109 protein-coding genes, 3 tRNA genes, 1 pseudogene and 1 other annotated feature (2 of these 114 running past the window's edge) are annotated in these 115,343 nt (G+C 54.6%); of the genes and pseudogenes, 49 read left to right on the top strand and 64 right to left on the bottom strand.

The features are described from left to right. Positions 1–2,492, top strand: the 3' portion of a protein-coding gene (gene rapA / locus WB237_RS14755) for an RNA polymerase-associated protein RapA (protein ID WP_336214156.1). 415 nt of this gene lie to the left of the window's left edge; only the last 2,492 of its 2,907 coding nucleotides appear in the window; the start codon falls outside the window, past its left edge; its stop codon occupies positions 2,490–2,492. Positions 2,493–2,504: 12 nt separating this feature from the next. Then, a complete protein-coding gene (rluA, locus tag WB237_RS14750; RefSeq protein ID WP_336214153.1) occupies positions 2,505–3,164 on the top strand; it encodes a bifunctional tRNA pseudouridine(32) synthase/23S rRNA pseudouridine(746) synthase RluA in 660 nt (219 codons plus the stop codon). A 29-nt stretch (positions 3,165–3,193) separates the two neighbouring features. Here rluA and djlA read toward each other — a convergent pair whose 3' ends face one another. Then, positions 3,194–4,009 (bottom strand): co-chaperone DjlA, encoded by an 816-nt coding sequence (gene djlA / locus WB237_RS14745; RefSeq protein WP_008502016.1) that lies wholly within the window; start codon positions 4,007–4,009, stop codon positions 3,194–3,196. A 238-nt stretch (positions 4,010–4,247) separates the two neighbouring features. Between djlA and lptD the strand changes: the two genes are divergently transcribed. From lptD to apaH, 6 genes are read left to right on the top strand one after another with little or no spacing between them, the layout of a single operon-like run. Continuing rightward, a complete protein-coding gene (gene lptD / locus WB237_RS14740; protein WP_129996704.1) occupies positions 4,248–6,599 on the top strand; it encodes an LPS assembly protein LptD in 2,352 nt (783 codons plus the stop codon). Positions 6,600–6,652: 53 nt separating this feature from the next. Further along, positions 6,653–7,939, top strand: a complete 1,287-nt coding sequence (surA, locus tag WB237_RS14735; protein WP_114979067.1) for a peptidylprolyl isomerase SurA — start codon at positions 6,653–6,655, stop codon at positions 7,937–7,939. Next, positions 7,939–8,925: a 4-hydroxythreonine-4-phosphate dehydrogenase PdxA gene (gene pdxA / locus WB237_RS14730; protein WP_129323946.1), complete on the top strand. Its 987-nt coding sequence runs from the start codon at positions 7,939–7,941 to the stop codon at positions 8,923–8,925. The genes surA and pdxA overlap by 1 nt, the downstream gene beginning before the upstream one ends. After that, positions 8,922–9,743 (top strand): 16S rRNA (adenine(1518)-N(6)/adenine(1519)-N(6))-dimethyltransferase RsmA, encoded by an 822-nt coding sequence (rsmA, locus tag WB237_RS14725; protein ID WP_013095540.1) that lies wholly within the window; start codon positions 8,922–8,924, stop codon positions 9,741–9,743. Before pdxA ends, rsmA begins: the two co-directional genes overlap by 4 nt. Positions 9,744–9,746: 3 nt before the next feature. After that, the gene (gene apaG / locus WB237_RS14720) at positions 9,747–10,124 is read left to right on the top strand and encodes a Co2+/Mg2+ efflux protein ApaG (RefSeq protein ID WP_028016649.1); all 378 of its coding nucleotides are present in this window, start codon (positions 9,747–9,749) and stop codon (positions 10,122–10,124) included. A 4-nt stretch (positions 10,125–10,128) separates the two neighbouring features. Then, the gene (gene apaH / locus WB237_RS14715; protein ID WP_028016648.1) at positions 10,129–10,977 is read left to right on the top strand and encodes a bis(5'-nucleosyl)-tetraphosphatase (symmetrical) ApaH; all 849 of its coding nucleotides are present in this window, start codon (positions 10,129–10,131) and stop codon (positions 10,975–10,977) included. 37 nt (positions 10,978–11,014) lie between these two features. On the opposite strand, the gene folA is transcribed toward apaH, so the two are convergent. The 8 genes from folA to WB237_RS14675 all read right to left on the bottom strand — a co-directional run bounded on the left by folA (position 11,015) and on the right by WB237_RS14675 (position 21,283). Beyond that, positions 11,015–11,494 carry a type 3 dihydrofolate reductase gene (gene folA, locus WB237_RS14710; protein ID WP_008502023.1) on the bottom strand — a complete coding sequence of 160 codons (480 nt, stop codon included), beginning with the start codon at positions 11,492–11,494 and terminating at the stop codon, positions 11,015–11,017. A 114-nt stretch (positions 11,495–11,608) separates the two neighbouring features. Beyond that, complete coding sequence (gene kefC, locus WB237_RS14705) at positions 11,609–13,474, bottom strand: glutathione-regulated potassium-efflux system protein KefC (RefSeq protein WP_336214146.1); 1,866 nt, start codon at positions 13,472–13,474, stop codon at positions 11,609–11,611. Beyond that, positions 13,467–13,997 (bottom strand): glutathione-regulated potassium-efflux system oxidoreductase KefF, encoded by a 531-nt coding sequence (gene kefF / locus WB237_RS14700; RefSeq protein ID WP_114979063.1) that lies wholly within the window; start codon positions 13,995–13,997, stop codon positions 13,467–13,469. Before kefF ends, kefC begins: the two co-directional genes overlap by 8 nt. Positions 13,998–14,100: 103 nt before the next feature. Then, the gene (locus WB237_RS14695; protein WP_049005244.1) at positions 14,101–14,334 is read right to left on the bottom strand and encodes a YgdI/YgdR family lipoprotein; all 234 of its coding nucleotides are present in this window, start codon (positions 14,332–14,334) and stop codon (positions 14,101–14,103) included. Between the two features lie 140 nt (positions 14,335–14,474). After that, positions 14,475–17,699 carry a carbamoyl-phosphate synthase large subunit gene (gene carB / locus WB237_RS14690; protein ID WP_028016645.1) on the bottom strand — a complete coding sequence of 1,075 codons (3,225 nt, stop codon included), beginning with the start codon at positions 17,697–17,699 and terminating at the stop codon, positions 14,475–14,477. An 18-nt stretch (positions 17,700–17,717) separates the two neighbouring features. Then, positions 17,718–18,866, bottom strand: a complete 1,149-nt coding sequence (carA, locus tag WB237_RS14685; RefSeq protein ID WP_336214144.1) for a glutamine-hydrolyzing carbamoyl-phosphate synthase small subunit — start codon at positions 18,864–18,866, stop codon at positions 17,718–17,720. A gap of 454 nt (positions 18,867–19,320) precedes the next feature. After that, positions 19,321–20,142, bottom strand: coding sequence for a 4-hydroxy-tetrahydrodipicolinate reductase (gene dapB / locus WB237_RS14680; RefSeq protein ID WP_134708278.1), 822 nt, complete (start codon positions 20,140–20,142; stop codon positions 19,321–19,323). A gap of 133 nt (positions 20,143–20,275) precedes the next feature. After that, entirely contained in the window at positions 20,276–21,283 is a 1,008-nt protein-coding gene (locus tag WB237_RS14675; RefSeq protein ID WP_336214142.1) for a LacI family DNA-binding transcriptional regulator, read from the bottom strand. Between the two features lie 187 nt (positions 21,284–21,470). On the opposite strand from WB237_RS14675, the gene WB237_RS14670 reads away from it, so the two are divergent. Genes WB237_RS14670 through WB237_RS14650 form a run of 5 tightly spaced genes read left to right on the top strand, consistent with a single transcriptional unit; the run spans position 21,471 to position 25,775 of the window. Further along, a complete protein-coding gene (locus WB237_RS14670; protein ID WP_336214140.1) occupies positions 21,471–23,213 on the top strand; it encodes a class I mannose-6-phosphate isomerase in 1,743 nt (580 codons plus the stop codon). A gap of 2 nt (positions 23,214–23,215) precedes the next feature. Continuing rightward, entirely contained in the window at positions 23,216–23,644 is a 429-nt protein-coding gene (locus WB237_RS14665) for a PTS sugar transporter subunit IIA (protein WP_336214138.1), read from the top strand. A 10-nt stretch (positions 23,645–23,654) separates the two neighbouring features. Beyond that, positions 23,655–24,149, top strand: a complete 495-nt coding sequence (locus WB237_RS14660; RefSeq protein WP_336214136.1) for a PTS system mannose/fructose/N-acetylgalactosamine-transporter subunit IIB — start codon at positions 23,655–23,657, stop codon at positions 24,147–24,149. Between the two features lie 10 nt (positions 24,150–24,159). Then, positions 24,160–24,957 carry a PTS mannose/fructose/sorbose/N-acetylgalactosamine transporter subunit IIC gene (locus tag WB237_RS14655; RefSeq protein WP_049005239.1) on the top strand — a complete coding sequence of 266 codons (798 nt, stop codon included), beginning with the start codon at positions 24,160–24,162 and terminating at the stop codon, positions 24,955–24,957. Further along, entirely contained in the window at positions 24,957–25,775 is an 819-nt protein-coding gene (locus WB237_RS14650; protein ID WP_028016637.1) for a PTS system mannose/fructose/sorbose family transporter subunit IID, read from the top strand. Before WB237_RS14655 ends, WB237_RS14650 begins: the two co-directional genes overlap by 1 nt. A 28-nt stretch (positions 25,776–25,803) precedes the next feature. Here the strand turns inward: WB237_RS14650 and WB237_RS14645 are convergent, their stop codons facing one another. The 8 genes and pseudogenes from WB237_RS14645 to WB237_RS14610 form a co-directional block, all read right to left on the bottom strand. Then, the gene (locus WB237_RS14645) at positions 25,804–26,574 is read right to left on the bottom strand and encodes a glucose-6-phosphate isomerase family protein (RefSeq protein WP_336214134.1); all 771 of its coding nucleotides are present in this window, start codon (positions 26,572–26,574) and stop codon (positions 25,804–25,806) included. After that, positions 26,567–27,121, bottom strand: coding sequence for a glucose-6-phosphate isomerase family protein (locus tag WB237_RS14640; RefSeq protein ID WP_336214132.1), 555 nt, complete (start codon positions 27,119–27,121; stop codon positions 26,567–26,569). The genes WB237_RS14645 and WB237_RS14640 overlap by 8 nt, the downstream gene beginning before the upstream one ends. A 156-nt stretch (positions 27,122–27,277) precedes the next feature. Beyond that, on the bottom strand, positions 27,278–28,228 hold the full coding sequence (ispH, locus tag WB237_RS14635) for a 4-hydroxy-3-methylbut-2-enyl diphosphate reductase (protein WP_094085087.1): 951 nt from the start codon (positions 28,226–28,228) through the stop codon (positions 27,278–27,280). A gap of 1 nt (position 28,229) precedes the next feature. Next, entirely contained in the window at positions 28,230–28,679 is a 450-nt protein-coding gene (fkpB, locus tag WB237_RS14630) for an FKBP-type peptidyl-prolyl cis-trans isomerase (RefSeq protein WP_336214128.1), read from the bottom strand. 52 nt (positions 28,680–28,731) lie between these two features. Beyond that, positions 28,732–29,232 carry a signal peptidase II gene (gene lspA / locus WB237_RS14625; protein ID WP_028016633.1) on the bottom strand — a complete coding sequence of 167 codons (501 nt, stop codon included), beginning with the start codon at positions 29,230–29,232 and terminating at the stop codon, positions 28,732–28,734. After that, positions 29,232–32,048 (bottom strand): isoleucine--tRNA ligase, encoded by a 2,817-nt coding sequence (gene ileS, locus WB237_RS14620; protein WP_336214126.1) that lies wholly within the window; start codon positions 32,046–32,048, stop codon positions 29,232–29,234. Before ileS ends, lspA begins: the two co-directional genes overlap by 1 nt. Before the next feature lie 45 nt (positions 32,049–32,093). Then, a complete protein-coding gene (gene ribF, locus WB237_RS14615; protein ID WP_028016631.1) occupies positions 32,094–33,020 on the bottom strand; it encodes a bifunctional riboflavin kinase/FAD synthetase in 927 nt (308 codons plus the stop codon). A gap of 7 nt (positions 33,021–33,027) precedes the next feature. Next, positions 33,028–33,246, bottom strand: a pseudogene (locus tag WB237_RS14610) (DUF2575 domain-containing protein). Positions 33,247–33,347: 101 nt separating this feature from the next. On the opposite strand from WB237_RS14610, the gene rpsT reads away from it, so the two are divergent. Beyond that, positions 33,348–33,611 carry a 30S ribosomal protein S20 gene (rpsT, locus tag WB237_RS14605; protein WP_003856458.1) on the top strand — a complete coding sequence of 88 codons (264 nt, stop codon included), beginning with the start codon at positions 33,348–33,350 and terminating at the stop codon, positions 33,609–33,611. 57 nt (positions 33,612–33,668) lie between these two features. Here the strand turns inward: rpsT and nhaR are convergent, their stop codons facing one another. From nhaR to dnaK, 4 genes are all read right to left on the bottom strand, one after another. Next, complete coding sequence (nhaR, locus tag WB237_RS14600; RefSeq protein WP_336214124.1) at positions 33,669–34,568, bottom strand: transcriptional activator NhaR; 900 nt, start codon at positions 34,566–34,568, stop codon at positions 33,669–33,671. Between the two features lie 57 nt (positions 34,569–34,625). Next, positions 34,626–35,792 (bottom strand): Na+/H+ antiporter NhaA, encoded by a 1,167-nt coding sequence (nhaA, locus tag WB237_RS14595; RefSeq protein WP_336214122.1) that lies wholly within the window; start codon positions 35,790–35,792, stop codon positions 34,626–34,628. Between the two features lie 172 nt (positions 35,793–35,964). Beyond that, complete coding sequence (gene dnaJ, locus WB237_RS14590) at positions 35,965–37,110, bottom strand: molecular chaperone DnaJ (protein WP_336214120.1); 1,146 nt, start codon at positions 37,108–37,110, stop codon at positions 35,965–35,967. A gap of 87 nt (positions 37,111–37,197) precedes the next feature. Then, positions 37,198–39,111 carry a molecular chaperone DnaK gene (dnaK, locus tag WB237_RS14585; RefSeq protein WP_108089544.1) on the bottom strand — a complete coding sequence of 638 codons (1,914 nt, stop codon included), beginning with the start codon at positions 39,109–39,111 and terminating at the stop codon, positions 37,198–37,200. Between the two features lie 296 nt (positions 39,112–39,407). Between dnaK and satP the strand changes: the two genes are divergently transcribed. Next, positions 39,408–39,974 (top strand): acetate uptake transporter, encoded by a 567-nt coding sequence (gene satP, locus WB237_RS14580; protein WP_336214117.1) that lies wholly within the window; start codon positions 39,408–39,410, stop codon positions 39,972–39,974. Here the strand turns inward: satP and WB237_RS14575 are convergent. The 3 genes from WB237_RS14575 to tal form a co-directional block, all read right to left on the bottom strand. Further along, complete coding sequence (locus WB237_RS14575; protein WP_336214115.1) at positions 39,951–41,273, bottom strand: MFS transporter; 1,323 nt, start codon at positions 41,271–41,273, stop codon at positions 39,951–39,953. The genes satP and WB237_RS14575 overlap by 24 nt on opposite strands. A 122-nt stretch (positions 41,274–41,395) precedes the next feature. After that, complete coding sequence (gene mog, locus WB237_RS14570; protein WP_049005231.1) at positions 41,396–41,983, bottom strand: molybdopterin adenylyltransferase; 588 nt, start codon at positions 41,981–41,983, stop codon at positions 41,396–41,398. Positions 41,984–42,094: 111 nt separating this feature from the next. Beyond that, positions 42,095–43,048 carry a transaldolase gene (gene tal, locus WB237_RS14565; RefSeq protein ID WP_028016623.1) on the bottom strand — a complete coding sequence of 318 codons (954 nt, stop codon included), beginning with the start codon at positions 43,046–43,048 and terminating at the stop codon, positions 42,095–42,097. A gap of 262 nt (positions 43,049–43,310) precedes the next feature. On the opposite strand from tal, the gene WB237_RS14560 reads away from it, so the two are divergent. Together WB237_RS14560 and yaaA are read left to right on the top strand one after the other, a co-directional pair. Then, positions 43,311–44,741 (top strand): alanine/glycine:cation symporter family protein, encoded by a 1,431-nt coding sequence (locus WB237_RS14560; RefSeq protein WP_336214112.1) that lies wholly within the window; start codon positions 43,311–43,313, stop codon positions 44,739–44,741. 66 nt (positions 44,742–44,807) lie between these two features. Then, positions 44,808–45,581, top strand: a complete 774-nt coding sequence (gene yaaA, locus WB237_RS14555) for a peroxide stress protein YaaA (protein WP_336214110.1) — start codon at positions 44,808–44,810, stop codon at positions 45,579–45,581. Between the two features lie 92 nt (positions 45,582–45,673). Here yaaA and thrC read toward each other — a convergent pair whose 3' ends face one another. From thrC to yjjY, 6 genes are all read right to left on the bottom strand, one after another. Continuing rightward, on the bottom strand, positions 45,674–46,960 hold the full coding sequence (thrC, locus tag WB237_RS14550) for a threonine synthase (RefSeq protein WP_336214108.1): 1,287 nt from the start codon (positions 46,958–46,960) through the stop codon (positions 45,674–45,676). A gap of 3 nt (positions 46,961–46,963) precedes the next feature. Further along, positions 46,964–47,893 carry a homoserine kinase gene (gene thrB, locus WB237_RS14545; RefSeq protein ID WP_028016618.1) on the bottom strand — a complete coding sequence of 310 codons (930 nt, stop codon included), beginning with the start codon at positions 47,891–47,893 and terminating at the stop codon, positions 46,964–46,966. Between the two features lies 1 nt (position 47,894). Beyond that, a complete protein-coding gene (gene thrA / locus WB237_RS14540; protein WP_114979263.1) occupies positions 47,895–50,357 on the bottom strand; it encodes a bifunctional aspartate kinase/homoserine dehydrogenase I in 2,463 nt (820 codons plus the stop codon). 24 nt (positions 50,358–50,381) lie between these two features. Further along, positions 50,382–50,499: a sequence feature (Thr leader region), on the bottom strand. Continuing rightward, positions 50,438–50,506 (bottom strand): thr operon leader peptide, encoded by a 69-nt coding sequence (gene thrL, locus WB237_RS14535; protein WP_015572623.1) that lies wholly within the window; start codon positions 50,504–50,506, stop codon positions 50,438–50,440. (Overlaps the previous feature by 62 nt.) 211 nt (positions 50,507–50,717) lie before the next feature. Further along, the gene (locus WB237_RS14530) at positions 50,718–51,404 is read right to left on the bottom strand and encodes a tRNA/rRNA methyltransferase (protein WP_336214103.1); all 687 of its coding nucleotides are present in this window, start codon (positions 51,402–51,404) and stop codon (positions 50,718–50,720) included. Positions 51,405–51,803: 399 nt separating this feature from the next. Then, on the bottom strand, positions 51,804–51,944 hold the full coding sequence (gene yjjY / locus WB237_RS14525) for a protein YjjY (protein ID WP_085928893.1): 141 nt from the start codon (positions 51,942–51,944) through the stop codon (positions 51,804–51,806). Between the two features lie 95 nt (positions 51,945–52,039). On the opposite strand from yjjY, the gene arcA reads away from it, so the two are divergent. Next, positions 52,040–52,756 carry a two-component system response regulator ArcA gene (arcA, locus tag WB237_RS14520; RefSeq protein WP_003856501.1) on the top strand — a complete coding sequence of 239 codons (717 nt, stop codon included), beginning with the start codon at positions 52,040–52,042 and terminating at the stop codon, positions 52,754–52,756. Positions 52,757–52,801: 45 nt separating this feature from the next. Here arcA and creD read toward each other — a convergent pair whose 3' ends face one another. The 4 genes from creD to creA are packed head-to-tail and all read right to left on the bottom strand — an operon-like array spanning position 52,802 to position 56,809. Beyond that, positions 52,802–54,154 (bottom strand): cell envelope integrity protein CreD, encoded by a 1,353-nt coding sequence (gene creD, locus WB237_RS14515; protein WP_336214101.1) that lies wholly within the window; start codon positions 54,152–54,154, stop codon positions 52,802–52,804. A gap of 56 nt (positions 54,155–54,210) precedes the next feature. Further along, on the bottom strand, positions 54,211–55,635 hold the full coding sequence (creC, locus tag WB237_RS14510) for a two-component system sensor histidine kinase CreC (protein WP_336214098.1): 1,425 nt from the start codon (positions 55,633–55,635) through the stop codon (positions 54,211–54,213). Next, complete coding sequence (gene creB / locus WB237_RS14505; RefSeq protein ID WP_336214096.1) at positions 55,635–56,324, bottom strand: two-component system response regulator CreB; 690 nt, start codon at positions 56,322–56,324, stop codon at positions 55,635–55,637. The genes creC and creB overlap by 1 nt, the downstream gene beginning before the upstream one ends. Before the next feature lie 14 nt (positions 56,325–56,338). Then, positions 56,339–56,809: a protein CreA gene (creA, locus tag WB237_RS14500; RefSeq protein ID WP_336214094.1), complete on the bottom strand. Its 471-nt coding sequence runs from the start codon at positions 56,807–56,809 to the stop codon at positions 56,339–56,341. A 211-nt stretch (positions 56,810–57,020) separates the two neighbouring features. Between creA and robA the strand changes: the two genes are divergently transcribed. Continuing rightward, on the top strand, positions 57,021–57,890 hold the full coding sequence (gene robA, locus WB237_RS14495; protein WP_028016611.1) for an MDR efflux pump AcrAB transcriptional activator RobA: 870 nt from the start codon (positions 57,021–57,023) through the stop codon (positions 57,888–57,890). On the opposite strand, the gene gpmB is transcribed toward robA, so the two are convergent. Further along, positions 57,887–58,534, bottom strand: a complete 648-nt coding sequence (gene gpmB / locus WB237_RS14490; RefSeq protein WP_336214091.1) for a 2,3-diphosphoglycerate-dependent phosphoglycerate mutase GpmB — start codon at positions 58,532–58,534, stop codon at positions 57,887–57,889. The genes robA and gpmB overlap by 4 nt on opposite strands. A gap of 51 nt (positions 58,535–58,585) precedes the next feature. Here gpmB and yjjX point away from each other — a divergent pair, with 51 nt between their 5' ends. Continuing rightward, positions 58,586–59,101, top strand: coding sequence for an inosine/xanthosine triphosphatase (gene yjjX / locus WB237_RS14485; protein ID WP_336214088.1), 516 nt, complete (start codon positions 58,586–58,588; stop codon positions 59,099–59,101). On the opposite strand, the gene trpR is transcribed toward yjjX, so the two are convergent. Continuing rightward, positions 59,092–59,421 carry a trp operon repressor gene (gene trpR, locus WB237_RS14480; RefSeq protein WP_080328985.1) on the bottom strand — a complete coding sequence of 110 codons (330 nt, stop codon included), beginning with the start codon at positions 59,419–59,421 and terminating at the stop codon, positions 59,092–59,094. The genes yjjX and trpR overlap by 10 nt on opposite strands. 55 nt (positions 59,422–59,476) lie before the next feature. Continuing rightward, positions 59,477–61,414, bottom strand: a complete 1,938-nt coding sequence (sltY, locus tag WB237_RS14475) for a murein transglycosylase (protein WP_336214085.1) — start codon at positions 61,412–61,414, stop codon at positions 59,477–59,479. A 226-nt stretch (positions 61,415–61,640) separates the two neighbouring features. Here sltY and ettA point away from each other — a divergent pair, with 226 nt between their 5' ends. Then, positions 61,641–63,308 (top strand): energy-dependent translational throttle protein EttA, encoded by a 1,668-nt coding sequence (gene ettA / locus WB237_RS14470; protein ID WP_028016606.1) that lies wholly within the window; start codon positions 61,641–61,643, stop codon positions 63,306–63,308. Between the two features lie 42 nt (positions 63,309–63,350). On the opposite strand, the gene WB237_RS14465 is transcribed toward ettA, so the two are convergent. Then, on the bottom strand, positions 63,351–64,250 hold the full coding sequence (locus WB237_RS14465; protein WP_336214083.1) for a LysR family transcriptional regulator: 900 nt from the start codon (positions 64,248–64,250) through the stop codon (positions 63,351–63,353). Positions 64,251–64,358: 108 nt separating this feature from the next. Here WB237_RS14465 and WB237_RS14460 point away from each other — a divergent pair, with 108 nt between their 5' ends. Continuing rightward, the gene (locus WB237_RS14460) at positions 64,359–65,360 is read left to right on the top strand and encodes a zinc-binding alcohol dehydrogenase family protein (RefSeq protein WP_336214081.1); all 1,002 of its coding nucleotides are present in this window, start codon (positions 64,359–64,361) and stop codon (positions 65,358–65,360) included. A 54-nt stretch (positions 65,361–65,414) separates the two neighbouring features. On the opposite strand, the gene nadR is transcribed toward WB237_RS14460, so the two are convergent. From nadR to serB, 3 genes are read right to left on the bottom strand one after another with little or no spacing between them, the layout of a single operon-like run. Further along, the gene (nadR, locus tag WB237_RS14455; RefSeq protein ID WP_028016603.1) at positions 65,415–66,647 is read right to left on the bottom strand and encodes a multifunctional transcriptional regulator/nicotinamide-nucleotide adenylyltransferase/ribosylnicotinamide kinase NadR; all 1,233 of its coding nucleotides are present in this window, start codon (positions 66,645–66,647) and stop codon (positions 65,415–65,417) included. 35 nt (positions 66,648–66,682) lie between these two features. Next, entirely contained in the window at positions 66,683–68,068 is a 1,386-nt protein-coding gene (gene radA / locus WB237_RS14450; RefSeq protein WP_014068810.1) for a DNA repair protein RadA, read from the bottom strand. A gap of 11 nt (positions 68,069–68,079) precedes the next feature. After that, positions 68,080–69,048 carry a phosphoserine phosphatase gene (gene serB, locus WB237_RS14445; protein WP_028016602.1) on the bottom strand — a complete coding sequence of 323 codons (969 nt, stop codon included), beginning with the start codon at positions 69,046–69,048 and terminating at the stop codon, positions 68,080–68,082. Positions 69,049–69,165: 117 nt separating this feature from the next. Here serB and WB237_RS14440 point away from each other — a divergent pair, with 117 nt between their 5' ends. Together WB237_RS14440 and lplA are read left to right on the top strand one after the other, a co-directional pair. Continuing rightward, complete coding sequence (locus WB237_RS14440; protein ID WP_028016601.1) at positions 69,166–69,810, top strand: YtjB family periplasmic protein; 645 nt, start codon at positions 69,166–69,168, stop codon at positions 69,808–69,810. A 39-nt stretch (positions 69,811–69,849) separates the two neighbouring features. Beyond that, a complete protein-coding gene (lplA, locus tag WB237_RS14435; RefSeq protein WP_336214075.1) occupies positions 69,850–70,866 on the top strand; it encodes a lipoate--protein ligase LplA in 1,017 nt (338 codons plus the stop codon). 60 nt (positions 70,867–70,926) lie between these two features. Here the strand turns inward: lplA and deoD are convergent, their stop codons facing one another. The 4 genes from deoD to deoC form a co-directional block, all read right to left on the bottom strand. After that, positions 70,927–71,649 (bottom strand): purine-nucleoside phosphorylase, encoded by a 723-nt coding sequence (gene deoD / locus WB237_RS14430; protein ID WP_028016599.1) that lies wholly within the window; start codon positions 71,647–71,649, stop codon positions 70,927–70,929. An 88-nt stretch (positions 71,650–71,737) separates the two neighbouring features. After that, positions 71,738–72,961, bottom strand: a complete 1,224-nt coding sequence (deoB, locus tag WB237_RS14425) for a phosphopentomutase (RefSeq protein WP_336214070.1) — start codon at positions 72,959–72,961, stop codon at positions 71,738–71,740. 52 nt (positions 72,962–73,013) lie between these two features. Next, a complete protein-coding gene (gene deoA / locus WB237_RS14420) occupies positions 73,014–74,336 on the bottom strand; it encodes a thymidine phosphorylase (protein ID WP_049005216.1) in 1,323 nt (440 codons plus the stop codon). Positions 74,337–74,390: 54 nt separating this feature from the next. Beyond that, entirely contained in the window at positions 74,391–75,170 is a 780-nt protein-coding gene (gene deoC, locus WB237_RS14415) for a deoxyribose-phosphate aldolase (protein ID WP_032666764.1), read from the bottom strand. A 262-nt stretch (positions 75,171–75,432) separates the two neighbouring features. Between deoC and WB237_RS14410 the strand changes: the two genes are divergently transcribed. Beyond that, positions 75,433–76,980, top strand: coding sequence for a YjjI family glycine radical enzyme (locus WB237_RS14410; protein WP_336214067.1), 1,548 nt, complete (start codon positions 75,433–75,435; stop codon positions 76,978–76,980). Then, complete coding sequence (locus tag WB237_RS14405; protein WP_336214065.1) at positions 76,955–77,773, top strand: YjjW family glycine radical enzyme activase; 819 nt, start codon at positions 76,955–76,957, stop codon at positions 77,771–77,773. Before WB237_RS14410 ends, WB237_RS14405 begins: the two co-directional genes overlap by 26 nt. A gap of 36 nt (positions 77,774–77,809) precedes the next feature. Here WB237_RS14405 and WB237_RS14400 read toward each other — a convergent pair whose 3' ends face one another. The 8 genes from WB237_RS14400 to WB237_RS14365 form a co-directional block, all read right to left on the bottom strand. Then, the gene (locus WB237_RS14400) at positions 77,810–78,592 is read right to left on the bottom strand and encodes a TatD family hydrolase (RefSeq protein ID WP_236920133.1); all 783 of its coding nucleotides are present in this window, start codon (positions 78,590–78,592) and stop codon (positions 77,810–77,812) included. Beyond that, positions 78,589–79,641 carry a patatin-like phospholipase family protein gene (locus tag WB237_RS14395; protein WP_336214062.1) on the bottom strand — a complete coding sequence of 351 codons (1,053 nt, stop codon included), beginning with the start codon at positions 79,639–79,641 and terminating at the stop codon, positions 78,589–78,591. Before WB237_RS14395 ends, WB237_RS14400 begins: the two co-directional genes overlap by 4 nt. Before the next feature lie 120 nt (positions 79,642–79,761). Then, complete coding sequence (locus tag WB237_RS14390) at positions 79,762–79,923, bottom strand: DUF1328 domain-containing protein (RefSeq protein ID WP_032666762.1); 162 nt, start codon at positions 79,921–79,923, stop codon at positions 79,762–79,764. Between the two features lie 127 nt (positions 79,924–80,050). Next, the gene (gene osmY, locus WB237_RS14385; protein WP_114979243.1) at positions 80,051–80,668 is read right to left on the bottom strand and encodes a molecular chaperone OsmY; all 618 of its coding nucleotides are present in this window, start codon (positions 80,666–80,668) and stop codon (positions 80,051–80,053) included. 300 nt (positions 80,669–80,968) lie between these two features. After that, positions 80,969–82,558 (bottom strand): peptide chain release factor 3, encoded by a 1,590-nt coding sequence (gene prfC, locus WB237_RS14380; RefSeq protein WP_336214059.1) that lies wholly within the window; start codon positions 82,556–82,558, stop codon positions 80,969–80,971. Positions 82,559–82,650: 92 nt separating this feature from the next. Beyond that, entirely contained in the window at positions 82,651–83,328 is a 678-nt protein-coding gene (gene yjjG / locus WB237_RS14375) for a pyrimidine 5'-nucleotidase (protein WP_028016589.1), read from the bottom strand. A gap of 19 nt (positions 83,329–83,347) precedes the next feature. Beyond that, positions 83,348–83,791 carry a ribosomal protein S18-alanine N-acetyltransferase gene (gene rimI, locus WB237_RS14370; protein WP_023334424.1) on the bottom strand — a complete coding sequence of 148 codons (444 nt, stop codon included), beginning with the start codon at positions 83,789–83,791 and terminating at the stop codon, positions 83,348–83,350. Then, positions 83,760–84,173, bottom strand: coding sequence for a DNA polymerase III subunit psi (locus tag WB237_RS14365; protein ID WP_049008470.1), 414 nt, complete (start codon positions 84,171–84,173; stop codon positions 83,760–83,762). Before WB237_RS14365 ends, rimI begins: the two co-directional genes overlap by 32 nt. A 102-nt stretch (positions 84,174–84,275) precedes the next feature. On the opposite strand from WB237_RS14365, the gene rsmC reads away from it, so the two are divergent. The 4 genes from rsmC to WB237_RS14345 all read left to right on the top strand — a co-directional run bounded on the left by rsmC (position 84,276) and on the right by WB237_RS14345 (position 85,797). Continuing rightward, positions 84,276–85,304 carry a 16S rRNA (guanine(1207)-N(2))-methyltransferase RsmC gene (gene rsmC / locus WB237_RS14360; RefSeq protein ID WP_336214057.1) on the top strand — a complete coding sequence of 343 codons (1,029 nt, stop codon included), beginning with the start codon at positions 84,276–84,278 and terminating at the stop codon, positions 85,302–85,304. A gap of 172 nt (positions 85,305–85,476) precedes the next feature. Beyond that, positions 85,477–85,563, top strand: a tRNA-Leu gene (locus WB237_RS14355). A 28-nt stretch (positions 85,564–85,591) separates the two neighbouring features. Then, positions 85,592–85,677 (top strand) — tRNA-Leu (locus WB237_RS14350). A gap of 33 nt (positions 85,678–85,710) precedes the next feature. After that, positions 85,711–85,797: transfer RNA gene (locus WB237_RS14345), tRNA-Leu, on the top strand. Between the two features lie 38 nt (positions 85,798–85,835). On the opposite strand, the gene WB237_RS14340 is transcribed toward WB237_RS14345, so the two are convergent. After that, on the bottom strand, positions 85,836–86,066 hold the full coding sequence (locus WB237_RS14340; RefSeq protein ID WP_028016586.1) for a DUF1435 domain-containing protein: 231 nt from the start codon (positions 86,064–86,066) through the stop codon (positions 85,836–85,838). A gap of 253 nt (positions 86,067–86,319) precedes the next feature. Between WB237_RS14340 and WB237_RS14335 the strand changes: the two genes are divergently transcribed. Both WB237_RS14335 and fhuF read left to right on the top strand, forming a co-directional pair. Continuing rightward, positions 86,320–87,384 (top strand): GGDEF domain-containing protein, encoded by a 1,065-nt coding sequence (locus WB237_RS14335; protein ID WP_336214054.1) that lies wholly within the window; start codon positions 86,320–86,322, stop codon positions 87,382–87,384. Positions 87,385–87,478: 94 nt separating this feature from the next. Then, positions 87,479–88,267, top strand: a complete 789-nt coding sequence (gene fhuF, locus WB237_RS14330; protein WP_336214053.1) for a siderophore-iron reductase FhuF — start codon at positions 87,479–87,481, stop codon at positions 88,265–88,267. Between the two features lie 96 nt (positions 88,268–88,363). Here fhuF and WB237_RS14325 read toward each other — a convergent pair whose 3' ends face one another. Continuing rightward, a complete protein-coding gene (locus WB237_RS14325; RefSeq protein ID WP_028016583.1) occupies positions 88,364–89,710 on the bottom strand; it encodes a PTS sugar transporter subunit IIC in 1,347 nt (448 codons plus the stop codon). Between the two features lie 328 nt (positions 89,711–90,038). Here WB237_RS14325 and WB237_RS14320 point away from each other — a divergent pair, with 328 nt between their 5' ends. Next, positions 90,039–90,497: a YbaK/EbsC family protein gene (locus WB237_RS14320; protein WP_008502085.1), complete on the top strand. Its 459-nt coding sequence runs from the start codon at positions 90,039–90,041 to the stop codon at positions 90,495–90,497. A 36-nt stretch (positions 90,498–90,533) separates the two neighbouring features. On the opposite strand, the gene bglJ is transcribed toward WB237_RS14320, so the two are convergent. Both bglJ and WB237_RS14310 read right to left on the bottom strand, forming a co-directional pair. After that, positions 90,534–91,169: a DNA-binding transcriptional activator BglJ gene (bglJ, locus tag WB237_RS14315; protein WP_336214363.1), complete on the bottom strand. Its 636-nt coding sequence runs from the start codon at positions 91,167–91,169 to the stop codon at positions 90,534–90,536. Then, complete coding sequence (locus WB237_RS14310) at positions 91,166–91,897, bottom strand: helix-turn-helix transcriptional regulator (RefSeq protein WP_336214051.1); 732 nt, start codon at positions 91,895–91,897, stop codon at positions 91,166–91,168. The genes bglJ and WB237_RS14310 overlap by 4 nt, the downstream gene beginning before the upstream one ends. Before the next feature lie 412 nt (positions 91,898–92,309). On the opposite strand from WB237_RS14310, the gene WB237_RS14305 reads away from it, so the two are divergent. From WB237_RS14305 to WB237_RS14260, 10 genes are all read left to right on the top strand, one after another. Next, complete coding sequence (locus WB237_RS14305; protein WP_028016580.1) at positions 92,310–93,086, top strand: threonine/serine ThrE exporter family protein; 777 nt, start codon at positions 92,310–92,312, stop codon at positions 93,084–93,086. Beyond that, a complete protein-coding gene (locus WB237_RS14300) occupies positions 93,077–93,550 on the top strand; it encodes a threonine/serine exporter (RefSeq protein ID WP_108089527.1) in 474 nt (157 codons plus the stop codon). The genes WB237_RS14305 and WB237_RS14300 overlap by 10 nt, the downstream gene beginning before the upstream one ends. A gap of 67 nt (positions 93,551–93,617) precedes the next feature. Further along, positions 93,618–94,259 (top strand): TetR family transcriptional regulator, encoded by a 642-nt coding sequence (locus WB237_RS14295; RefSeq protein ID WP_336214046.1) that lies wholly within the window; start codon positions 93,618–93,620, stop codon positions 94,257–94,259. 42 nt (positions 94,260–94,301) lie between these two features. Continuing rightward, positions 94,302–94,754 (top strand): MarR family winged helix-turn-helix transcriptional regulator, encoded by a 453-nt coding sequence (locus WB237_RS14290; protein WP_114979277.1) that lies wholly within the window; start codon positions 94,302–94,304, stop codon positions 94,752–94,754. 84 nt (positions 94,755–94,838) lie between these two features. Further along, complete coding sequence (locus tag WB237_RS14285) at positions 94,839–95,267, top strand: organic hydroperoxide resistance protein (RefSeq protein ID WP_013095463.1); 429 nt, start codon at positions 94,839–94,841, stop codon at positions 95,265–95,267. Between the two features lie 147 nt (positions 95,268–95,414). After that, positions 95,415–95,960 carry a primosomal protein DnaT gene (gene dnaT / locus WB237_RS14280; RefSeq protein WP_049007397.1) on the top strand — a complete coding sequence of 182 codons (546 nt, stop codon included), beginning with the start codon at positions 95,415–95,417 and terminating at the stop codon, positions 95,958–95,960. Continuing rightward, entirely contained in the window at positions 95,957–96,694 is a 738-nt protein-coding gene (gene dnaC / locus WB237_RS14275; RefSeq protein WP_013095461.1) for a DNA replication protein DnaC, read from the top strand. Before dnaT ends, dnaC begins: the two co-directional genes overlap by 4 nt. 84 nt (positions 96,695–96,778) lie before the next feature. After that, a complete protein-coding gene (locus tag WB237_RS14270; protein ID WP_316942195.1) occupies positions 96,779–97,261 on the top strand; it encodes a DUF2501 domain-containing protein in 483 nt (160 codons plus the stop codon). Between the two features lie 270 nt (positions 97,262–97,531). Then, positions 97,532–99,823: a phosphatidylglycerol--membrane-oligosaccharide glycerophosphotransferase gene (opgB, locus tag WB237_RS14265; protein ID WP_336214041.1), complete on the top strand. Its 2,292-nt coding sequence runs from the start codon at positions 97,532–97,534 to the stop codon at positions 99,821–99,823. Next, positions 99,823–100,344 (top strand): GNAT family N-acetyltransferase, encoded by a 522-nt coding sequence (locus WB237_RS14260; protein ID WP_336214039.1) that lies wholly within the window; start codon positions 99,823–99,825, stop codon positions 100,342–100,344. Before opgB ends, WB237_RS14260 begins: the two co-directional genes overlap by 1 nt. Here WB237_RS14260 and tsr read toward each other — a convergent pair. The 6 genes from tsr to WB237_RS14230 form a co-directional block, all read right to left on the bottom strand. After that, positions 100,341–102,005 carry a methyl-accepting chemotaxis protein gene (gene tsr, locus WB237_RS14255; protein ID WP_336214037.1) on the bottom strand — a complete coding sequence of 555 codons (1,665 nt, stop codon included), beginning with the start codon at positions 102,003–102,005 and terminating at the stop codon, positions 100,341–100,343. The genes WB237_RS14260 and tsr overlap by 4 nt on opposite strands. Positions 102,006–102,113: 108 nt before the next feature. Further along, complete coding sequence (locus WB237_RS14250) at positions 102,114–103,133, bottom strand: Ldh family oxidoreductase (protein ID WP_336214034.1); 1,020 nt, start codon at positions 103,131–103,133, stop codon at positions 102,114–102,116. Between the two features lie 11 nt (positions 103,134–103,144). Then, a complete protein-coding gene (locus WB237_RS14245) occupies positions 103,145–104,746 on the bottom strand; it encodes an APC family permease (RefSeq protein ID WP_049007401.1) in 1,602 nt (533 codons plus the stop codon). Between the two features lie 11 nt (positions 104,747–104,757). Further along, complete coding sequence (locus WB237_RS14240; protein ID WP_336214032.1) at positions 104,758–106,365, bottom strand: aldehyde dehydrogenase (NADP(+)); 1,608 nt, start codon at positions 106,363–106,365, stop codon at positions 104,758–104,760. Between the two features lie 14 nt (positions 106,366–106,379). Next, entirely contained in the window at positions 106,380–107,300 is a 921-nt protein-coding gene (locus WB237_RS14235; RefSeq protein ID WP_336214030.1) for a dihydrodipicolinate synthase family protein, read from the bottom strand. Positions 107,301–107,438: 138 nt separating this feature from the next. Beyond that, positions 107,439–108,254: an AraC family transcriptional regulator gene (locus tag WB237_RS14230; RefSeq protein ID WP_049007404.1), complete on the bottom strand. Its 816-nt coding sequence runs from the start codon at positions 108,252–108,254 to the stop codon at positions 107,439–107,441. A 308-nt stretch (positions 108,255–108,562) separates the two neighbouring features. Between WB237_RS14230 and WB237_RS14225 the strand changes: the two genes are divergently transcribed. Genes WB237_RS14225 through WB237_RS14210 form a run of 4 tightly spaced genes read left to right on the top strand, consistent with a single transcriptional unit; the run spans position 108,563 to position 112,098 of the window. Further along, entirely contained in the window at positions 108,563–109,504 is a 942-nt protein-coding gene (locus tag WB237_RS14225) for a 4-hydroxyproline epimerase (protein WP_336214028.1), read from the top strand. Then, entirely contained in the window at positions 109,501–110,604 is a 1,104-nt protein-coding gene (locus WB237_RS14220) for an NAD(P)/FAD-dependent oxidoreductase (protein ID WP_336214025.1), read from the top strand. The genes WB237_RS14225 and WB237_RS14220 overlap by 4 nt, the downstream gene beginning before the upstream one ends. Next, on the top strand, positions 110,601–110,855 hold the full coding sequence (locus WB237_RS14215; protein WP_336214024.1) for a (2Fe-2S)-binding protein: 255 nt from the start codon (positions 110,601–110,603) through the stop codon (positions 110,853–110,855). Before WB237_RS14220 ends, WB237_RS14215 begins: the two co-directional genes overlap by 4 nt. Beyond that, entirely contained in the window at positions 110,842–112,098 is a 1,257-nt protein-coding gene (locus WB237_RS14210; RefSeq protein WP_336214021.1) for an FAD/NAD(P)-binding oxidoreductase, read from the top strand. Before WB237_RS14215 ends, WB237_RS14210 begins: the two co-directional genes overlap by 14 nt. A 1-nt stretch (position 112,099) precedes the next feature. Here the strand turns inward: WB237_RS14210 and hpaR are convergent, their stop codons facing one another. Continuing rightward, complete coding sequence (gene hpaR, locus WB237_RS14205) at positions 112,100–112,543, bottom strand: homoprotocatechuate degradation operon regulator HpaR (protein WP_028016562.1); 444 nt, start codon at positions 112,541–112,543, stop codon at positions 112,100–112,102. Between the two features lie 270 nt (positions 112,544–112,813). Here hpaR and hpaG point away from each other — a divergent pair, with 270 nt between their 5' ends. After that, positions 112,814–114,091, top strand: coding sequence for a 4-hydroxyphenylacetate degradation bifunctional isomerase/decarboxylase (gene hpaG, locus WB237_RS14200; protein ID WP_336214018.1), 1,278 nt, complete (start codon positions 112,814–112,816; stop codon positions 114,089–114,091). Further along, a protein-coding gene (gene hpaE / locus WB237_RS14195) for a 5-carboxymethyl-2-hydroxymuconate semialdehyde dehydrogenase (protein ID WP_336214016.1) crosses the window boundary here: on the top strand, positions 114,088–115,343 show its 5' portion. 211 nt of this gene lie beyond the right edge of the window; the window shows 1,256 of its 1,467 coding nt (coding positions 1–1,256); its start codon is at positions 114,088–114,090; the stop codon falls past the right edge of the window. The genes hpaG and hpaE overlap by 4 nt, the downstream gene beginning before the upstream one ends.

Below are 115,343 nucleotides of genomic sequence, written 5' to 3'. Positions count from 1 at the left end.
AGTACCGTATGCCGTGGAGCGGCCTGCGTGGTCAACGCACCAGCCTGATCCCTCACCAGTTGAATATCGCCCATGACGTCGGCCGTCGTCATGCACCTCGCGTACTGCTGGCAGACGAAGTGGGTCTGGGTAAGACTATTGAAGCCGGTATGATCCTGCATCAACAGCTGCTTTCTGGCGCAGCCGAGCGCGTGCTGATTGTGGTTCCTGAAACCCTGCAGCATCAGTGGCTGGTCGAAATGCTGCGCCGCTTTAACCTGCGTTTCTCGCTGTTTGACGACGAACGCTACGCAGAAGCCCAGCACGATGCGGACAACCCGTTTGAAACCGAACAGCTGGTGATTTGCTCGCTGGACTTCGTGCGCCGCAGCAAGCAGCGTCTTGAACACCTGTGCGATGCCGAATGGGATCTGATGGTCGTCGATGAAGCGCATCATCTGGTCTGGAGCGAAGATGCGCCGAGCCGCGAATATATGGCAATCGAACAGCTTGCCGAACGTGTACCTGGCGTCCTGCTGCTGACCGCAACGCCGGAACAGCTGGGGCTGGAAAGCCACTTTGCACGTCTTCGCCTGCTCGATCCAAACCGTTTCCATGATTTTGAGCAGTTTGTTGAAGAGCAGAAAAACTACCGCCCGGTTGCCGACGCTGTCGCCCTTTTACTGGCGGGCAAACGTCTGTCCAATGACGAACTCAATACCCTGAGCGATCTGATTGGCGAGCAGGATATTGAACCACTGCTGCAGGCAGCCAACAGCGAAGGTGACAACGCGGAATCAGCACGTAAAGAACTGATCGATATGCTGATGGACCGTCACGGCACCAGCCGTGTTCTGTTCCGTAACACCCGTAACGGCGTGAAAGGTTTCCCGAAACGCGAACTGCACACCATCAAACTGCCACTGCCAACGCAGTACCAGACGGCGATTAAAGTATCCGGAATTATGGGGGCGCGTAAAACCGCCGAAGAACGTGCGCGTGACATGCTCTACCCGGAACAAATTTACCAGGAATTCGAAGGTGATACCGGCACCTGGTGGAACTTTGACCCACGCGTTGAGTGGCTGATGGGCTACCTGACCGCACACCGTTCTCAGAAAGTGCTGGTGATCTGCGCCAAAGCCGCCACTGCACTGCAGCTGGAGCAGGTTCTGCGTGAACGTGAAGGTATTCGTGCCGCCGTGTTCCACGAAGGCATGTCTATTGTTGAACGTGACCGTGCGGCAGCCTGGTTTGGTGAAGAAGACAGCGGCGCACAAGTTCTGCTGTGTTCTGAGATCGGCTCTGAAGGTCGTAACTTCCAGTTCGCCAGCAATCTCGTGATGTTCGATCTGCCGTTTAACCCGGATCTGCTGGAGCAGCGTATCGGTCGTCTGGATCGTATCGGTCAGGCGCACGATATTCAGATCCATGTTCCATATCTGGAAAAAACCGCTCAGTCCGTTCTGGTGCGCTGGTTCCACGAAGGTCTGGATGCGTTTGAACATACCTGCCCAACCGGCCGCACCATTTATGATCAGGTTCATAGCGACTTGATCGGTTACCTGGCAGCGCCAGAAACAACCGACGGTTTTGATGAGCTGATCAAATCCTGCCGTGAGAAGCATGACGCGCTGAAAGCACAGCTGGAACAGGGGCGCGACCGCCTGCTGGAGATCCACTCCAACGGTGGCGAAAAGGCACAAGCGCTGGCTGAAAGCATTGAAGAGCAGGATGACGACACCAGCCTGATCAGCTTCTCCATGAACCTGTTCGACATCGTCGGGATCAATCAGGACGATCGCGGTGAGAATATGATCGTCCTGACCCCGTCCGATCACATGCTGGTCCCTGATTTTCCGGGCCTGCCGGAAGATGGCTGCACCATCACCTTCGAGCGCGATGTGGCCCTCTCTCGCGAAGATGCCCAATTTATTACCTGGGAGCACCCGCTGATCCGCAACGGTCTGGATCTGATCCTCTCCGGTGATACCGGCAGCAGCACCATCTCCCTGTTGAAAAACAAGGCGCTGCCGGTCGGTACCCTGCTGGTCGAGCTGATCTACGTTGTGGAAGCACAGGCGCCGAAACAGCTGCAGCTCACCCGCTTCCTGCCGCCGACACCAGTGCGTCTGCTGCTGGACAAAAACGGCACGAACCTGGCCGCACAGGTCGAGTTCGAGAGCTTCAACCGTCAGTTAAGTGCGGTAAACCGTCATACGGGCAGCAAGCTGGTCAACGCGGTTCAGCAGGACGTGCATACCATTCTGCAACTGGGTGAAACCCAGGTTGAAAAAGCGGCCAGGGCGCTGATTGATGCTGCGCGCAGTGAAGCGGACGAGAAGTTGTCTGCTGAACTTTCCCGTCTGGAAGCGCTGAAAGCGGTGAACCCGAATATCCGTGACGACGAGCTGACGGCGATTGAAAGCAACCGCCAGCAGGTGCTGGAAAGCCTGAACCAGGCTAGCTGGCGTCTGGATGCCCTGCGTCTCATCGTTGTGACGCATCAGTAAACGGAGCGCGAAATGGTAATGGAGCCCTACAATCCACCGACGGATCCCTGGCTGGTCATTCTTTATCAGGATGAGCACATTATTGTCGTCAACAAGCCAAGCGGCTTGTTGTCCGTGCCAGGGCGTCTGGATGAGCACAAAGACAGCGTGATGACGCGCATTCAGCGCGATTATCCGCAGGCCGAGTCCGTCCATCGTCTGGACATGGCAACCAGCGGCGTGATTGTAGTGGCTCTGAATAAAGCGGCGGAGCGGGAGCTTAAACGCCAGTTCCGCGAGCGCGAGCCGAAAAAACAGTACGTGGCGCGCGTATGGGGTCACCCGGCGCAGGAGGAAGGGCTGGTGGATTTACCGCTGATTTGCGACTGGCCGAACCGGCCAAAGCAGAAAGTGTGTTATGAAACCGGCAAGGCGGCGCAAACCGAGTATGAAGTGCTGGAGTACGCGCCGGATAACACCGCGCGCGTATTGTTAAAGCCGATTACCGGACGCTCTCACCAGCTACGCGTGCATATGCTCGCTATTGGGCATCCGATTCTGGGCGACCGCTTCTACGCGCCGCCTGAAGCGCTGGCGATGGCTCCACGTCTGCAGCTCCATGCCCAGACGCTAACCATTACCCACCCGGCCTTCGGTAACGCGATGACGTTTAAAGCCCCGGTGGACTTCTAAAAAAAAGCCCGACACCGTCGGGCTTTTTCTTATTTGAAACCTTTCTTCTCTTTAATGAGCTCGTACGCCTTCTGGATTTCCTGCGCTTTTTGCTTCGCCATCTCCATCATTTCTGGCGGCAGGCCTTTCGCGACCAGTTTGTCCGGATGATGCTCGCTCATGAGCTTACGATAGGCACGTTTAATCGTGGTCTGATCGTCAGAGGGCTTCACACCAAGCACATTGCAGGCGTCCTCCAGCGTCGGGCCACGCTGCGCCTGCTGCCAGGCACCGCCAGATGACTGCTGGTGATAGCCGCCGCCAAATTGCGCACCGCCCTGCATCATCCGCAGGAACTGGTCGAACTGCATACGGGAAATCCCCAGTTCCTCCGCAATGACGTATAAAACATCACGTTCATTAGGATGAAGCGAGCCGTCGGCGAATGCCGCCTGAATTTGAATCTCCAGAAACATCCGAATTAAATCGAAACGACCGAAGCAGATGCTGCGGAACTGACGCATTTTTTCGCGCAATGGATAGTTATCGGATTTACCGATGCGGAACGCATTTTGCGCCTCCAGACGGGAGTCACCATGCAGATTCATACGATCCATAAAGACGCTGGCAATCTGAATATCGGCTTCTGTCACGCGTCCTTTGGATTTGGTTAAGTGCCCCATGACCTCAAAGGTGGTTGAGAAAAAGAGGGACTGGCGCTCGCGCTGGTTGGCAAACCAGGCCATTTTGCGGCTGCGCGCCTTATCAAACATATGGCCGATAATAAGCCCAAGCACAATTCCCCAGAACCCGGCACCCATGATGATGGCGAACGCAACGCCGATTATTTTACCCCAATACTGCATATACTCCCCGGATAGTCATATTCCTGGACGACGCAACGCCATCATCACAGTGTTCAAGCCACGGTCAATTGAAGGACATCGCCTATAATTTGCTTTATCATACTCGTCATTCGATAGCGAGCCTAACACTCTGGCACGCAAACGGCAGGATTAACGCTGGTACTGCGCTGATGAGTAAGATAGTCTCTGAGCGTTTGTAAGCCGTAGCCACTGATGACGGAACAATAAAATACAACGTATGAAAAAACGTATCCCCACCCTCCTGGCCACAATGATTGGCACAGCCCTGTACAGTCAACAGGGGCTGGCGGCCGATCTCGCCTCGCAATGTATGCTTGGCGTCCCAAGTTATAATCGCCCACTGGTGAGTGGCGATACAAATAACCTACCGGTAACCATTACTGCCGACAGTTCCAAAGGTACCTATCCAGACAACGCCACGTTTACGGGCAATGTGGATATTAACCAGGGTAACAGCCGCCTGCAGGCAGATGAAGTGCAGTTGCACCAGAAGCAGCCGGAAGGTGCGGCCGAGCCGGTACGAACGGTGGATGCGCTGGGTAATGTGCACTATGACGACAATCAGGTCATCCTGAAAGGTCCGAAAGCCTGGTCAAACCTGAATACTAAAGATACTAACGTCTGGAAAGGTGATTACCAGATGGTGGGTCGCCAGGGGCGCGGTGACGCTGACCTGATGAAACAGCGCGGTGAAAACCGCTATACCATTCTGGAAAATGGTACGTTTACCTCCTGTCTGCCAGGTTCGAATACCTGGAGCGTGGTAGGAAGCGAAGTCATCCATGACCGTGAAGAGCAAGTTGCCGAGATCTGGAACGCGCGCTTCAAGCTGGGTCCGGTACCGGTGTTCTACAGCCCTTACCTGCAACTTCCTGTGGGTGACAAACGTCGCTCCGGCTTCTTGATCCCTAATGCCAAATACAGCACCACGAACTACTTTGAGTTCTACCTGCCGTATTACTGGAACATTGCGCCCAACATGGACGCCACGATCACGCCGCACTATATCCATAAGCGCGGCAACATCATGTGGGAAAACGAGTTCCGTTATCTGACCCAGGCGGGTACCGGTTTGATGGAACTGGATTATTTGCCATCGGATAAAGTCTTCCAGGATGAGTATCCAACAGAAGGTGATAAACACCGTTGGATGTACTACTGGCGTCACGCTGGCGTAATGGATCAGGTCTGGCGTTTTAACGTCGACTACACCAAAGTCAGCGATCCGCACTATTTCAACGACTTCGATTCCAAGTACGGTTCCAGTACCGATGGCTACGCCACGCAGAAATTCAGCGTTGGTTATGCCATTCAGAACTTCAACGCCACGGTGTCGACTAAACAGTTCCAGGTCTTTAATACCCAGACGCAAAGTACTTACGGTGCAGAACCGCAGTTGGATGTTAACTGGTATCAGAACGATGTTGGTCCTTTCGACACCCGCGTTTACGGTCAGGCGGTGCATTTCGTCAATACCAACTCAAACATGCCGGAAGCAACGCGTGTTCATTTAGAACCGACGATCAATCTACCGGTGTCAAACAACTGGTCGAGCCTGAATACCGAAGCCAAGCTGATGGCTACCCACTATCAGCAGAAAAATGTGGACTGGTACAACAACCGTTATGGCACCGATCTTGAAGAATCCGTGAACCGCGTCCTTCCACAATTCAAAATGGACGGCAAACTGATCTTCGAACGTGATATGGGTCTGCTGGCGGATGGTTATACCCAGACGCTGGAGCCGCGTATGCAGTATTTATACGTGCCTTATCGCGATCAGAGCAAAATCCAGAACTACGACTCCTCTTTCCTGCAGTCTGACTACAGTGGCCTGTTCCGTGACCGTACCTACGGTGGTCTCGACCGTATTGCCTCCGCGAACCAGTTAACGACCGGTGTCACAACGCGCGTTTATGATGAGTCAGCCGTTGAACGTTTTAACGTTTCTGTTGGTCAAATCTACTATTTCACCGAGTCTCGTACCGGTGATGACGATATCAACTGGGAGAAAGATAACAAAACAGGTTCCCTGGTGTGGGCGGGTGATACCTACTGGCGCATGACCGATCGCTGGGGTTTACGCGGTGGCCTGCAGTACGATACGCGTCTCGACAATATTGCCACAAGCAGTGCGGCAATTGAGTACCGTCGTGATGAAGACCGCATGATGCAGTTGACGTATCGTTACGCCAGCCCGGAATATATTCAGGCAACGTTGCCAAACTATGCCAACAGCGAACAGTATAAAGAAGGTATTTCTCAGGTGGGTGGTGCAGCGAGTTGGCCAATTGCCGATCGCTGGTCAATTGTAGGTGCTTACTACTTTGACACCAACGCCAATAAGCCAGCTGACCAAATGGTGGGTCTGCAATACAACTCCTGCTGTTATGCACTGCGCGTCGGTTACGAACGCAAACTTAACGGCTGGGATACTAAAAACAATCAAAGCGAATACGATAACGTGATTGGCTTTAACTTCGAGTTACGCGGTTTGAGTTCCAATTACGGTCTGGGTACGCAGAAAATGCTTCGCTCGAACATTCTGCCGTACCGTAGCTCCTTGTAATGTGCTTGATTTGCAACGTAATCCGCTTTGCGGTTAATTGAAATGGAAAAAGTATGAAGAACTGGAAAACGCTGCTGCTCGGTGTCGCTATGGTTGCGAATACCAGCTTCGCGGCCCCCCAGGTTGTTGATAAGGTCGCTGCTGTGGTTAACAACGGCGTCGTGCTTGAAAGTGACGTTGACGGTCTGATGAAATCTGTGAAGCTCAATTCGGGCGAAGCAGGCCAGCAACTTCCGGATGATGCAACGTTGCGCCACCAGATCCTGGAGCGTCTGATCATGGATCAGATCGTTCTGCAAATGGGTCAAAAAATGGGTGTGAAGGTCACTGACGAGCAGCTTGATCAGGCGATCGCTAACATCGCGAAGCAGAACAACATGTCCCTGGATCAGATGCGCAGCCGTCTGGCCTACGACGGTATCAGCTACGCCACCTACCGCAACCAGATCCGTAAAGAGATGCTGATTTCGGAAGTGCGTAACAATGAAGTGCGTCGCCGTGTCACGATCCTGCCTCAGGAAGTGGACGCGCTGGCAAAACAGGTCGGTAACCAGAATGATGCCAGCACTGAGCTGAATCTGAGCCACATTCTGATCCCACTGCCAGAGAATCCAACCTCCGATCAGGCTGCGGAAGCAGAAAGCCAGGCACGTTCTATTGTCGAACAAGCGCGTAATGGCGGTGACTTTGGCAAGCTGGCGATCACCTACTCCGCAGACCAACAGGCGCTGAAAGGCGGCCAGATGGGTTGGGGACGTATTCAGGAGCTGCCGTCCATCTTTGCCCAGGCACTGAGCACGGCGAAGAAAGGCGATATCGTCGGACCAATCCGTTCAGGTGTGGGTTTCCACATTCTGAAAGTGAACGATCTCCGTGGACAGAGCCAGAATATTTCCGTTACGGAAGTCCATGCTCGTCATATCCTGCTGAAAGTTTCTCCGATCATGAATGATGATCAGGCACGTGCGAAGCTGGAACAAATTGCTGCTGATATTAAGAGCGGTAAAACATCCTTCGCAAATGCTGCAAAAGAGTTCTCTCAGGATCCAGGCTCTGCTAACCAGGGCGGCGATCTGGGCTGGGCAGCTGCGGATATTTATGATCCTGCGTTCCGCGATGCACTGATGAAGCTGAATAAAGGCCAGATCAGTGCTCCGGTTCACTCTTCGTTTGGCTGGCATCTGATTGAGCTGATGGACACCCGTAACGTTGATAAAACGGACGCGGCACAGAAAGACAGAGCCTACCGTATGCTGTTTAACCGTAAGTTCTCTGAAGAAGCGGCAACCTGGATGCAGGAACAACGCGCCAGTGCTTACGTGAAAATTCTGAGTAACTAATGAAACTGCATCGTGTTGTTATCACTCCCGGCGAACCCGCCGGGATTGGGCCTGACCTCGTTGTCCAGCTTGCCCAGCGCAGCTGGCCGGTAGAACTGGTTGTCTGCGCAGATGCAACACTGTTACAAGACCGGGCAACACTGCTCGGTCTACCTTTAACGCTTATCCCTTACGTTGAAGGTCAACAGCCAGCACCGCAACAAGCCGGTACGCTCACGCTGCTTTCTGTTCCCCTTCGTACGCCTGTTGTCCCAGGCCAGCTCAGCACGGAAAACGGCCACTATGTCGTTGAAACCCTTGCGCGCGCCTGCGACGGTTGTCTGAAAGGTGAATTTGCCGCGCTTATCACCGGCCCCGTGCACAAAGGTGTCATCAACGAAGCGGGTATTCCGTTTACAGGGCATACCGAGTTCTTTGAAGAACGCTCGCACAGTCCGAAAGTGGTGATGATGCTGGCGACGGAAGAGATGCGCGTTGCTCTGGTGACAACCCACCTTCCCATTAAGGCCATCCCTGATGCTATCACTCCGGAACTGCTGCGGGAGATCATCGGGATCCTGCATCATGACCTGCAAACCAAATTCGGCATCAAACAGCCACACGTTCTGGTCTGCGGACTGAATCCGCACGCCGGTGAAGGCGGGCACATGGGTACCGAAGAGATCGATACCATTATTCCGGTACTTGAAGAAATGCGTGCAAAAGGGATGAATTTAAGCGGGCCACTGCCTGCTGATACCCTTTTCCAGCCGAAATACCTGGATAATGCCGACGCCGTACTTGCGATGTACCACGATCAGGGCCTGCCCGTGCTAAAATACCAGGGCTTTGGCCGCGGGGTGAATATCACCCTCGGTTTACCTTTTATTCGAACGTCCGTTGACCACGGTACTGCGCTGGATCTGGCAGGCCAGGGGAAAGCGGATGTCGGCAGTTTTATTACGGCGCTTAATCTCGCCATCAAAATGATTGTTAATACTCAATGACTAATCGAGTCCATCAGGGCCACTTAGCCCGAAAACGCTTCGGGCAAAACTTCCTCAACGATCAGTTCGTGATCGACAGCATCGTCTCTGCCATTAATCCGCAGAAAGGTCAGGCTATGGTTGAAATCGGCCCGGGTCTTGCCGCGCTGACCGAGCCAGTAGGTGAACGCCTCGACGAACTGACCGTTATCGAACTGGACCGCGATCTGGCCGCACGCCTGCAAACGCACCCGTTCCTGGGGCCAAAGCTGACCATCTATCAGCAGGATGCCATGACCATGAACTTTGGCGAACTGTCAGAAAAAATGGGACAGCCTCTGCGCGTATTCGGCAACCTGCCGTATAACATCTCCACGCCGCTAATGTTCCATCTCTTTAGCTATACTGATGCCATTGCTGACATGCACTTCATGTTGCAAAAAGAGGTTGTTAACCGACTGGTTGCAGGGCCGAACAGTAAAGCGTATGGTCGTTTAAGCGTGATGGCGCAATATTTCTGCAACGTGATCCCGGTCCTCGAAGTTCCGCCATCTGCCTTTACGCCGCCACCGAAAGTAGACTCTGCGGTTGTGCGCCTGGTGCCGCATAAAACGATGCCGTACCCGGTCAAAGATCTGCGCGTACTGAGCCGTATCACTACGGAAGCCTTTAACCAGCGCCGTAAAACGATCCGTAACAGCCTGGGTAATCTGTTTACGGTTGACGTGCTGGCTGAGTTGGGTATCGACCCGGCAATGCGTGCAGAGAACATCTCCGTAGAGCAGTACTGCAAGCTGGCTAATTACATCAGTGAAAATGCGCCTCCGAAGGAGAGTTAAGCCATGATTGATTCGCCCCGCGTCTGTGTCCATGTACAAAGCGTCTATGTTGAATCTCAATCCTCACCGGATGAAGAACGCTATGTCTTCGCTTACACCGTGACCATTCGCAATCTGGGGCGGATGCCTGTGCAACTGCGCGGGCGCTACTGGCTTATCACCAACGGTAATGGCCGTGAAATCGAAGTTCAGGGTGAAGGTGTGGTCGGTGAACAGCCCCATATCGACCCTGGCGAAGAGTATCAGTACACCAGCGGCGCGGTGATTGAAACGCCGCTGGGTACCATGCAAGGCCATTACGAAATGGTCGACGTTGATGGCAATGTGTTCCGCGTTGCTATTCCTGTGTTCCGTCTCGCCGTTACAACACTCATTCATTAATCTAATGTCTACATATCTGATTGGCGACGTTCACGGTTGCTACGATGAACTGATCGCATTATTAAAACAGGTCGACTTTACGCCCGGACAGGACACACTCTGGCTGACGGGAGATTTAGTTGCGCGTGGCCCCGGCTCTCTTGATGTTTTACGTTTCGTCAAATCGCTGGGAGACAACGTGCGCATGGTGCTGGGCAATCACGATCTGCATTTACTGGCTGTCTTCGCCGGGATCAGTCGCAACAAACCCAAAGACCGGCTCACGCCATTACTGGATGCGCCTGACGCGGACGATCTGATCAACTGGCTACGCCGGCAGCCCTTGCTGCAGGTCGACGAAGAGAAAAAGCTGGTCATGGCCCATGCTGGGATCACGCCGCAATGGGATCTTGAAACGGCGAAAACCTGCGCGCGTGATGTTGAAGCGGTTCTGGCAAGCGACTCATATCCTTTCTTCCTCGATGCCATGTACGGCGATATGCCGAACCACTGGAGCGAAGATCTCAGCGGTCTGGCCCGCCTGCGCTTTATCACCAACGCTTTTACCCGAATGCGTTTTTGTTTCCCGAACGGGCAGCTGGACATGTATTCAAAAGAGACACCGGAAAGTGCGCCCGCCCCGCTCAAACCGTGGTTTGCCATTCCGGGGCCTGTGACAAACGAATACAGCGTGGTGTTCGGTCACTGGGCTGCGCTGGAAGGTAAAGGCACGCCTGAAGGGATCTACGGTCTTGATACCGGATGCTGCTGGGGTGGAGAGTTAACCTGCTTGCGCTGGGAAGATAAAGCTTACTTTGTCCAGCCATCCAACCGACAGCTGGACTTAGGTGAAGACGAGGCCGTTGCCTCCTGAGGTTTATTCCCTCTCCCGTTGGGAGAGGGAAAATCACTTAACGACGTTCCAGAATCTCGAAGCAGTAGCTGTGGGAGTTCTGTGCATCCGCATCGTGAAACTCACTGAAGACAGACTCCCACTCATCCGGATCGTAATCCGGGAAATGGGTATCCCCTTCCACTTCTGCATCAATGTGCGTCAGATAAAGCTTCTGCGCTTTTGGCAGGAACTGCTCGTACACGCGCCCGCCACCAATCACCATGATCTCTTCGGCGTTACCGCATGCGGCAATCGCCTCGTCCACGGATTTCACCCATTCAACGCGATCGTCAGTGCCAGGCTGGCTACTGATAACGATATTCTTACGGCCCGGCAATGGACGACCAATCGACTCCCAGGTCAGGCGGCCCATCACTACCGGCTTGTTTAACGTCGTACGTTTAAACCATGCGAGATCGGCAGGCAGGTTCCACGGCATGGCATTTTCCATACCGATAACACGGTCCACCGCCAGCGCTGCAATCAGACTGATCATTGAAAATTTCCCGGATGCAAAAAATTGCCGCCACTATACGGAAAGCTTAATCTTTCGTCGACTGGCGGCAGGGTAAAGAAACAGAAATTTTTTATTATTGCTGGCAACACCACTTCACACAGAAGGTTTACTCTCTGGTTCGTCTTCCGGGTTACCTGTGTGCTTGCCCTCTTCCGTGCCCTGCCAACCATGACGCTGGATCAGCGACAGATGATTACGGTCTTCATTGATGATCTCTGTCAGCATCGCACTGGTACGTTTAAACACTGCTGCACGCTCAGTGGCTGTACTACCCGCCATCGCTGCCATCTCTTCTACCATATCGGTATTGAAGCGGCGGAACAGGTCTGCACGCTCTCGCGCTTCATACGCGCCAAGCCCCAGATTTTCCAGCGCCATACGACCAGATTTCAGCGCACCTTCAAACGTCTCACGCTCAGGTGCGTCGACGCCCGCCTGCCGCAAGCGGATATAATGATCCACATCCCGTGCACGGGAGATAATGGTCAGCTCCGGGAAATGTTCTTTTACCAGTTCCACCATCTGCATGCTGGTCTCTGGATCGTCGATGGCGTTAATCAGCACCTCGGCTTTTGCCGCCCCGGCAGACTCCAGCAGATCAACACGGGTCGCATCCCCGTAAAAGACTTTCATATCAAATTTACGCAGGGTATCGACATGGTCAGGATCGTGATCGAGGATGACCATTTTAACCCCACTCGACAGCAGTAAACGACCTACAATCTGACCGTAGCGCCCGAATCCGGCGATGATCACCCGCGGCTGTTCTTCGTCAATTTCATCAGCCTCCCGCTCCTGCTCGCTGCCCGATTTTTCCAGACGCGTCAGCACCACCAGCAGAACAGGCGTCGCCGCCATCGACAGCGCCACGGCAAGCGTCAGCGCTTTCGCCCACTCAGGCTCAAGCACGTTTGCCATCTGCGCCGCCCCAAAGACCACGAACGCAAATTCGCTTCCCTGCCCCAGCAGCACGGCAAACCAGCGACGCTGTTTGCCTGGCACCTTCAGCGGACGGGCAATCAACCACAGCATCGCCATTTTAATGACCAGAAAACCGACCAGCAGGATGATGATCCGCAGCGGATGTGTCACCAGCGTGCCGAAGTCGACTGACATCCCCACACCGATGAAAAACAGTCCCAGCAGTAGCCCTTTGAACGGCTCAATATCACTTTCCAGCGCGTGACGATATTCAGAACTCGCCAGCAGTACGCCCGCGAGGAACGCTCCCATCGCCATCGACAGACCGGCCTCTTCAAGCAGCAGGCCAAAACCGAACACCAGGAACAGTGCCACCGCACTGAAGACTTCACGCAGTCCTGAGCGGGCAACAAACCGCAACAGCGGACGGGTTACGTAGCGGCCAAGCAGGACCACCAGCGCCAGCGCCCCTACCACCTTCAATGCCGACAGCGCGAAAGCGCCAAGCGTCGTAGCGGAACCACTTGCCGCCAGCAGCGGGATCATTGCCACCAGCGGAATAGCAGCAATATCCTGAAACAACAGCACCGAAAACGCACTGCGCCCCATCTGAGAGACCGTCAGATTTCGCTCGTTCATGGCCTGCATAGCAATGGCCGTCGATGAGAGCGCCAGCGTCATACCGATAAGCTCAGCCACTTTCCAGTCCATTCCCAACAGAATGCAGAACCCAGCCAGCAGCAGGCCGCAGGCCACCATTTGCAGCGCGCCACCGCCAAATACCGAGGCACGAAGTTTCCACAAACGCTGCGGGTCGAGCTCCAGGCCAATCACAAATAACATCAGCACGACGCCAATTTCAGCGAAATGGAGAATCGCCTCTGCATCCGTGACCAGACGAAAGCCCCACGGCCCAATGACGCAACCCGCAATCAGGTAGCCGAGGACAGACCCCAGCCCCAAACGTACTGCCACGGGCACAATCAGCGCCGCCGCGCCGAGGTAAATCAGCGCCTGTATCAGCGTATGGCTATCCATGGTGCGCCTCCTGCCACTCAAGTAAGCGTTGTTTATAATGACGAGCCTGCGCCTGCAACGTTTCATCGTCGCATACAAATGTACAGTGCATCGCAAAAGGCGGAAGCCAGTTCATTCCGCAATAGAGCGCGGTGGCCTGCAGCGGCTGTGCCAGTACGTCAAAACCCGGGAAGGAACCAATATCAAAGTGGCTTTCCCCACCGCCAGTCGTGACCGCCCACATCAGGTTTTTGCCCTTCAGTGCATGGCCGTTATGACCATATGCCCAGCCATGGGAGAAGACTTTATCAATCCACAGTTTCAGGAGCGGAGGGGTGCTGTACCACTGCATAGGGTGCTGCCAGATAATCAGATCAGCGCGAGAAACCGCTTCCTGCTCAGCGGCGATGTCGATATTAAAATCGGGATAAAGTTGATAGAGGGAACGTATTTCTACGTTATCAAGCGTCCTTACCTGCTCAAGCATCCGCTTATTGGCATGCGAGTGCTGCGGATAGGGATGTGCATAAATTATCAGAATCATTGATTAGCCTGTTGTTACTGCTTTCTTTTAACAAAAGAGTGTAGTCAGTAATTCAGCAGGCTAATAGTGAATATTATTGACGGGCTAACGGCAGAATTCTGAATTAGTTATCCAGTTCGCCCATGGATTTCACCTGGTCACGGTTGATCTGCTCCGTTTTACCGGTCTCAGCATTTTTGTAGGAAACGAGGCCCGTATCGTCATCCACCTGCGGTTTACCATCCGTCACAATAGTACGACCATCGGTGGTTTTTACTGCCTGATTAGATGAACAGCCCGCTACGGTGAATAGCGCTGCGGCAGCAAAGACAGAAGTGATAAGTAATTTATTTTGCATGGTGTTTTCCCCTGCATTCAGTTGGATTTCATTATCGACCTAACTATTTTAGGCTAACTGACTGAATGTGGATGGAAAACCAGAAGGTTCTGAAGGTGGGGGATAATGCCCGGCAACAGAGTGCTGCCGGGCATTTTTACTTACTTGTTAATCTGCGCGTGCATTTCCTGCACCGAAATCACCTTCTCGGTGGCATCCGCGTTCAGCGCCATGGCTGTTGCGAAACCGCCGTTCAGGGTGGTGTCGTAGTGCACTTTGTACTGCAGCGCGCTGCGGCGAATCAGCTTGGAGTCTTCAATCGCCTGACGGCCCGCCGTGGTGTTGATGATGTAGGTGTATTCGCCATTCTTGATACGGTCCTGAATGTGAGGACGACCTTCATGCACCTTGTTCACCAGTCGTGGATTGATACCCGCTTCACCCAGCACAATCGCCGTACCGTGGGTCGCATCCAGCTCGAAGCCCTGTTTCAGCAGCTTGGCAGCCAGGTCAACCACGCGCTCTTTATCGCCTTCGCGAACAGAGAGCAGCGCACGGCCTGATTTTCTCATGGTGGAGCTGCTGCCCAGCTGCGCCTTCGCAAAGGCTTCTGCGAAGGTGCGGCCTACGCCCATCACTTCCCCGGTGGAGCGCATTTCTGGCCCTAACAGTGGGTCAACGCCCGGGAATTTGTTGAACGGCAGTACCACTTCTTTCACCGAGTAGTAAGGTGGGATGATCTCTTTGGTTACGCCCTGCTGAGCCAGCGTCTGGCCTGCCATCACGCGCGCCGCCACTTTCGCCAGTGGAACACCGGTCGCTTTGGAGACGAACGGTACGGTACGTGCCGCACGCGGGTTCACTTCAATCAGGTACACTTCGTTGTCTTTAACGGCGAACTGGACGTTCATCAGACCACGAACCTGCAGCTCGAAGGCCAGCTTCTGTACCTGCTGGCGCATTACATCCTGAATCTCCTGGCTCAGGGTGTACGCTGGCAGAGAACAGGCAGAGTCACCGGAGTGAACGCCAGCCTGCTCGATGTGCTCCATGATGCCGCCAATCAGCACCATTTCGCCGTCGCAGATAGCGTCAACGTCCACTTCTACTGCATCGTCCAGGAAGCGGTCGAGCAGCACTGGCGCATCGTTAGAGACGCTTACCGCGGTCTGGAAGTAGCGACGCAGGTCAGCTTCGTCATAAACGATTTCCATCGCGCGGCCGCCCAGTACGTAGGAAGGACGCACCACCAGTGGGTAGCCAATCTCTTTCGCCTTCTCAACGGCCTGTTCAATCGCAGTTACAGTGGCGTTTGCCGGCTGTTTCAGTTTCAGACGGTCAACCGCCTGCTGGAAACGTTCACGGTCTTCGGCACGGTCAATCGCATCCGGGCTGGTACCGATAACCGGTACACCTGCTGCTTCCAGCGCGCGCGCCAGCTTCAGCGGGGTCTGGCCGCCGTACTGCACGATAACGCCTTTTGGCTTCTCGATACGCACGATTTCCAGCACGTCTTCCAGTGTTACCGGCTCAAAGTAGAGGCGGTCAGAGGTGTCGTAGTCAGTCGATACGGTTTCCGGGTTACAGTTAACCATAATGGTTTCGTAACCGTCTTCACGCAGCGCCAGAGAGGCGTGAACGCAGCAGTAATCGAACTCGATGCCCTGGCCGATACGGTTTGGGCCACCGCCCAGCACCATAATTTTGTCGCGATCGACTGACGGGTTCGCTTCGCACTCATCTTCATACGTGGAGTACATGTACGCGGTATCGGTAGAGAATTCTGCCGCACAGGTGTCGACACGCTTGTAAACCGGGTGCAGGTTGAACTGGTCACGCAGCTTACGGATTTCCGCTTCGCGCACGCCCGCCAGCTTGGCCAGACGCGCATCGGCGAAGCCTTTACGCTTCAGCACGCGCAGGAAGTCAGCGTCCAGACCGTTGATGCCCAGATCCGCCACTTTCTCTTCCAGACGCACCAGCTCTTCAATCTGCACCAGGAACCAGCGGTCAATGTTGGTCAGGTTGAAGACGCCGTCCACAGACAGGCCTGCACGGAAGGCATCGGCGATATACCAGATACGCTCTGCGCCCGCGTCTTTCAGCTCGCGGCGAATTTTGGTCAGTGCTTCCGGGTCATCCAGGCTCACTTTCGGGTCAAAGCCGGTCGCGCCCACTTCCAGGCCACGCAGGGCTTTCTGCAAGGATTCCTGCTGGGTGCGGCCAATCGCCATCACTTCACCGACCGACTTCATCTGAGTGGTCAAACGGTCGTTTGCGCCGGCGAATTTCTCGAAGTTGAAGCGAGGAATTTTCGTCACAACGTAGTCGATAGACGGTTCGAAGGACGCAGGGGTGCGGCCGCCGGTGATGTCGTTCATCAGCTCGTCGAGGGTGTAACCCACCGCCAGTTTCGCCGCTACTTTGGCAATCGGGAAGCCGGTGGCTTTAGAGGCCAGTGCCGAGGAACGGGATACACGCGGGTTCATTTCGATAACAATCAGGCGGCCGGTTTTCGGGTTCACCGAGAACTGCACGTTAGAACCGCCGGTTTCCACGCCGATTTCACGCAGTACCGCCATCGAGGCGTTACGCATGATTTGATACTCTTTGTCGGTCAGGGTCTGGGCTGGCGCAACGGTGATGGAGTCACCGGTGTGGATCCCCATCGCATCGAAGTTTTCGATGGAACAGACGATGATGCAGTTGTCGTTTTTATCACGCACCACTTCCATCTCGTACTCTTTCCAGCCAATCAGCGATTCATCAATCAGCAACTCTTTGGTTGGGGAGAGGTCCAGACCGCGTTCGCAAATCTCTTCGAACTCTTCACGGTTGTACGCGATACCGCCGCCGGTGCCGCCCATAGTGAAGGAAGGACGAATAATACACGGATAACCCACGTCGGCCGCGACGGCCAGCGCTTCTTCCATGTTGTGTGCAATACCGGAACGCGCGGTGTCGAGGCCGATTTTTTTCATCGCCACGTCGAAGCGACGACGGTCTTCTGCTTTATCAATCGCGTCGGCGGTCGCACCAATCATGGTTACGCCGAATTCGGCAAGCACGCCCTGACGCTCCAGTTCCAGCGCACAGTTCAGCGCCGTCTGGCCGCCCATGGTTGGCAGCACCGCATCCGGACGCTCTTTCTCGATGATTTTACGCACCACTTCCCAGTGAATCGGCTCGATGTAGGTCGCATCAGCCATTTCCGGGTCGGTCATGATGGTTGCCGGGTTAGAGTTTACCAGGATTACGCGGTAACCCTCTTCACGCAGGGCTTTACACGCCTGCGCACCGGAGTAGTCAAATTCACAGGCCTGGCCGATAACAATCGGGCCAGCGCCAAGGATCAGGATGCTTTTTATGTCTGTACGTTTTGGCATTGTCTTCTCAGCTCCTGATTATTTAGCGGTCTTACGGTATTGCTCGATAAGTTCGATGAAGTGATCGAACAGCGGTGCGGCATCGTGCGGGCCCGGGCTGGCTTCAGGGTGCCCCTGGAAGCTGAACGCTGGCTTGTCGGTACGGTGGATACCCTGCAGGGTACCATCGAACAGTGATTTATGCGTCACGCGCAGGTTAGCCGGCATTGAGGCTTCATCGACAGCAAAACCGTGGTTCTGCGCGGTGATCATCACCGTGTTGTTGTCGATATCTTTCACCGGGTGGTTACCACCGTGGTGACCGAATTTCATCTTAACGGTGTTCGCACCGCTCGCCAGGGCCAGCAACTGATGGCCGAGACAGATGCCGAAGACCGGGATATCGGTTTCCAGGAAAGATTTAATGGCGTTGATAGCGTAATCGCACGGTGCCGGGTCACCCGGGCCGTTAGAGAGGAAGATACCGTCCGGGTTCATCTTCAGGACTTCTTCCGCAGAGGTTTGTGCAGGCACAACGGTCAGACGGCAACCGCGGTCAACCAGCATGCGCAGGATATTGCGCTTGGCACCGAAATCGTAGGCCACCACGTGGAATGGCAGCTCGCTCTCTTTTTTCGCTTCTGGCAGGTCGCCTTCCAGCGTCCAGCTGCCCTGCGTCCAGCTGTAGGCTTCAGCGGTAGTCACCTCTTTCGCCAGGTCCATGCCGTTCAGGCCCGGGAAGGCTTTCGCTTTTTCCAGCGCCAAGGCCGCATCCAGGTTATCACCTGCAATGATGCAGCCGTTTTGTGCACCTTTCTCGCGCAGCAGACGCGTTAACTTACGCGTATCAATATCGGCAATCGCCACAATGTTATGGCGCTTCAGGTAAGAAGAGAGGTCTTCGGTGTTGCGGAAGTTGCTGGCAATCAGCGGCAGGTCGCGAATGACCAGACCTTGCGCATGTACCTGAGAGGATTCTTCGTCAGCCGCATTGGTGCCGACATTGCCAATATGAGGATAAGTAAGAGTAACGATTTGGCGAGAATAGGAAGGATCAGTGAGGATTTCTTGATAACCGGTCATTGAAGTATTGAAAACGACTTCCCCAACCGCCGAACCTGTTGCCCCTATGGCCCGACCGATAAACTGGGTTCCGTCTTCCAGAACCAATAGCGCTGACTTAATCAAAACACCCTCCAGAGAATATTCACTCACTTTATTTGCATATTAATTCATAACCATGTCATGAATCAATGCAAATGTGTTGCCAGCGGATTTTTGGCAAACGGCGGCATTCTGGAGATTTGGTGGGTAAAAGTCAACTTAAAACGGATATTTTGTTTGTTCTTTTGCAAGCCTGGTATGCAGAAGACGGCTTAACCGACAAAAAGATCAGGTAAATCACCACGGAAAACGCTTGCGCGATAAGTTTAATGAGAAATCTGGCAAGGGAGTAATAAAAAGTAGACCAGGTGGTCAAAATTTACATTTTAGCAACGAAAAAATAGGATGACAGGCTTACTTTTGAAGGCAATATCGCAAATAAAGCTCGAAACAAGAAAAATAAAAGGGCAATAAATTATTGCCCTATGCAATCAAGTAATTACGACTGCAATAACCACATCACGATGGGTAATAAATCTTACAAATTGTTAAGATCCAGCACGTCTCGCATATCAAAAAGACCATTTTCTTTGTCTTTTAACCACAAAGCAGAACGTACGGCACCGTTTGCAAATGTCATACGGCTGGAGGCCTTATGTGTAATTTCAACACGCTCGCCAATATCGGCGAACATTGCGGTATGTTCGCCGACGATGTCACCCGCTCGCACGGTTGCGAAGCCAATGGTGCCCGGCACGCGTTCGCCGGTGTAACCTTCGCGGGTATAAACCGCGCAGTCTTTTAAATCTTTATCAAGTGCATGAGCAATCGCTTCGCCCATTGCCAGCGCCGTACCTGATGGCGCATCAACTTTGTAACGGTGGTGCGCTTCAACAATCTCAATGTCGGTATAGTTACCCATCACCTTCGCCGCTTTCTCCAGCAGCTTGAGCATGACGTTTACGCCCACACTAAAGTTCGCAGCAAAGACAATCGCAATTTCTTTTGATGCATCCTGAATAGCCTGCTTACCTGCGTCGTCAAAACCGGTAGTACCGATGACCATTCCTTTGCCGTGCTGACGGCAAAACGCCAGATGCGTCAGCGTTCCTTCCGGGCGGGTAAAGTCGATGAATACATCGAAGTCATCTTTCACCGCGTCAAGGCTACTCTGAACGGTAACGCCCGTCTTTCCTGCACCCGCCAGCTCACCTGCGTCGGCACCAAGAAGTGAGGAGCCTTCACGTTCCAGGGCCGCACCCAGCGCCACGCCATCCATCTGTAGTGCCGCCTGAATCAGTTGGCGGCCCATACGTCCACCCGCGCCCGCAATCGCGACACGGATCTGTGCATCATGCATAGTTATTCTCTTACGTTAAAATGATGTAAACCGTTTTCAGATTAACCAGCCTTCACGGAGGCTGCCAACTGAAAACACCAATAATTAGAATTTAATGATAAACAGGAAGAGATATCAGTAAAAAGCATAACGATCAGCTAAAACCGCAGGATTCCCGCACCACGAGGGCGGGGGGAAGGATAATCCGTTTTGCCGGTTCATCATTTCCTTGCATGCGGCTATACAGTAACTCTCCTGCCTTGCGCCCAATCTCTTTCGCGGCGACAGATACCGTCGTTAGTGCAGGCTGAACCAGTGCCGCTTCGGTGATGTCATCGAATCCCACCAGGGCAAAATCACGCCCGGGTTCCCGGTTCAATTTGCGTAAACACTGCATAACCCCGAGGGCCACAATATCCTGATAACAAATCGCGGCGGTGATTTCCGGATTATCGGTCAGCAAACTCTCTGCCACCCGCGCACCATCGCTTTGGCTGGCCTGTGAAGTCACAATCCAGGCCGGATTCGGCGTAATACCGTATTCCAGAAGTTTACTGGTAAATCCGCCAATACGCTGCGCCCGTGACCCCGAATTCTGGCTACCACCGATAAAAGCGATCCGCCGATGTCCCATCTTTAAAAGATGTTCGGTCGCCATTTGGGTGCCAAGAAAGTTATCTGTTCCAACAAAATCGAACCCCGGATCGCTAAGCGGTCGTACAACCATAATCGCCGGAATATTGCGTCGCTTCAGGCTATCAAAAAAAGATTGTGGCGTTTCGCGGGCGGCACAGAGCACCATGCCACCCACGTTGTTACGCATCAGCGAATCAACAAACTTTTGCTGTCGCTCGGCGGATTCTTCGCTATTTGCCAGAAACAGCATCAGCTCATGGCGCTCCATCTCATGGCTTAAGCCGGCGGTCATCTCGCCGTAGAAAGGGTTGGTGATGTCATGCAACAGCAGCCCCACCTGATTACTGCTGCGGTTTCGCAGGTTTGCCGCCGTCTGGTTATAGACATAGCCCGATTCATCCAGCGCCTTCAGCACCCTTTCGCGTGTGCTTTGCGAAATACGCCCTTTATTGCACAACACCATTGATACCGTTGCCGTAGATACCCCTGCGCACTTCGCAACATCTGCAAGCGTGATTCCTGTCATGTTGACTCCTTAGTCTTCACTACAGATTAATCGAATAACCTATTTTTTGCATTTTTCCTTGTGAGTCTCTTCACATTACGGCTACCTATCAGGATTCCATTCGTATTTATGGCGGGTTAATCGCGTTAACCACTCTTCTCAAACGCGGTTAATCGAATAACCTTAAATAACGATTACGGAGGATAAGATGACAACTTACGACAAATTCCCCACGGTGACGATTCAGGGTTATGACGACAGCGCCTGGCAAGGTTGGGAGGCGATTATCAGCAGCCTTGATGCAAAAACCCGACAGTGCAGCCGCACCGTACTGGTGATTGATTGCTATCCCGGCGTGCGCATGACCGAACTTGAGAACGCTTTGCTGCCGCAATTGCGTCCGACACTCACAATCAATGTCGAACAAGCGCGACAGGATGAGCGCACCATTCATGAAATGCTGGCACGCAATCTCACGGACGATCGCGTCTTTGGCGTACTCTCCTGCCACCAGCTCGCTGAGTTTTTCGATCCCACTCGTCTGGAAACATTGCAGGCTCAGGTGAGCCAGTGCTCTGAAGGGCTGATTGTGATTTATGGCCCCGGTGCGGCGCTCGTCCATCCGGGTGATGTGCTGGTATATGCCGATCTTCCGCGATGGGAGATCCAGCAGCGTATGCGCAGCGGTGAGATGGGGAACTGGGGCGTAGAGAATCAGCATGAAGATATCCTTCGTCGCTACAAACGCGCCTTTTTTATCGAATGGCGAGTCTTCGATCGCCACAAAACGCCGCTTCTCAAACGCGTCGATTTTTTACTGGATACAACCCGGGCAAACCAGCCCGCGATGGTCAGCGGCGAGGCCCTGCGTGCCGGGCTTGAACAAACGACCTCGCAGCCTTTCCGCGTAGTCCCCTTTTTCGACCCCGGAATCTGGGGCGGCCAGTGGATGAAACAACAATTCGATCTCGATCCCTCTGCACCCAATTACGCATGGTGTTTTGACTGTGTGCCCGAGGAAAACAGCCTGTTACTGCGTTTTGGCGCAGTGCGGATCGAGATCCCCTCTCAGGATCTGGTTCTGCTTGAGCCTCGCGCTCTGCTGGGCGAGAAAGTTCACGCACGTTTCGGCGCGGAGTTCCCGATTCGCTTTGACTTTCTTGATACCATTGGCGGCCAAAACCTAAGCTTCCAGGTCCACCCCGTTACCGAGTACATCCAGCAACAGTTCGGGATGCATTACACCCAGGATGAGAGCTATTACATCCTGGACGCCAGGCCAGATGCCGTTGTTTATCTGGGCACCAAAACCGGTATAGATCCTAAGGACATGATGGACGATCTCAGGCGTGCGGGGCGCGGTGAAAAACCGTTTGATGATGCCCGTTTCGTTAATCAAATCCCGGCCAAAAAACACGACCATTTCCTGATCCCTGCAGGCACAGTGCACTGCTCCGGCGCGGGGACCATGGTACTGGAGATCAGCGCTACGCCGTATATCTTCACCTTCAAACTATGGGACTGGGGCCGCCTTGGGCTGGACGGTCTGCCGCGCCCGGTACACCTGGATCATGGTGAAAAGGTGATCGACTGGCAGCGCGACACGCAGTGGGTACATCAGCATCTGGTGAATCAGTTTGAACCTATCGCAGAAGGAAATTACTGGCGCGAAGAACGAACGGGGCTGCACGAGCGAGAATTTATCGAAACCCGTCGTCACTGGTTTAGCGAACCCGTGTTGCATCACACCGGTGGCGGTGTGAATGTGCTGAATCTGGTGGAGGGAGACGAAGCCATTGTCGATAGCCCAACCGGTGCGTTTGCACCTTTTACCGTCCATTACGCCGAAACCTTCATCATTCCGGCAAGCGTCGGTGAATATCGCATTTCACCGCCCGCCAATTCCTCCAGCCAACCACTGGCGACTATCAAAGCCTGGGTAAGGAGTTAACGATGATTCATTTTATTGTCGCCACCCACGGCCCGCTTGCCAGCGCTCTGCTGGAGAGCGGCCGGATGGTTTATGGCGATCTGCCCGGCGTGCACACCGTTTGTCTGACCGAACAGGCAGGGATAGAGGGCTTCCGCCGTGACTTTTGCGCCACGCTGGAAGCAGCAAGCATAAATGCTGATGGCGTGCTGGTGCTGTGTGATATGCAAAGCGGCACGCCCTGGAATGTGGCTTGCGAGGTCGCGTTTAACCAGCATACACATCCACCTGTCGCCGTGGTCGCGGGGGTCAACTTCCCGATGCTGCTGCAAACCGACGAGGTGATGATGGCGCGCGATGTTCATCATGCTGCCGCGCAAATAATCCAACTCACTCTGCCGACGCTGGTACAGGCGAAAAAGATAGATTCTGAACCGACAGACGATTTTTAAGGAGCTGCATATGAGTATTTCTTTTGTTCGCATCGACGATCGCGTGATCCATGGGCAGCTCATCACACGCTGGGCCAAAGAGCTGCCCTGTGACGGCATCGTTGCCATTGATGATGCCGTTGCGGCCGATCCGCTGCTGTCGTCGGTCATGAAAGGCGCCGTCTCTGACACCAAAGTGTGGCTGTTCGATACCGCAACGGCGATTGAAAAACTGCCCAAAGTGATTGCCAGCGAGAAGCGGTATTTTGTGATAGGCAAATCGCCGCTTACGCTGCAGTGCATTGAACAGGCAGGCATTAGCCTGAAAAACAGCAACGGGAAAATCAACGTGGGGCCGATGAGCGCTCGCGCTAACACAATCACCATCGGCCCGAATCAATCGGTCACGAAAGATGAAGCGGCGGCGTTCGAGTGGCTCACCGTCCAGGGACACGCGATTGAATTCCGCCTGGTTCCCGATGCCAGTTTTTATACCTGGCAGGACGCCAGACAAAAGCTGAAATAAGGAGCGGATCATGTTTATCGAAGCGTCTTTAATTGGCCTGCTGTGTTATCTGGGTGCACTCAGCAGTCCGTGGCTTTTAGGGTTGACTGGCGGTTGGTATCTCATCTCCCGACCGCTTATTTCCGGGATGCTGGTTGGCCTGATCCTGGGCGATATCAAAACCGGGATTATGATTGGCGTAGCGGTGCAGGCAGTGTATATCGCGATGGTGACCCCTGGCGGCTCGATGCCCGCAGATTTAAACTTTGTGGCTTATCCGGCCATTGCGCTGGGGATCCTTTCCGGCAAAGGACCTGAGGTTGCCGTCGCACTGGCAGCGACTATCGGTATCGCCGGAACCATTCTCTTCAATGCGATGATGGTGCTTAATTCATTCTGGAATCATCGGGCGGATGTCGCGCTGGAAAATGGCGATGAGCGAGGAATCTACCTCAACAGCGCCATATGGCCTCAGGTGATGAATTTTGTGCTGCGCTTTGTCCCCACGTTTATCGCCGTCTTTTTTGGCGCGCAATACATTAGCGGCTTTATGGACAGCCTGCCGCAGATCGTACTCTCGACCATGAACGTGCTGGGCGGTATTTTGCCCGCCGTCGGTATTGCCATCCTGCTTAAGCAAATCATCAAAAGCTACACCATGCTCATCTATTTCCTGGTGGGCTTCGTCTGCATCGTTTTCCTGAAACTCAATATGGTTGCGCTGGTGATCGTGGGCGCCCTGCTGGCGCTGATTCATTACAACTACAAGCCTGAGACGCCGCAGGCCGTGGCTTCAGCACCTGTCCCTGATGACGAGGATGAATTCTGATGGAAGAACGTAAACTGACCCGCAAAGATCTGCGCCGCTGCTGGCGGGCGTGGATGATGCACAACCTCTCTTCAATGAGCTTTGAACGACTGGAATCCTTCGGCTTTTGCCTGAGCATGCTGCCGGTGGCAAAAAAACTCTATCCCGATGCAGCACAACGCACCGAGATGCTGCGCCGTCACGCGTCGTTCTACAACACAGAGCCGCAAATTGGCGCGATTGTTAACGGTATGGCGCTGGGTCTGGAAGAGAAGAAAGCCAACGGCGAGCCGATTGATGGTGAAACCATCAACACCCTGAAGGTGGGCCTGATGGGGCCGATAGCAGGGATCGGCGATTCGATGATCCCCGGAATGCTAATCCCCATCCTCCTCAGCATCGGGATGGCGCTGGCGGCAGGGGGGAACATACTTGGCCCGCTGTTTTATACCGTTGCCTGGCTGGCCATTATTATCCCGGGCTCATGGTTCCTGTTTCTTAAAGGCTACCAGATGGGATCAGGCTCTGTGGAGATGCTGGTCAGCAGCAAATCCACCCGCTTACGAGAAGCGCTCTCCCTGCTGGGCGTATTCGTCATGGGCGGCGTGGCGGCCAGCTATGTGAAGCTCGGTACCGGGCTGGAGTTCATCACCCGCGACGGCGTTAACATTCACGTGCAGCAGATGCTGGACGGCATTTTCCCGCAACTGCTTCCGCTGGTGGTGGTGCTGGGTACCTGGTACCTGATGGCAAAACGCGGCGTGTCGCCAGTCAAAGCCATGGTTCTACTGCTGGTACTCGCCGCGCTTGGCGTGGCAACCGGGGTGTTTGCAGGATAAAAAAGCCGGGGCTCTGCCCCGGCTTTTTTTATGGATGGAAATGGTGCCACAACTCTGCCGTTCTGTCAGGGCGCGAGATAAACTGGAACCGAGCCGGATCGTCAATAAACTGCTGATAAATAGGCGCATCCGTAATACCAAACTCACTGTAACGACGCGGTGTGATCATCTGTAACCGCCCTGCCATATAGTGGCTATTATGCTGCCATATAATGTTTTTTCCCTGAACCAGCGGATACCAGGCCAGCCCCTTGCGCGCGCGAACCGCGTCATATTCAAATCCATACTCACGATCGCACCAGGCACCAAAAGTCAGCGGAGTATCAGGCGAGGCCGAAATGGTCGCATGACCCCAGCCCGGTGGCACCAGCACCTTTTCTCCTGGCCCCGCTAAAACGGCAAAACAGCGTCCGGGATCGTCCTCGACATACTCCTGCATGTAAATAATCGCTTTACCTTGCCAGATCTCATAAAGCTCCGGCGGTGACCACCCGCTATGCTGGCTGATGCGGTGGACATGCCCCTGGCTGCGAATTGGCTCATCGCCGAGCGTACCTGCGGCGTAGGTAACCACACCAAAGAGCAACATCCGTTTTTCCAGCTCCGGCCTGTCCATCAGTCGCGCGACATCCATGGCGATGGCGTACACCTGTTCCGGCCCCTGACAATCTGGATCGCGTAGTGACGGGCGGATCTGATCCAGAGTACGGATTTCCGGCATCGGCCCGGTGACATCATCACCATAGCTAAAACCCAGCGGCTGATGGGTAATGGTCATATCAAGGCCATAATCAGACATGACGCACCTCGAAACCTTGCCCGGCGGCAAAGACTCGCAGAGCGAAACCCTCTGCCAGCGCCGCGTAGTCGTGCCCCGCGACGCTTGGCCAGACGGCCAGCGAGGAGAGCGTCTCATTACCGGTGTTGATCAAACGGTGCGCCGTAAAAGGAGGAATGATGTGTACCGACCCTGCCGCTACCTGCTCAACACGTGCATCGCCCGCCTCCGTTTGCAACACCAGTAAGCCGCTGCCACGCAAGCCAAAATAGACTTCACCCTGTTCACGGCGCTCATGAAAATGACCACGCGTCATAAAGAACTCATCATCAACTTTACCTGCATAAAGGTGAGTGACACCAACGTAGAGCGCCCCCTCAGCCATGGGGGATTCCAGTACCTCAACGTCGTATACGCTTTGTTGGGGGTCGCGACACCTCCACTCCTCGCGGTTAGCGAAGATGCAGGGAAGATCGGCAAGGCGGGTTGTCTTGCGAATAAGCGGGCCTCTGGCTAGCGCGCCAGTCGCCCATGCCACCTGAGGTGGCAGAATAATTTCTGGTTCCATAGTCATCTCCGGCCCAAGGAGAACAGCAACATCAGCCTATCAGATTAAACGATTAACCTGCCGATGAAGGCACCAATGTTGATGGTGAATCACAGTTAACCAGAAACAAAAATGCCGGTAGCTTTCGCCACCGGCATTTTCCAGACAGAGAGTAAACTATTCCACTTCGCGGGCGTCGATACGCAGTTCTTTAGGGACTTCGAAAACGATGTTCTCTTCGCGTCCTTCCAGCGGAACCGCTTCGCCACCGCCCAACTCCTGCAAGCGGGCAATCACGTTCTGAACCAGGATATCTGGTGCAGAAGCGCCTGCGGTAACGCCGACGCAGGCCGCATTTTTCACCCACGCTTCCTGAATGTCCGTTGCATCGTCAATCAGGAATGCCGCTTTCCCCATACGCTGCGCAAGCTCGGCCAGGCGGTTGGAGTTAGAGGAGTTCTTCGAACCAACAACCAGCACCACATCCGCCTGTTCAGCCAGTGCACGCACCGCTTCCTGACGATTAGTGGTCGCGTAGCAGATGTCATCTTTACGCGGCCCGACAATTTTCGGGAAACGCTGGCGCAGGGCGTCAATCACGTCAGAGGTATCGTCCACGGAGAGCGTCGTCTGGGTCATAAACGACAGACGGGCTTCGTTTTTCACATTCAGCGTCAGGACATCTTCCGGTGACTCAACCAGATACATGCCCCCTTCCGGGTTGCTGTACTGGCCCATGGTGCCTTCAACTTCCGGATGACCCGCGTGGCCAATCAGAATCGACTCTTCACCACGACGGCTGGCGCGCGCCACTTCCATATGCACTTTCGTCACTAACGGACAGGTCGCGTCAAACACCGTCAAATCGCGGTTTTTCGCTTCGTTACGCACTGCCTGAGAAACGCCATGCGCGGAGAAAATCAGGATCGCACCATCCGGCACTTCGCTAATCTGCTCGATAAAGATGGCACCGCGCTCGCGCAGGCTGTCGACCACATAGCGGTTATGCACCACTTCGTGACGCACATAAATCGGCGCGCCGTAGATCTCCAGCGCGTTTTCAACAATGCTGATAGCGCGGTCTACACCGGCGCAGAAGCCGCGCGGGTTAGCCAACAGGATCTGCATTTCAGGCCTCCAGTACTGGGTCAATCTCCAGCACTTCAATATCAAAATGGACGGTGCGCCCGGCAAGCGGATGGTTGAAGTCAACGGTGATGGAGTCGCCGTTGATTTCGCGGATCACGCCAGGCATTTCGCTGCCATCCATAGCGGTAAAGAGCATAATCGCCCCGATTTCCGGCTCACCCGCATCCATAAACTCACGGCGCGAGAAATACTGGATCAGATCCGGGCTTGGCACGCCAAACGCGGCATCTGGCTCCAGTGAAAACGCCTTTTTCTCCCCCTCTTTCAAACCGAGAAGCTGTTGTTCAAGACCTTCAGACAGGGAGGTATCGCCAAGACGAAACAGGGTTGGTTTGCCGTTATTGCGGGTGGATTCAGCGGTAGAGCCATCATCCAGTTTCAGCGTGAAGTGAACGAGAACCGCGCTGTTGCTCTGTACGGATTTAGACATGCAAATTGCTCGCTTGTTTTGCCCGGTGGCACTACACCACCGGGCGAGTGTGTTACGCCTGCTCTTTCGCGGCCGAGTTAGGCAAGAAGCCTTCCAGCACGATTAACGCCGCACCGATGCAAATTGCGCTATCAGCGAGGTTAAAGGTCGCGAAGTGCCAGTCGCCGACGTAGAAGTCGATCATATCGACCACAAAGCCGTGCCACAGGCGGTCAAACAGGTTGCCCAGTGCACCGCCAATGATCAGTGCGTAGGCAATGTTATTCAGCTTTTGCGTTGCCTTCGAACGGTACATCAGCACCGCCAGCACCACGCAGATACCGATCGCGATACCTGCAAAGAACCAGCGCTGCCAGCCACCGCTGTCAGCAAGGAAACTAAACGCCGCACCGTAGTTGCGTGCATAGTGCAGGTTAAGCGACGGGAACAGTGAAACCGTCTCCCCCAGAGCAAAATTCTGGAGGATCAGGAATTTGCTGCCCAGATCAATAATCAGCACCACCACAACCAGCCACAGCCAGCGCAGTCCTGTTGAACAGAGAGTTTTACTCATCAGGCAAACTTACGTTTTTCGCCGTCTCCGGCGACGTTGCTTACACAGCGTCCGCAGATATCTGCGTGTTCCGCCACCTTGCCGACATCAGTGGTGTAATGCCAGCAACGCGGGCATTTATCACCTTCGGCTTTGCTCAGCGCGACTTTCAGTCCTTTGAGCAGCTCGCTCTGCTGAGCATCAGCAGAAGCTTCGGCATAATCCGCAACTTTCGCGCCTGAGGTCAACAGGACAAATCGTAATTCATCGCCCAGTGCCGTCAGTTTCGCTGCCAGTTCAGGTTCTGCATACAGAGTCACTGTCGCTTCCAGAGAGCCACCAACTTTCTTATCCGCACGCGCCTGCTCGATAACCTTGTTCACTTCACCACGCACTTTCAGCAGTTCGTCCCAGAAAGCATCGTTCATTGCTTCGGTGCTGGAGAGATCGAACAGACCTTCGTACCACTCGCCGGTGAAGACATACTTCTCGCGGTCGCCTGGCAGGTAGCCCCAGATTTCATCTGCGGTGAAGGACATGATCGGTGCCATCCAGCGCACCAGCGCTTCTGCGATGTGGAACAGCGCGGTCTGGCAGCTACGACGCGCCACGCTGTCCGCTTTCGCGGTGTACTGGCGGTCTTTGATGATGTCGAGGTAGAACGAGCCCATCTCGATGGAGCAGAAACGCATCAGGCGCTGCACCACTTCGTGGAAGTCGTAAGACTCATAGGCTTTCAGGATATCTTCCTGCGCCGCTTTCGCACAGCCTACCGCCCAGCGGTCCAGTACCACCATCTCTTCCGGTTTCACCATGTCTTTTGCCGGATCAAACCCGTTCAGGTTCGCCAGCAGGAAGCGCGCGGTGTTACGGATACGACGATAGCTGTCGGCAGCACGTTTCAGGATCTCATCAGACACCGCCATTTCGCCGGTGTAGTCGGTCGAAGCCACCCACAGACGCAGAATGTCGGCGCCCAGCTTGTTCATTACATCCTGCGGAGAAACGGTGTTACCGATAGACTTGGACATCTTACGGCCCTGACCATCCACAGTGAAACCGTGAGTCAGTACCTGACGGTAAGGCGCTTTACCCTTCATGGCGGTGGAGATCATCAGAGATGACATGAACCAGCCGCGGTGTTGGTCAGAACCTTCCAGATACATGTCGGCGGCGTGACCGGCAAATTCCGGACGCACGTCAACGACTGAAGAGTGGGTAGAACCGGAGTCGAACCACACGTCCAGAGTATCTGGTACTTTTTCGTAGCTATCAGCGTCTGCGCCCAGGATGTCGCGAGAGTCGAGATCCCACCACGCCTGAATGCCGTCAACTTCGACGCGCTTCGCCACTTCTTCCATCAGTTCCAGGGTGTTCGGGTGCAGTTCCTGCGTCTCTTTATGCACGAACAGAGACATTGGCACGCCCCAGGTACGCTGACGGGAGATACACCAGTCAGGACGGTTAGCCACCATGGATTCGATACGCGCCTGGCCCCAGTCCGGGATCCACTGCACGCCTTTGATCTCTTTCAGAGACTGCTCACGCAGGCCTTTCTGGTCCATGCTGACGAACCACTGCGGGGTCGCACGGAAGATGATCGGCGTCTTGTGACGCCAGCAGCATGGGTAGCTGTGCTGCATTTTCTCAACGTGTAGCAGTGCGCCGCTGGTGCGCAGCATATCGACGATGATGTCGTTTGCTTTAAAGACGTTGATACCGTCCAGTGCCGGGTAGGTGCCAGGCAGGTATGAACCGTCCGGGCCAACCGGGTTGGCGATTTCCAGACCGTATTTCAGGCTGATGTTGTAGTCGTCAGGACCGTGGCCACCAGCGGTATGTACTGCACCGGTACCCGCGTCCAGCGTGACGTGGTCGCCCAGGATCGCCGGAACGTCGAAGTCCAGGAACGGGTGTTTGAAGCGCATCAGCTCCAGCGCGTCACCTTTCACGGTGCCCAGCACGGTGTAGTTGGCGATATTCGCGCGTTTCAGCACGCTTTCAACCAGATCTTTCGCCAGGATGACTGCCTGACCGTCAACCTGCACCAGCGCGTATTCGAACTCACCAGACAGGGAGATCGCGCGGTTGGCAGGCAGCGTCCACGGCGTGGTGGTCCAGATAACCAGAGAGATCGGACCGTTAACGGACGACACGCCAAATTTAGCTTTCACCGCATCCTGATCTACCGCGTGGAACGCCACGTCGATAGACGGGGAGGTTTTGTCGTAATACTCAACTTCCGCTTCTGCCAGCGCAGAACGGCAGTCCACACACCAGTGTACCGGCTTCGCGCCTTTGTGCAGGTGGCCGTTACCGATGATTTTACCCAGCGCACGGATGATGTTGGCTTCAGTTTTGAAGTCCATGGTCAGGTATGGGTGTGACCAGTCACCCAGCACGCCCAGACGGATGAAATCAGCACGCTGACCATCAACCTGAGTGGCAGCATATTCGCGGCATTTCGCGCGGAACTCTGCGGCGGTGAACTTCTCACCTGGCTTGCCAAACTCTTGCTCAACTTTCAGCTCGATTGGCAGACCGTGGCAGTCCCAGCCCGGAACGTAAGGCGAGTCATATCCCGCGAGTCCTTTGGACTTCACGATAATGTCTTTCAGAATCTTGTTTACAGAGTGACCAATATGAATGCTGCCATTCGCATATGGAGGGCCATCATGCAGAATGAAGGTTTTTTTGCCTTTTTTGGCTGCACGAATGATGCCGTACAGGTCATCATCAGTCCAACGCGCCAGCATTCCCGGTTCACGCTTGGCGAGATCGCCGCGCATCGGGAACCCTGTTTCCGGCAAATTCAGGGTTGATTTATAGTCACTCATCAGATTCTCGGTTCCGTATTTATCACGTAGGCATTTAAGCCGGGTTCAAAGCCCAAAAAACTCGCGGGCCGTCAATTCATCTCGCGCAATCTGCGCTTTTAGTTCATCCAGCGAAGCAAATCGCTGCTCGTTGCGTATTTTTTTACGCAGTATCACATCTATATGGCGACCATAAAGGTCCATTACAACATCCAGCAGGTGCACTTCTAACTGTTGACGCACACCCGCGACAGTTGGACGCGTGCCAATGTTAGCGACGCCGTAAAACGGCTTATCGCCCAGTCCAGCCACTTCCACCGCATAGACCCCTTTAACCGGGGAAACCTGACGACGCAGCGGTATATTCGCCGTCGGGAAACCAATAGTGCGGCCGAGCGCATCGCCATGAACGACGCGACCTGAGATGGTGAACGGATGCCCCAGCAGGGTTTCTGCCGTATCCAGTTCATCATCTGCCAGCGCCTGGCGTACCGCCGTGCTGCTGACGCGAATGCCACCTTCACAGAAGGTCATCGCGCTCGTGACGTCAAAACCGTACTCCAGACCAGCCTTCTGTAATAGCAAGAAATCGCCCTGACGACCAGCGCCAAAGCGGAAATCATCCCCCACAGCAAGAAACTGCACGCCAAGACGCTCAACCAGCAGGTCACTGACGAAACTTTGTGCTGTCAGTGCGGCAAAGCGACGATCGAAACGTACACACAATACGTAGTCCACACCGGACTCTGCCAGGTAGCGCAACTTCTCGCGCAGGCGAGTGAGACGGGCGGGAGATTTATCGCCCGCAAACAGCTCCAGCGGCTGCGGTTCGAAAATCATCACTACGACAGGTAGGCCACGGGCCTCCCCTTCTTTACGCAATCCCTGCAACAGCGCCTGATGACCACGATGCACGCCGTCGAAATTACCAATGGTCAGCACGCACCCGTGCGGTGCTCTGCTGAGATTATGTATGCCGCGTATCAGCTTCATGTCTGGCTCAAAACAGTGAAAATCGCCAAAGTATACCTTGTACGGCGGTTAAGGTTAACCGGCGATTGTTCGCGCAAAACAGAAAGCCGTAATGATTTCATCAGGCTGACCTTTCGCAGCGAAAAAATCTGCTCGTGAACTGCGATTTTTATGCCGAAAGGCTGTATTCAGGGAACACAAGCTGGTAGAATCCTGCGCCATCACTACGTAACGTAGCGTCGCTAATTAACGGCGCTTATTTGCACAAATCCATTGACAAAAGAAGGCAAAGAGGGCATATTCCTCGGCCTTTGAATTGTCCACATAGATCATATTTGGGAGTTGGACTTGGCTAATATCAAATCAGCTAAGAAACGTGCCGTTCAGTCTGAAAAGGCTCGTAAGCACAACGCAAGCCGTCGCTCTATGATGCGTACTTTCATCAAGAAAGTATACGCAGCAATCGAAGCTGGCGACAAAGCTGCAGCGCAGAACGCATTTAACGAAATGCAACCAATCGTGGATCGTCAGGCTGCTAAAGGTCTGATCCACAAAAACAAAGCAGCGCGTCATAAAGCAAACCTGACCGCGCAGATCAACAAACTGGCTTAATCGCTATTTGTTGTTGCTTGTTTAAAGAACCCGCTTAACGCGGGTTTTTTTATGCCTTCAGATTGCCGGTGATGTAAACAGCGCAGAGTAGTCGCGGTTACAGATTCGCTGTACCGCCGGGTGCTGAATCATCCTTTCAGCAAATATAGCGTGATACTCCTCCATCACGTTATCCACCCTGCCTATCTCCGTAATCTTGTCATCCGAATAGAGATCGTGCGCGTACAGCGTTGGTGCAACGAAGATCGCATTGTGGGCTTCGCCAAAGGCTTTCATCAGAGCCGCATCATCGAACTCGCCGAGGATTTCCACGTTCAACCCCTGCGAATTAAACCAGTTCAGCAGCTTGCGTCCGAGCATGGAACGCCTTCCCGGCACCAGCAGGCGGCGCTCTTCAAGGCACGCGGGGAACGGTTTTTCCGGCGGCGGGTTAATGCACCAGAAGCTGACGCCACACTCACCAATCTTCACCGAGAACAAGCCCTCCTGCTGCGTGGAGTCGATTGGGCAATCCGAGATAATCATGTCCAGCTTATGCTGGCTTAACTGCTCCAGCAGCATCTCGTGAGTAGATTCAAAGCAGCGCAAATGGATTTGCTCGTCTTCAACCACTGCCGCATCCAGCACGCCACTCACCAGCCGTTTTGACAGCGCATCGGCCACACCGACATCAAAGAGCAGGTTAGACTCTTTGCGGTAGTTGACGATATCCAGCATCTCCTGGCTCAGGGTAAACATTTTGTCTGCGTAACGGAACACCAGCTCGCCCAGCTCGCTGGGCTCAATCCCACGGCCCTTACGCTTGAACAGCTTGCCCTGCAGTCGTTCTTCCAGCGCCTTGATTTGCCCGGTGATGGTTTGTGGTGTCAGGTAGAGCGCCTCTGCGGCGCCCACGACCGAGCCCTGTTTGTAGACGTGCCAGAAGTAGTAAAGATGGTTGTAATTCAAATGAGACATTGCGTCTTCGCTCCCTGATAGTCTATCGGGAGAAGGCTCCCCTCCTCCCGGTTTCCGTTATGCCTGTCCGGACAACTTCACCTTCAACAAGGTATAACCGATCACTGCAGCCAGCAATGACCCGATAAGAATGCCCAGTTTAGCCCAGACGATAAGCTCCGGTGCATGCGTACCAAATGCCAGCGTCGAGATAAAGATCGACATCGTAAAGCCGATTCCACACAGCACGCCAACGGCCATAATCTGTCCAAAGGTTGTGCCGTGCGGCAATGATGCCATCTTCAGCTTCAGCGCCAGCCAGCAGAAGAGGCTAATCCCCAGCGGCTTACCGATAAACAGCCCGGCAATAATGCCCAGAGGCAGCACGGACGTCAGCCCGTCAAGCGTCACACCGCTCAGGGAAACACCCGCGTTGGCAAATGCGAACAGTGGCAGGATCATAAAGGCTACCCACGGGTGCAGCACATGTTCCAGCTGTTTGGCAGGCGACTTGCCGTCCTGCGGCTTAAGCGGCACGAAGAAGCCGACGATCACACCTGCCAGCGTGGCATGCACGCCCGATTTCAGCACCGCCGTCCACAGCACCATCCCCACGAGGATGTAGATGCCGATGCGACGAACATTGAAAATGTTCAGCAGTGCCAGCACTGCAATCGCCCCAGCAGCTACACTCAGTGACAGGATCGACAGCTCGCTGGTATAGAACAGCGCGATAATCACAATAGCGCCCAAATCATCAATAATTGCCAGCGCCATCAGGAATATCTTCAATGCCACCGGCACACGACTTCCCAGCAAGGCCAGCACCCCGAGCGCAAACGCGATATCCGTTGCCGCCGGGATCGCCCAGCCATGACGCGCAAGGGGGTCCTGCCAGGTAAATGCCAGGAAGAGCAGCGCCGGAACGACCATCCCACCGATGGCGGCAATCACTGGAAACGCCGCGCGCTGGCGGCTGGCAAGTGAACCCAGCACAAGCTCGCGTTTAACTTCAAGCCCCACCAGGAGGAAGAACACAGCCATCAGTGCATCGTTGATCCACAGCAACATGTTCTTGTTAATTTCCAGCGCCCCGACCTTCAGCTCGACGGGCGTTTCCAGAAATGCGTGGTATAGATCGCGGGTAACCCCCAGGTTAGCCAGCACCATCGCAGCCGCAGCGGCAATAATCAGGATCACGCCACCGGACGCTTCACTGCTAAAGAAACGGTGTAGTAATTTCACTTTAACTCTCTCTTTTACAACAATACCTCGATAAAACCATAATACCAAGCCACATAGCTCGGCAAAAACAGATTAATATTGAGTATAGATTCAGTTTTACCGAGCTATCATTACAAAAAGAAAAAGCCCGGAATTGCTTCCAGGCTTTTGCAGATGAAGGCCAGCTAACGAATTAGCGGGTCAAATCATCGAAGAATTTTTTGACGCCATCGAAGAAGCTTTTGGAACGCGGGCTGTTCTTCTCACCCGTCGGGCCGCCAAAGCTCTCCTGAAGCTCTTTCAGCAGTTGTTTCTGCTTGTCGTTCAGGCCAACCGGCGTTTCCACGACGACACGGCACAGCAGGTCGCCCTGAGCACCACCACGCACGGATTTAACGCCTTTCCCGCGCATGCGGAACAGCTTACCGGTCTGGGTTTCACCTGGGATCTTCAGATTAACGCGACCATCCAGCGTCGGGACTTCGATTTCACCACCGAGTGCCGCCATCGCGAAGTTGATCGGCACTTCGCAATACAGGTTGTTACCTTCACGCTCGAAAATGGTGTGCTGTTTAACCTGCACCTGAACGTACAGATCGCCTGCCGGTGCGCCGTGTTCCCCAGCTTCACCTTCACCCGCCAGACGGATGCGGTCGCCCGTATCGACGCCAGCCGGAATTTTAACGGACAGGGTCTTGGTTTTCTCGACGCGACCGTGGCCGTGGCATTTGGTGCACGGATCTTTAATCAGCGTACCGCGACCGTGACAGTGAGGACAGGCCTGCTGTACCGCGAAGAAGCCCTGACGCATCTGTACCTGGCCTGAACCGTGACAGGTTGGGCAGGTCTGCGGCTGGGTTCCCGCTTTCGCGCCGCTGCCGTGGCAAACGTCACACTCTTCCAGCGTCGGAATACGGATCTCTTTGGTGACACCGCGAACAGCCTCTTCCAGCGTCAGTTCCATGTTGTAGCGCAGGTCCGCGCCGCGCGTTGCGCGCTGACGACCACGGCCACCGCCGAAGATATCGCCGAATACATCACCAAAGATATCGCTGAAGTCAGCACCGCCGCCAAAGCCGCCGCCACCGAATCCACCGCCGCCCATGCCGCCCTGTTCAAAGGCTGCGTGACCATACTGGTCATAGGCTGCACGTTTTTGTGCATCGGTCAGGACTTCGTAGGCTTCTTTGATCTCTTTAAATTTGGCTTCAGCCTCTTTGTCACCCTGGTTACGGTCCGGGTGGAATTTCATGGCCAGGCGCTTATACGCCTTTTTGATTTCACGCTCTTCCGCAGTTTTCGGAACGCCTAAAATCTCGTAATAGTCTTGCTTTGCCATTGGTTTTTTTAAGCCCCTTAACATGCGAGCACGGGCGTGGAGAGTTCTCCTACGCCCGTGCCGATTAATTACCCTGCATCAGGGCGATTATTTTTTGTCTTTAACTTCTTCGAACTCAGCGTCAACAACATCGTCGTCTTTCGCGTTGTTCTGGGAAGCGTCAGCGCCTGCCTGCTGTTGAGCATGCTGCTGCTGAGCGATTTCCATCAGCTTCTGGGAAGCCTGTGCCAGTTCCTGCATCTTCGCTTCGATGTCCGCTTTATCTTCACCTTTCAGTGAAGTTTCCAGCGCACTCAGTGCAGCTTCGATAGCAGTTTTGTCTTCCGCTGGCAGTTTATCGCCTGCTTCTTCAACCTGCTTACGGGTGCTGTGCAGCAGATGGTCACCCTGGTTACGGGTCTGAACCAGCTCTTCGAACTTACGGTCGGACTCAGCGTTAGCTTCTGCATCACGAACCATTTTCTCGATTTCAGCTTCGTTCAGGCCAGAAGATGCCTTGATGGTGATCTTCTGCTCTTTACCGCTGTTTTTGTCTTTCGCAGAAACGTGCAGGATACCGTCAGCATCAATATCGAAGGTGACTTCGATCTGCGGCATGCCGCGTGGTGCCGGGTTGATACCGTCCAGGTTGAACTGACCCAGAGACTTGTTATCTGCCGCACGTTTACGCTCACCCTGAATCACATGGATGGTTACCGCAGACTGGTTGTCTTCAGCGGTAGAGAACACCTGGCTGTGTTTCGTTGGGATAGTGGTGTTTTTGTTGATGAGTGCAGTCATCACACCGCCCATGGTTTCGATACCCAGAGACAGCGGGGTAACGTCCAGCAGCAGTACGTCTTTCACTTCACCAGTCAGTACACCGCCCTGAACCGCTGCACCGATAGCAACAGCTTCGTCCGGGTTCACGTCTTTACGTGGCTCTTTACCAAAGAACTCAGCCACTTTCTTCTGAACCATTGGCATACGCGTCTGACCACCCACCAGGATAACGTCCTGGATGTCAGATACGGACAGGCCAGCGTCCTGCAGAGCAACTTTCAGTGGCTCGATGGAACGGTTCACCAGGTCTTCTACCAGGCTTTCCAGTTTCGCACGGGTCACTTTGATGTTCATGTGTTTAGGACCGGTCGCGTCTGCAGTGATGTACGGCAGGTTCACGTCGGTCTGCTGAGCGGAAGACAGTTCAATCTTCGCTTTCTCAGCGGCTTCTTTCAGGCGCTGCATGGCCAGCGGGTCGTTACGCAGGTCAATGCCCTGATCTTTCTTGAACTCGTCAACGAGGTAGTTGATCAGACGGGTATCGAAGTCTTCACCACCCAGGTGGGTATCACCGTTGGTTGCCAGAACTTCGAAGGTTTTTTCGCCGTCTACTTCGTCGATTTCGATAATAGAGATATCGAAGGTACCACCACCCAGGTCGTAAACCGCGATAGTACGGTTGCCAACTTCTTTATCCAGACCGTAAGCCAGTGCAGCCGCGGTTGGTTCGTTGATGATACGTTTTACTTCCAGACCTGCGATACGGCCAGCATCTTTGGTTGCCTGACGCTGAGCATCGTTGAAGTATGCAGGAACGGTGATAACAGCTTCAGTTACCGGCTCACCCAGGTAATCTTCCGCGGTTTTCTTCATTTTTTTCAGCACTTCAGCAGAGATCTGCGGTGGTGCAGTTTTGGTGCCTTTCACATCAAGCCATGCATCGCCGTTATCTGCCGCGATGATTTTGTAAGGCATGATAGAAACGTCACGCTGAACTTCTTCGTCCTGGAAGCGGCGGCCAATCAGGCGTTTAATCGCAAACAGGGTGTTTTGCGGGTTTGTCACTGCCTGACGTTTAGCCGGCTGACCAACCAGAGTTTCACCATCCTGGGTATAAGCAATGATAGAAGGCGTGGTGCGATCGCCCTCGGCGTTCTCCAGCACACGTGCAGTAGTGCCATCCATAATCGCTACACAAGAGTTGGTAGTACCCAGGTCGATACCAATAATTTTACCCATCTAAACGTCTCCACTAAAAATTCAGTCAACATGTGGTTGTGTACCTGTAATAAGGGCAGAACGTGCTTTTTCAACTGCCCAGATTTGATTTTTTTCAGGTCCACACACTGCGGTTGACTACAAGATGGGGTCGCCACAGCATCCATCAAGGGGGAAGGATAAAAAAAATTTTAATTTCACCCTGATGAGATCATAGACGCCATCGATTGCGCCCATTATGATGCCGCGCCCCGTCAGGGAGTATTGACGCGGGATTCACCATTTCACCATATTAATGATGATTTTTTTGAGGACTTATGGGCAACACTAAGTTGGCTAATCCGGCTCCGCTGGGCCTGATGGGTTTTGGCATGACCACTATTCTGCTGAACCTGCACAATATCGGGATGTTCCCGATGGATGGCATCATCCTGGCGATGGGCATTTTTTACGGCGGCATCGCGCAAATTTTCGCGGGCCTGCTGGAATATAAGAAAGGTAATACCTTCGGCTTAACCGCCTTCACCTCTTACGGCTCTTTCTGGCTGACCCTGGTTGCCATTCTGCTGATGCCTAAAATGGGTCTGGCAGACGCGGCAAACGCCCACTTCCTGGGCGTTTACCTGGGTCTGTGGGGCATCTTCACCCTGTTCATGTTCTTCTGCACCCTGAAAGGTAACCGCGCACTGCAGTTCGTCTTCCTGAGCCTGACCGTACTGTTCGCTCTGCTGGCGATCGGTCACCTGGTGGATAACGAAGGCATCGTTCACGTTGCCGGCTGGATTGGCCTGGTATGTGGCGCGAGCGCAATCTACCTGGCAATGGGCGAAGTGCTGAACGAGCAGTTTGACCGCACCATTCTACCGATTGGTGAAAAACACTGATCCCTCTGTCGTGCCTGCCTCGCGGGCACGACATTCCCACCCTTTGCGAAGCCAGCACCCTAACACCAGGCCCATCAGCGAGAGCGCGAGAACGTACCAGGCTGGAGCCATCGGCGATATCCCCATCAACATGGTGACGGCAATCGGTGTCAGACCACCAAAAATGGCATACGACACGTTGTAAGAGAAAGAGATACCGGTGAAACGAACCTCTGGCGGGAACGCACGCACCATCACATACGGCACCGCCCCCACAACACCGACGCACAGCCCGACTACCCCGTACAGCAGGAACAGTTGCTCCGGGTGGCTACCCGCCAGATGGTAGAACGCCCAGCTTGATGCAGCCAGCAGCAGACTGCCGACGATAAAGGTCCGGCTCGCGCCAAAACGGTCAACAGCAAGGCCAGCCGCCAGACAACCAAAACAGAGCATAATGGTCGCAATACTGTTTGCCTGCAGGGTGACCGCTGGGGCGAAACCGTACTGTTTTTGCAGCCAGACCGGCGACATCAGGATCACGACGACAATACCCGCTGACAGCAGCCAGGTCAGCAGCATCGACACCACCACCGCACTTCTGTGACGGACCACCACCGCTTTCACCGGTAACTCCTGCGCCAGTGCCTTACGCTGCTGCATCTCAAGGAAGATCGGCGTCTCCTGCAACCAGCGGCGCAGGTACATCGCCACCAGACCAAAGGCCCCGCCCAGCAGGAACGGAAGACGCCAGCCCCAGTCGTGCACGGCCTGTTGCGTCATATGGGTATTCACGAGAGTTGCAACGACCGAGCCCAACAGGATGCCGATGGTCAGGCCCGCCGTTAAGGTTCCACAGGCGATACCAATGCGGCGCACCGGAACATGCTCCGCGACAAACACCCACGCGCCAGGCACTTCACCGCCAATCGCGGCCCCCTGAAGAACGCGCATCAGCAACAGCAATAGCGGGGCAACAAGGCCCATCGAGGCATAGGTTGGCAGCAAACCAATCGCCAGCGTCGGCACAGCCATCAGCAAAATACTGAGGGTAAACATCTTCTTACGCCCGACCAGATCGCCAAAGTGCGCCATAACAATGCCACCCAACGGACGAGCCAGATACCCGGCGGCAAAAATGCCGAAGGTTTGTACCTGCCGCAACCATTCCGGGATATCCGCCGGGAAGAAAAGCTCCCCCACGACGGCGGCAAAGAAAACGAAAATGATGAAGTCGTAGAACTCCAGCGCGCCACCCAGAGCAGCGAGCGTGAGTGTTTTGTAGTCCTGTCGATTCAGAGGTCGGGTGTTATGAGACATAGCGAACCATTATGCGTGTATTGTGGATTTATTTTTACAGCAATCGTAAAGAAAAAATTACTATACCGTAAAACCTTTAGCACGCCATCGCTGCTTCAGCTAATGTCACATAATCATTATTTTCAGGATATTGTCTCGCGGCGTGCACTTTTAGGGCGAAAAGCTGCTACGACTTTCTCATCAGTTTCCACATACGGACCGTCCAGCAGCTGTATACAATACGGTACACTTGCGAAGATCCCGTGCACAATTACGCTGCCATCGTCGGCTTTAAGCCCTTCCAGCGTCTCTTTGATCGATTTCGGTTGGCCCGGCAGATTCAGGATCAACGCCTGTTTGCGGATCACACCCACCTGGCGAGAGAGGATGGCGGTTGGAACAAAGTGTAGGCTGATCTGACGCATTTGCTCACCGAAACCCGGCATTTCACGGTCGGCGACTGCCAGCGTCGCATCTGGCGTGACATCGCGACGTGCAGGACCGGTTCCGCCCGTGGTCAACACCAGATGACAGCTCATCTCATCCACCAGCTCGCACAACGTCTGCTCAATGATCGGCTGTTCGTCAGGGATCAAGCGGGTCTGGATTTCAAAAGGGGTAGTCAGCGCGCTGCCCAGCCACTCTTCCAGAGCCGGGATGCCTTTATCCTGGTAAACACCGCTGGAGGCGCGGTCAGAAATCGACACTAAGCCGATGCGTAAGGTATTCATAGCCATTCCATTTAAAAAATACTGATTAAAGGGAATGATACACGCAGAGAGGAAATTCAGACAGGGTACGAAAGAAGTCGCGTGACCGGGAACCCGGTCACGCAGAAATGATTACAGCAGGTCGCCGATCATTTTTTCCAGTTTACCCTGGTCAACAGCAAACTTACGGATACCGTCCGCCAGTTTGTCTACTGCCATTGGATCCTGGTTGTGCTGCCACAGGAACTCGGATTCAGTGATGCGTTCTGGACGCGCTTTCACTTCACCGGTGTAAGACAGTTTACGCTCAATCGCGCCTTCGCTTTCTGCCAGCTCTTTCAGCAGTGCAGGGGCGATGGTCAGGCGGTCACAGCCAGCCAGCTCGATGATTTCACCAACGTTACGGAAGCTTGCGCCCATAACAACAGTCTCATAGCCGTGCTGTTTGTAGTATTCGTAGATTTCAGTAACGGAAACCACGCCTGGATCTTCAGCTGGTGCGTACTCTTTCTTATCGGTGTTGGCTTTGTACCAGTCCAGAATACGGCCTACGAACGGAGAAATCAGGTATACACCGGCTTCAGCACAAGCACGTGCCTGCGCGAAGGAGAACAGCAGAGTCAGGTTACAGTTGATACCGTCTTTTTCCAGCTGCTCAGCCGCGCGAATGCCCTGCCAGGTAGAGGCCAGTTTGATCAGAATACGGTCGTTGCTGATACCCGCATCGTTGTACATTTTGATCAGACGTTTTGCTTTGGCGATTGACGCTTCGGTGTCGTAGGAGAGGCGTGCATCCACTTCGGTAGAGATACGGCCAGGAACCAGTTTCAGGATTTCCAGACCGATGTTCACTGCCAGTTTGTCAGTGGCATCAACAATTTGCTGCGCGCGGTCATTGCTCTGCGCTTTCGCCCAGGTCACAGCGTCGTCAATCAGTTTGCGATACTCAGGGATCTGTGCAGCGTTCAGGATCAGAGAAGGGTTAGTTGTGGCATCCTGCGGCTGGTACAACTTCATTGCCGCGATATCTCCGGTGTCAGCTACGACAGTGGTGAACTGACGAAGGGAGGTCAATTTATCCGTCATGATAGTGTTTCTCTTTTAACGTGCCCTGGATAATTCACGCTACCGACAGCATGCCTGCAGCGGAAAAATGACAGGTTTACTTGTTAGGGGGATGTAACCGGTCTGCCCAGATGATAACACGAGTGAGAGGTAGCGCAACCGCAGACAGTGCGCTTAGACAGAGTATGATAAACTCAGAATATTAACAGGCTGCTAAGTAACAGCATGCTCAATCAGTGGTAGCGCTTACATATTCATATTGGCATCAACAAGAGGGACGTTAATGCCTGATTTCCTTTTCTTTATCAACGAAATCCTCTGGGGTTCGATAATGATATATCTGCTATTAGGAGCAGGTATATGGTTCACACTGCGCAGTGGTTTTATCCAGTTTAGGTATATACGCAAGTTTGGCAGAAGTCTGAAAAACAGCATTACGCCGCAGCCAGGCGGACTCACCTCGTTTCAGGCGCTTTGTACCAGTCTCGCCGCACGTGTCGGTAGCGGTAACCTGGCGGGGGTGGCGCTGGCCATCAGCGCCGGTGGCTCTGGCGCCGTCTTCTGGATGTGGGTCACCGCGATCATTGGCATGGCCACCTCCTTTGCCGAATGCTCTCTCGCACAGCTGTACAAAGAGAAGGACAAACACGGTCAGTTTCGCGGCGGTCCGGCCTGGTATATGGCGCGTGGCTTAGGGATGCGCTGGATGGGCGTTCTGTTCTCGCTTTTTTTACTGCTCGCTTATGGTCTTATTTTTAATACGGTTCAGGCTAATTCGGTCGCCAATGCCCTGCGCTATGCCTTCGCTTGTCCGGAATGGATCACAGGCATCGTTTTATCCCTCTTCATTCTGTTCACCATTTCTGCTGGTCTCAAAGGTATCGCCCGCCTGATGCAGTGGATGGTTCCCATGATGGCGCTGCTCTGGGTTGGCGCGAGCCTGTTTGTCGCCGCACGGCATATCGACCAGGTTCCGGGAATCATTGCCACCATCTTCAAAAGCGCCTTTGGCTGGCGTGAGATGGCATCTGGCGCGTTGGGGTACACCTTCAGCCAGGCGCTGATGGCAGGCTTTCAGCGAGGAATGTTTTCCAATGAAGCCGGTATGGGGTCAACCCCCAACGCGGCGGCAGCCGCCTCTTCCTGGCCGCCACACCCTGCCGCACAAGGCATTGTGCAAATGATTGGCGTCTTTACCGATACCATTATTATCTGTTCTGCCAGCGCTATGATCTTACTGCTGGCAGGCCCCGTACCGCATTCGTCGGGAACCGCCGGGATACAGCTTCTTCAGCAGGCTCTGGTGAACCTTACTGGCAGTTGGGGGGCCGGATATGTCGCGCTCATACTGATATTGTTCGCCTTCAGCTCGATTGTGGTGAATTACCTCTACGCTGAAAATAACCTTATCTTCCTGAAGCTCGACTCCCGCGCCGCAATCAGTGCGTTGCGTCTGGGAGTGATCCTGATGATCATAGCAGGCTCCCTGCTCAGCATGCCGCTGGTCTGGCAACTGGCTGACGTCATCATGGCGCTGATGGCCATCACCAACCTCACGGCGATCCTGCTGCTCTCGCCTATTGTGAGTCTTATTGCCCGGGACTATCTTCGTCAGCGTAAGCTGGGGATTCCACCGGTATTTGATCCCACACGCTATCCCGAAGTTGAAGCGCAACTGGCTCCCGGCACCTGGGATGATTTGCCCCGGCGATAACAGCTATCGATCAATTCAGGGCGATTTTTTGCTAAAGTCGCTCTAAATTTCCTGCAAGGACTGGATATGCTGATTCTTATTTCACCTGCAAAAACGCTCGACTATCAGAGCCCACTCGCCACCGAGCGCTATACGCAACCTGAACTGCTGGACTATTCGCAACAGCTGATCCGCGAAGCGCGTAAACTCTCTGCACCACAAATCGCCTCGCTGATGAGCATCAGCGATAAGCTCGCAGATCTTAACGCCACCCGCTTCCACGAGTGGCACCCGGATTTCACGCCAGCCAACGCTCGCCAGGCGCTGCTGGCGTTTAAAGGTGATGTGTATACTGGCCTGCAGGCGGAAGAGTTCAGCGAAGCCGATTTCGATTTTGCCCAGAAGCACCTGCGCATGCTCTCAGGCCTGTACGGCGTATTGCGTCCGCTGGATTTGATGCAGCCGTATCGCCTGGAGATGGGTATCCGTTTAGAGAATGCAAAAGGCAAAGATCTGTACCATTTCTGGGGTGACATCATCACCGACAAGCTAAACACAGCGCTACATGCGCAGGGCGATAACGTGGTGATTAATCTGGCCTCTGACGAATACTACAAGTCCGTGAAGCCGAAGAAACTGGATGCGGAAATCATCAAGCCAGTCTTCCTTGATGAGAAAAACGGTAAGTTCAAAGTGATCAGTTTCTACGCCAAAAAAGCGCGTGGTCTGATGAGCCGCTACATCATTCAGAACCGACTGACGAAGCCGGAGCAGTTGACCGGATTTAACAGCGAAGGGTATTTCTTTGACGAAGCGTCGTCAGGGAAAGGTGAACTGGTGTTTAAGCGCCACGAGCAGTAAAACAGAAAGCCGGGTGGTGGCTTTGCCTTACCCGGCCTTCGCTCAGCGCTGTTGTAGGCCCGGTAAGGCGTAACCGCCACCGGGCAACAAAATCACGCGCGGCTCATCATCAACTTACGCAGCGCGGCAAAATCTGCAGGTAGTTCATGAGACAGCAGCGGCAGGTCGGCACGTTCGGCCAGCTCTTTCGGCAGCGGCAGCGTTTCACCCAGAATATCTTCCACGCTCTCTTTGAATTTTGCCGGATGCGCCGTCCCCAGGAACAGGCCATATTCACCTGGATTAAGCTGATCGCGCAAAGCACGGTAAGCAATTGCGGCGTGCGGTTCGGAGGTGTACCCCACCGCTTTCAGCTCACGCATGGTCTCTTTGGTGGTTTCATCCGTCACCGCTGCGTAACCCAGATCGCCCAGACGCCAGATTTTGCGGCGGAACAGTTCTTCCACTCGCGGCCAGTTATTCGGCTGCGACACATCCATCGCATTGGAGAGCGTTGCCTGCGTCGCGTTCGGTGCCCATTTGCCATCTTTCAGGAAACGCGGCACGGTGTCGTTAGCGTTGGTAGCAGCGATAAAGCGTTTCACCGGCAGACCCAGGGATTTTGCCAGCAGGCCAGCCGTCAGGTCACCAAAGTTACCGCTTGGGACAGAGACAACAAGCTGATTACGCGCTTCCTGCGGGAGCTGTGCAACCGCTTCGAAGTAGTAGCAAATCTGTGCCAGCAGACGGCTGATGTTGATGGAGTTCGCCGAGTTCAGACCCAGCGCCACTTTCAGTTCTTCATCATCAAAGGCCTGTTTGACCAGTGCCTGGCAGGCGTCGAAATCACCGTCGATCGCCACGGTTTCAATATTGCCGCCGAGGGTACAGAACAGTTTTTCCTGCAGCGGGCTGATTTTGCCTTTCGGGTAGAGGATCACCACACGAACGTTTTTCAGGCCGTAGAACGCATGTGCAACCGCCGCACCGGTATCACCGGAGGTAGCCGTCAGGATGGTTACCGGTTTGTCGCCGCTGATGTGGGTCAGCATCTGAGCCATAAAGCGGCCACCGAAATCTTTGAACGCCAGAGTCGGGCCGTGGAACAGTTCCAGACAGCCAACGTCAGGCTCCACCTGCTGAACCGGAGCCGGGAAAGCGAACGCCGACCGCACGCGCTCTTCCAGCAGTTCCTGCGGGATTTCGTCGCCGATAAACGCAGACAGAATTTTGGCACTGCGGGTGACAAAATCCAGCTTCAGCAGTTCATCAATCTCGGTCAGCTGAAATTCCGGCAGGTCATGCGGGAAGAATAACCCCTGATTTTTGCCCAGTCCCTGAGTCACCGCCTGCGCGAAGCTGACCTGCTCGTTATGATCTTTAAGATTGTAGAGTTTCATTCGTTATCCCAGTACTCGTGCGCCTGCCGTGTCCAGACGGCAAATATGAACAAAGCCTTCCTGATTTTGCAGGTAGTGTTTAGAGAGCCAGTCCGCCACGCGTTGCGCAGTGTCTGGTTTATCGCATAAGGCGAACAGCGTCGGGCCGGAGCCGGAGATGCCGCATGCCTGCGCGCCAATATCCAAAGATGCCTGTCGTGCCTCGTTAAAACCAGGCAGCAGTTTTGTGCGGTATGGCTCGGCAATGACATCTTTCATCAATTTCGCCGCCAGCTGCGGCTGACGGGTGTAGCAGGCATGAATAAAGCCTGCCAGATGACGTCCGTGCGCGATACAGTCCTGGCGACGATACTGCGCAGGCAGGATCGCACGCGCTTCAGCGGTGGACACCTTAATGCCCGGATAGGCCAGCACCCACAACCACTCATCAAACCCTGGCACCTGCTGGCTGATGATGCCATTTTCTTCGATCATCAGCTGCATGCCGCCAAGGAAGCACGGCGCGACGTTGTCATAGTGAATGCTGCCAGAGATCCGCCCTTCCAGCTCGCCCATTAACCCCAGCAGGCGGTTATTGTTCAGCGGTTTGCCGCAGTGTTCATTCATGGCCACCAGCGCAGCGACCACCGAGCAGGCGCTGGAGCCCAGCCCTGAGCCAATCGGCATACTTTTTTCCAGCGTCATGGTGACCGGCACATTTTTGCCAATCTCCTGACAGAAGCGCTCCCAGCACTGATATACGATATTCTCGCGCGGGTCGGACGGCAGTTTGCTGGCAAAGCGGCCCACGTTATTCAGGCTGAAGCTATTTGCCGCTTCAACCGTGACCGTATCACCCAGTAGAGAACCATCAACCGGCGTTACCGCCGCACCCAGCACATCAAATCCGACGCTCATATTGGCGCTGGAAGCCGGGGCATAAACTTTGACCATGTTAAACTCCTAACTTCCATGACAGGGTACGCAGCAGATCGGCAAACACACCCGCCGCTGTAACATCGTTCCCTGCGCCATAACCGCGAAGCACCAGCGGCAATGGCTGATAATAGTGGCTGTAAAACGCAAGGGCGTTTTCGCCGTTTTTGACTTTGTACAGCGGATCGTTGCCATCCACTTCGGCAATCTTCACCCGGCACACACCATCTTCTTCAATATTGCCAACATAGCGCAATACCTTACCTTCATCACGGGCTTTCGCAACGCGTGCGGCAAACGCATCGTCAAGCTGCGGCAAATTAGCCATAAAGGCAGCGACATCACCGGTGCTATCAAACTCTGCGGGCAGGACCGGTTCAATCACAATATCGGACAGCTCCAGCTCACGACCTGTTTCACGCGCCAGGATCAGCAGCTTACGCGCCACATCCATCCCGGAGAGATCGTCACGCGGATCCGGCTCGGTATAACCCAGTTCACGCGCAGCGCGGGTCGCTTCTGAAAGGCTCATGCCTTCATCCAGTTTGCCGAAAATAAACGACAGCGATCCGGAGAGGATACCGGAGAAACGCTGCAGTTCATCACCCGCATTCAGCAGGTTTTGCAGGTTCTCGATAACCGGCAGACCAGCACCCACGTTGGTGTCATACAGGAATTTGCGACGCGATTTACTCGCCGCCAGGCGCAACTGGTGATAGTAGTTCATCGACGAGGTGTTGGCCTTTTTGTTCGGCGTCACCACGTGGAAGCCTTCACGCAGGAAGTCAGCGTACTGATCGGCAACCGCCTGGTTCGACGTACAGTCGACAATCACTGGGTTGAGCAGGTGATACTCTTTTACCAGACGGATCAGGCGGCCCAGATTAAACGGCTCTTTCGCCTCGTTCATTTCCGCCTGCCAGTTTTCCAAATTCAGGCCATGCACGTTGGTCAACAACGCTTTTGAGTTGGCTATCCCGCAGACGCGCAGATCAATATGTTTCTTCTTCAGCCACGCCTGCTGGCGCTTCACCTGCTCCAGCAGCGCGCCGCCAACGCCGCCCACGCCAATCAGGAACAGTTCGATGACCTGATCGGTGTTGAACAGCATCTGGTGAACCACGCGAACGCCGGTGGTGGCGTCATCGTTGTCCACAACAACAGAGATTGAACGCTCTGACGAGCCCTGGGCAATCGCCACGATATTGATATTGGCGCGTGCCAGCGCAGCGAAGAACTTGGCGGAGATACCGCGTAGCGTGCGCATGCCATCGCCCACCACCGAGATGATCGCCAGACGCTCCTGAATGTACAGCGGCTCCAGCAGTTCTTCTTTCAACTCAAGATAGAACTCTTCCTCCAGCGCGCGGCGGGCGCGCAGGCAGTCGGCCTGTGGCACGCAGAAGCTGATGCTGTATTCCGAAGAAGACTGGGTGATCAACACCACGGAGATGCCGTTGCGGGACATGGCTGCAAACACGCGCGCCGCCATACCGACCATCCCTTTCATTCCCGGACCAGAGACGCTGAACATCGCCATGTTGTTCAGGTTGGAGATGCCTTTCACAGGCAGGCCGTCTTCATCGGTACTCGCACCAATCAACGTACCGGGTGCCTGCGGGTTACCGGTGTTTTTAATCAGGCAAGGGATCTGGAACTGGGCAATCGGAGAGATGGTACGCGGGTGAAGGACTTTAGCGCCGAAGTAGGAAAGCTCCATCGCTTCCTGATACGACATCGACTTCAACAGCCTGGCGTCCGGTACCTGGCGCGGGTCGCAGGTATAAACACCGTCGACGTCAGTCCAGATCTCACAGCAGTCTGCGCGTAAACAGGCGGCCAGCACGGCGGCGGAGTAGTCGGAGCCGTTACGGCCCAGCACCACCAGCTCACCCTTCTCGTTACCGGCGGTGAAGCCTGCCATCAGGATCATGTGGTCAGACGGAATTTTGCTTGCGGCGATGCGGCGGGTTGATTCGGCAATATCAACAGTGGATTCGAGGTAGTGGCCCACCGCCAGCAGTTTTTCAACCGGATCGATCACAGTCACGTGATGACCACGCGCTTCCAGCACGCCCGCCATGATGGCGATAGAGAGTTTTTCGCCGCGGCAGATCAGCGCCGCGTTGATGCTGTCCGGGCACTGGCCGAGAAGACTGATGCCGTGCAGAACATGTTTAATTTGCGCGAATTCCTGCTCAACGAAGGACTTCAGTTGAGCGTGCGGAAAGCCTGGCTGTGCCTCTGCCAGCCCCTGTAGTAAGTCAGCGAAGATACGCTCGGCGTCGCTGATGTTCGGGAGTGCATCCTGACCACCGATGGTTTTTTCAATCATTGCCACCAGATGGTTCGTGATTTTTGCCGGGGCAGAGAGCACGGTCGCAACCTGCCCCTGCCTGGCGTTGCTTTCCAGGATATCGGCAACGCGCAGAAAACGTTCTGCATTTGCCACTGATGTACCGCCGAACTTCAACACTCGCATGGTTCTACCTCGTTTCCTTTAGCCGAAAAAAAAGCCCGCACTGTTCAGGTGCGGGCTTTTTTTTGTTTTTCCTGTACGCGTCAGCCCGCATCGTTACCTGTGGTAATGATGATGGTTGTGGTAATGGTGGTGATGCTGATGCGTTTCATGGATGTTGTGTACTCTGTCATTATTATCTGTCTGTGCTGTATTCTTTTAGGGTTAAAGGATCGGGCACCTTAAGTCAATGGATTTTTAATTTGATCACATTTCGGGAGACTCTCACGTCCCGCTGCGTGCAGATTTATTTTCATCCGATTCCCCCAAGTGCAACCCATCCAGACAGACTTATTCGCCATAGTAAAAACTTATGGCGGTATTTTACTCGGCCAATTTTTTTTCAATATCGTGCAGCAAACGATGCAACATTGCGGTGTCCCGTTGTTCAAGACGACCCAAACGCTGCTGCAGCCAGTCAGCCATTTTTTGATCGTCAGCAACTCCCAGTTGAGATAACAATTGCTCAACGCGAACACGCAGTGCGGCCAGCTGGTTTTCATTTGCCCCTTCAGACTGAGGCTGAGGAATTTGCATTAGTGAAGCTAATTGATAGCAGTAGACCATGACCGCCTGGCCTAAATTCAGGGACGGGTAATCAGCCACCATAGGTGCCCCCGTCAGCACGTCGGCGAGTTCCAGCTCTTCGTTTGTTAACCCGGAATCTTCACGACCAAACACCAGCGCGGCTTTCTCCAGCCACTGGCTTTTCTCTTTCAGCATGGGCACCAGTTCAGCAGGGGTGGCGTAGTAGTGGAACTTCGCCCTGCTGCGCGCCGTGGTGGCAACGGTAAAGGAGATGTCGTGCAACGCGGCGGAGAGCGTGTCGTAAGTGGTTATATTATCGAGAATATCGCCTGAACCATGCGCCACCCAACGAGCAGCAGGCTCCAGGTGTGCCGTACTGTCCACGATACGCAAATCGGTAAAACCCATGGTCTTCATGGCACGCGCCGCTGCGCCTATATTTTCGGCTCTGGCTGGGGCAACCAGTACAATCGACAGATGCATTTATGCTCTCTTTTTAATCAGTTAGCGGGTAAAAATGTGATGCACATCAACATATTACGCAGCGCGAATTTACAAAATTGCAACACAAATCACCGAAATAGCGTTTCATAACAAATTAAAAACGCTAAACTATTTTGTGTCTGAACAATCAGTTAGAATGTTAACAGAAGACTATTATCCTTATGTTTTATAATGATAATGGCGACATGAATACCCTATTCTGATTGGATTCACTTCGTTTATAAATCAAGGTCCGCAACTAGTTGGTTTATTGAAAAATTGTGATAAAGGCTAGCATTCAGCTACGATGATTTCATCAAACTGTTAACGTGCTACAATTGAACTTGATATATGTCAACGAAGCGTAGTTTTATTGGGTGTCTGGTGTCACTTAGCCTGTTATGTTGCTGTTAAAATGGTTAGGATGACAGCCGTTTTTGACACTGTCGGGTCCAAAGGGAAAGTACCCAAGACCAAGCTAATGATGTTGTTGACGTTGATGGAAAGTGCATCAAGAACGCAATTACGTACTTTAGTCACGTTAGGCCGGTCATGTTAATTTGCGACATGTATCAGGCAGGTCAGGGACTTTTGTACTTCCTGTTTCGATTTAGTTGGCAATTTAGGTAGCAAACATGCAGACCCCGCACATTCTTATCGTTGAAGACGAGTTGGTAACACGCAACACGTTAAAGAGCATTTTCGAAGCAGAAGGCTACGATGTCTTTGAAGCGACCGATGGCGCAGAGATGCATCAGATCCTTTCTGAAAATGATATCAACCTGGTGATCATGGATATTAACCTTCCGGGCAAAAACGGTCTTCTTCTGGCGCGCGAACTGCGTGAACAGGCGAACGTCGCGTTGATGTTCCTGACAGGCCGTGACAACGAAGTTGATAAAATTCTTGGCCTGGAAATCGGTGCGGATGACTACATCACCAAGCCGTTCAACCCTCGCGAGTTAACCATTCGTGCACGCAACCTGCTTTCCCGAACCATGAACCTGGGTACGGTCAGCGAAGAGCGTCGTAGCGTCGATAGCTACAAATTCAACGGCTGGGAACTTGATATCAATAGCCGTTCACTGATTAGCCCGAACGGTGAGCAGTATAAACTGCCGCGCAGTGAATTCCGCGCCATGCTGCACTTCTGCGAAAACCCGGGCAAAATTCAGTCCCGTGCAGAATTGCTGAAGAAAATGACCGGCCGTGAGCTGAAACCGCACGACCGTACCGTAGACGTAACGATCCGTCGTATTCGTAAACATTTCGAATCTACGCCGGATACCCCGGAAATCATCGCCACGATCCACGGCGAAGGGTACCGTTTCTGCGGCGATCTGCAGGAGTAATCCCGCACGCAACACATAAAAAAACGGCGCTTTGCGCCGTTTTTTTTATTTCCAGATTCGCAGTGTATCGTTATCAGGCGCTGCGGGAGGTTCAGAACGCTTCGGTTGAGAAAGCGAGTACCAGTCAAAATGACGGGTCAGGAACATCACCGCAAACAGCGCCAGCGCGAGCACCGCTGACCCCAGCAATAATGCGCTATCCTCTGACCGCAACAGGAACCACATCACCACATCCAGACCCAGTAATGAGAGCACAAACATCCCGCTGCGCCTCCAGCTTTTCAGCACCGCCTGCAGATACATCCCATTCATCACCGCGCCAACAAGGCTTGCAATAATCCAGGCTGGGGTAAACCCAACGTGCTCAGACAACGCCAGCAACACCAGATAGAACAAGACCAGCGACAGCCCAACCAGCAGATACTGCATCGGGTGAAGGCGTAATCCGGTTAAGGTTTCGAAAACAAAGAACGCCATAAACGTCAGCGCAATCAGCAGAATCGCGTACTTAATCGCGCGCTCAGTCAATTGATACTGGTCGGCAGGCGTCGCTACCGTCACGCTAAAGGCCGGGAGCGCCTCCCACTCCGGGGATTCCTTATCGTTGAACCAACTTTCCATGTTATTTGCAAACCAGCTACTCTGCCAGTTCGCCTGGAACCCCGACTCACCTATCTGATGCTTAACCGGCAGGTAGTCGCCCATGAAGCCCGGATGCGGCCAGTTACTGTTGAGCATCATTTCGCTATTACGCCCCACCGGCACCACCGCAAAACTGCCGGTACCCGCCAGATTTAGCGACACCTCAAGTGCAAAGGTTTTTGTTTCCAACGCTTTGTCGGTGAGCGGGATATGGATACCTGAAAGTGCCCCGTAGACGCCGGCCCCCGGTTCCACGCTTAATGTCTCACCATTGATTCTGGAGATGCTGACCGTGCCAATACCCCGCGCATCGCCAACGCCCATCACGATAAACGGCTGACCTGCCGTTATCGTTTCGCCCTTCAGCTGCTGCATCGCCTCGGTATTAAACTGCGCTTTTATCTTCAGATCGGTGTTCCATATTTGCCCGTCATAGATCCCAATGCTTCTGGACTCAACGTGCTGATTTCCGGTGACCACCAGGGATTCCGGCAGAATAAAATGCATATAGCTTTTCTTGTATTCGACCTTCTTCTCATTCTCTATCTTGTAAAAAATCTCCGTCATCGGAATAGCAATCAGCGGGCCGACCAGTTTTTGTGGTCCGCTGGTGCTCTGGCGCAGCGTGTTTTCGACATCATTACGGTAGTTTTCACGCTCTGAAATCAGGTTACTGACCATAAAAAGCGGGACTAACAACAGCAGGATGCACCCCAGCAGAGTGCTTACTTTCCAGAACAGGGGGGATTTCATCATTACGTCTCCTTTGTGATGAGGAGAGCGTAACCGGGCTATGTGGGGCCAGTTTGAAGTTATGTGAAGGGACGGTGAAGTATCAGCGTGGCCATCACACCACCTTCATCACGATTTCGCAGTGTGATCTCCCCCTGGTGCAGACGCGCCACCTCCTGTACAAAGGCCAGCCCAAGGCCGCTGCTTTTCAATCCGTTGTCACGAGGAAGAGAGTAAAAACGTTCGAAAATTCGCGTCAGGGCATAATCCGGGATCCCGCTGCCGCTGTCGGTGACGGTAAAGTGTATCTGCTTGTCCCCTTCATGGGCTGCAAGCTGAACAGCCCCGCCCTCCGGCGTGAAGTCGATGGCATTATCCAGTAAATTACCCAATGCCTGTTCAAGCAGCTCCGCATCACCTTCCACACACAGCGCGGTGCTTTTACAGGTCAGGGTGATATTTTTAGCGGTCAGTAGCGTCGAGCGGGCGTCAGCTAGCCGCGCAAACAGCGCATCGACATCGACGCTTTTGGGGACAATCTCCACCCGATTTTCAAGCCGGGCCTGGGCAAGCAACTTTTCGACCAACGATTGCATACGCGCGTTTTGCACCAGGATGTTGTCGATAAACCGCCTGGCGACCTGCGGTGAGGGCTGCTCAGCAAGAATTTCCGCCGCGCCCCGGATTGCGGCCAGCGGACTTTTCAGCTCGTGGGTGAGCGAGTGGACATAGTGTTCAATGTAATTTTTCCCTTCCAGGCGAATACGCATATTCTCCAGCGCCTGCGCCAGCTTGCGCAGTTCACTGCTGCCGGGATTCGGTAATGGCAGAGGGGAATCGGTGGTAACCGCGTCAGCGTAGCGCGACAACGTACCGATAGAACGATTGATCCACCACGCCACAACAAGGCCAATCAGCAAAGCAATGCCAAGCAATGCACCACCCGCCCACAGGATCCGTCGCTCACTGCGATGGATAACAGGTGCCATCGCGCTGTTGGGTTTCCCGACCGACAGCACGCCAATAATCTTACCGTTGTCCACAACCGGAGCCGCAACATACATCACCGTGCTCTCTGGATCGTCAGGATTGCTCTGGGTGCTCCGCGCGCCGTATTCGCCACGCAGGGTCAGCCAGACATCGTTCCAGCGGGAGTAATCTTTCCCCACAGCCAGACCCGCGGAATCAAACACCACTCTGCCCTGCGCATCGGTCATGTAGACGTGGTATTCGTTGCGCACTTTATGAATGCCGCCGATATTGGCGCGGAAAGGCCGCTGATGAAGTTGTGAAAAGGCCTGCGCCAGTTTGCCCTGCTGCGCATTGCCCGAAAGGAGATCCTCGCGCCCGACTTCGGCGAGCAAGGTCGCGGTATCGATCAACGTCCCTTCAGTTGCCCTGCGCACACCGGGTTTCACTTCCTGAACAAAGATCGACAGCACAAACCACGCGGCGATACCCACGATCAGGAAGTACCCCAGCAGCAGCCGCATCCCAATGCGCATTAATAAAGCCCCAGGCTGTAGCCCATACCACGATGGGTGCTGATGGGTGAAAGCTCATCGTTCACCGCCCGCAGCTTGGCGCGCAGGGTTTTGATGTGGGTGTCCACGGTACGATCAAAACTGTCCCCGTCTTCGCCCCACACCTTGTCCATTAGCTGCTGGCGGGAGTACACACGTCCGGGAGCCTGTAACAATGTTTTAAGTAACAAAAACTCGTAGCGCGTGAGGGGTAACACTTCACCGCACCAGCTGATTCGTACCGCAGGTTCGTTCAGTTCAAACTGGCCGATACGCACAACATCCGAAGGCGCGGCTGATTTTTGCATCCGCCGTAAAATTGTCCGCACCCGGGCACACACTTCGCGCGGTGAGAAAGGTTTAGCGACGTAGTCATCAGCCCCCATCTCCAGACCGAGCAGTTTATCCACCTCGTCGCTTCGCGCCGTCAGAAACAGCACCGGCAACGCCGGATGCAGCGCCAGCAGTTGACGGCACAGCTCAAAGCCGCTGATATCCGGCAACCCGACATCAAGAATTGCCAGCGCGGGCACCTGCCGCCGCGCCTCTTCCAGCACAGGCAGACCGCGTTCAAACGCCTTCACCGCGAATCCTTCCTGCTGGAGCATGTAGATAAGTGTGTCAGCGATGCTGATTTCGTCTTCAACCAGCCAGACCACAGGTAGTTGCATGGTTCGTCCCTGAATTAACGCCACGGCATGATTGGCACCGCGCTAATTGCATTTTTCGGTGAACCTTCCACCACTTTGTCGGAATAAGCCAGGTAAGCCAGGGTGTTGCGTTTCGCATCGTAGAAACGTACTACCTGTAACTTTTTAAACACCAGCGAGGTCCGTTTCTGGAATACCACGTCGCCCTGCGCTTTACCGTTCTTAATTTTATCGCTTAACTCAACCGGACCCACCTGCTGGCAAGAGATTGCCGCATCGGAGGTATCTTCCGCCAGTCCCAGGCCACCTTTGATACCGCCGGTTTTCGCCCGGCTGACATAGCAGGTGACGTTCTTCACGTCCGGATCGTCAAACGCTTCGACCACAATTTTGTGGTCCGGGCCAAACATTTTGAACACGGTATCGACGGAACCAATCTGTTCTGCCTGCGCCACGCGCCCGACCATCAGCATCAACGCGGTGAGGATCAAAGTCTTGTATTTCATATTGTTACCATTCTTTAAAATTACACTGGGCGATTATTCAACACTTTAGACAAAAATGTAGCAAGATCACAGGATTAGAATATATTTGCCCACAATGTGCTCCAAAAAGCATGAATGCGCAAAAAAAACACTGAATGCTAAAACATCAAAAAATGCTATTATCCGCTAACCTGTTATCAGGCACCTGCTGTTTTAAGGATGAGGATAGTATATGGATCAGGCTGGAATTATTCGCGACCTGCTCACCTGGCTGGAAGGTCATCTCGACCAGCCTTTGTCACTGGATAATGTGGCGGCTAAAGCAGGCTATTCCAAGTGGCATCTGCAAAGGATGTTCAAGGATGTCACCGGTCATGCTATCGGGGCCTATATTCGCGCGCGTCGTCTGTCTAAGTCTGCTGTGGCATTGCGCCTGACGGCACGGCCGATTCTGGATATTGCCCTGCAATATCGTTTCGATTCGCAGCAAACCTTTACCCGAGCCTTTAAAAAACAGTTCTCGTTAACGCCAGCGCTTTATCGTCGCTCGCCTGACTGGAGCTCGTTTGGTATGCGTCCACCGCTGCGTCTGGGCGAGTTCGCGATGCCAAAATACGAAATTGTCACGTTGCCTGAAACCCATCTGATCGGTACGACGCAGAGCTACTCCTGTTCTCTGGAGCAGATTTCTGAGTTCCGTCATCAGATGCGCGTTCAGTTCTGGCGCGACTTCCTGAGCCACGCCCCGGCGATCCCGCCGATTCTGTATGGCCTCAACGAAACGCATCCAAGCCAGGAAAAAGACGACGAGCAGGAGGTGTTCTACACCACCGCGCTGACCCCAGAGATGGCCAATGGCTATATTCAGGGTTCGAAGCCTGTCGTGCTCGAAGGCGGCGAATACGTGATGTTCGCCTATGAAGGGCTGGGAACGGGCGTTCAGGAGTTTATCCTGACCGTTTACGGAACCTGCATGCCAATGCTGAATCTGAATCGCCGTAAAGGTCAGGACATTGAGCGCTACTACCCGGCGCAGGATGCCAAACCGGAAGAAGGCCCAATCAATCTGCGTATGGAATTCTTAATTCCGATTCGTCGTTAACGCTGCAGTTCGTCAAGTGCAGGGGCATCGAGATGCGAAATGTCCCCTGCCATTTCCACCACCCAGCCCGATGCCAGCCATGCGCTTTCCTGGTAATCAATCCGGGAAATGGAGCAGTTGCGCAGACGCAAACGGCGTTCAGCGTAAGCCGGTAACCCCAGAATGGTGCTCACCAGGCAACCCAAAGCAATCCCGTGACTCACCAGCAGCGGACGGCTTCCCGCCGGAAGCTTCAGGCATTCCGCCAGTGCGGCATGCATACGAACGCTCAGCTCTTGCATGGATTCGCCTTCAGGAATACGGCCATCTTCGGTACCGTTAACCAGCGTACGACGCCAGCCCTCCTCCTTCTCCGTCAGCGTATCAATATGGCGTTTTTCCAGCACGCCCATATCCAGCTCGCGCAGGCGCGGCTCAAGCATGACGTCACAGCCGCAGGCGTCCGCGATGATGCCTGCCGTCTGCTGCGTGCGACCGAGATCGCTGGTGATAACGTGGGTGATGCCCAGCGTCCGGGCGCGTTCCGCCACCTGCCACGCTTGCTGCACACCCTTTTCAGTGAGGGGACTGTCTGACTGGCCTTGAATACGTCGCTCGGCGTTCCACTGCGTTTCACCGTGGCGAACAAGGTATACCTGTAACATGCTTTTTTTCCGTTATACTGCGATGAGTTTTTTTTCGAATCGAGCTTAATTATGCACCATGTTGTCTCTGCTACCACTAATCCTGCCAAAATTCAGGCAATTCTAAGGGCATTTGAAGAGATCTTCGGCGAAGGATCCTGCCATATTGATGCTATCGGCGTCGAGAGTGGTGTTCCTGAACAGCCGTTTGGCAGCGAGGAAACGCGGGCTGGCGCACGAAATCGCGTCGCAAATGCCAAAGTTGCGGCGCCTGAGGCTGACTTCTGGGTGGCGATTGAAGCGGGTATCGACGAAGGCGCAACCTTTAGCTGGGTGGTGATTGAAAGCCGCGTACAGCGTGGTGAAGCGCGCTCGGCTACCCTCCCTCTGCCAGAGATCATTCTGGAAAAAGTCCGCGCGGGTGAAGCGCTGGGACCGGTGATGTCACAGTACACCGGCATTGATGAGATTGGTCGTAAAGAAGGGGCTATTGGCGTCTTTACTGCAGGCGCACTGACGCGTTCAGGCGTTTACCACCAGGCGGTGATCCTGGCCTTAAGCCCGTTCCATAACGCGATTTATCGCTGATCGCCCAACAGCACAGACTCCAGCCACTGACGCAGCTCAACCGGTGCCGATTTCAGGCTGTTCGATCCGCGGGTAATCGTTGCGATACCCGCGCCGAGCTCATTTTTGAGTTCACGCTGGCTCATTTCGCCGCGCAACAGCTCTTCAATGATCCGCACGCGCGTGCCCAGCGCTTCACGCTCATCTGGCGTGAGCATCAGCTGCATAAGGGGCAAATGCAAATCCTGATCGTAAGACTGGCGGAGCAACTCCACAAAACGAAGCCACTCCTGATGACGTTGTTCGGCCATTGCCGAGGAATACGGGGAATGCTGGGTCATGTTATGCTGCCTCTTGTACTCTTTAGCGAGTACAGCATAACACAACCCGCGCCGATCAGTAACGTCTCTGCCACTCGGCATCGCTCATCAGGGTATCTTTCTGCCCCATGAAGTAGCGATAGTAGGCATCATACGCCAGCACGTTCTTCACATAGCCACGCGTTTCCGAGAACGGAATACTCTCGACAAACGCCACGGCATCGATACGTCCGGCGCTGTTGCCAAGCCAGGTGCGCACGCGACCAGGGCCCGCGTTATACGCCGCAGACGAGAAGATACGGTTGTTACCGAACTGCTGATAAACATACTGCAGGTAGCTGGTACCGATATTGATGTTGGTATCCGGATCGAGAAGCTGTGACGGGCTACTGTACCCCGGGATATTAAACATCTTCACCGTGTGCGTTGCCGTGCCTGGCATAATCTGCATCAGACCGCTGGCACCCACCGGAGAACGAACTTTCGGGTTCCAGGCACTCTCCTGACGGGCAATCGCCATCGCATAGCTTTGCGGGATATCTTTACCACTGGTATAGCGCTCGAACAGATCTTTGTAAGCCAGCGGGAAACGCTCTTCGAGATGATCCCACAGCTTACCGGCGATCGTGGCCTGCACGCTCAGATCCCACCAGTGGTTATCAAACGCATAGCGGGCAAGCTGAGCTTTCTCGTCAGTAGTACGGCTGGTGACCAGATTCGCCCACTCGCTGCGCGCGGTGTTATCCATATTCCAGTACATTAGCTCGCGAACGCGCGCCATTTCAGGCCCCTGCGTCAATGCAGGGTTCGCATTGGCTGGCGCTTTATCAATACGGAAGGTGTACTCTTCACCCAGGCGTTGCGCGGCCGCCATCGGGTAGAACCCGCGCTGCTGCATCAGCGTATGGAGGATCTCTTTCGCTTCCTCATCACGTCCTCGCTCCATCAGCAGATCGGCCTGCCAGTAACGCCATTCGTCTTTCTCTTTCGCTTCCATCGGCAGGCGCGCAAGCCAGGTATTGAGCCCACGACGATCGCCTGAACCCAGCGCCATTCGCACGCGACGTTCCACCAGCGACATGGAGTTCGAACGCATAATGGCATCGTCTCGCCAGCGCGCCTGTTCGTCAGTCACATCCGTGCCCATCAGTCGCCACGCCACAATATCGCGCAACTCCTGGGTTTGCTCTTCGTTAAGTTGCTGCGCCTGCACCAGTTGCGGGATCATCAGCCGCGCGTTTTCCACATCGTCACGCGCCACGCTGGCAAAGGCTACCGCTGCCATCTGGCGGGTAAAATCGGTCGCGCCTGTGCTACGGGCAAAGGTCAGCACCGAGTTAGGATCGTTGGCCAGCCCAATCACCGCAGTGGAAATGGTTTGATAATCCGATGGCATCTGCCCCGCCAGCGCGGTGACCAGACGCGTGTTTCCGGCTTTCATCGCCAGGCGAATACGCTCCAGATACGCCAGTGGATCTTGCTTGCCAGAGGCGCGCCAGGCACCAAAGAGAGAGTCGCAGGCATTGGGCTGGTTTTTACCGGTCAACCACAGATCTTTGGCACCGTTCCACGCCTCTTCCTGCTGCCCCGTGGCCCATTTTGCGTAGTAATAGTTACACTGGGCTTCTGTGGTGTTCGGTTTTTCAGGGCTGAAAGCCAACAGCCCGCGCCAGTCTTCACGACGAGCCAGTTCATTCACAAAACGAGACTGTAACGTCCGCGCGGGAGGCAGGGTTGGGTTAGCCTGAATGAAATTATTCACCGCGACGGTCGGTTGATTCATGAGATCGTCTGTAAGCTGGCGATACTCCAGATACGGATACAGAGGGTAATCCTTCAGTGTCGGCATCAGCGCCTGCACGGTATCCATCTGCTTGTTGTCCCACGCCTGTTTGATCTGGGCGTAGCGATTACGTTGTTCATCCAGTGAATCGGCATGCACCGCCTGGCTTACCGCCATTACGCATACGCTGGCAGCGAGCAGACGCCAGACCACCTGTTTGGCTTTTTCCACAAGCTCTTCCTCTTTGTTTTTCGTCAATTGCAGCGTCTTGCCACGTCAAAGTCTAATCAACTTATGCTAACCAGGCATCCTGCAACGCGCCACGTCATGGACACTTTTTTACCTTTCTTGCGCGTTTTAACACTCCCGACGTTCCTGGCTGGGATTAGGTCGTGAAAAAGGCTACACTTCGAGGCTGAAATTCCTTCTCATTACGATAAAAGAGGCGAAGTCCAACGTGGCTCAATTCGTTTATACCATGCATCGTGTCGGCAAAGTGGTCCCGCCGAAACGTCATATTCTTAAAAATATCTCGCTGAGCTTCTTCCCGGGCGCAAAAATCGGTGTTCTGGGTCTCAACGGTGCCGGTAAGTCCACCCTGCTGCGCATCATGGCCGGCATCGATACAGACATCGAAGGTGAAGCCCGTCCGCAGCCTGGCATCAAGATTGGTTACCTGCCGCAGGAACCTCAGCTGAACCCGGAACACACCGTCCGCGAATCCGTTGAAGAAGCGGTGTCCGAAGTGGTTAACGCCCTGAAAGGTCTGGATGAAGTGTATGCTAAATACGCTGAGCCGGATGCTGACTTCGATAAACTGGCTGCTCAGCAAGGTAAATTTGAAGAAATTATCCAGGCACACGATGGTCACAACCTGAACGTGCAGCTGGAGCGCGCCGCTGACGCCCTGCGTCTGCCGGACTGGGATGCAAAAATCGCAAATCTGTCCGGTGGTGAACGCCGCCGTGTAGCGCTGTGCCGCCTGTTGCTGGAAAAACCAGACATGCTGCTGCTCGACGAACCAACCAACCACCTGGATGCAGAATCCGTGGCGTGGCTGGAGCGCTTCCTGCACGACTTCGAAGGCACCGTTGTGGCGATTACCCACGACCGTTACTTCCTCGACAACGTTGCAGGCTGGATCCTGGAGCTGGACCGTGGTGAAGGTATTCCATGGGAAGGTAACTACTCCTCCTGGCTGGAGCAGAAAGACCAGCGTCTGGCGCAGGAAGCCTCTCAGGAAGCGGCGCGTCGCAAGTCTATTGAGAAAGAGCTGGAGTGGGTTCGTCAGGGCGCGAAAGGCCGTCAGTCTAAGGGCAAAGCCCGTCTGGCACGCTTCGAAGAGCTGAACAATACCGAATACCAGAAACGTAACGAAACCAACGAACTGTTTATTCCACCTGGAGCACGTCTGGGGGATAAAGTGGTTGAAGTCAGCAATCTGCGTAAGTCTTACGGCGACCGCCTGCTGATCGACGATCTGAGCTTCTCTGTGCCGAAGGGCGCGATTGTCGGGATCATCGGTCCGAACGGCGCGGGTAAATCCACCCTGTTCCGCATGATGTCCGGTCAGGAACAACCTGACAGCGGCTCTATCACCCTGGGTGAAACCGTGAAGCTGGCGTCCGTTGACCAGTTCCGTGACGCGATGGATAACAGCAAAACCGTGTGGGAAGAGGTGTCCGGCGGTCTGGATATCATGCGTATCGGCAACACCGAGATGCCAAGCCGCGCCTATGTTGGCCGCTTTAACTTCAAAGGCACTGATCAGGGCAAACGCGTAGGCGAGCTGTCCGGTGGTGAGCGCGGTCGTCTGCACCTGGCGAAACTGCTGCAGGTGGGCGGTAACGTTCTGCTGCTCGATGAACCAACCAACGACCTGGACATCGAAACCCTGCGCGCGCTGGAAAACGCCCTGCTGGAGTTCCCGGGCTGCGCGATGGTGATCTCGCACGACCGTTGGTTCCTGGACCGTATCGCGACCCACATCCTGGACTACCAGGACGAAGGTAAGGTGGAGTTCTTCGAAGGTAACTTCACCGAATACGAAGAGTACAAGAAACGCACGCTGGGCGCAGACGCGCTGGAGCCGAAGCGTATTAAGTACAAGCGTATTGCTAAGTAAGTGTCTAAAAAGCCGGGTGGCGCTCACGCTTACCCGGCTTGTTTATTTGCCCACGTAATACCGCTTCACCTCATCGAACTGCATCGCAAACTCGATATAGCTCATCAGCGCAGGCGAATTCAGCTTGCGGCTCGGATAGGCCAGCCACAGGTCATTCCCCTCGACATTCCACTCAGGCAGCACTTTTACCAACGCGCCCTTCTCCACCTTATCTTCCAGCAGAAAAGCAGGCAGCAGCGTAATGCCGGCGCCAGCAATCGCGCACTCACGCGCGTACACCAGGTTATCCGTCATATGGGCGTTATCCGGCAGATAGCGGTAATCCTCACTCTCGCTGCGCAGCAGCCATTCAGACCAGGCTTTGTGGGTAATACAGCGGTGCTCCACCAGCTGGCGGGGATGCGTCAGCGGCTCCCGACGCGCGAGATATTCGGGCGAGGCCAGCATAAAGCGCGGACAGTGCCCGATCATCCGGCCAATCAGGGAGGAGTCCTGCGGCTTGCCGGTACGCAGCGCCACGTCAAATCCGGCCTCGACCAGATCCACCACGTCATCAGAGATCGACACATCCAGCGACACGTCAGGAAAGCTCAACTGGAATTCGGCGTTCATATGCGCCAGCAGCGTTGCGCCAATCCCTGCCGGGCAGGTGATCCTTAGCCGCCCACTCGGGTTTTCGCGCAGCCGTTGAATGGCGTACTCCGCACGCTCGCTGGCCGCCAGCATCTCACGGCAATGCACCAGATAGTGCTCCCCTGCATACGTCAGGTTTAACCTGCGCGTGGTACGGTTGAGCAAGCGGATCCCCACCTGCTGCTCAAGCTGGCTGATACGCTGACTGACGCTGGATTTCGGCAGTTCGGCCTTCTGCGCCGCAGCGGTAAAGCTTCCCATCTCTGCCACCAGCGCAAACAGCGCCATATCCTGCAGCTGTTTAAACATGATTGTTCACCCTGTACGAACGCTGAGTTCTCGATTGTCCATCTTATCATGCAGCTGACCACTTAATAGACTAGCCTCAACAAAACGCATTCCATTGAGGAGCACACCATGTCAGTTAAAGCCATTGCCGTTGACCCATCGAACCCTTCAGCCTTTATTGAGATTGCTCAACCGATGCCGCAACCCGGCGAGCACGACCTGCTGGTCGAGGTGAAGGCCGTTTCCATCAACCCGGTCGATACCAAAGTGCATGCCAGTATTGCCAGAAACGGTCTGCAGGAGCCGCGTATTCTCGGCTGGGATGCCAGCGGTATCGTTAAATCCGTTGGGGCTGGCGTTAGCGGATTTAAACCGGGTGATGAGGTGTGGTACGCAGGGGATATCACCCGTCCGGGCAGCAACACTACCCACCAGTTGATCGATGCGCGTATCGTCGGGCACAAACCGGCAAGCCTCAATTGGGCCGCCGCAGCTGCATTGCCACTGACCGCCCTGACAGCCTGGGAAGGATTATTCGAGCGGCTGAACATTCAGAATGCCGACGCGGATAAAACGCTGTTGATTATCGGCGGTGCGGGTGGCGTAGGATCGCTGGCGATCCCGTTTGCGAAGCACAACAGCAAGGTGAAGATCATCGCGACGGCATCAAGAGAGGATTCCGCCCAGTGGTGCCGCGATCGCGGTGCTGATGCGGTGGTGAACTACCGCGACCTGAAAGGTGAACTGGCAAAACAGGGGATCACCTTTGTGGATTACATTTTCATTCTCAACGACACCGATGGCCACTGGGATGCGGTCAGTGAGCTGATTGCACCGCAGGGGCATATCTGCTCCATCGTTGAGAATGCGCATCCGCTGAACCAGGATAAGCTGAAATCAAAATCTGCCGCCCTGCACTGGGAATTTATGTACACCCGCAGCATGTACCAGACAGCCGATATGGCACGTCAGGGGGAGATCCTCAATGAGGTGGCGAAACTGGTAGATAACGGTGTGGTAGAGAGTTCGCTGAGTGAGACACTGCACGGGCTGAGCGTGGAAAGCATTACCGAGGCGCACCGTAAAGTGCTGGACGGGCATATGCGCGGGAAAGTGGTGGTTGAGTTCTGAGTGGTCTGATTCCCTCACCCTGGCCCTCTCCCAACGGGAGAGGGCGGTTAACGCTTACCCCTGCTCCCCCATCATCTCCTTCACCAGCTCGACGCAGCGCAGGAAACGGGAGTCGTAATCTGACTCTTCAACATGCACAAACTCAACGTTGTTCTCATTGAGCATATCCACCAGCATGGTCTGGAATTCCCGCCTGTCCACGGAGCTGCCGAGGCTGCGCATCCCGTCAGCCACCCACGGGGTGTTGTTTTCCAGCAGGATCACCAGGTCAAAGCGGTATTCATCAATCAGCGCCTGCACGAACGGGTGCTCACGCCCTTCATATTTTTTACAAAACGCCTGAGTGGTGACGAAATCAGTATCAATGAATGCCACTTTATTCGCGTATTTCACCGCGAAATCAATGTACTGGGCATGACCGAGCGCGATTTTGTCGTAGTCGGAATACTGCAGCGCCATCTCGTCTCCCCCCAGATGGGAGAAGACGTAATCGCGGCCGTATTCCCACGCGCTGGTGGTGTTGAAGATATTCGCCAGTTTGTTAACCAGCGTTGATTTCCCGCTCGACTCACCGCCCAGAATGGCGACGGTGCGGACAAAGAACGGTTTCACTTCAGTTGGGATGTAATCCCAGTAGCGGAACGGGTTTTCGCGGATTTGCGCCCCGCTGATGTTCATAAATGTCCGTTTCGGATCAATCAGCACCGTTTCAATACCCAGATGCTCGCGGAACTGCGGCGCGTCTGACTCTTCAGAGGTGTAGATCCAGTTCGGGGTAATGCCCTTCTCTTCCATGAACGCTTTGACACCGTTGCTCCACACGTCCCAGCCGTGCGGATACGGTTCCATGCCCTCTTCATTAAAGGCATGGATGCGGATATTTTTCTGATATTTGAAGGTCTGAAGTAGCCAGCGCAGACGGTCCGGCACGGTCGGCTGCTGCGACATGGCGCTGTCTTCAAACAGCTGGCGATCGCGGGTTTCGTCGTAGCCCATGATGATGTGCAGCTCGTCAACCTGGCTACAGGCGCGCTGAATCAGATAGATGTGCCCGGTATGCAGCGGGTAAAACTTGCCGAACACCACGCCGATGTTCTTTTGCATACGCGGGAATTCCAGCCCCAGAAAGCGATGTAACGCCTCCAGCTTTTGCGCGCTGGGACTTTTGATTTTGGCGTTCAGCAGTTGGCTAAGGTAGCCTTTGGTCATACCGCTGGCGTCCGCCACCTGCTGCAGCGTGCAGCCCTTCTGGCGGATTGCGGTCTTAATGTAGTCAAATGATGACATCAATTACGGTGCCTCCTGCAAAATCGAATACGTAATTATAAGTCGTCAAAGACATTTAACGCATCTGCGAGTTTCTTAACGCCAAAAACCTGCATCCCTTCCGGGATTTTTTTCGGCACGTTAGCGGCGGGTACAATCGCCCGGCGGAAGCCGTGTTTTGCCGCCTCGGAGATACGCTCCTGGCCGCTTGGTACCGGACGGATCTCTCCAGCCAGACCAACCTCGCCAAACACCACCAGATCCTGCGGCAGCGGCCTGTCTCGCAGGCTGGAGACCATCGCCAGCAGCAGCGCCAGGTCTGCACTGGTCTCAGTGACTTTAACGCCGCCGACCACGTTAACGAAGACGTCCTGATCCGCCATCTGCAACCCACCGTGACGGTGCAGCACCGCCAGCAGGATCGCCAGGCGGTTCTGTTCCAGACCGACCGCCACGCGCCGTGGGTTGCCCATCATCGACACGTCAACCAGCGCCTGAATTTCAACGAGCAGCGGGCGCGTCCCTTCCCACAGCACCATCACCGAGCTGCCGGAGGTGATTTCATCACCGCGACTCAGGAAGATGGCCGACGGGTTGCTGACTTCGCGCAGCCCCTGCTCGGTCATGGCAAATACGCCCAGTTCGTTCACCGCCCCGAAGCGGTTTTTATGGCTACGCAGGGTACGGAAGCGGGAATCTGCGTCGCCGTCGAGCATCACGGAGCAGTCGATACAGTGTTCGAGCACCTTCGGCCCCGCCAGCGAGCCATCTTTGGTGACGTGGCCGACCATCACAATCGCCACGCCGCGCGTTTTAGCAAAGCGCGTCAGATAGGCCGCAGTTTCACGCACCTGCGCCACGCTGCCAGGCGAGGACTGAATATCCGCCATGTGCATCACCTGGATGGAGTCGATCACCATCAGCTTCGGCTGCTCTTCTTCGGCAATCATGCAGATCTGCTCAATGCTGGTTTCCGAAAGCATATTCAGATTGCCGGTTGGCAGGCCAAGGCGGTGCGCGCGCATTGCTACCTGCTGCAGGGACTCTTCCCCCGTGACGTACAGGGTTTTCATCTGCTCGGCGAGCTTACAGAGCGTTTGCAGCAGCAGGGTGGATTTACCCGCGCCCGGGTTACCGCCGATCAGGATGGCGCTGCCCGGCACCACGCCGCCGCCGAGCACGCGGTCAAACTCTTTGAACCCGGTGGAGAAGCGCGGCAGCTCTTCGAGGCTGATATCCGAGAGCTTTTGCACCTTCGCCACGCCCGCGTTACCGGCGTAACCGCTCAGGCGCTCGTTGCGCGCCACGCTCGGCGAAGCCGCCACACCACGCACTTCGGTGATGGTGTTCCAGGCATGACAGGCGCTGCATTGCCCCTGCCAGCGCGGATAATCCGCACCACATTCATTACAGACAAATGCGCGTTTTGGAGCTTTCGCCACGGTTTACCTCGTTATTTCTGATTAAGGCTGCCAGAGAGAATGCAGAACACTCCCATCAGGTCAGCATGACGGATAGTCACTTCCGTCTTTTCGTTCACTTTCGGCTTAGCATGATAGGCAATGCCAAGCCCGGCGGCTTTGATCATCGGCAGATCGTTCGCGCCATCGCCGATGGCGACAGTCTGGACGTGCGGAATTTCATATTTTTCCGCCAGACGGGTCAGGGTGTTGGCTTTGTACTGAGCATCCACGATATCGCCGATCACCTGGCCGGTCAGCTTGCCATCCATGATCTCCAGCTCGTTGGCCACAACGGTGGTCAGATGCAGTTTTTCCCGCAAATAATCCGCGAAGAAAGTAAAGCCACCGGAGGCAATCGCGACTTTCCAGCCTAACGACTGCAGCTTCAGTACCAGTTGGGTCAGCCCTGGCATCAGCGGCAGCACGTCGCGTACCTGACGCAGAATGTTGGCATCGGCCCCTTTCAGGGTCGCCACGCGCTGTCTCAGGCTGGCGGTGAAGTCCAGTTCTCCGCGCATCGCACGCTCGGTGACTTCCGCCACCAGATCGCCGCTGCCTGCCAGTTTGGCAATCTCGTCGATACATTCGATCTGGATTGCGGTGGAGTCCATATCCATCACCAGCAGGCCCGGCGTTTTCAGGTGCGGAATTTTACCCAGTGGGGCAACGTCCAGCCCGGCGTCATGCGCCAGGCGTGTCGCACGTTGCGTCAGGGAGCCTGCCAGACGAATGACCTGATAATCCTCGACACACCAGGCGGCGACAATGACCATCGCGGCACCCAGTTTGGTTTGATATTGGGTAAGGCGTTGCTTATCCAGGCCGCGTCCGTACAGCAGCCAGCCGCTACGGCCAGCGTGGTAATCCAGAGGCATCACCTCATCGCCACTAAGAGAGAGCGGCAATCCTGGCCATAAAGAGACATCCGTTGGCAGGTCACACCAGGTAATGTTCGGCATTAAAGCTCCTGTAATTTCGTTCGCGCCGGAAGGTTCCAGAGGGAAAATAACGCATGAGGCTACCTTGTAACCATCACTTCTGGCAACATTAAGCCCTAAATTTTCAGCAGGTGGAATATGGCTCGCGCAAAACTGAAATTCCGGCTTCATCGCGCCGTGATTGTCCTTTTCTGTCTCGCACTCCTCGTGGTGCTGATGCAGGGGGCGTCGTGGTTTAGCCAGAATCATCAACGGCAACGTAACCCACAGTTTGAAGAGCTGGCCCGCACGCTGGCGCGTCAGGTGACACTCAACGTCGCACCCTATATGCGTACTGAGACGCCGGACGATAAACGAATCGGTCAGGTCTTACGTCAGCTCACTGAAAACAGTCGTATTCTGGATGCGGGCGTTTATGACGAGCAGGGAGATCTGATTGCCCGCGCCGGTGAACATGTCGACGTGCGCGACAGGCTGGCACTGGACGGCAAAAAAGCCGGAGGCTATTTCAACCAGCAGATTGTCGAACCAGTCCAGGGCAAAAATGGTCCACTGGGGTATCTGCGTATGACGCTCGACACCCACACCCTGCCAACCGAAGCCAAACAGGTGGATAACACCACCAATATTCTCCGCCTGATGCTGCTGCTCTCTCTGGCTATTGGCGTCGTGCTGGCACGCACGTTGCTGCAGGGCAAGCGCACCCGCTGGCAACAGTCGCCGTTTCTGCTGACCGCAAGCAAGTCGATTCCCGAAGAGGAAGAGAGCGAGAAGAAAGATTAATGATAAAATAGGCGGACGCCCCGGAAAAGGAACTCTGCCATGACGACGTTACGCCTGCTTATCTCTGACTCTTACGATCCCTGGTTTAATCTCGCGGTAGAAGAGTGCATCTTCCGCCAGATGCCCGCCACCCAACGCGTACTGTTTCTCTGGCGCAACGCGGATACGGTGGTCATCGGTCGCGCGCAAAACCCGTGGAAAGAGTGTAATACGCGGCGTATGGAAGAGGACAACGTCCGCCTGGCGCGCAGAAGCAGCGGCGGCGGCGCGGTGTTTCACGATCTGGGCAATACCTGCTTTACCTTTATGGCGGGCAAACCGGAGTACGACAAAACCATCTCAACATCCATCGTCCTGAACGCCCTGAATGCGCTCGGCGTGACGGCAGAGGCCTCCGGGCGTAACGATCTGGTGGTGAAAACCGCTGAAGGCGACCGGAAAGTTTCGGGCTCAGCTTATCGCGAAACGATGGATCGCGGCTTCCACCACGGCACCCTTCTTCTGAATGCCGATCTCAGCCGCCTGGCGAACTACCTGAACCCGGACAAGAAAAAACTACAGGCCAAAGGGATTACCTCCGTGCGCGGCCGCGTGGCGAATTTGGTCGACCTGCTGCCGGGGATTACTCACGAGCAGATTTGTAATGCGATCCGTGACGCTTTCTTTGAACATTATGGCGAGCGCGCAGAAGCAGAAGTGATCTCCCCTGACAAAACCCCGGACCTGCCCAACTTTGCCGGGACGTTTGCCCGTCAGAGCAGCTGGGAGTGGAACTTCGGTCAGGCTCCTGCATTTTCTCACCTGCTGGATGAGCGTTTTACCTGGGGCGGCGTGGAGCTGCATTTTGACGTGGAGAAAGGCCATATCACCCGCACGCAGGTGTTTACCGATAGCCTGAATCCGGCACCGCTGGAAGCACTTGCGGCACGTTTACAGGGCTGTTTGTATCGGGCGGATATGCTGCAACAGGAATGCGAGGTGTTGATCGGGGATTTCCCGGCGCAGGAGAAAGAGTTGCGAGAATTATCGGTGTGGATAGCACAGGCCGTGCGCTAGATGCGGTCTGGTACCCTCATCCCTCCCTCTCCCAACGGGAGAGGGAGGGAAGAGACAGAATTACTCTTTATCGCCCAGCAGAACGGATTCCAGCGCGATTTTGATCATGTCGTTGAAGGTGGTCTGACGTTCGGCAGCGGTGGTCTGCTCGTGAGTACGGATGTGGTCAGACACGGTGCAGATGGTCAGTGCTTTCGCCCCAAACTCAGCTGCCACACCGTAGATGCCCGCAGCTTCCATTTCCACGCCCAGGATGCCGTATTTTTCCATCACATCGAACATCTCGCCGCCGTCTGGCGCATAGAACAGGTCAGCAGAGAAGAGGTTACCTACGCGAGCGTCAACGCCCAGCGCTTTTGCTGCGTCAACGGCGTTACGCACCATGCCAAAGTCTGCAATTGCAGCAAAGTCATGATCTTTGAAACGCATGCGGTTGACTTTAGAATCGGTGCAGGCACCCATACCAATCACCACATCACGCAGTTGAACGTCCATGCGCACAGCCCCGCAGGAGCCCACACGGATGATTTTCTTCACGCCGAAATCGGTGATCAGCTCTTTGGTGTAGATGGAGCAGGATGGGATACCCATACCGTGGCCCATAACGGAGATTTTGCGACCTTTGTAAGTCCCGGTGAAGCCCAGCATGCCGCGAACGTTGTTCACTTCACGCACGTCTTCGAGGAAAGTTTCTGCAATGTGCTTCGCGCGCAGCGGGTCACCCGGCATCAATACGACGTCAGCGAAATCACCCATTTCTGCGTTAATGTGAGGAGTTGCCATCTTCAGTTCCTTTTAAATTGTTTATTCTTTTCACCCTCTCCCTGTGGGAGAGGGTTGGGTGAGGGCATCAGACCGCACCCAACATGATTCAGAACATGGCCTTGCCATATTCCATGTCGGACGTACCAAAGTATTTCGCCAGGGTCTGGCCGATATCCGCGAAGCTTTCACGGTGACCAAGGGAGCCTGGTTTCACTTTCGGGCCGTACACCAGCACAGGAATGTGCTCACGGGTGTGATCGGTACCAGTCCAGGTTGGGTCACAGCCGTGGTCCGCAGTCAGGATCAGAATGTCATCTTCACCCACCAGCTCCATCAGCTCCGGCAGGCGGCGGTCGAACAACTCCAGGCCCGCTGCATAACCGGCAACATCACGACGGTGGCCCCAGGAAGAGTCGAAGTCGACGAAGTTGGTGAAGACAATGGTCTTGTCACCCGCCTCTTTCATCTCTTTGATGGTGGCATCAAACAGCGCATCCAGACCGGTGGCTTTCACTTTTTTGGTGATGCCGCAGTTGGCGTAGATATCCGCAATTTTACCCACGGACACCACATGACCGTCTTTCTCTTCAACCAGTTTTTGCAGCACGGTTGGTGCTGGCGGCTCAACGGCCAGATCGTGACGGTTACCGGTACGCTGGAAGTTACCCGCTTTGTCGCCGATAAACGGACGTGCGATAACGCGACCAATGTTGTACCCGCCTTCGGTCAGCTCTTCACGGGCGATTTCGCACAGCTCGTAGAGTTTATCCAGGCCGTAGGTTTCTTCGTGACAGGCAATCTGGAACACCGAGTCAGCAGAGGTATAGAAAATCGGTTTGCCGGTTTTCATATGCTCTTCACCAAGCTCATCCAGGATCACAGTACCGGAAGAGTGGCAGTTACCGAGGTAGCCCGGCAGGTTTGCACACTTAACCAGCTTGTCCAGCAGTTCCTGCGGGAAGCTGTTCTGATGATCAGAGAAGTAGCCCCAGTCGAACAGAACCGGCACACCGGCGATTTCCCAGTGACCAGACGGGGTATCTTTACCCGAAGAGAGTTCATGCGCCCAGGCATAGGCACCCACCACTTCCGCGTTGCCGTCCATTCCCGCAGCAATTTTACCGGTAGAACCTTCGTGGGCTTTCACCAACCCAAGGCTGGTCAGGTTTGGCAGAGTCAGAGGGCCTTTACGACCGTTGTCCGCTTCGCCTTTGGCACAGGCTTCAGCGATGTGACCCATGGTATCGGAACCCACGTCACCAAAACGTTCTGCATCTTCGGTTGCGCCGATGCCGAATGAGTCCAGCACCATAATAAATGCACGTTTCATAATTGTTCTCCGTACGTAGTGCTTAAAAATGATTGATCAGATCAGTATACCGCTATTCAGTGATACGACGATAGACCGTTGGTGTGCTTTCCGGTGCTTTATCGTCGAGTGTAATGGCCGCTTTAACGGCTTTCGCCGCTTCCTGCCAGCTGGCTTCATCTTTGGCGTGGATCACCGCCAGCGGACGTTGTCCGTCAACGCTGTCGCCCAGTCGGGCCATATCGGTAAAGCCGACGCTGTAATCAATCATGTCCGATGCCTGGCGACGGCCGCCGCCCATTGAGACAACCGCCATGCCGAGTGCACGGGTATCCATGGCTGACACAAAGCCTTCGCTATCGGCATAGACCGCTTTGCTGAGCGTCGCCGTTGGCAGGTATTTCGCGTAGTTTTCCACGAAATCAGTTGGACCTTTCTGCGCCGCCACCATGCGGCCAAAGATCTCCGCCGCTTTGCCGTTATCCAGCACCGCCTGCAGTTTCGCGCGCGCGTCTGCATCATCTTTGGCAAGCTTGCCGGAGATTAACATCTCAACGCACAGCGCCATGGTGACGTCGAACAGACGCGGGTTGCGGTATTCACCAGTCAGGAATTGTACGGCTTCACGCACTTCAACGGCGTTACCTGCACTGGAGGCCAGGACCTGGTTCATGTCGGTGAGCAGTGCAGTGGTGCGCACGCCGGCACCGTTGGAGACGCCAACGATCGCTTCGGCAAGCTGGGCAGAAAGTTCATAGGTTGGCATAAACGCGCCGCTACCTACTTTTACATCCATCACCAGCGCGTCCAGCCCTTCGGCCAGTTTCTTCGCCAGGATAGAGGCGGTGATCAGCGGGATGGAGTCAACGGTCGCAGTGATATCGCGGGTGGCATAGAAACGCTTATCTGCCGGAGCAAGAGAGCTGGTCTGGCCGATAATCGCCACACCAACGTCTTTAATAATGTCGCGGAAGCGGTTGTCATCCGGGAAGATATCGAAGCCCGGAATGGCTTCCAGTTTGTCGAGCGTACCACCGGTATGGCCGAGGCCGCGCCCGGAGATCATCGGGATGTAACCCCCACAGGCCGCCACCATTGGGCCGAGCATCAGGGAAGTCACATCACCTACGCCACCTGTGGAGTGCTTGTCCACAATCGGGCCGTTAAGGTTCAGGCTCTTCCAGTCGAGAACGGTTCCTGAATCTCGCATCGCCATCGTCAGCGAGACCCGCTCAGGCATCGACATATCGTGGAAGAAAATGGTCATCGCCAGCGCAGCGATCTGCCCTTCAGAGACGGTGTTATCACGAATACCGTTGATAAAGAAGCGGATCTCTTCGTCGCTTAATGCATGACCATCACGTTTTTTACGAATAATTTCTTGTGCGAGAAACACGGTAACCTCCCGAAATAAGCCGGGATCGCTTCGCGTCACCCGGCAATTCAAACCTTAGTAGCTGCTTGCGCTCTTACCATCGCCGTGACCCAGCGCTTTCAGCAGGCTGGCCAGCAGGCTGGATGCACCAAAGCGATAGTGACGGGAATCTGCCCATTCAGCGCCGAACAGTTCATCCGCAATGGCCAGGAACTGCTGTGCATCTTCCGCGGTGCGTACGCCGCCCGCTGGTTTAAAACCAACAGTTTTGGACACGCCCATATCGCGGATCACTTCCATCATGATGCGTGCGCTTTCCGGGGTGGCATTCACTGGCACTTTACCGGTAGAGGTTTTGATGAAATCAGCACCCGCCTTGATGGAGATTTCAGATGCTTTACGAATCAGGGCTTCTTCTTTCAGCTCACCGGTTTCGATGATCACTTTCAGCAGTACGTTTGCCGCAGCACACGCGTCTTTACAGGCTTTCACCAGGTCAAAACCGACCTGCTCGTTGCCCGCGATCAACGCACGGTATGGGAATACCACGTCAACTTCATCTGCACCGTAAGCAATAGCTGCGCGAGTTTCTGCCAGCGCGATCTCGATATCGTCGTTGCCGTGGGGGAAGTTAGTCACGGTTGCAATACGCACGTCCGGCGTGCCCTGCTCTTTCAGCGTTTTACGGGCAATCGGGATAAAGCGCGGGTAGATACAGATAGCAGCGGTGTTACCGACGGGCGTTTTCGCCTGATGGCACAGGGCGATGACTTTTTCATTGGTGTCGTCATCGTTCAGGGTGGTCAGGTCCATCAGTTTCAACGCGCGCAGGCTGCTTGCAGTTAAATCGGTCATAACATTCTCCAACGGCAGTGCCGTATAAATTTTACCTTGCGGGTCTGTGAGTATTCTAACATTCACCCGCATCTACACTTCGACATTCATCACAGTTAATGAAAACTACGTACAAATTTGCATTACTGTAATGAGATCTTCTTCAAACTTTATCGTGCTAATTGCCGACTAAAGCAGCAATACCCCCTGTCGGATCAAAAGCCACAACAGGTTGGCTTCCTACAATCCGTTCATCATCCGCAGAATAATCAAGGAAGCGAACATGTCCCACTCCAGCCCCGACACCCTGCAACAACGTTGCCAGCACATTGTGACAAGCCCGGTGTTAACCCCGGAACAAAAACGTCATTTCCTGGCGCTGGAAGCGGAAAACAACCTGCCTTATCCTGAACTCCCTCAGGCAGCGCGCGCCGCGCTGGACGAGGGGTTAATCTGCGACATGTTCGAAGGCCATGCGCCTTACAAACCCCGCTATGTTCTGCCGGATTACGCAAAATTTTTGGCTAACGGCTCAGAATGGCTGGAGCTGGAAGGTGCGAAAGACCTGGATGACGCTCTTTCACTACTCACCATTCTTTACCACCATGTGCCATCCGTAACATCCATGCCTGTCTATCTGGGCCATCTCGATGTGTTACTGCAACTGTATGTTAGAATTCTAACACAAGAAGAGGTTGATAGCCGAATAAAACGTTTCTGGCGCTATCTCGACCGAACGCTGCCGGATGCATTTATGCACGCTAACATCGGGCCTGCTGACGGCCCCATCACCCGTGCCATTCTACGTGCCGATGCAGAGCTGAAGCAGGTCGCACCGAACCTCACCTTTATCTACGATCCAGATATTACCCCGGACGATTTGCTGCTTGAGGTGGCAAAAAACATCTGTGAGTGCAGCAAACCACATATTTCTAACGGCCCGATTAATGATAAAATTTTCACAAAAGGCCGTTACGGCGTGGTGAGTTGTTACAACTCCCTGCCGCTTGCAGGCGGTGGGAGCACCCTGGTACGCCTTAACCTCAAAGCCATTGCTGAACGCAGCACATCTATTGAAGACTTCTTCACCCGCACGCTCCCGCATTACTGCCAGCAGCAAATTGCTATCATCGATGCACGCTGCGGTTTCCTGTACGAGCAATCTGGCTTCTTTGAGAATAGCTTCCTCGTAAAAGAGGGGCTGATTGATGCCGATCGGTTTGTGCCTATGTTTGGGATGTACGGTCTGGCAGAAGCAGTGAACACACTTTGCGAAAAGGAAAGTATTGCGGGGCGCTACGGTAAAGACGAGCAGGCCAACGCGCTGGGCTACCGCATCAGCGGGCAGCTTGCGGCATTTGTGGAAAACACGCCGGTGAAACACGGCTGGAAGCACCGCGCGATGCTCCACGCGCAGTCAGGGATCAGCTCTGACTCCGGCACGACACCGGGGGCGCGTCTGCCCTATGGAGATGAACCGGACCCGATCAACCATCTGCTGGCCGTAGCGCCGCATCATAAATACTACCACTCAGGGATCAGCGATATTTTGACCCTGGATGAGACGGTAAAACGCAACCCGCAGGCGGTGGTTCAGCTATGTCTTGGTGCGTTCAGAGCCGGTATGCGTGAATTCACCGCGAACGTAGCCGGTAACGATCTGGTTCGCGTGACCGGGTATATGGTGCGCTTGTCAGATCTTGAAAAATACCGTGAAGCCGGATCGCGTACTAATACCACGTGGCTTGGAGAAGAAGCCGCGCGTAATACCCGCATCCTCGAACGTCAGCCGCGCGTGATTAGCCATGAACAGCAGATGCGCTTTAGTTAGTCAGGTTATCCCTTTCTCCTGCGTGGACGGGCCGGGCAGTCGCCTGGCTCTTTTCCTGCAGGGATGTAACCTGCGTTGTAAAACCTGCCACAACCCGTGGACCATCGGGCGCTGCAACGACTGCGGTGACTGCGTGCCCCACTGTCCGCACGACGCGCTGACCATTCATGCCGGGCGCGTCTGGTGGCAGGAGAGTGACTGCCAGCAGTGCGACACCTGCCTCCGCCAGTGCCAGCAGCAGGCAACGCCCATGGCGCATCGCTTTAGTGTGGAGGAGATCCTCACGCAAATCCGCAGAGCTGCGCCCTTTATTGAGGGTATTACGGTGAGTGGCGGTGAGGCTACCACGCAACTTCCTTTTCTGATCGCGCTTTTCACGGCGATCAAAACGGATCCCACGCTGAGTCATCTAAGCTGCCTGGTGGATAGCAATGGCCTGTTAAGTGAAACCGGCTGGCAGAAACTCCTGCCGGTGCTGGATGGCGCGATGCTGGATCTAAAAGCCTGGGGAAATGAGCATCACCGTTTCCTGACCGGACGCGAAAACCCACAGATTAAACAAAGCATTCGCTGGCTGGCCGATCGTCACCGTTTGACGGAACTGCGCTTACTGGTCATCCCGGATCGGTGCGATTATCTGGAACAGATCAAACCGCTGACGACGTTTATCCACGGGCTTGGAAACGTCCCGGTGCGTATCAACGCCTTTCATGCGCAGGGTGTTTACGGCGAAGCGGCGTCATGGCGTAGCGCTACACCGGAAGACGTTGAGCCGCTGGCGCTCGCACTGTAAAAACAGAAGATAACCGTGATCCGCCCGGCACTTTATCTATAGTGTGATACCAAATACCGAACGCGTATTCTCAAGCAAGGCATCAGCAATCACCTCTTCTGGCTCATCGCGCAGCTCGCACAACGTGGCAAACACGCGTGCCGCCTGTTCCGGGCGATTCGGCTGGCCCTGAAAACCATTCAGCGGCATATCCGGCGCGTCGGTTTCCAGCAGAAGCGCCGACAGCGGCAGCTGTGCCATTACGTCCCGGGTTTTACTGGCGCGCGGATAAGTGATGGTGCCACCCACGCCAATTTTATAGCCCAGTTCGGTAAAACGCTGCGCCTGCTGCAGGCTGCCGGAGAAACCGTGTACGACACCTCTCCGTGGTAGATCGATGCGTTTCAGGTGCATCGCCAGCTTATCGTGCGTGCGTCTTGAGTGGAGGATCACGGGCAGATCGTAACGCTTGGCCAGCCTGAGCTGCGCATCAAGGATCGTCTGCTGACGTTCAAACTGCGGATCCTCACGGTAAAGATCGAGGCCGATCTCACCGATGGCGACAAGTTTGTCTCCTGCAGTCTGCAGTACCTCATCAAGCCTCTCAATATGTTCATCAAGATGTCGTTCAATGACAATCGGATGGAGGCCGAGCGCGGCATAGAGCGCGGGATACTGCGTGGCAAGATCCAGCACACGGGAAAAGTAAGCAGCTTCAACTGACGGCACAATGATGGCCTGAACGCCTGCTTCGGCAGCTTTCGCAATACTTTGCTCTTCATCCCCCGTAAACGGTGGAAAATCAAAGTGGCAGTGGGTATCGACAAAGCAGTGCGTCACGCCAGATCCTCGTTGTCCAATAAAGCGTCATTCGCCTGCGGAATATCCACCAGCGGCATTGTCAGGGCGTCGTTAGCGACAATCGCAGGCGGCGTAATAATACGTTTATGCCGATGCAGCGGTGGTTGCTCCGCCAGCATTTTCCCCACCGTCGCCAGGAAGTAACGCCCGCACAGACGGCCGGTCTTATAATCTGCACGCAACGCCGGGACGCGGCTACCCAGCGCCATACTGACCAGCGGCTTAGGTGGATAGATTTCAAAAATGCGCAACTTACCCGGCGGTTTTTCAATGAAACGCTGCATCGCGCCGTAGGTGGTTTCATGCTGCTTAGCGATGTTCACCAGCGGTTGCAGGCTGCTGTCGCCTAACCAGCGCTCCATGCGTTTAAACCACTGTGGGGTGTAGTACATTTGCGACGGTACAGTACGGATCACCACAATAGTTTTCGCTCCGCGCCGGGCAGCTTCCTGCACCGGAACTGCGTCACTGATCCCCCCATCCAGATAACTGATACCATCCAGCTGTGCACCGGTACGATAAAAACCGGGAATGGCACTTGAGGCACGGATGATATCCAGCCAGTTTTCCTTCTGCGGAGAGAAATACCCCGGTGAATAATCATCTCCCCGGCTGGCGCACATCCAGAATGCTTTCCCGCTATCAAACAGGCGCGCTGCAGTGTCCATGGCCAGCGGCATCTGGCTGGAGGTAGATTCCAGCAGCCAGTCGAGATCAATCAGATTGCCGCCACGCACAAAGCGCACCGGATTAAAAAATTCTTTCGCCGTGGTATAGCGCATAATCACTTTTCGCGCATAGCCTGGCTGGTTACAGACATAGGCAGACAGGTTCTGCGCCCCGGCAGAGGTGCCGAAGTAAAGGTCAAACGGGTTGAATTGCGCGCGCATAAATTCATCCAGCACGCCCGCAGTGAAAATCCCACGCTGCCCGCCCCCCTCACAGACCAGCGCGAGCTGACCTGTGCGAAACGGCTTTAACGTGAGCGGCGCGATATTGCCGAGCGTAACGGGAATTCGTTGCCCCACCTCTGCTTTCCTGTTTTGATTATTCTGTAACACCACAGTAACGCACCCGACCAGTAACGCAAATAAGAAAAAGCCAGTCACTACGACTGGCTTTTTTTTGTTGAAGGAATATTGCGTTTGCTATGGACGTCGACGCCCGGTAAACAGGCTGACCAGGAACAGAATAATACCGACGACAAAGACAACTTTTGCAGCCCATGCCGCAGTACCCGCCAGTCCACCAAAGCCCAATGCGGCGGCAATTAACGCGATAACCAGAAATATAATGCCCCAACGAAACATAAGCTTCTCCTTTACCATAGTTAATGTCGGCCGCTAATTGTGAGCGCTCAGGCCACCCACCGGCGTTTTTCCAGAGTCGTTCTTATTTCGCCCGCGGGCGTTAACCCGGCGGGCGAATGGTCCAGATTTACTTCGCTTTCAGATCGTTTTTAACGCTTTTCACACCATCAATGGCTTTCGCAATAGACTCGGCGCGTTCGATTTGCGCCTGCGAATCGACTGTCCCGGAAAGCTGAACCACACCATCGGTGGTTTCCACTTTCACCTTACGGGATGGCACGATGTCATCTGCTAAAAGTTTAGCTTTGATTTCGCTGGTCGTAGCAGCATCACCGGCATAACCTTTCACCGACGTGTTTTTGCTGTCACGCACGTGGAGTTTATCGCTCACGGATGTAACACCTTCGACACCCTTCGCCACTTTTACTGCCTGTTCGGCCTGAGCCTGGCTTTCAACAAAACCACTCAGCGTGACCACTTTCTCGTCGGTCTTAACGGAAATATCGGTGCTCTTAATCGCTTCATCATCCACCAGAGCGGCTTTAACTTTTGCTGTAATTGAGCTGTCATCCATGAAATTACCGACTTTATTCATAGAGCTATCGATTTTTTGCCCTGCGGTATCGGCAGTGGACTGTGCTTTATCCATGGCACTACTTTCCGCCAGGGCGGAGCCACTAACCAGAACACTACCCAGAGTCACAGCCAGCAGAGTTTTAGAAATCTTCAGTCTTGTCATATTCATCGATGTATTCCTGTGTTTACCCGTTATTCGGGCTACGTACTTCCTTAGTAGTTTTATATATTGCGAATAATCACACGAGCACGACGGATAACCAAAAAACATTCAAAAAAGCAGTTAATTAATCCATACCCGGTGTTAAACACTGAGTTAAATATAGATCACTCTCACAGTATCGCTTTCAGATTTGGTCAAAAAATAACCAATAAACGCGTAAATGCAGAGAATTAAGAACATTCCGCAAGGGATTAATAAGACAGGAATTAAAGAAGAGCACGGCGATTACCGTGCTCTGAGAGAAGATTAGTGCTCGCGTGTTTTGCGGAACTGAACGTCAGGATAGCGTTCCTGGGTCAGGTTCAGGTTAACCATGGTTGGGGCGATGTACGTCAGGTTATCGCCACCATCGAGCGCCAGCTGAATTTCGTTCTTACGCTTAAATTCTTCGAATTTCTTCGCGTCAGAACACTCAACCCAGCGCGCGGTCGCCACGTTTACGGATTCGTAAATCGCTTCAACGTTGTATTCGCTCTTAAGACGAGCCACCACCACGTCAAACTGCAACACCCCCACCGCACCGACGATCAGATCGTTGTTTGCGATTGGGCGGAACACCTGTACCGCGCCCTCTTCAGAAAGCTGTACCAGGCCTTTCAGCAGCTGTTTCTGCTTCAGCGGATCGCGCAGACGAATACGGCGGAACAGCTCCGGCGCAAAGTTCGGGATGCCGGTGAACTTCATCATTTCGCCCTGGGTGAAGGTATCACCGATCTGGATCGTGCCATGGTTATGCAAGCCGATGATGTCGCCCGGGTACGCCTCTTCAACGTGCGAACGGTCGCCCGCCATAAAGGTCAGCGCATCGGAGATCACCACGTCTTTACCGATACGCACCTGGCGCAGCTTCATGCCCTTTTCATATTTACCGGACACAACGCGCATAAAGGCCACGCGGTCGCGGTGTTTCGGGTCCATGTTGGCCTGAATTTTAAACACGAAGCCGGTGAACTTCTCTTCCTGCGCTTCCACTTCACGGGTGTCGGTTTTACGTGGCATTGGCTGCGGCGCCCACTCCACCAGACCATCCAGCATGTGGTCGACACCAAAGTTACCCAGCGCGGTACCAAAGAATACAGGCGTGATTTCACCGTTCAGGAACAGCTCTTTGTCGAACTCATGAGACGCACCTTTCACCAGCTCCAGCTCGTCGCGCAGCTGTGCGGCCAACTCTTCACCTACCGCCGTATCCAGATCCGGGTTATCCAGACCTTTCACGATGCGCACTTCCTGAATAGTGTGACCTTTACCGGTCTGATACAGGTAAGTTTCGTCTTTATAAAGGTGGTAAACCCCTTTGAACAACTTGCCACAGCCGATTGGCCAGGTGATTGGCGCACAGGCGATTTTCAGCTCGTTTTCCACTTCATCCATCAGTTCCATCGGATCACGGATGTCACGGTCGAGTTTGTTCATGAAAGTGAGGATCGGCGTATCGCGCAGACGGGTCACTTCCATCAGCTTACGGGTCCTGTCTTCTACACCTTTTGCGGCGTCGATCACCATCAGACAGCAGTCAACCGCCGTCAGCGTACGGTAGGTATCTTCGGAGAAGTCTTCGTGCCCCGGGGTGTCCAGCAGGTTCACCAGGCAGTTGTGATACGGGAACTGCATCACGGAGGTGGTAATCGAAATACCACGCTGCTTTTCCATCTCCATCCAGTCGGATTTCGCATGCTGGCTGGAGCCACGGCCTTTAACCGTACCGGCAGTCTGAATCGCCTGTCCGAACAGCAGCACCTTTTCGGTGATGGTCGTTTTACCGGCATCCGGGTGCGAGATAATGGCAAAAGTGCGGCGCTTGGCCACCTCTTGCAGATAAGGAGACAACGTCATAATCAAATCTTCTTATTTAAGCGCGGCAGCACGCCACGCATCATGGAATACGAAAAATGCGGCTATTTTACCCATCAATGGGGGGCAGGCAATCATTGTTTACACAGGAGTTGCTCCAGTTCGTTCAACGACGTCACGGTCCAGGTCGGTTCGATACCTTCAGGTTTCACGCGACCGTGCGCATTCAGCCAGACAGTCGACAAGCCCGAGTTCATGCCACCCAGAATATCCGACTCAGCGGTGTCACCGACCATCAGCACCCGTTCGCGGTCAGGATTGCCTGCCTGCGCCAGCGCGTAATCAAAAATACGCGGATCGGGTTTTGGTACGCCCACTTCTTCTGAAATCACCAGCGCATCGAAATGATCGCGCAGGCCGGTACGTTCAAGACGGATTTGCTGTAATGCGGTAAACCCGTTGGTAATGATGCCCAGTTTCGCCTTGCCTTTCAGAGAATCAAGCAGGGAAACCGCACCCGGCAGCGGCGCACAGATATCGGCCATCGCATTCAGGAAGGCATCGTTCAGCGTTCCCGGACTCACCTTTAAACGTTCCGCCCAGACGTCAAAACGCTGATGCTGAAGTTGTAACGCGGTGATGGCACCGTTCTGGTAATCCACCCACAGCGGTTTATTCACCGCCTGATAGTCCTGAAAATCCTCAGCGGTGAAGGTCACGCTATAGTCGAGAAACATCCGCTGTAGACCACCGAACGCGTCGAACGTAAACAGCGTTTCGTCGGCATCAAAGAAAATCCAGTCCCATTTCATCGTTACAACCTTATTTTCGTTATCCAATCGGCAGAGCCATTATGATGGCGTCTTCACGTCCCTCTGCGGTGGGGTAATAGTTACGGCGGATTGTCGCCTCATTAAAGCCTAAGCTTTCGTAGAGCGCGATGGCGGCGACGTTCGATGCGCGCACTTCCAGCCACAGGGTGAAAACATCACGGGTTTCGAGCTCACGGATGAGGTGCTCAAGCAGTTCTCTTCCCAGCCCACGACGCTGAAACGCAGGATCAACCGCGATATTAAACAGCGTCGCCTCATCAAGAACAACCTGCGTAATCGCGAAGGCGGCCATGGTGCCGTCAACGTCCAGGCGGTAATTCAGATACCGCTCGCCCTGATTGCTGGCGAAGGTTTTTTCGCTCCACGGAAACGCGTGGGCGCGTGTTTCAATCGCAAACGCTGTGGTCAGGTCAGGCGTCGTGAGGGAAGAAATCGTGTTCATATTCGCAGATTTGTTGCCATAGCGCGCAACGCGCTTTTGGGTTGGCTTTCAGTTCGTCCAGCGCTGGCGAGCAGATCTGGCTCCCCTGGAGGGGGATCTCGTTTGTCTCTCCGATACGCCAGCTGTTACAGCGGCTATCAGGAGGAAGCATTGCGACCCGTTCTGGTGTCAGCTGTAAAACCTGGTCGGCCGTCAGCTTCAGGCTGCGAAGGACATCACCGATCAGGGGCTCATTCAGGGCAGGCAGTTCTTCCGCCACCATCACCAGGCGAACGTGCGCCGGGATGGAGATAGCGATTTCGCCCTGCAACGCCGTCGGGCGACGCAAAGCCCACTGGGTGATGCCCAGTTGCTGCAACTGCCAGTCTCGTCGGGATGTCATAGGGAAAACTCCTGTCTCTCAGGCGCGCAAATATAGCAAATGTGTCGAAAGTGCGCCATCTACCTACTATAATCCCCGCCTGAGTTTATTGAGGAACAATTCATGTCTGCATTTACCCCGGCAAGTGAAGTCTTGCTGCGTCACAGTGATGATTTCGAAGAAAGCCGTATTCTGTTTGCCGGAGATATGCAGGATGACCTGCCCGCACGTTTCGAATGTGCTGAAAGCCGTGCCCACACCCAATATTATCACCACTGGCAGGTCCTGAGCCGCCAGATGGGCGAGCGCGCGCGCTTTAGCCTGGTCGCAGAGCAGAGCGATATCGCTGACTGCGATACGCTGATCTACTACTGGCCGAAGAACAAACCGGAAGCCCAGTTCCAGCTGATGAACCTGCTCTCCTTGCTGCCAGTGGGTTGCGATATCTTCATCGTCGGTGAAAACCGCAGTGGCGTGCGCAGCGCCGAGCAAATGCTGGAAGCGTACGCGCCACTGAATAAAGTCGACAGCGCCCGCCGCTGTGGCTTGTACCATGGTCGTCTGGAAAAACAGACAACGTTTGATGCACAAGCTTACTGGGATGAGTATCAGCTTGACGGTCTGACCATCAAAACCCTTCCGGGCGTATTCAGCCGTGACGCGCTGGATACGGGCAGTAAATTACTGCTTTCAACCCTTACACCGCACACCAAAGGTAAAGTGCTGGACGTGGGCTGTGGCGCGGGAGTGCTTTCAACGGTTCTTGCCAGCCATTCGCCAAAAGTGCGTTTAACTCTGTGTGATGTGAGTGCGCCAGCGGTAGAAGCCAGCCGCGCAACGCTTGCCGCAAACGGAATCGAAGGTGAAGTGATTGCCAGTAACGTCTTCTCCGACATTACGGGTCGTTTCGATATGATTATCTCCAACCCGCCGTTCCATGATGGCATGGAGACCAGCCTTGAAGCCGCGCAAACGCTGATCCGTGGCGCAGTTCGTCACCTTAACAGCGGTGGAGAGCTGCGCATCGTGGCTAACGCCTTCCTGGCGTATCCGAAAGTGCTGGACGAAACCTTCGGCTTCCACGAAGTGATTGCTCAGACCGGTCGCTTTAAGGTTTACCGCACCGTGATGACGCGTCAGGCCAAAAAATAATCTCTAATCCTGTAGGCCGGAGAAGCGCAAGCGCTATCCGGCTCCACATGGCATCACCATCGGCCATTTTTCCAGCAATCAAGGTGTCGCGCGCACTTTTCTGTTGACGTAAAGCTGAAAACATCTAGAATGCGCCTCCGTGGTTACGATACTTTTACAGTATCGATGGTATGCGAAGGTGGCGGAATTGGTAGACGCGCTAGCTTCAGGTGTTAGTGTCCTTACGGATGTGGGGGTTCGAGTCCCCCCCCTCGCACCATAAATCACGTTGATATTGCTCGCACTGGGCGAAGGTGGCGGAATTGGTAGACGCGCTAGCTTCAGGTGTTAGTGTCCTTAGGATGTGGGGGTTCGAGTCCCCCCCCTCGCACCAACGAGGCGATATCAAAAATAGTAAGATGACTGTGCGAAGGTGGCGGAATTGGTAGACGCGCTAGCTTCAGGTGTTAGTGTCCTTACGGATGTGGGGGTTCGAGTCCCCCCCCTCGCACCAATTATCTTACACCCCTTCTGAAGTTCTTCTTTTTTCTGTTATTTCAAACTCATCAGTATCACCAGAATTCCACTAACCAGTGCAACGCACGATGGCAGTAGAACAAAGTGGCGTAACTGCTTATGCCATATCATTCCTGACGTGACTAATAATCCTGACACAATGATGGCTTTCCAGACATTGATGGAGAGATCGGCAAACATCAAACCGCCGAGAATCACTCCCGGCAGTAATACACCCCAACCACTTCCCAGCGCTCTGTTCAACATGACTCGCCCTCCAAATCGATAATGATAACCAATATCATATGAAATAAATTATCATTTGTCAGCATGGCGAATCAAAAACCATCGACCTTTACCTTTCCCATAATGACAGGAATTGCCTAAGGTGATAAATTGCACACCTGTTAACTACACCTAAAGATTTTCTGATAATTATTCTTTGAGTTTTTTACTTTTTTAATTGCGACACCACACCTATTTATTTGTTTTAATTAAATTTTAATAAAAACGTACTACTATGACATCACAATCCTGGCGGTCTTTGGTTCACAGAAAATATCAATTATCGTTACGTTTATTTTTATTCCTGAACGCAACATCAGCCGTGTTCTCGGTAACAAATCCACTTAATTCTGTGCGCGTGTTCTCTTTCCCTCTGATTGCTATTTTCTCCATCAGCACAGGCCTGCTCGCCTTGCACTGGAGGAAGAGGACTCGGAAGATCAATATTCCTGTTATTTCAGGGATCTTCGGTATTTTGTGGGCCTGGCAAATTGTCTCAAAATTTTCATTAATTACTCACGACCATATGACGTATTTGATAATAGCGCTATTAACAGTGCTTTTTATCGGTACGCTGGCATTCGCCAGTAATATCGTGGCATTCATACTGCACTCATTACCCACCTTTGTTGTCTGTCTGTGGCTAAGTAACCACGATATATGGCTGAGAATAGCCTATTCTTTCGCACTTCCTGTGGTGGCAATTGCTATTCATAACATTTTGCAAAGACGTAACGATCGTTTTGCTCAGGAACTGCTCTCTCGCTTACTGGAAGAACGGGAAACACTCACCGATCTCAGCATGATGGATCCCCTTACCGGACTCTATAATCGTCGCGGCCTGCAAAGCCGTCTGGAGAACTTGCCAGCGGTTGAAAATGGCGAACACTTTGTCCTGCTGATGGATATCGACCACTTTAAGGCCTATAACGACCACTACGGCCATATGATGGGCGACCAGGCATTGAAACGTGTCTCTGCGGCAATTCGCGACGCCGTGCGTTCTCGCGATATTGTGGCGCGTTTTGGCGGGGAGGAGTTTATGGTGCTGCTGACCAATATTTCACTCGAACATGCCCGCCAGACGGCAGAGCGGATCCGTCAGAAAGTCTACGATTTGAAAATCCCGCATCTGTTCAACGAAAGCGTTGCGACAAATGTCACCATCAGCATTGGTATTGCTATTTTCGAGGATGAAGACGTGGAAGGCGCGCTGGAAAAAGCGGACAAAGCTCTCTACGAAGCCAAGCATATGGGACGCAATAATATTCTGCTTAGTGAAGGCCTTCAGTCGGCTTAAGCGCGAGGTCGTTTAACCAGGACAAAAGTCTTGCCATTGGTTTGAGCAATAGTTAGGATTGGCAATCATTATCATTTAGATTTCTATCCATACTATGGCCACTCAGACCGCACACATTGCTGAACCACTCCTCTGGCGAGCCCCCCTCGCCAGCGGGAATGCTTCGCTTGCGGATGCCATACGGGATAAGATTGCGAAAACTCGTGCTCATCTGCTGGACTTTATCCGGCTTGATGAAGCGGCCCCGCAGCACGCCATGACGCTTTCTGAGTGGCGGCAACCAGCCCAGCTGCAATCATTGCTGGCCACCTATTCCGACCATATCTATCGTCATCAACCTACCCTTAAGCGGGAAAATAAACCCCTGCTCTCTCTCTGGGCGCAGTGGTATATCGGACTGATGGTGCCCCCCCTCATGCTGGCGCTGTTAACGCAAAAGAGCATGCTGGGGCTCTCGCCGGATAATTTCCATGTCGAGTTTCACGAAACCGGGCGTGCAGCCTGTTTCTGGATTGATCTCCACGAAGACCAGGCCGCAGAGCCACTTTCTGCTCAGGAGCGTATGGAGCAGCTTATCACTCAGGCTCTGATTCCGGTGGTTAATGCCCTTGAAGAGACGGGTGAGATTAACGGGAAACTTATCTGGAATAATACCGGGTATTTAATCCACTGGTATTTAACGGAAATGAAGCCTCTGCTTGGTGATGAGATCGTTGATGGCCTGCGTCAGTCCTGTTTCTTTGCAAAACAACTTTCTGATGGCAGTGAAAACCCGTTATTCCGTTCCGTAGTTCTCCGTGACGGACTTCTGGTTCGTCGCACCTGCTGCCAGCGCTATCGCCTGCCGGACGTTAAGCAGTGTGGGGATTGCACGCTGAAATAGTGCACTGAATTGCCCGGTGGCGCTTCGCTTATCGGGCCTACAAAAACCTCAACTCGTAGGCCGGGTAAGGCGTAGCCGCCACCCGGCACAACGCTTTTAAGCCACCTGCTGATTTTCCTCTTCCGCGTTACGCTGCGCTTCCTCGGCTTCCTGCTCCAGCAGCTGCTTCTCGTAAACTTTGAAGAATGGGAAGTAGATTATTGCTGATACGCAGGCCAGAACAACGACCAGAATGGCTGCGCGGAAATCCCAGCCAAGGGCCCATGCGGCGCCAATCGGAGCGGGTGCCGTCCAGGGCACGACTGAAATGACACGGCCAATCAGATCAAATGACATCGCCGCCCAGGCCAGCACGGCATTCACCATGGGTGCCAACAGGAACGGAATAAAGAACACTGGGTTCATCACAATCGGCGTACCGAAAATGACAGGTTCGTTAATGTTAAAGAAGCTTGGTACCACGCTCAAACGCCCAATGGAGCGTAAATGTGCTGAACGACTGCGCAGATAGCAAATCACCAGCCCCATTGTGGCTCCCGACCCGCCAATCACGATAAAGAACGTCCAGAATGCTTCCATAAAAATATGTGGCAGAGGCTGACTGGCAGCCAGCGCAGTCTGGTTAGCCCCCAGGTTAGTCAACCAGAACATCTGTAACATCCCGGAGACAATGGCGGCTCCGTGGATCCCGGCGAACCAGAGCAAATGACCAATCAACACAGCTAACAGAATCGCAGGCAGCGAGTCCGCAGCAGAAACCAAAGGCTTAAAGACTGACATAATCGCCTGCGGGATCAGCATGTCAAACTGAGACTGAATAATCAGGCTCAGCGGATAGAGCGTCAACACCACAACCAGCACCGGGATCAGCAGGTCGAAAGAGTTTTTGATCATCGGGGGAACCTGGTCTGGCAGGCGAATACCAATGTTATGCGCTTTAAGGAAACGCATCATCTCAACGCAGTAAATAGCCACCAGAATCGCGGTAAAGATGCCCGTCCCGCCCAGGCTGTCCACAGGAAGTGTGCCTTTGGTTTTAGGTGCTGCGACCAGGAGAAACGCCATCAGCGACAGCATGGCGCACATAAATGGGTCTAACTGATGCGATTTGACATAGTGTTTGCCAAGGTTATAGGCAATGGCCGCACAGATATAAATGGACATAATACCCATTGTCATATCAAACGGCGTCAGGATCTGGCCTTCAAATTGCTTCGCCATATCCAGCCAGGCGCGCGCAAAACCCCAGGTGGTATCAGGCGAAAACGGTGGGTAAGCGAACACTAACAAAAATGAGCCCACAATCATAAATGGCATCGCGGAGATGAATCCATCACGGATAGCCATGACATGACGCTGGGAAGAGATCCGCCCGGCTATCGGGCTGACGTAATTTTCAACAAAACGGAATATCAGGTTAAACGCAGCATGGTTGGCAGACATGGCAGATCTCCTGTCAGACGTTTGTTACGGGCACATTCGTGCCACACGTTGTTCCATAAATCAGCTTCACAACCTTGCTGGCTTGTGTACCAGCGGTACTGCTCAGACTAAATGGTTTCATAATTTGCTCTTATTATTGGATACAGGGAACGTTACGTACTCAGTATTAATCTACGCACCACGCTCTGCAACCGGTTACTGTAACCGGTTTCTGTGATTGTGAAGATGATCCAGAAATCAGCTATCTGGGGTATTTGTTACTTAAGAGATATTTACAGAGCACAAATTCTTATGACAGATTACGCAGGATATTTGTCAGGAGGAAACAATGAGTTTGCAGTCTGTACAGCAGTTTTTTGCCGACAACGCTCCGGATATAGACGTTATTGAATTGAGTCAAAGTACCGCTACCGTTGCACTCGCTGCAGCCGCCCATCGTGTTGAGCCGGGACAAATTGCCAAAACCCTGTCATTGAAGGTGAAAAACGAGGTGATTCTGGTTGTAGCGAAAGGCGATGCGCGCCTGGATAACAAAAAGCTAAAAGACACCTTTGGTGCAAAAGCACGCATGCTCAGCAGTGATGAAGTGGTGACCATAACAGGTCATCCTGTTGGTGGTGTTTGTCCGTTCGGGCTGGAAAACCCGCTTGCGGTTTACTGCGATATTTCTTTAAAGCAGTACGCTGAAGTACTCCCTGCCGCTGGCGCGATCCACAGTGCCGTACGTATTTCACCTGACAGGATGGCAGAGCTAACATCTGCAAAATGGGTTGATGTATGCATCTGATTGATGCGCCAGAGTGTATCTGGCGCACAAGGCAGGTTATAAAAATGTGAGTTTGCTGAGTGCAGGATTAAGCGGTTCTCGTGCCGGGAGATGCGTAAGAATATCCGCTGCATCAAGCAGCCCTACGTCAGAATTCACTCCCAACTTCACCATCGCATTAAACTTATGTGCCCGGATAGTCTTAATATTGCGTTCAAGCTGTGCGGCGATTTCAGGAATGGAATACCCGCAAGACATATAACGCAAAATTGCCCGCTCCGTGGGACTTAACATCCTGTTTTGACTCCTATACCAGTGGTTCAGCATATTGTCATTGATGCGCAGCGTTTCACCCAACAACACCACGAGCTCCTTCTGCAGGTGCTCAAGTGTTAATGATTTACTGACCACTCCGTGAAGACGTGAAGGCGATAGATGGCTAATTAACCGTGCTTCCATCTCATCCGACGCCAGAATAATGCGTTGAATATGGCTATGGGTAAATGCGAGATCCCGCACGTGCGCCAGGCAATTACGACGCTCTTCTCGCGCATCGGAAAGTGAATAGATCAGCGAGAAAAAATTGGTCTGATGAAGTGCCTTCTTAAAGCCCTCAAATCCACTAAATAAGTGCAACTGGTAATGGTTAAGGGGGGGCATAGCAAAAAGATGCTGTAGCCCAACAGCACTCATTGAACAATTTTCGATAATGGCGATGTGTCTTGTTGAATCGGTTTTTTCCATTCCTCGAACTCTCCATAGGCTGATATTAAACTCAGCTCTCTCATTCCCTGTGTACTACTGATCCAGGCATACATATCGGCGTTAGACCGCAATGACAGCCGCCGCATCGCACTGTTTTTCTGTGCACTTATCGTTTTATTGCTCTTCTTGAGCAAGGTGGCAATTTGATTAATCCCCCATCCCTTACCTAACAAACGTAATACTTTGCGTTCAGAGTGCGTGAGCGCAATAACGTGTTCGTCTTCAGCACTCTGAGATTCTGGTGTTAATAACGTCTGGCTTATCCGTTCAGCACGCTCGCTACCGGCCCGGATAGCATTAATCACACCGTCGATGGGTTCCATATCGGAAAGCAGCGTGCTTTCTGGTCGCATAAGCAACTCAACCGCTATCGGGTACAGAGGTCGGGAGACTAAGAAGATCCAGTGTATTTCACGGTATTGGTTCAATAAGCTGTAGTACTCTTCGAGCGAGCCCCGGGGGTTTCTGTATTCGCCTGAAATATCGGCAATAATTACATCTGCACTGCGTAACTGAAGCAGCGTTAGCTCCTGCAGTGAGCGGCAAAAGGTCAATTCAAAATCGGGGAAGTGACGTGCCATAACATCTGCAAACCCTTTTTGCATCACGGGTATCCGGCTTATGACTACGCAATGTTTACCATGTAATGACAACATAGACCCTCCGTGTCCATTTTTCATTTGATGAGTAACGTTAATACGCATCAACGTAATAAGTATTTTCGTCCCTGAGTGTAAAACAGATTAATACAAGCAGAAGATGAGATATGTTTCTGATTTAAGAAATGCCTAAAACAGAGATAATATCTCATAAAGTGCAAGCAAATTTAATTACGGACTCATTAAAATATCGACAATATAAATTTAGAATAACTAAATACAAATATTTTATGTTACCGCATCAATAATTCACCATTGTTATGAATTAAAGCGAAAACCCCTTCACGGTCAGGTTGCAACTGTTTGCATAAATCTTGATCTGACCCACAGCAAGGGGTACCGCACTTTGTGTTAAAAGTAAGCATCACGGGCCAAACCGCTAACATCCATTTTCTCTTCAGGACAATACATGCAGGCAGATCGGTCAACGCAGCGTGCTATCACGCGGCTATGTATTCAGTGCGGTCTTTTTCTGCTCCAGCACGGTGCGGAAAGCGCGCTGGTTGAGGAACTCTCAACACGGCTGGGGCTGGCGTTAGGTATGGATAGCGTTGAAAGCGCGATCTCTTCAAACGCCATTGTGCTGACCACGATCAAAGATGGTCAATGTCTGACCTCCACCCGCAAAAACCATGACCGCGGCATTAACATGCACGTTGTCACCGAAGTGCAACATATCGTCATACTTGCTGAGCATAAGCTGCTCGACCACAATGAGATTGAAAAAAAATTCAACCAAATAAAACCATTACGTTACCCACGCTGGCTCGTTGTGCTCATGGTTGGGCTGTCGTGTGCCTGTTTTTGTAAGCTCAATAAAGGCGGCTGGGACGGCGCAATCATTACATTTTTCGCCAGCAGCATCGCGATGTATGTCCGCCAGTTACTGACACACCGGCAAATGCACCCACAAATCAATTTCTGTATTACCGCTTTTGTCGCCACCACGGTGTCTGGTTTACTGCTGCGCCTGCCGCAGTTTGTTAACACCCCCACTGTTGCCATGGCCGCCAGTGTGCTTCTGCTGGTCCCGGGGTTCCCGTTGATTAACGCTGTCGCCGATATGTTTAAAGGGCACATCAATACCGGTCTGGCACGTTGGGCTATCGCCAGCCTGCTGACGCTGGCGACCTGTATTGGCGTCGTCATGGCCATGACTCTCTGGGGGTTACGCGGATGGGCGTGATAGATTTTCTGCTGGCACTGGTACAGGACATGCTTCTGGCCGCCATTCCTGCCGTTGGCTTTGCGATGGTCTTTAATGTTCCGCAACGTGCTCTCCCGTGGTGTGCCCTGCTGGGGGCGATTGGTCATGGGTCACGGATGATAATGATGACAGCAGGTTTTAACATCGAATGGTCGACATTTATGGCGTCTATGCTGGTCGGTAGTATCGGCATTCAGTGGTCGCGCTGGTATCTGGCGCATCCCAAAGTGTTCACCGTTGCCGCCGTTATCCCGATGTTCCCGGGCATATCTGCCTACACGGCGATGATTTCCGCGGTAAAAATCAGCCATTTTGGCTACACCGAGCCACAGATGATCCTCCTTCTGAGCAACTTCCTTAAGGCCTCTTCCATTGTCGGCGCGCTCTCTATCGGGCTGTCGATCCCGGGATTGTGGCTGTACCGCAAACGCCCACGCGTTTGATATTTGTGTTATTTCGCTGCCATGGGGATAATCGTCCTGGTCCGTTTGGTGAAAATAAGGAAAGGTTGTGGCTAACCCAGGCAGCGAACTCCCCGCACACAATGAAGAATCCAGCCTGAAAGAGAAAATTTTTCAGAGCGCGATCGCGCTTTTCGCCGAATATGGTTTGAACGGTGCCCGCATGGAGCAAATTGCGGAGAAAGCAGGCACGACCAAGCGCATGGTGGTTTACCATTTCAAGAACAAAGAAAATCTCTACCTTCTCGTGCTGGAGCATGTTTACACCCAAATCCGCGCCAGTGAGAAAGCGCTGAGTCTGGCGGGAATGCCACCGGTAGAAGCATTGGTCAACCTGGTAGAAGCCACCTTTGACTATCATGCCGATCACCCGGATTACATCCGCATTATCTGCATGGAAAATATGCAGCGTGGCCGCTTTATGCAGCAGTCGAGCTATCTGCGCCAGGTCAACCGTAGCGCACTCGATCTGCTGGAAGCGATCCTGGACCGTGGTAAAGAAAAGCAGCTATTCAACCAGGCAGTTGACGCCCGCGATCTCCACCGTCTGATAAGCAGTTTCAGCTTTCACTACGTCGCCAACAGCTACACCTTCACATTGCTGTTTGAAGATGGGGCGGATGAACAGGCTCAGCGCCAGCACTACCGCAAAATGGCCGTTCAGGTGGCACTCCGCTATACTTGCCCATAAAAATTGCTTGCAATTAAATAGCGCACTATCTATATTCATTCCATGAACACGAAAACGAACGACACCACTGCTGCGCTCCTGCTGGATAACCAGCTCTGCTTTGCTCTCTATTCGGCAAATCTGGCGCTTAACAAGCTGTACCGGCAACTGCTGGCACCGCTGAACCTGACTTACCCGCAATACCTGGTGATGCTGGTGCTGTGGGAGCAGGATGACATTACGGTGTCGGACATTGGTGAGAGGCTGTTTCTTGACTCTGCCACCCTGACGCCGCTGTTAAAACGTCTGGAAAGCGCCGGGCTGATAAAACGTCAGCGCTCGCGTAAAGACGAACGTCAGGTGGCCGTCACGCTGAGCGACGAGGGACGTGCACTGCAGCAGCAGGCATCAGGGATCCCCCATGCGGTGGGATGCGCAGCGCAGTGTGATACTGACACGATGCTGGCGCTTAAGCAGCAGCTTGAACTTTTGCGACACCAGTTACACCACGCGTAAGGCTATACTTTACGCGTATTTATTTACCCATATATATCGCACGCTATTTAATAGCACACATAAACGTAAGATGAGGAACCTGCCATGTCTTTAGAAAAAGTTGTTTATACCGCCAAAGCAAAAGCAACCGGAGGCCGTGACGGCCGTGCCACCTCTTCCGATGGTGTCCTGGACGTCAAACTGGGCGTACCAAAAGAGATGGGTGGCATGGGGGGAGAAGTGACGAACCCTGAGCAGTTGTTTGCTGCCGGCTACTCTGCCTGCTTCCTGGGCGCGATGAAGTTTGTGGCCGCGCGCGACAAATTTACCCTGCCAAAAGAGGCCTTTATTGAAGGCGAAGTGGGTATTGGCCCGCTGCCAACCGGTTTTGGTATCGAAGCAAAACTGAACATCCATGTTGAAGGCATGGATCCTGCGGAAGCCAAAAAGCTGGTCGATGCAGCCCACATCGTTTGCCCGTACTCTAACGCAACCCGCGGCAACATCGACGTGACCCTGAATATCATCGCGTGATAAATACCTGATGGCGCTGCGCTTATCAGGCCTACGACTGTAGCCCTATAAGCGCATCGCCACCGGGGAAATCCCCTCCATCCCCTCATCCTCTCTGTGCTACCATAAGCTCATATCACGCCCGTAGTCATCAGTAGAGTAAGCGTTATGTCCTCCAGAATTCTGACCACCAGCATTGCTGGCATTGATGCCTTTATGCGCGACCCACGCGGTGTGTTGACCCACGCCGAAGGCGGCACGGTTGCGGTTTTTGCCGACAATGCGCCGGCATTTTACGCCATCACACCGGAACGTCTGGCACAGCTCCTGGAGATCGAAGCGCAATTATCACGCCCGGCGAGTGATGTCATGCTGGATAACCAGTTCTTTGATGAGCCGGTTAACGCCCCGATGAGCGTTCCGATGGGAAAATTTGCCCTCTATGCAGGCTGGCAACCTGATGCCGATTTTCAGCGGCAGGCCGCGCTGTGGGGGATTGCGTTAACACAACCCGCCACCGCTGAAGAGCTCGCCGCGTTTACGGCCTGGTGGCAGGCAGAAGGTAAAGTCTTCACCCATATTCAGTGGCAGCAAAAGCTCGCGCGCCATCTTCAAATCACCCGCGCCAGCAATAATGGCCAGCCAAAACGCGATATCAACGCGTTTTCAGAACCGGATAAACAGATCCCTAACGGATTCCGAGGTGCGAAATGAAGAACGTCGGCGACCTGATGAAACGTCTGCAAAAAATGATGCCTGCCAACGTGAAGCCCGCTTTCACCACGGGTGAAGAACTGCTGGCGTGGCAAAAAGAGCAAGGAGAGATCCGCGCCGCCGCGCTCGCCCGTGAAAATCGGGCGATGAAAATGCAGCGCACCTTTAACCGCTCCGGTATTCGTCCCCTCCATCAGAACTGCTCATTTGATAATTATAAAATTGAGACCAACGGGCAGATGAACGCGCTTGCGGCCGCCCGTCAGTATGTGGATGAATTCGATGGCAACATTGCCAGCTTCATCTTTAGCGGCAAACCGGGTACCGGGAAAAATCACCTGGCTGCCGCTATCTGCAACGAGCTGCTCCTGCGCGGGAAATCGGTACTCATCATCACTGTGGCCGATATCATGTCCGCAATGAAAGACACCTTCAGCAACCGCGAAACCAGCGAAGAACAACTGCTGAACGACCTGAGTAATGTCGATTTACTGGTTATCGACGAGATTGGCGTGCAGACGGAATCCCGTTATGAAAAGGTGATCATTAACCAGATTGTCGACCGTCGTTCCTCGTCCAAACGACCTACCGGTATGCTGACAAACCACAATATCGACGAAATGACCCGCTTACTGGGTGAACGCGTTATGGATCGCATGAAGCTGGGTAACAGTCTGTATGTCATCTTCGACTGGGAAAGTTACCGTAGCCGCGTCACCGGAAAAGAGTATTAAGATAGTTCCAGGAATCTACGGTGAGAAGGCGGTATATACTGGAATCACTTCCGGCCCAAAACGGACCTTTTTGAGAAATTTACGATGAAAAAACAGATTATTATCAGCACGCTGTTAGGCACCCTGTTGGTTACCGGCGCAGTGCAAGCGGCGTCCTGGCAGGATTCTCTGTCAAGCGCAGCAAACGAACTGACCAAAGAGAGCAGCAGCACTCAGGGCGGGCTTTCCGCGTCTTCCCTCACCAGTCTGCTGAGTAACAGCTCTCAGAGCCTGAGTGCGGGTACGATGAACAACGCGGCGGGCATTCTGGAATATTGCGCGAAGCAAAAACTGGCCTCCGTGACCGACGCGCAAAATGTCAAAAACCAGGTGCTGGGCAAACTGGGTCTGGATACCCAGGAGCAGAAAGCGGATACCAACTATATGGACGGGATTCAGGGTCTGCTTAACGCACAAAACGGCCAGCAGCTTAACCTGAGCACTATCGGCAACTCCTCTCTGGCCAAACAGGTGAAAACCAAAGCCTGCGATCTGGTGCTGAAACAAGGCGTTAATTTCATCTCCTGATCAACCCCATTTTCTGCCACAACACGCCGCGTTTAATGCGATAGCCTTGCAACGCGGCATTAAATGAGCGTTTTCCTTGCCTGTCACCGTCTCAGCGTCCGTTTGTCAGGATGCGAGCACCTTCAAAAAAACGGTTTTCTAAACCAAATCCTAACAACAACACACTTTCGTGACACTAAAATTGCAGCTAAACGACATCGCAATTACATTGTAGTACCTAAAAAATATACAGTTAGCCAGCGAAGCACCTGGCGTCATGAGGATATGCTGTTGTCTGAATTCATGTCTCTTATCCTTTTTCTGGCTTCTGTCGGCGTTTACGCCTGGAAAGCTGGCCGTCACACCTGGTGGTTTATCGCCACGCTGGTGGTGCTCGGCATTTTTATTATTTTAAACATTACCTTATACGCCAGCGATTACTTTACCGGTGACGGGATTAACGATGCGGTGCTCTACACCCTGACGAACAGCCTGACGGGCGCAGGCATAGGTAAGTATATTCTTCCAGGGCTGGGCCTGATTGTGGCGCTGGTGGTCGTTTTTGGCGCACTGGCCTGGGTACTGCGGCGACGTCGCCATCATCCGCACCATCATGGTTACAGCCTGCTGGCGCTTTTTCTGGCACTGGCCTCAGTCGACGCCAGTCCCGCATTCCATCAGATCGCCGAGCTGGTAAAGTCCCAGTCGCGCGACGGCGATCCAGATTTCGTGGCCTACTACAAAGAGCCGTCGAAAACGATCGACAGCCCGAAACTCAACCTGGTCTATATCTACGGCGAAAGTCTGGAGCGCACGTACTTTGATGACAACGCGTTCCCGAACCTGACACCAGAGCTGGGCGCGTTGAAAAACGAAGGTCTTGATTTCAGCCACACCATGCAGCTGCCCGGCACGGATTACACTATCGCCGGAATGGTTGCCTCGCAGTGTGGCATCCCACTGTTTGCACCTTTTGAAGGGAACGCCTCAGCCTCGATGTCGACGTTCTTCCCGCAGAATGTTTGCCTGGGCGATATCCTGAAAAACTCCGGCTACGAAAACTATTTTGTCCAGGGGGCGAACCTGCGCTTTGCCGGAAAAGATGTGTTCCTGAAGTCCCACGGTTTTGACCACCTGTATGGCTCAGAAGAGTTAAAAACGACAGTTGCCGATCCAAACTACCGCAACGACTGGGGCTTCTACGACGATACGGTGCTGGACGAAACCTGGAAGAAATTCGAAGAACTTTCCCGCTCGGGTAAGCGCTTCTCCCTCTTTGCTCTGACCGTGGATACGCACCACCCGGACGGATTTGTCTCACGCACCTGTAAACGCAGAAGCTATGATGTCGGCGGCAAAAACAACAAATCTTTCAGCGCCGTCACCTGTAGCCAGGAGCATATCGCCGCACTGGTCGAGAAAATCAAAACCTCGCCGTATTTTAAAAATACCGTCATCGTCGTTTCGTCTGACCACCTGGCGATGAAAAACAGCGCATGGGATCAACTCAACAAGCAGGATCGCAGCAATCTGTTCTTCGTGCTTCGCGGCGACCAGCCGCAACAGGAGGTGATTGCCACCAAACGCAACTCAATGGATAACGGCGCGACCGTGCTGGACATTCTGGGCGGAGACAACTTTATTGGTCTGGGCCGCAGCACGTTGTCGGGGCAATCCCTGTCTGAAGTCTTCCTCAACATGAAGGAAAAAATCTTCGCGTGGAAGCCAGACATCATCCGCCTGTGGAACTTCCCGAAAGAGATGAAAGACTTCACCATCGATCAAAATAAAAACACGATTGCCTTCTCGGGCAGCAACTTCCGTCTGCCGCTGCTGGTGCGTGTATCGGATAATCGCGTCGAACCGCTGCCGGAAAGTGAGTACTCCGCCCCGCTGCGTTTCCAGTTGGCTGACTTTGCCCCTCGCGATAACTTCGTCTGGGTCGACAAGTGTTACAAAATGGGCCAACTCTGGTCTCAGCCGCTGGCGCTTTCTACCGACTGGTGCGTCTCTCAGGGACAGCTTGGCGGAGAGCAAACCGTGCAGCATGTGGATAAACCCCAGTGGAAAGGCAAAACCGCGTTTAAAGACACGGTGATTGATACCGCACGCTATCAGCGCAACGTCGACATGCTGAAAATCGTCGATAACGATATTCGCTACAAGGCGGACAGCTTTATCTTTAACGTGGCCGGCGCGCCGGAAGAGGTGAAACAGTTTAGTGGCATCTCACGTCCGGAGTCCTGGGGACGCTGGTCAAATGCGCAGCTGGGCAACGAGGTGAAAATTGAGTACACCCATCCCCTGCCAGAACAATTTGACCTGGTGATCACGGCCAGGGCGTATGGCTCCAATGCAAATAAGCCCGTGCCCGTGCGCGTGGGCGATCAAGAGCAGACGCTAACGCTTGGAAACGAAGTGACCACTCACACGCTTCATTTTGAGAATCCATCCCGCAGCAATACCCTGGTGATTGTGCCGCCAGACCCGCAGTCCACGAATGACGGGAATATCCTCGGCCATTCACCGCGTCAGCTGGGGGTAGGCATGGTCGAAATTAAAATTGTGAGTAATGCAGGCTAATGACCGTCCCCCTTAACATAACCGTTCGGCCAACTCGCTGTGACGAGGTTTTCGCCCTGCCCGCCATTGAACGCGCGGCGGGCGAACGATTTCGACGCTATCCGGAACTCGCCTGGCTTGCCGATGGCGAGGTTATTTCCGCTGAGCAGCACCTTGAGTATGCCGAACGCGGGCAAAGCTGGCTGGCGCTGGCGAACGACCGCCCTGTGGGGTTTATCCTCACCGAAGCACACTCTTCATCGCTGTTTATTGTGGAGCTCTCCGTCGCTCTGGACTGGCAGGGAAAAGGGATTGGCCGGCAGCTCATCGCCTGTGTGGCTGACCATGCCCGTAAGCTAGGGCTGACGTCGCTGACGTTAACGACGTTCCGGGACGTCCCGTGGAATGCGCCGTTCTATGCGCGGTTGGGATTTGAACAAATTGCCGAGCTAACGCCAGAACTGCGTCAGAAAAGAGATGATGAAGCGGCGCATGGCTTAGCGTATGAATCCCGCTGTGCCATGCGCCTGTCACTTAATTAGAACGTTTCCCAGTTATCGCCTGAATCGGCAGTCGCGGTTTTACGCGCCATTACCGGCGTGGAAACCGCTTTAGCCGCAGCGAACTCGCGCGCTTTCATCTGCTCCTGCTGAATGCGGAACACCGCCACAGCCTGAGTCAGACGGCTCGCCTGCTCTTCCAGCGCCGCAGCGGCTGCGGCAGACTCTTCCACCAGCGAGGCGTTCTGCTGGGTCACACGATCCATCTCAGCCACTGCCAGACCCACCTGGTCAATACCGCGGCTCTGTTCGTCAGATGCAGAGGCAATTTCACCCATAATGTCGGTAACGCGAGTGACTGCATTAACGATCTCGCCCATGGTTTCACCGGCGCTTTCTACCAGGGTAGAGCCTACTTCCACACGGCCAACAGAGTCTTCAATCAGGCTCTTAATTTCACGTGCCGCCTGGGCGCTGCGCTGTGCCAGGTTACGAACTTCACCTGCAACCACCGCAAAGCCACGGCCCTGCTCGCCCGCACGCGCCGCTTCTACCGCCGCGTTCAGTGCCAGAATGTTGGTCTGGAAAGCGATGCCGTCAATTACGCTGATAATGTCGGCAATTTTCTGCGAACTTCCGGCGATGTCACGCATGGTTTGCACCACGTTATCCACCACTTTACCGCCTTTCTGCGCCGTTTCAGACGCACTCAGCGCCAGATGGCTTGCCTGACGGGCGTTTTCGGCGTTCTGCTTAACGGTCGCCGTCAGCTGTTCCATACTGGCAGCAGTCTCTTCCAGGGAAGCTGCCTGCTGTTCGGTACGGGAGGAGAGATCGTTATTGCCCATCGCGATTTCGCTTGCACCGCTGTAAATGGCGTTTGCGCCATTACGCACGTCGCCAACGGTACGCACCAGCTCACCCTGCATATGACGCAGCGAGTCGGCCAGTTCACCCATCTCATTTGCGCCTTCGACTTCAATGCGCTTCACCAGATCGCCGCTGGCGATATGGCGAATATTGTCGATCAGACGCGTCAGCGGAGAGATCAATGCCTGCTTAATGCCCAGCCAGACACCCACGATCACCAACAGCACGACAATCAGTACGCTAATCAGTACCCAAATGGCCTGGCTGAAGGAGCTGTTGCTATCTTCGACCGCAATCTGATACAGCTTGTCGTTCTGCTGCAGGTAGTTTACGTACTGCTTCTCAAAACCGTCCTGATAGCTCTGAGTCGGCTGGTCGAAGAAGGCGTTGATTTTGCCTGCACCCAGCAGCTGAATCAGCTCCGCCAGCGCACCGTGATAGATATCGTAGTTACGTTTGATTTCCATCGCTTCTGCGTCACTTTGACGCGAGTCGCGCGGCAGGGCTTCGTACGCAGCCCAGTTTTTTTCCGCCTGTTTCAGAGACACAGATGCAATTTGCATCAAATCGTTAACGGTCGCACCGCTGCCGATATTGCTCTGATCCATCATATAGCGGATGCCCGCACGGTTCAGGGTATTACGGGTTTGCAGCAACGCCACCCAGCTGGCGTTCAGCGTGGATTGTTGCTGGCGAATGGTTTGCAGGACGGTGAAGTTCTCTTTGTCATTCTTCAGAGCGTTAAAGAAAAGACCACCGGATGTGAGTTGTAAAAGGCCAAATATCGCTAAAACCAGCATTAGGCTGGTGACAATCTTGATACGGTTTAACATGTTTTCTCTTTCCATCAGACAGATAACAGAATTTTCGGCCTGGAAAGGGAAAACTTTACGAAAAACGTACTGAGAAGAGGGACTATTTCCCTCCTCTTGTGTTGACGATCACGATGATGATTTCAGCAGCTCAGATATGTCATTGAAAAGTGTGAGGGTTATCTCCAGGCCATTACGGTTTGCGCGCTCACGAGATTGATAGCGCCGCTCTCCCGGCAATCGCGCCCCCTGCTGCGTCATCCCTCTGAAGAGTGTCTCGGCACGAGCCAGATGGGCTGCGGCGTCATTCCCTAAAAAACGCGTCGGGTCGAGCGCCAGAATCAGTTCACCGCCGTAAGGCAGGCCGCCTGCGCCCTCATCCCACGCCAGCGATTCCGCACTGGTCATATCACCGATCAGCGGCCCGGCAAGCAGCTCCACCATCGCCGCCAGCGCCGATCCTTTATGTCCACCGAAGGTCAACATCGCGCCGTCGAGAATAGCCTGTGCATCGGTCGTCGGTTTGCCCTGAGCATCGATCCCCCATCCTTCCGGCACGGGTTTACCCGCGCGCTGATGCAGCTGGATTTCACCCCGCGCCGCCGCACTGGTGGCCATATCAAAAATAAACGGCGGCTTATCGCCGCGCGGCCAGCCAAAAGCAATCGGGTTCGTGCCAAACAGCGGTTGCGTGCCACCCGCAGGGGCGACCCACGCATGGCTCGGCGTGGTCGCCAGCGCCACCAGGCCGGCCTCCGTCAACGGTTCGACGTCAGCAAACAGAGCAGAAAAGTGCACGCAACGGTTAATCGCCAGTGCGGCGATACCACTGTGTCGCGCCTTTTCCATCAGCAGCGGCAGCGCACGTTCGAACGTCAGCAGGGAAAATGCCCCACCAGCGTCCGCTTTTACGATGGCGGGCGCGGTATCGGTGATCACCGGCTCTGCGTCTGGTGACACCTTCCCTTTACGCAGCGTTTCGACAATACCCAGCAACCGCCACAAACCGTGCGAGGCGCAGCCGTCGCGCTCGCCGTGGGTGACGTTTTTCGCCACCGCGGCGGCGTGCGCCTCGCTGAATCCGTTCCCGCGCAGCACGCTAAATGCCAGCGCATAAGCCTCTGTTAATGAGAGGTTTACCATCTCCATGACTGACTCCTCTACTCTTCTTCGTCTCCGGTAAAGTTAGCCTGCGGCAGACAGGTTCGCTCGCCCCAGTAGTAAATACCCAGCGACATCACCGCCACCACCACCGTATCCCATGGATGACCAATCACCCCTGTACCGCCAAAACTGCCCAGCCACGAGAACAGCATAATCAGCGCGTAGAAAGCGATGAGCCACAGGGACGATTTCACCTGCTGTGCCAGACTCACGGTGTGGACAGGCACTTTTGCTTTGCACAGCACGTAGACCACGAACATCACAATCTGCAACCCCAGCAGCCATGACAGCGTCCCCCAGCCAGACCAGAAGACAATCAGGGCTGAAATCACAAACGACACCGGGCCGATAATCCCGAAGGCACGTACGCGGAACGGGCGCGGTAGATCGGGCGCATTACGGCGCAGCCCCGCCGCCGTGACCGGGGCAATGGCATAGCTCAGTACCAGCGCCGCCGACACCACGCTAATCAACTGCTCCCAGGACGGGAACGGCAGCGTCCAGAAGATAGACATGGCGAAAGTCAGCCACAGCGCCGGGCGCGGAATGCCGGACTCTTTATCAATGTGGGTAAACGCCTTAAAGAACGTCCCCGCTTTCGCCCAGCCATAAATCACGCGTGGCGTCGCGTTCATATAGATATTGCCGGTGCCGCTCGGGGAGACAATCGCGTCGCACACCACCATAAATGCCAGCCAGCCCATACCGAGCGTAATGGCGATATCGCGGTACGGCAGCGAGAACTGTTTGCTGATCTCCGCCCAACCGCTGCCGAGCATTTCGGTTGGAATACTGCCAAGAAACGCCAGTTGCAGCAGCACGTAGATAATGGTCGACAGCACCACAGATAAAATCAGCGCAACCGGGATGGTCCGCTGCGGATTTTGCACTTCACTCGCCACAGAGATAATCGGTGTCAGCCCCAGGTAGGCAAAAATAATTCCCCCGGCGCTGATCGCCGCCTCAACGCCTGACATGCCAAACGGCGCAATTCCCTGAACGTGCAGGTTTTCAGGCTTGAAAAAGGTAAACAGGGTGACGACAACCGCCAGCGGCACCAGAAACTTCAAAATACTGATGATGTTGTTGGAGCGGGCGAACGTTTTTACGCTGTAGTAGTTCAGGCCAAAGAAGAAACAGAGCAGTAAAAACTGCACCACCCAGCCCAGCAGCGTCGGGTCGCTTGAGCCTGGTTGCGTCAGCATCGGGAACCAGGCGGCCGCGTACTGGCGCGCGGCAACAATCTCAATGGAGATTAGGCTTGAGAACGCAATCAGCGTAATAAAGCCCAGCAGATATCCCATCAGCTCGCCGTGGGAAAACACCGGATAACGGATGATCCCCCCGGCGCGCGGCAGCGCCGCCCCCAGTTCACAATAGACAATCCCCAGCAGCAGCACGGCAATCCCGCCGATAACCCACGAGGCAATGCCCGCTGGCCCGGCAATGGAGGCCACATGGCTTGCGGCAAACAGCCAGCCGGAGCCGAAGATAGCCCCAAGACCAATAAACGTCAGATCGGTTAACGTGAGCTGCTTTTTAAATTTCCCTGACTCAACAACGCGGGACGATGTTTGATGCGTAGAGTGAATCGTCATGGTCATGCCCTTCAGTCAACAGAGGGGGAAATGGCTTCCCGGGTCCACTGCCCGTTAATCAGGCGCAGCAGGTTCAGAGGGTTAGCATCCTGGACAGCAGGCGGCAGCAGTGTAGCGGGCACATTCTGCAGGCACACCGGACGCAGAAAACGTTCGATGGATCGGCTTCCGACGGAGGTCCCGCGTGAATCGGTGGTGGCAGGCCACGGGCCGCCGTGCACCATCGCATCGCACACTTCCACGCCGGTCGGATACCCGTTGAACAGTACGCGCCCGGCCTTTTCACTCAGGGCAGGCAGCAGGCGTTGTGCCAGCGGGCCGTCATCGGATTCGGCTTGGACCGTTGCCGTCAGCTGGCCCTGGATGGCACGCAGAACGGCCTGCATTTCAGCCTCGTCAGCCACTTCCACCAGCACCGCCAGCGGGCCAAACACCTCATGCTGCAACAGAGGATCCTGCGCCAACAGCAGCGAAACCGGGGCCTGATACAGGCGAGCCTGCGCGCGTCCGCTAACAGAATCATCAGAACCTGCCAGCCGCTGAATCGCGGGATGCGCCTCAAACGCGTGGACACCTTCTTCGTAGTGGGCAAGCGTCGGTGCATTGAGCATGGTCTGCGCCGGAGCCTGATCCACCGCCTCTTTCAGCGCCTGCGTGAAGCGGGTCATGCCTTCGCCACGCAAGGCCAGGATCAGCCCGGGCTTGGTACAAAACTGCCCGCTGCCGAGGGTAAAAGAGGCCACCAGTTCCTTCGCCAAAACCTCTGCCCGGGAGGCTAACGCCTGCGGCAGGATAATCAGCGGGTTAATGGCCGACATCTCCGCAAAGACCGGGATCGGCTGCGGACGCTGCTGCGCAAGCTGCCAGAGCGCCTTACCGCCGCGTAAAGAACCAGTAAACCCGACCGCCTGGATCGCCGGGTGACGCACCAGCTCTGCGCCAATGTCGGTGCCGAAAATCATGTTAAAAACGCCCGCAGGAAGTGCGACTTTCTCCACCGCACGCACAATGGCCTGGGCGGTGAGCTCCGCCGTTGCCATATGCCCCGGATGGGCTTTCACCACCACCGGGCAGCCCGCCGCCAGCGCAGAGGCGGTATCGCCCCCTGCGGTGGAGAAAGCCAGCGGAAAATTGCTGGCACCGAATACTGCAACCGGGCCCAGCGCCGTCAGATACTGGCGCAGATCCGGACGCGGTAGAGGCTGACGCGCAGGGAGTGCGGTATCAATGCGCACGCCGAAAGCATCACCCCGACGCAGCACGCCAGCAAACATGCGCAGCTGATTGCTGGTCCGGGCGCGCTCTCCCTGCAAGCGCGGCAGCGGCAGCGCCGTCTCCTGGTGGGCTATCGCGAAAAAGTCCTCGCCGAGTAAATCCAGCTCGTCGGCGAGAGTTTCGAGAAAGCAGGCGCGTACCTCGGGTGACGTCTGTGAATAGATCGGGAATGCCTGTTCAGCCGCCAGCGCCGCAGTGGCGGCCTCCTCGCGGGAGGCCGGGTAAAAGCGGTATCCGGTGGGTTCACCGTCAGCGGCACGCAGGCCCGGCAGCGTCGCCTCACCGCTTGCCACGCGGCGTCCGGCGATAAACTGCTGGCCTTTTACAGAGAGAGATAAAGTCATCGTCACTCCTTTACTTAAAGGCCGACGTCAGGCAGCTGTGGGCGAGTCGCCAGCGCCTTCTCAACAATCGCCACCACTTCCGCACGGTTTTCCCCTTCCAGCGCCAGGCGCGGCGGTCGGGTCACGGCGCTGCCGCGTCCCAGCAGCTCTTCGCAGAGCTTGATGCACTGCACCAGATCCGGACGCGCATCCAGATGCAGCAGCGGCATAAACCAGCGGTAAAGCGCCATCGCTTCTTCATAGCGCTGCTGTTTTGCCAGGCGGAACAGCGTCTCCCCTTCACGTGGGAACGCGTTCGACATCCCCGAGATCCAGCCTTCTGCCCCCACGGCGATGCTCTCGACCACCACGTCATCCAGCCCGGCAAACAGCACAAAGCGGTCGCCAACGGAATTACGCAGGTCGATAAAGCGGCGGGTATCCCCGGAAGAGTCTTTAAAGCAGACGATGTTGTCGCAGTCGGCGAGCGTCGCCAGGATGTCCGGCGTCACGTCGTTTTTGTAGATTGGCGGGTTGTTGTAAACCATGATTGGCAGGTCAGTGGCGGTTGCCACGCTGCGGAAGTGGGCTGCGGTTTCATGCGGTTTTGACGAGTACACCAGCGCAGGCATCACCATAATACCGTCAACGCCCACGCGCTCGGCCTCTTTCGCCATCTTCTGCGCAAAGGCGGTAGTAAATTCGGCGACACCGGCGATAACCGGGATCTGACCACCCGCCGCGTCTTTCGCCACTTCGATAATTTGCAGCTTTTCCTGCGTGGTCAGAGAGGTGTTCTCGCCCACGCTGCCGCACACTACCAGGCCGGAAACACCATCCTTGACCAGGTTTTTCATCACCGTATGGGTGGCATCCAGGTCGAGAGAGTAATCGCTGCGAAACTGGGTGCTGACTGCCGGGAATACACCGCTCCAGTGAATGGCTTTCTTGCTCATGTTCGGTTCCTTGTCGTCAATTTGTTAAGTCAAAGTGAATGAATGGTGAATATTCACTGACAGATTGACGTTTCAGGCGTCCGACGGCTTGGTGGTTTTCCTCCTCTTTGATGACGAAATTAGCACAGTGCGTTTGTCTTACCCGGCCAGCGTGACGCGAAAATCACGCGGCGTAGAGCCGGTCATGGCCTTGAACTGGCGGCTAAAGGCGCTGTGATCGGTATAGCCACATTGCAGGGCAATATCGGTAATCGGCGTATCGCCCGCCAGCAGCTCGGTCGCTTTTTCCAGACGGACTTTGTGGATCATCTGACGCGGGGTGAGGTGAAAAATGCGCTTACAATAGCGTTCAATTTGCGCCACCGACATACCGCTCAACGCAGTCAGTTCCTCCATGGCGATCGGCCGGTGGTAATGCTTGCGGATATGATCGTCGACGATCGCCAGCCGCTGCCACGCCGGGTGTCGCGCCTGCGCTTCCTGTAGGTCATGCGAAATGCCCGCCATGCCGATCACCTGGCCCTGCGCATCCCGCAACGCCAGTTTCTGGGTCAGACACCAGCCGCGCTCACGGCCGTTATAGAGATGCATCTCCAGCTGATCGCGCAGCGTCACCCCTTCGCGCAGCACCCGCATATCCTGCTCGGTATAGCCCTGTCCCAGCGCGGAAGGGAAAACATCGGCAGAGGTTTTCCCCAGCAGCGAAGCTACCGTCTTAAATCCGCAGCGACGCGCCAGGGTCATATTGACCATCAGATAGCGCGCCTGCACGTCTTTGACAAAAAACACCACATTAGGAATGGCATTGAGCAGCGGCGCAATCAACGCCATCGCATGAAGCAAGGTCTGGATATTGTCCGGACGCTGACGCGCCAACCCTTCACAAATCTGGCTCAGTTCAGTCACTTCCAGTGCTGGCGAGGGTGCCAGCGCATCATCAATCACACAGGACATAACGCTTCCTCCCGATCAGTGAGCTGGATCTTTATTAACTTTTCGTTAACTCATCAAGCGCCCTTACCGCGTTTTGCGATCCTGCCACAGGTTTATGATTTACCCCTTTTCATCCACTGGCGCAGTCACCTTTTTTGGTTTACCACACCACCAACAGAATGATTAATAAGAAATAAATATGCTTTTCACTTAAGAGTGAAACCGGTCACTGTGCTGATTTCGTCATTTCTGGTGACGAAAGCGATCAAGCAGGAATCCCGGCCTTACGCCAGCATTTAGCAACAAGGTGTTAACTTTCCGGAGATCCCATGACAGTGCAGCACAGCGAACTGAGAGTAATTGACTCCCACACTGGCGGCGAACCGACCCGCCTGGTCATCGACGGTTTTCCGGATCTGGGCGCAGGAAACATGGCCGAGCGCCGGGACCGCTTCGCCCGCGACTACGACGACTGGCGCAAAGCCATCATTCTTGAGCCGCGCGGCAACGATGTCCTGGTCGGCGCTCTGCTCTGTGAACCGGTGTCGCCTAAGGCCACGGCGGGGGTCATCTTCTTCAACAACAGCGGTTTTCTGAACATGTGCGGTCACGGGACGATCGGGCTTGTCGCCTCGCTGGCCTGGCTTGGCCGCATTCAGCCCGGCAAACATCTGATTGAAACCCCGGTGGGTGATGTGACCGCCACGCTGCACGACGATGGCAGCGTTTCGGTAGAAAACGTCCCGGCGTATCGCTGGCGCAAACAGGTGCAGGTTGAAACCGCTCACGGTACGGTCACGGGCGATATCGCCTGGGGCGGAAACTGGTTCTTCCTCGTCAACGATCATCCTTTTGCAGTGACGCCGGACAAGATCCCCCAGTTAACGGAGTATGCCTGGGCGATCCGGGAAGGATTAGAACGTGCCGGTATTCGTGGCAAACATGACGGTATCATCGATCATATTGAGCTCTTCGCGGAGGATGACCGCGCAGACAGCCGCAGCTTTGTGCTCTGCCCGGGAAAAGCCTGGGATCGCTCACCCTGCGGCACCGGCACCAGCGCCAAGCTGGCCTGTCTGGCAGAAGACGGCAAACTGAGTCCGGGAGAAACCTGGCGGCAGGCGAGCATCATCGGCAGCGAATTTACCGCCCATTTCGTGCCGCATGGCAACAAGATCATCCCGACGATCCGTGGTGAGGCATGGGTCTGCGGCGATAACCGGTTGATCCTCAATCCTGACGATCCGTTCCGCTGGGGGATTACGTTGTGACCGACACCGACGTCATTGTCATTGGTGCCGGGATCATCGGTGCCGCCTGTGCCTGGCAACTGGCAAAGCGCGGTCAGCGGGTCACGCTGATCGACGACGGTAACGCGGGCGCAACGGCGGCAGGGATGGGACATCTGGTGTGCATGGATGACGACCCCGCCGAGCTTACCCTTTCAGCCTGGTCTCTGGCACGCTGGAGGGAACTGACGCCCCGGATGCCGGAAAGCTGCGCCTGGCGCGGGTGTGGCACGCTGTGGCTGGCGGAAACGCCGCAGGAGCTTGAACTAGCAGAAGAAAAGCAACGGCGGATGGCGCAACACCAGGTCGCCAGCGACATGCAGACCCGCGACCAGCTTGCCGCGCGTGAACCCCTGCTCACCTCCCGGCTCAGCGGCGGGCTGTGGGTGCCCGGAGACGGGATTGTCTACGCGCCGAACGTCGCCCGCTGGTTAATTGATGATGCCGATGTCACGCATCTTCGTGACCGCGCCCTCGCAGTCGATGCCCCCTACGTCACCCTGCACAGCGGCAAACGCCTGCGCGCGCGCGCCATCGTCATCGCCTGCGGTCTGGGGGCCAACACGCTGCTTGGCGAAAACTGGCTACGGGCGAAAAAAGGCCAACTGGCGATCACCGATCGCTACGCCCCGTTGCTCAGCCACCAGCTGGTAGAGCTGGGATACGGTGCCAGCGCCCATGCGGGCGGCACCTCGGTGGCGTTTAACGTCCAGCCGCGTCCCACCGGGCAGCTGCTGATTGGTTCTTCCCGCCAGTTCGACAATACCGACCGCGAGCTGGATTTACCGCTTCTGGCCACCATGCTGGCGCGCGCGCGCCATTTTCTCCCCTCTCTGGATAACCTCAATATCATTCGCTGCTGGAGCGGCTTTCGCGCCGCGTCGGCAGACGGCAACCCGCTCATCGGCCCGCATCCTGCCCGGCCGGGTATCTGGCTGGCACTGGGGCATGAAGGGCTGGGCGTCACCACCGCCCCCGCAACCGCCGAACTGCTCTGCGCGCAAATCCTCGGCGAGCGTCCCCCCGTTTCACCGGATGCCTGGCTCCCCGCGCGGCTGCAAAAACAGGAGGCCATTGCATGACGATCCTGAAGCTGATTATCGAAGGCAAACCCTGCGACGTTCCTGCTGGCATCAGCATCGCAGCGGCGCTGGAACTCACGGGTAGCGGCGTGACGCGACGTTCGGTCAGCGGTGAGCTGCGCGCCCCCTTCTGCGGCATGGGCGTTTGCCAGGAGTGTCGCGTCACGGTGAATGGACGACGGGTGCTGGCCTGCCAGACGGAATGCCAGCCCGACATGGTGATTGAAAGGAGCCAACATGCGAACGTTTGAGTGCGAGATCCTTGTCCTCGGTGCCGGGCCAGCCGGGCTTTCGGCTGCACTGGCCGCTGCACGCTGTGGAAAATCGGTGATGGTGCTTGACGACAACCCGCGCCCTGGGGGGCAAATCTGGCGTGATGGCCCGCAGGTTTCGTTGCCCTCGCGCGCCTTACGCCTGCGTCAGGCAGTGGCGGAACAGCCGGGCATTACGCTGCTGAACGGTGCCCGGTTGATTGCCCGCCCTGAATCGCATTGCGTTGTTTTTGAAACCGCAGACAGTTGCGGCGAGATCCGCTGGCAGCGGTTAATTATATGCAGCGGCGCACGGGAACTCTCCCTGCCATTTTCTGGCTGGACGCTTCCCGGCGTAACGGGAGCTGGTGGGCTACAGGCACAGATTAAACATGGCCTGCCGCTCAACGGCGAGCGGGTCGTCATTGCTGGCAGCGGGCCACTGCTGCTGGCAGTCGCCGGTACGGTGAAACGCGCAGGCGGAAATATCGTCGCCATCATCGAACAGGCACCAGTGAGCGCGCTGGCCCGTTTCGCGGCAGGGCTCTGGCGCTGGCCAGAAAAACTGCTCCAGCTCGGCGAGCTTTTTCCGGCCCACTATCACCCGGCAAGCCAGGTCACCCATGCCCGTGGGGAGACACATCTTCATTCTGTGACCGTGCGTCACGGGGAGAAAACACGTGAGATAGCGTGCGACAGACTGGCTATCGGCTATGGGCTGGTGCCCAATATTGAACCAGGTCTTCTCTTCGGCTGCACAACCGAAAATCAGGCTATCCGGGTCGATGCTTCTCAACGCACCAGCGTGCAGGATATCTATGCTGCGGGGGAGTGCACCGGTTTTGGCGGCAGCGAACTGGCGCTGGCAGAAGGGGAAATTGCGGGTTATAGCGCGGCGGATAACCCCGGGAAAGCAGAAAAGGCCATCACAACCCGCGCACGCTGGCAGCGTTTTGCCCGGGCGCTTCATACCACCTTCGCCTTACCGGAATCATTAAAAGACGTTATCACTGCCGACACCCTGCTCTGCCGCTGCGAAGATGTGCGCTGCGGCGATGTGCAAAATGCCGAAAGCTGGCAGGCGGCGAAGCTCGCCTCGCGCTGCGGAATGGGCGCGTGTCAGGGGAAAACCTGCGCCACCAGCGCCCGCTGGCTGTACGGCTGGCCGCTGCCGCAACCGCGCGAACCGCTTTCTCCCGCGCGTATCGACACGCTGATCCACCTGGCAAAACCTGAGGGCTGAGTTACTCCTCTTCCCCGCGTTCGGCAATATGGCGATTGCCGAGCGCGATGAACTCTTCCAGTAGCGCCGTTAGCTGTTTCATTTTCTCCGGCGTGTATTCCGCTTCAATCTGCTGATAGGCCTCTTCCACCTGCGCCTGGGCGTGCTCGTACAGCGCGTTGCCCTCTTTAGTCAGCGACACGTACAGCTTGCGCTGGTCGTTCACCGGCTTTAAGCGCAGCACCAGCCCGTCGCGCTCCATGCGCGTCAGAATGCCCGTCAGGCTCGGGCGCAAAATGCAGGTCCGAAACGCGAGATCGTGGAAATCCATCGACGGATGTTCAGCCAGCACGCGCACAATCCGCCACTGCTGTTCGGTCAGGTTATGCCGCTTCACAATCGGGCGGAAGTAAGACATCGCCGCTTCCCGCGCCTGCAACAGCGCGATGGTTAATGAATCATGCATAGCCTCTCCCCACCAGTCATTAACAAGTAAACAATTACACAAAAGATGTTTTTATAAACAACTCGTTTTACGTCAAAAAGTCTAACAGAAACAACACAATTTTATTAACCACATGATAAATAAATATTTAATTATCTATATGTAAATTTATTGTTATTCATATCACAAATTTTTCACTTCTGATTGCGAAACGAACAGCAAAAGCATAAAACCAGATCATTAATATATTAACGAAATCACAACCCGGACTTTCAGGGTGAGGAGTAGTCAATGAAAGGTACTGTTTTTGCCGTCGCATTGAACCATCAAAGCCAGCGTGATGCCTGGCGTGACGCGTTTGAAAAGGCCCCCTACACCACGCCGCCAAAAACGGCGGTGTGGTTTATCAAACCGCATAACACCGTGATCCGCGCAGGCGAGCCCATTCCGTTCCCACAAGGGGAAACGGTGTTAAGCGGTGCGACGGTAGCACTGGTCGTGGGCAAAGCTGCCAGCAAGGTGCGCGTGGAAGACGCGGCGGCATACATCGCGGGATATGCGTTAGCCAATGAAGTGAGCCTGCCGGAAGAGAGTTTTTATCGCCCGGCGATCAAAGCCAAATGCCGTGACGGTTTTTGTCCTCTGGGTGAGCTTGTCGCCGTTGATAACGTCGATAACCTGACCATCATCACGGAGATCAACGGCCGCGAAGCTGACCACTGGAACACGGCCGATTTGCAGCGCAATGCCGCCGAACTGCTCAGCGCCCTGAGCGAATTCGCCACCCTCAATCCCGGTGATGCCATTCTGCTCGGTACTCCGCATTCCCGCGTCTCCCTGCAGCCCGGCGATCGCGTGCGCATTCTGGCGAAAGGTTTTCCCCCGCTGGAAAACCCGGTGGTGGATGAACACGACGTAGCCATCGCACACGGCCCGCACCCGCATGCCACGCTGTTTGCCCTGGGGTTGAACTACGCCGATCACGCCAGCGAACTGGACTTCAAACCGCCCACCGAGCCGCTGGTGTTTATCAAAGCGCCGAACACCTTTAACGGTGATAACCAGACGTCGGTACGTCCGGACAACGTTGAGTACATGCACTACGAGGCGGAGCTGGTGGTGGTTATCGGCAAAACCGCCCGCAAGGTGAGTGAAGCCGACGCGATGGACTACGTGGCGGGCTATACGGTGTGCAACGACTACGCCATCCGCGACTACCTCGAAAACTACTATCGCCCGAATCTGCGCGTCAAAAGCCGCGACGGGCTGACCCCGATTTCCCCCAACATCGTGCCAAAAGCGGCCATTCCCGACCCGCACAACCTGGCTCTGCGCACCTTCGTTAACGGCGAATTACGCCAGGAAGGGACCACGGCAGACCTGATCTTCAGCATCCCGTTCCTGATTGCGTACCTGAGCGAATTTATGACCCTGCAGCCGGGCGACATGATTGCCACCGGCACGCCGAAAGGGCTTTCCGACGTGGTGCCGGGTGACGAAGTGGTGGTGGAAGTAGAAGGTGTGGGCCGCCTGGTGAACCGAATTGTCAGAGAGGAGACGACAAAATGAAAAAGATAAACCATTGGATCAACGGTAAAAACGTGGTGGGAAGTGACTACTTCCACACTACCAACCCGGCCTCCGGCGAGGTACTGGCAGAAGTCGCTTCCGGTGGCGAAGCCGAAATACATCAGGCTGTTGCGGCGGCAAAAGAGGCATTCCCGAAATGGGCTAACCTGCCGATGAAAGAGCGCGCGCGCCTGATGCGTCGTCTGGGCGATCTGATCGACCAGAACGTGCCCGAGATCGCCGCCATGGAGACCGCCGACACCGGCCTGCCGATCCACCAGACCAAAAACGTGCTGATCCCACGCGCCTCGCACAACTTCGAGTTTTTCGCCGAAGTGTGCCAGCAGATGAACGGCAAAACCTACCCGGTCGACGACAAGATGCTGAACTACACCCTGGTGCAGCCGGTGGGCGTCTGCGCGCTGGTGTCGCCGTGGAACGTGCCGTTTATGACCGCCACCTGGAAGGTTGCGCCGTGCCTCGCGCTGGGCAATACCGCAGTGCTGAAGATGTCTGAGCTCTCCCCGCTGACGGCCGACCGTCTGGGTGAGCTGGCGCTGGAAGCAGGTATTCCAACTGGCGTGCTGAACGTGGTGCAGGGCTACGGTGCCACAGCAGGCGATGCGCTGGTGCGTCATCACGACGTGCGCGCCGTGTCATTCACCGGCGGTACGGCTACCGGGCGCAACATCATGAAAAACGCCGGGCTGAAGAAATATTCCATGGAGTTGGGCGGCAAATCCCCGGTGCTGATTTTTGAAGATGCCGACATTGAGCGCGCCCTGGATGCCGCCCTGTTCACCATCTTCTCCATTAACGGCGAGCGCTGCACCGCCGGCTCACGCATCTTCATTCAGCAGAGCATCTACCCGGAATTCGTCAAACGCTTCGCCGAACGCGCCAACCGCCTGCGCGTGGGCGACCCGACCGATCCGAACACCCAGATTGGCGCGCTCATCAGCCAGCAGCACTGGGAGAAAGTCTCCGGCTACATCCGTCTCGGTATTGAAGAAGGCGCGACCCTGCTGGCGGGCGGGCCGGATAAACCGACCGATCTGCCTGCGCATCTGAGAGGCGGCAACTTCCTGCGCCCAACCGTGCTGGCGGATGTCGATAACCGCATGCGCGTGGCACAGGAGGAGATCTTCGGGCCGGTGGCGTGCCTGCTGCCGTTTAAAGACGAAGCGGAAGGTCTGCGCCTGGCCAACGACGTGGAGTACGGTCTGGCGTCGTACATCTGGACCCAGGACGT

Source organism: Enterobacter sp. P82 (genome assembly GCF_037053385.1).
Lineage (GTDB): Bacteria > Pseudomonadota > Gammaproteobacteria > Enterobacterales > Enterobacteriaceae > Enterobacter.
Note: the sequence above shows the minus strand (reverse complement) of the source record. Positions and strands in the feature narration are given on the sequence as shown.

Excerpts from the sequence above, each read along its gene's own strand:
- rluA (WP_336214153.1), top strand. The coding sequence starts at position 2,505 with ATGGTAATGGAGCCCTACAATCCACCGACGGATCCCTGGCTGGTCATT.
- djlA (WP_008502016.1), bottom strand. The coding sequence starts at position 4,009 with ATGCAGTATTGGGGTAAAATAATCGGCGTTGCGTTCGCCATCATCATG.
- lptD (WP_129996704.1), top strand. The coding sequence starts at position 4,248 with ATGAAAAAACGTATCCCCACCCTCCTGGCCACAATGATTGGCACAGCC.
- surA (WP_114979067.1), top strand. The coding sequence starts at position 6,653 with ATGAAGAACTGGAAAACGCTGCTGCTCGGTGTCGCTATGGTTGCGAAT.
- pdxA (WP_129323946.1), top strand. The coding sequence starts at position 7,939 with ATGAAACTGCATCGTGTTGTTATCACTCCCGGCGAACCCGCCGGGATT.
- rsmA (WP_013095540.1), top strand. The coding sequence starts at position 8,922 with ATGACTAATCGAGTCCATCAGGGCCACTTAGCCCGAAAACGCTTCGGG.
- apaG (WP_028016649.1), top strand. The coding sequence starts at position 9,747 with ATGATTGATTCGCCCCGCGTCTGTGTCCATGTACAAAGCGTCTATGTT.
- apaH (WP_028016648.1), top strand. The coding sequence starts at position 10,129 with ATGTCTACATATCTGATTGGCGACGTTCACGGTTGCTACGATGAACTG.
- folA (WP_008502023.1), bottom strand. The coding sequence starts at position 11,494 with ATGATCAGTCTGATTGCAGCGCTGGCGGTGGACCGTGTTATCGGTATG.
- kefC (WP_336214146.1), bottom strand. The coding sequence starts at position 13,474 with ATGGATAGCCATACGCTGATACAGGCGCTGATTTACCTCGGCGCGGCG.
- kefF (WP_114979063.1), bottom strand. The coding sequence starts at position 13,997 with ATGATTCTGATAATTTATGCACATCCCTATCCGCAGCACTCGCATGCC.
- WB237_RS14695 (WP_049005244.1), bottom strand. The coding sequence starts at position 14,334 with ATGCAAAATAAATTACTTATCACTTCTGTCTTTGCTGCCGCAGCGCTA.
- carB (WP_028016645.1), bottom strand. The coding sequence starts at position 17,699 with ATGCCAAAACGTACAGACATAAAAAGCATCCTGATCCTTGGCGCTGGC.
- dapB (WP_134708278.1), bottom strand. The coding sequence starts at position 20,142 with ATGCATGATGCACAGATCCGTGTCGCGATTGCGGGCGCGGGTGGACGT.
- WB237_RS14675 (WP_336214142.1), bottom strand. The coding sequence starts at position 21,283 with ATGACAGGAATCACGCTTGCAGATGTTGCGAAGTGCGCAGGGGTATCT.
- WB237_RS14670 (WP_336214140.1), top strand. The coding sequence starts at position 21,471 with ATGACAACTTACGACAAATTCCCCACGGTGACGATTCAGGGTTATGAC.
- WB237_RS14665 (WP_336214138.1), top strand. The coding sequence starts at position 23,216 with ATGATTCATTTTATTGTCGCCACCCACGGCCCGCTTGCCAGCGCTCTG.
- WB237_RS14660 (WP_336214136.1), top strand. The coding sequence starts at position 23,655 with ATGAGTATTTCTTTTGTTCGCATCGACGATCGCGTGATCCATGGGCAG.
- WB237_RS14655 (WP_049005239.1), top strand. The coding sequence starts at position 24,160 with ATGTTTATCGAAGCGTCTTTAATTGGCCTGCTGTGTTATCTGGGTGCA.
- WB237_RS14650 (WP_028016637.1), top strand. The coding sequence starts at position 24,957 with ATGGAAGAACGTAAACTGACCCGCAAAGATCTGCGCCGCTGCTGGCGG.
- WB237_RS14645 (WP_336214134.1), bottom strand. The coding sequence starts at position 26,574 with ATGTCTGATTATGGCCTTGATATGACCATTACCCATCAGCCGCTGGGT.
- WB237_RS14640 (WP_336214132.1), bottom strand. The coding sequence starts at position 27,121 with ATGGAACCAGAAATTATTCTGCCACCTCAGGTGGCATGGGCGACTGGC.
- ispH (WP_094085087.1), bottom strand. The coding sequence starts at position 28,228 with ATGCAGATCCTGTTGGCTAACCCGCGCGGCTTCTGCGCCGGTGTAGAC.
- fkpB (WP_336214128.1), bottom strand. The coding sequence starts at position 28,679 with ATGTCTAAATCCGTACAGAGCAACAGCGCGGTTCTCGTTCACTTCACG.
- lspA (WP_028016633.1), bottom strand. The coding sequence starts at position 29,232 with ATGAGTAAAACTCTCTGTTCAACAGGACTGCGCTGGCTGTGGCTGGTT.
- ileS (WP_336214126.1), bottom strand. The coding sequence starts at position 32,048 with ATGAGTGACTATAAATCAACCCTGAATTTGCCGGAAACAGGGTTCCCG.
- ribF (WP_028016631.1), bottom strand. The coding sequence starts at position 33,020 with ATGAAGCTGATACGCGGCATACATAATCTCAGCAGAGCACCGCACGGG.
- nhaR (WP_336214124.1), bottom strand. The coding sequence starts at position 34,568 with ATGTCTCATTTGAATTACAACCATCTTTACTACTTCTGGCACGTCTAC.
- dnaJ (WP_336214120.1), bottom strand. The coding sequence starts at position 37,110 with ATGGCAAAGCAAGACTATTACGAGATTTTAGGCGTTCCGAAAACTGCG.
- dnaK (WP_108089544.1), bottom strand. The coding sequence starts at position 39,111 with ATGGGTAAAATTATTGGTATCGACCTGGGTACTACCAACTCTTGTGTA.
- satP (WP_336214117.1), top strand. The coding sequence starts at position 39,408 with ATGGGCAACACTAAGTTGGCTAATCCGGCTCCGCTGGGCCTGATGGGT.
- WB237_RS14575 (WP_336214115.1), bottom strand. The coding sequence starts at position 41,273 with ATGTCTCATAACACCCGACCTCTGAATCGACAGGACTACAAAACACTC.
- mog (WP_049005231.1), bottom strand. The coding sequence starts at position 41,983 with ATGAATACCTTACGCATCGGCTTAGTGTCGATTTCTGACCGCGCCTCC.
- tal (WP_028016623.1), bottom strand. The coding sequence starts at position 43,048 with ATGACGGATAAATTGACCTCCCTTCGTCAGTTCACCACTGTCGTAGCT.
- WB237_RS14560 (WP_336214112.1), top strand. The coding sequence starts at position 43,311 with ATGCCTGATTTCCTTTTCTTTATCAACGAAATCCTCTGGGGTTCGATA.
- yaaA (WP_336214110.1), top strand. The coding sequence starts at position 44,808 with ATGCTGATTCTTATTTCACCTGCAAAAACGCTCGACTATCAGAGCCCA.
- thrC (WP_336214108.1), bottom strand. The coding sequence starts at position 46,960 with ATGAAACTCTACAATCTTAAAGATCATAACGAGCAGGTCAGCTTCGCG.
- thrB (WP_028016618.1), bottom strand. The coding sequence starts at position 47,893 with ATGGTCAAAGTTTATGCCCCGGCTTCCAGCGCCAATATGAGCGTCGGA.
- thrA (WP_114979263.1), bottom strand. The coding sequence starts at position 50,357 with ATGCGAGTGTTGAAGTTCGGCGGTACATCAGTGGCAAATGCAGAACGT.
- WB237_RS14530 (WP_336214103.1), bottom strand. The coding sequence starts at position 51,404 with ATGCATCTGTCGATTGTACTGGTTGCCCCAGCCAGAGCCGAAAATATA.
- arcA (WP_003856501.1), top strand. The coding sequence starts at position 52,040 with ATGCAGACCCCGCACATTCTTATCGTTGAAGACGAGTTGGTAACACGC.
- creD (WP_336214101.1), bottom strand. The coding sequence starts at position 54,154 with ATGATGAAATCCCCCCTGTTCTGGAAAGTAAGCACTCTGCTGGGGTGC.
- creC (WP_336214098.1), bottom strand. The coding sequence starts at position 55,635 with ATGCGCATTGGGATGCGGCTGCTGCTGGGGTACTTCCTGATCGTGGGT.
- creB (WP_336214096.1), bottom strand. The coding sequence starts at position 56,324 with ATGCAACTACCTGTGGTCTGGCTGGTTGAAGACGAAATCAGCATCGCT.
- creA (WP_336214094.1), bottom strand. The coding sequence starts at position 56,809 with ATGAAATACAAGACTTTGATCCTCACCGCGTTGATGCTGATGGTCGGG.
- robA (WP_028016611.1), top strand. The coding sequence starts at position 57,021 with ATGGATCAGGCTGGAATTATTCGCGACCTGCTCACCTGGCTGGAAGGT.
- gpmB (WP_336214091.1), bottom strand. The coding sequence starts at position 58,534 with ATGTTACAGGTATACCTTGTTCGCCACGGTGAAACGCAGTGGAACGCC.
- yjjX (WP_336214088.1), top strand. The coding sequence starts at position 58,586 with ATGCACCATGTTGTCTCTGCTACCACTAATCCTGCCAAAATTCAGGCA.
- trpR (WP_080328985.1), bottom strand. The coding sequence starts at position 59,421 with ATGACCCAGCATTCCCCGTATTCCTCGGCAATGGCCGAACAACGTCAT.
- WB237_RS14465 (WP_336214083.1), bottom strand. The coding sequence starts at position 64,250 with ATGTTTAAACAGCTGCAGGATATGGCGCTGTTTGCGCTGGTGGCAGAG.
- WB237_RS14460 (WP_336214081.1), top strand. The coding sequence starts at position 64,359 with ATGTCAGTTAAAGCCATTGCCGTTGACCCATCGAACCCTTCAGCCTTT.
- nadR (WP_028016603.1), bottom strand. The coding sequence starts at position 66,647 with ATGTCATCATTTGACTACATTAAGACCGCAATCCGCCAGAAGGGCTGC.
- serB (WP_028016602.1), bottom strand. The coding sequence starts at position 69,048 with ATGCCGAACATTACCTGGTGTGACCTGCCAACGGATGTCTCTTTATGG.
- WB237_RS14440 (WP_028016601.1), top strand. The coding sequence starts at position 69,166 with ATGGCTCGCGCAAAACTGAAATTCCGGCTTCATCGCGCCGTGATTGTC.
- lplA (WP_336214075.1), top strand. The coding sequence starts at position 69,850 with ATGACGACGTTACGCCTGCTTATCTCTGACTCTTACGATCCCTGGTTT.
- deoD (WP_028016599.1), bottom strand. The coding sequence starts at position 71,649 with ATGGCAACTCCTCACATTAACGCAGAAATGGGTGATTTCGCTGACGTC.
- deoB (WP_336214070.1), bottom strand. The coding sequence starts at position 72,961 with ATGAAACGTGCATTTATTATGGTGCTGGACTCATTCGGCATCGGCGCA.
- deoC (WP_032666764.1), bottom strand. The coding sequence starts at position 75,170 with ATGACCGATTTAACTGCAAGCAGCCTGCGCGCGTTGAAACTGATGGAC.
- WB237_RS14410 (WP_336214067.1), top strand. The coding sequence starts at position 75,433 with ATGTCCCACTCCAGCCCCGACACCCTGCAACAACGTTGCCAGCACATT.
- WB237_RS14405 (WP_336214065.1), top strand. The coding sequence starts at position 76,955 with ATGAACAGCAGATGCGCTTTAGTTAGTCAGGTTATCCCTTTCTCCTGC.
- WB237_RS14390 (WP_032666762.1), bottom strand. The coding sequence starts at position 79,923 with ATGTTTCGTTGGGGCATTATATTTCTGGTTATCGCGTTAATTGCCGCC.
- osmY (WP_114979243.1), bottom strand. The coding sequence starts at position 80,668 with ATGAATATGACAAGACTGAAGATTTCTAAAACTCTGCTGGCTGTGACT.
- prfC (WP_336214059.1), bottom strand. The coding sequence starts at position 82,558 with ATGACGTTGTCTCCTTATCTGCAAGAGGTGGCCAAGCGCCGCACTTTT.
- yjjG (WP_028016589.1), bottom strand. The coding sequence starts at position 83,328 with ATGAAATGGGACTGGATTTTCTTTGATGCCGACGAAACGCTGTTTACG.
- rimI (WP_023334424.1), bottom strand. The coding sequence starts at position 83,791 with ATGAACACGATTTCTTCCCTCACGACGCCTGACCTGACCACAGCGTTT.
- WB237_RS14365 (WP_049008470.1), bottom strand. The coding sequence starts at position 84,173 with ATGACATCCCGACGAGACTGGCAGTTGCAGCAACTGGGCATCACCCAG.
- rsmC (WP_336214057.1), top strand. The coding sequence starts at position 84,276 with ATGTCTGCATTTACCCCGGCAAGTGAAGTCTTGCTGCGTCACAGTGAT.
- WB237_RS14340 (WP_028016586.1), bottom strand. The coding sequence starts at position 86,066 with ATGTTGAACAGAGCGCTGGGAAGTGGTTGGGGTGTATTACTGCCGGGA.
- WB237_RS14335 (WP_336214054.1), top strand. The coding sequence starts at position 86,320 with ATGACATCACAATCCTGGCGGTCTTTGGTTCACAGAAAATATCAATTA.
- fhuF (WP_336214053.1), top strand. The coding sequence starts at position 87,479 with ATGGCCACTCAGACCGCACACATTGCTGAACCACTCCTCTGGCGAGCC.
- WB237_RS14325 (WP_028016583.1), bottom strand. The coding sequence starts at position 89,710 with ATGTCTGCCAACCATGCTGCGTTTAACCTGATATTCCGTTTTGTTGAA.
- WB237_RS14320 (WP_008502085.1), top strand. The coding sequence starts at position 90,039 with ATGAGTTTGCAGTCTGTACAGCAGTTTTTTGCCGACAACGCTCCGGAT.
- bglJ (WP_336214363.1), bottom strand. The coding sequence starts at position 91,169 with ATGAGTGCTGTTGGGCTACAGCATCTTTTTGCTATGCCCCCCCTTAAC.
- WB237_RS14310 (WP_336214051.1), bottom strand. The coding sequence starts at position 91,897 with ATGTTGTCATTACATGGTAAACATTGCGTAGTCATAAGCCGGATACCC.
- WB237_RS14305 (WP_028016580.1), top strand. The coding sequence starts at position 92,310 with ATGCAGGCAGATCGGTCAACGCAGCGTGCTATCACGCGGCTATGTATT.
- WB237_RS14300 (WP_108089527.1), top strand. The coding sequence starts at position 93,077 with ATGGGCGTGATAGATTTTCTGCTGGCACTGGTACAGGACATGCTTCTG.
- WB237_RS14290 (WP_114979277.1), top strand. The coding sequence starts at position 94,302 with ATGAACACGAAAACGAACGACACCACTGCTGCGCTCCTGCTGGATAAC.
- WB237_RS14285 (WP_013095463.1), top strand. The coding sequence starts at position 94,839 with ATGTCTTTAGAAAAAGTTGTTTATACCGCCAAAGCAAAAGCAACCGGA.
- dnaT (WP_049007397.1), top strand. The coding sequence starts at position 95,415 with ATGTCCTCCAGAATTCTGACCACCAGCATTGCTGGCATTGATGCCTTT.
- dnaC (WP_013095461.1), top strand. The coding sequence starts at position 95,957 with ATGAAGAACGTCGGCGACCTGATGAAACGTCTGCAAAAAATGATGCCT.
- WB237_RS14270 (WP_316942195.1), top strand. The coding sequence starts at position 96,779 with ATGAAAAAACAGATTATTATCAGCACGCTGTTAGGCACCCTGTTGGTT.
- WB237_RS14260 (WP_336214039.1), top strand. The coding sequence starts at position 99,823 with ATGACCGTCCCCCTTAACATAACCGTTCGGCCAACTCGCTGTGACGAG.
- tsr (WP_336214037.1), bottom strand. The coding sequence starts at position 102,005 with ATGTTAAACCGTATCAAGATTGTCACCAGCCTAATGCTGGTTTTAGCG.
- WB237_RS14250 (WP_336214034.1), bottom strand. The coding sequence starts at position 103,133 with ATGGAGATGGTAAACCTCTCATTAACAGAGGCTTATGCGCTGGCATTT.
- WB237_RS14245 (WP_049007401.1), bottom strand. The coding sequence starts at position 104,746 with ATGACGATTCACTCTACGCATCAAACATCGTCCCGCGTTGTTGAGTCA.
- WB237_RS14240 (WP_336214032.1), bottom strand. The coding sequence starts at position 106,365 with ATGACTTTATCTCTCTCTGTAAAAGGCCAGCAGTTTATCGCCGGACGC.
- WB237_RS14235 (WP_336214030.1), bottom strand. The coding sequence starts at position 107,300 with ATGAGCAAGAAAGCCATTCACTGGAGCGGTGTATTCCCGGCAGTCAGC.
- WB237_RS14230 (WP_049007404.1), bottom strand. The coding sequence starts at position 108,254 with ATGTCCTGTGTGATTGATGATGCGCTGGCACCCTCGCCAGCACTGGAA.
- WB237_RS14225 (WP_336214028.1), top strand. The coding sequence starts at position 108,563 with ATGACAGTGCAGCACAGCGAACTGAGAGTAATTGACTCCCACACTGGC.
- WB237_RS14215 (WP_336214024.1), top strand. The coding sequence starts at position 110,601 with ATGACGATCCTGAAGCTGATTATCGAAGGCAAACCCTGCGACGTTCCT.
- WB237_RS14210 (WP_336214021.1), top strand. The coding sequence starts at position 110,842 with ATGCGAACGTTTGAGTGCGAGATCCTTGTCCTCGGTGCCGGGCCAGCC.
- hpaR (WP_028016562.1), bottom strand. The coding sequence starts at position 112,543 with ATGCATGATTCATTAACCATCGCGCTGTTGCAGGCGCGGGAAGCGGCG.
- hpaG (WP_336214018.1), top strand. The coding sequence starts at position 112,814 with ATGAAAGGTACTGTTTTTGCCGTCGCATTGAACCATCAAAGCCAGCGT.